Annotated in this window: 107 protein-coding genes, 3 tRNA genes and 2 riboswitches (2 of these 112 running past the window's edge); of the genes, 48 read left to right on the top strand and 62 right to left on the bottom strand. The window is 65.3% G+C overall.

Annotated elements, in window-relative coordinates; all coding sequences use genetic code 11:
- The 5 genes from ACZ1JC_RS18865 to ACZ1JC_RS18845 all read left to right on the top strand — a co-directional run.
- Positions 1-142 carry the 3' end of a F0F1 ATP synthase subunit gamma gene (locus tag ACZ1JC_RS18865; RefSeq protein ID WP_465135419.1) on the top strand. The gene continues 731 nt to the left of window position 1, outside the view, so the window shows 142 of its 873 coding nt (coding positions 732-873); its start codon lies beyond the left edge, outside the window; its stop codon occupies positions 140-142.
- Positions 143-201: 59 nt separating this feature from the next.
- Complete coding sequence (atpD, locus tag ACZ1JC_RS18860) at positions 202-1,659, top strand: F0F1 ATP synthase subunit beta (RefSeq protein WP_465135420.1); 1,458 nt, start codon at positions 202-204, stop codon at positions 1,657-1,659.
- Positions 1,660-1,665: 6 nt separating this feature from the next.
- On the top strand, positions 1,666-1,923 hold the full coding sequence (locus ACZ1JC_RS18855; protein WP_465135421.1) for an ATP synthase F1 subunit epsilon: 258 nt from the start codon (positions 1,666-1,668) through the stop codon (positions 1,921-1,923).
- A 189-nt stretch (positions 1,924-2,112) separates the two neighbouring features.
- The gene (locus ACZ1JC_RS18850; RefSeq protein ID WP_465135422.1) at positions 2,113-3,639 is read left to right on the top strand and encodes a hypothetical protein; all 1,527 of its coding nucleotides are present in this window, start codon (positions 2,113-2,115) and stop codon (positions 3,637-3,639) included.
- A 150-nt stretch (positions 3,640-3,789) separates the two neighbouring features.
- Positions 3,790-5,319: a CpaF family protein gene (locus ACZ1JC_RS18845; RefSeq protein ID WP_465138545.1), complete on the top strand. Its 1,530-nt coding sequence runs from the start codon at positions 3,790-3,792 to the stop codon at positions 5,317-5,319.
- A 3-nt stretch (positions 5,320-5,322) separates the two neighbouring features.
- On the opposite strand, the gene ACZ1JC_RS18840 is transcribed toward ACZ1JC_RS18845, so the two are convergent.
- Positions 5,323-5,769, bottom strand: a complete 447-nt coding sequence (locus ACZ1JC_RS18840; RefSeq protein WP_465135423.1) for a hypothetical protein — start codon at positions 5,767-5,769, stop codon at positions 5,323-5,325.
- Positions 5,770-6,079: 310 nt separating this feature from the next.
- Complete coding sequence (locus ACZ1JC_RS18835; RefSeq protein WP_465135424.1) at positions 6,080-6,700, bottom strand: LysE/ArgO family amino acid transporter; 621 nt, start codon at positions 6,698-6,700, stop codon at positions 6,080-6,082.
- A gap of 169 nt (positions 6,701-6,869) precedes the next feature.
- Between ACZ1JC_RS18835 and ACZ1JC_RS18830 the strand changes: the two genes are divergently transcribed.
- Positions 6,870-7,772, top strand: coding sequence for a LysR family transcriptional regulator ArgP (locus ACZ1JC_RS18830; protein WP_465135425.1), 903 nt, complete (start codon positions 6,870-6,872; stop codon positions 7,770-7,772).
- Positions 7,773-7,785: 13 nt separating this feature from the next.
- On the opposite strand, the gene ACZ1JC_RS18825 is transcribed toward ACZ1JC_RS18830, so the two are convergent.
- Complete coding sequence (locus ACZ1JC_RS18825; RefSeq protein ID WP_465135426.1) at positions 7,786-7,992, bottom strand: hypothetical protein; 207 nt, start codon at positions 7,990-7,992, stop codon at positions 7,786-7,788.
- A 44-nt stretch (positions 7,993-8,036) separates the two neighbouring features.
- Here ACZ1JC_RS18825 and ACZ1JC_RS18820 point away from each other — a divergent pair, with 44 nt between their 5' ends.
- The 3 genes from ACZ1JC_RS18820 to ACZ1JC_RS18810 all read left to right on the top strand — a co-directional run bounded on the left by ACZ1JC_RS18820 (position 8,037) and on the right by ACZ1JC_RS18810 (position 9,490).
- Positions 8,037-9,017, top strand: a complete 981-nt coding sequence (locus tag ACZ1JC_RS18820) for a DMT family transporter (RefSeq protein ID WP_465135427.1) — start codon at positions 8,037-8,039, stop codon at positions 9,015-9,017.
- A gap of 86 nt (positions 9,018-9,103) precedes the next feature.
- Positions 9,104-9,238 (top strand): entericidin A/B family lipoprotein, encoded by a 135-nt coding sequence (locus ACZ1JC_RS18815; protein ID WP_465135428.1) that lies wholly within the window; start codon positions 9,104-9,106, stop codon positions 9,236-9,238.
- Between the two features lie 123 nt (positions 9,239-9,361).
- On the top strand, positions 9,362-9,490 hold the full coding sequence (locus ACZ1JC_RS18810) for a hypothetical protein (RefSeq protein WP_465135429.1): 129 nt from the start codon (positions 9,362-9,364) through the stop codon (positions 9,488-9,490).
- A 57-nt stretch (positions 9,491-9,547) separates the two neighbouring features.
- Here the strand turns inward: ACZ1JC_RS18810 and ACZ1JC_RS18805 are convergent, their stop codons facing one another.
- The 13 genes from ACZ1JC_RS18805 to ACZ1JC_RS18745 form a co-directional block, all read right to left on the bottom strand.
- Positions 9,548-10,048, bottom strand: coding sequence for a CcdC protein domain-containing protein (locus ACZ1JC_RS18805; RefSeq protein ID WP_465135430.1), 501 nt, complete (start codon positions 10,046-10,048; stop codon positions 9,548-9,550).
- A gap of 26 nt (positions 10,049-10,074) precedes the next feature.
- Positions 10,075-11,676 (bottom strand): aminomethyl-transferring glycine dehydrogenase subunit GcvPB, encoded by a 1,602-nt coding sequence (gene gcvPB / locus ACZ1JC_RS18800; RefSeq protein ID WP_465135431.1) that lies wholly within the window; start codon positions 11,674-11,676, stop codon positions 10,075-10,077.
- Positions 11,673-13,031 (bottom strand): aminomethyl-transferring glycine dehydrogenase subunit GcvPA, encoded by a 1,359-nt coding sequence (gcvPA, locus tag ACZ1JC_RS18795; RefSeq protein WP_465135432.1) that lies wholly within the window; start codon positions 13,029-13,031, stop codon positions 11,673-11,675. Before gcvPA ends, gcvPB begins: the two co-directional genes overlap by 4 nt.
- A gap of 159 nt (positions 13,032-13,190) precedes the next feature.
- Positions 13,191-13,562, bottom strand: coding sequence for a glycine cleavage system protein GcvH (gene gcvH / locus ACZ1JC_RS18790; protein ID WP_465135433.1), 372 nt, complete (start codon positions 13,560-13,562; stop codon positions 13,191-13,193).
- A 12-nt stretch (positions 13,563-13,574) separates the two neighbouring features.
- Positions 13,575-14,678, bottom strand: coding sequence for a glycine cleavage system aminomethyltransferase GcvT (gene gcvT, locus ACZ1JC_RS18785; RefSeq protein ID WP_465138546.1), 1,104 nt, complete (start codon positions 14,676-14,678; stop codon positions 13,575-13,577).
- 88 nt (positions 14,679-14,766) lie between these two features.
- A riboswitch (glycine riboswitch) is annotated at positions 14,767-14,889 on the bottom strand.
- A 1-nt stretch (position 14,890) separates the two neighbouring features.
- A riboswitch (glycine riboswitch) is annotated at positions 14,891-14,994 on the bottom strand.
- A gap of 226 nt (positions 14,995-15,220) precedes the next feature.
- Positions 15,221-15,901: an NAD(P)H-binding protein gene (locus ACZ1JC_RS18780; protein WP_465135434.1), complete on the bottom strand. Its 681-nt coding sequence runs from the start codon at positions 15,899-15,901 to the stop codon at positions 15,221-15,223.
- The gene (locus ACZ1JC_RS18775) at positions 15,894-17,054 is read right to left on the bottom strand and encodes a deoxyguanosinetriphosphate triphosphohydrolase (RefSeq protein WP_465135435.1); all 1,161 of its coding nucleotides are present in this window, start codon (positions 17,052-17,054) and stop codon (positions 15,894-15,896) included. The genes ACZ1JC_RS18780 and ACZ1JC_RS18775 overlap by 8 nt, the downstream gene beginning before the upstream one ends.
- 97 nt (positions 17,055-17,151) lie before the next feature.
- Positions 17,152-17,466 (bottom strand): hypothetical protein, encoded by a 315-nt coding sequence (locus ACZ1JC_RS18770; protein ID WP_465135436.1) that lies wholly within the window; start codon positions 17,464-17,466, stop codon positions 17,152-17,154.
- Between the two features lie 23 nt (positions 17,467-17,489).
- Entirely contained in the window at positions 17,490-18,905 is a 1,416-nt protein-coding gene (locus ACZ1JC_RS18765; RefSeq protein ID WP_465138547.1) for an NAD(P)(+) transhydrogenase (Re/Si-specific) subunit beta, read from the bottom strand.
- Positions 18,905-19,207: an NAD(P) transhydrogenase subunit alpha part 2 gene (locus ACZ1JC_RS18760; protein WP_465135437.1), complete on the bottom strand. Its 303-nt coding sequence runs from the start codon at positions 19,205-19,207 to the stop codon at positions 18,905-18,907. The genes ACZ1JC_RS18765 and ACZ1JC_RS18760 overlap by 1 nt, the downstream gene beginning before the upstream one ends.
- Before the next feature lie 4 nt (positions 19,208-19,211).
- A complete protein-coding gene (locus ACZ1JC_RS18755) occupies positions 19,212-19,559 on the bottom strand; it encodes an endonuclease domain-containing protein (RefSeq protein ID WP_465135438.1) in 348 nt (115 codons plus the stop codon).
- Positions 19,560-19,678: 119 nt separating this feature from the next.
- Positions 19,679-20,827: an NAD(P) transhydrogenase subunit alpha gene (locus ACZ1JC_RS18750; RefSeq protein ID WP_465135439.1), complete on the bottom strand. Its 1,149-nt coding sequence runs from the start codon at positions 20,825-20,827 to the stop codon at positions 19,679-19,681.
- 7 nt (positions 20,828-20,834) lie between these two features.
- Complete coding sequence (locus ACZ1JC_RS18745) at positions 20,835-20,960, bottom strand: aa3-type cytochrome c oxidase subunit IV (RefSeq protein WP_465135440.1); 126 nt, start codon at positions 20,958-20,960, stop codon at positions 20,835-20,837.
- 276 nt (positions 20,961-21,236) lie between these two features.
- Between ACZ1JC_RS18745 and ACZ1JC_RS18740 the strand changes: the two genes are divergently transcribed.
- Positions 21,237-22,661 (top strand): sigma-54-dependent transcriptional regulator, encoded by a 1,425-nt coding sequence (locus ACZ1JC_RS18740; protein WP_465135441.1) that lies wholly within the window; start codon positions 21,237-21,239, stop codon positions 22,659-22,661.
- Between the two features lie 99 nt (positions 22,662-22,760).
- Here ACZ1JC_RS18740 and ACZ1JC_RS18735 read toward each other — a convergent pair whose 3' ends face one another.
- The 5 genes from ACZ1JC_RS18735 to ACZ1JC_RS18715 form a co-directional block, all read right to left on the bottom strand.
- Positions 22,761-23,114 (bottom strand): hypothetical protein, encoded by a 354-nt coding sequence (locus tag ACZ1JC_RS18735; protein ID WP_465135442.1) that lies wholly within the window; start codon positions 23,112-23,114, stop codon positions 22,761-22,763.
- A 203-nt stretch (positions 23,115-23,317) separates the two neighbouring features.
- Positions 23,318-24,430 (bottom strand): dihydropteroate synthase, encoded by a 1,113-nt coding sequence (gene folP / locus ACZ1JC_RS18730; protein ID WP_465135443.1) that lies wholly within the window; start codon positions 24,428-24,430, stop codon positions 23,318-23,320.
- Positions 24,431-24,607: 177 nt separating this feature from the next.
- Positions 24,608-25,741, bottom strand: a complete 1,134-nt coding sequence (locus tag ACZ1JC_RS18725) for a DNA methyltransferase (protein ID WP_465135444.1) — start codon at positions 25,739-25,741, stop codon at positions 24,608-24,610.
- Between the two features lie 294 nt (positions 25,742-26,035).
- Entirely contained in the window at positions 26,036-26,941 is a 906-nt protein-coding gene (locus ACZ1JC_RS18720) for an oxidoreductase (protein WP_465135445.1), read from the bottom strand.
- Positions 26,938-27,567 carry a ribonuclease HII gene (locus ACZ1JC_RS18715; protein ID WP_465135446.1) on the bottom strand — a complete coding sequence of 210 codons (630 nt, stop codon included), beginning with the start codon at positions 27,565-27,567 and terminating at the stop codon, positions 26,938-26,940. The genes ACZ1JC_RS18720 and ACZ1JC_RS18715 overlap by 4 nt, the downstream gene beginning before the upstream one ends.
- On the opposite strand from ACZ1JC_RS18715, the gene ACZ1JC_RS18710 reads away from it, so the two are divergent.
- From ACZ1JC_RS18710 to ACZ1JC_RS18670, 9 genes are all read left to right on the top strand, one after another.
- Positions 27,560-28,741 (top strand): PQQ-dependent sugar dehydrogenase, encoded by a 1,182-nt coding sequence (locus tag ACZ1JC_RS18710; RefSeq protein ID WP_465135447.1) that lies wholly within the window; start codon positions 27,560-27,562, stop codon positions 28,739-28,741. The genes ACZ1JC_RS18715 and ACZ1JC_RS18710 overlap by 8 nt on opposite strands.
- A gap of 73 nt (positions 28,742-28,814) precedes the next feature.
- Positions 28,815-29,330, top strand: coding sequence for a GNAT family N-acetyltransferase (locus tag ACZ1JC_RS18705; RefSeq protein ID WP_465135448.1), 516 nt, complete (start codon positions 28,815-28,817; stop codon positions 29,328-29,330).
- Between the two features lie 73 nt (positions 29,331-29,403).
- Entirely contained in the window at positions 29,404-29,949 is a 546-nt protein-coding gene (locus ACZ1JC_RS18700; RefSeq protein WP_465138548.1) for a DUF1285 domain-containing protein, read from the top strand.
- Entirely contained in the window at positions 29,946-30,539 is a 594-nt protein-coding gene (locus tag ACZ1JC_RS18695; protein WP_465135449.1) for a CoA pyrophosphatase, read from the top strand. The genes ACZ1JC_RS18700 and ACZ1JC_RS18695 overlap by 4 nt, the downstream gene beginning before the upstream one ends.
- Positions 30,532-31,716: a CCA tRNA nucleotidyltransferase gene (locus ACZ1JC_RS18690; RefSeq protein WP_465135450.1), complete on the top strand. Its 1,185-nt coding sequence runs from the start codon at positions 30,532-30,534 to the stop codon at positions 31,714-31,716. Before ACZ1JC_RS18695 ends, ACZ1JC_RS18690 begins: the two co-directional genes overlap by 8 nt.
- Entirely contained in the window at positions 31,713-32,366 is a 654-nt protein-coding gene (locus ACZ1JC_RS18685; protein WP_465135451.1) for a retropepsin-like aspartic protease family protein, read from the top strand. The genes ACZ1JC_RS18690 and ACZ1JC_RS18685 overlap by 4 nt, the downstream gene beginning before the upstream one ends.
- A gap of 70 nt (positions 32,367-32,436) precedes the next feature.
- On the top strand, positions 32,437-33,630 hold the full coding sequence (locus tag ACZ1JC_RS18680) for an acyl-CoA dehydrogenase family protein (RefSeq protein WP_465135452.1): 1,194 nt from the start codon (positions 32,437-32,439) through the stop codon (positions 33,628-33,630).
- A complete protein-coding gene (locus ACZ1JC_RS18675) occupies positions 33,627-34,631 on the top strand; it encodes an acyl-CoA dehydrogenase family protein (RefSeq protein WP_465135453.1) in 1,005 nt (334 codons plus the stop codon). Before ACZ1JC_RS18680 ends, ACZ1JC_RS18675 begins: the two co-directional genes overlap by 4 nt.
- Before the next feature lie 74 nt (positions 34,632-34,705).
- A complete protein-coding gene (locus ACZ1JC_RS18670; RefSeq protein WP_465135454.1) occupies positions 34,706-35,650 on the top strand; it encodes a cation diffusion facilitator family transporter in 945 nt (314 codons plus the stop codon).
- Between the two features lies 1 nt (position 35,651).
- Here the strand turns inward: ACZ1JC_RS18670 and ACZ1JC_RS18665 are convergent, their stop codons facing one another.
- From ACZ1JC_RS18665 to ACZ1JC_RS18645, 5 genes are all read right to left on the bottom strand, one after another.
- On the bottom strand, positions 35,652-36,026 hold the full coding sequence (locus tag ACZ1JC_RS18665) for a c-type cytochrome (RefSeq protein ID WP_465135455.1): 375 nt from the start codon (positions 36,024-36,026) through the stop codon (positions 35,652-35,654).
- A 211-nt stretch (positions 36,027-36,237) separates the two neighbouring features.
- Positions 36,238-38,478: a catalase/peroxidase HPI gene (katG, locus tag ACZ1JC_RS18660; protein WP_465135456.1), complete on the bottom strand. Its 2,241-nt coding sequence runs from the start codon at positions 38,476-38,478 to the stop codon at positions 36,238-36,240.
- A gap of 259 nt (positions 38,479-38,737) precedes the next feature.
- A complete protein-coding gene (locus tag ACZ1JC_RS18655; protein ID WP_465135457.1) occupies positions 38,738-39,760 on the bottom strand; it encodes an alpha-ketoacid dehydrogenase subunit beta in 1,023 nt (340 codons plus the stop codon).
- A complete protein-coding gene (locus tag ACZ1JC_RS18650; RefSeq protein ID WP_465135458.1) occupies positions 39,757-40,755 on the bottom strand; it encodes a thiamine pyrophosphate-dependent dehydrogenase E1 component subunit alpha in 999 nt (332 codons plus the stop codon). Before ACZ1JC_RS18650 ends, ACZ1JC_RS18655 begins: the two co-directional genes overlap by 4 nt.
- A gap of 81 nt (positions 40,756-40,836) precedes the next feature.
- Complete coding sequence (locus tag ACZ1JC_RS18645; RefSeq protein ID WP_465135459.1) at positions 40,837-42,612, bottom strand: class I adenylate-forming enzyme family protein; 1,776 nt, start codon at positions 42,610-42,612, stop codon at positions 40,837-40,839.
- A 297-nt stretch (positions 42,613-42,909) separates the two neighbouring features.
- Between ACZ1JC_RS18645 and ACZ1JC_RS18640 the strand changes: the two genes are divergently transcribed.
- Positions 42,910-43,212 (top strand): Lpp/OprI family alanine-zipper lipoprotein, encoded by a 303-nt coding sequence (locus tag ACZ1JC_RS18640; RefSeq protein ID WP_465135460.1) that lies wholly within the window; start codon positions 42,910-42,912, stop codon positions 43,210-43,212.
- A gap of 103 nt (positions 43,213-43,315) precedes the next feature.
- On the top strand, positions 43,316-44,107 hold the full coding sequence (locus tag ACZ1JC_RS18635; protein ID WP_465135461.1) for a hypothetical protein: 792 nt from the start codon (positions 43,316-43,318) through the stop codon (positions 44,105-44,107).
- A 39-nt stretch (positions 44,108-44,146) separates the two neighbouring features.
- On the opposite strand, the gene ACZ1JC_RS18630 is transcribed toward ACZ1JC_RS18635, so the two are convergent.
- Positions 44,147-45,835: an FAD-binding protein gene (locus ACZ1JC_RS18630; RefSeq protein WP_465135462.1), complete on the bottom strand. Its 1,689-nt coding sequence runs from the start codon at positions 45,833-45,835 to the stop codon at positions 44,147-44,149.
- A 212-nt stretch (positions 45,836-46,047) separates the two neighbouring features.
- Between ACZ1JC_RS18630 and ACZ1JC_RS18625 the strand changes: the two genes are divergently transcribed.
- Positions 46,048-46,857 (top strand): enoyl-CoA hydratase/isomerase family protein, encoded by an 810-nt coding sequence (locus ACZ1JC_RS18625; RefSeq protein WP_465135463.1) that lies wholly within the window; start codon positions 46,048-46,050, stop codon positions 46,855-46,857.
- A gap of 45 nt (positions 46,858-46,902) precedes the next feature.
- On the opposite strand, the gene ACZ1JC_RS18620 is transcribed toward ACZ1JC_RS18625, so the two are convergent.
- From ACZ1JC_RS18620 to ACZ1JC_RS18610, 3 genes are all read right to left on the bottom strand, one after another.
- Positions 46,903-47,238, bottom strand: a complete 336-nt coding sequence (locus tag ACZ1JC_RS18620) for a hypothetical protein (RefSeq protein WP_465135464.1) — start codon at positions 47,236-47,238, stop codon at positions 46,903-46,905.
- A gap of 120 nt (positions 47,239-47,358) precedes the next feature.
- Positions 47,359-48,405 (bottom strand): helix-turn-helix domain-containing protein, encoded by a 1,047-nt coding sequence (locus ACZ1JC_RS18615; RefSeq protein WP_465135465.1) that lies wholly within the window; start codon positions 48,403-48,405, stop codon positions 47,359-47,361.
- 216 nt (positions 48,406-48,621) lie between these two features.
- Complete coding sequence (locus tag ACZ1JC_RS18610; protein ID WP_465135466.1) at positions 48,622-49,593, bottom strand: enoyl-CoA hydratase/isomerase family protein; 972 nt, start codon at positions 49,591-49,593, stop codon at positions 48,622-48,624.
- Between the two features lie 150 nt (positions 49,594-49,743).
- Here ACZ1JC_RS18610 and ACZ1JC_RS18605 point away from each other — a divergent pair, with 150 nt between their 5' ends.
- The gene (locus tag ACZ1JC_RS18605; RefSeq protein ID WP_465135467.1) at positions 49,744-50,802 is read left to right on the top strand and encodes an AraC family transcriptional regulator; all 1,059 of its coding nucleotides are present in this window, start codon (positions 49,744-49,746) and stop codon (positions 50,800-50,802) included.
- Between the two features lie 145 nt (positions 50,803-50,947).
- Here the strand turns inward: ACZ1JC_RS18605 and ACZ1JC_RS18600 are convergent, their stop codons facing one another.
- From ACZ1JC_RS18600 to ACZ1JC_RS18590, 3 genes are all read right to left on the bottom strand, one after another.
- Complete coding sequence (locus ACZ1JC_RS18600) at positions 50,948-52,012, bottom strand: alpha/beta hydrolase (RefSeq protein ID WP_465135468.1); 1,065 nt, start codon at positions 52,010-52,012, stop codon at positions 50,948-50,950.
- A gap of 109 nt (positions 52,013-52,121) precedes the next feature.
- On the bottom strand, positions 52,122-54,680 hold the full coding sequence (locus tag ACZ1JC_RS18595; RefSeq protein WP_465135469.1) for a penicillin-binding protein 1A: 2,559 nt from the start codon (positions 54,678-54,680) through the stop codon (positions 52,122-52,124).
- Between the two features lie 89 nt (positions 54,681-54,769).
- Positions 54,770-55,639, bottom strand: coding sequence for an N-acetylmuramoyl-L-alanine amidase family protein (locus tag ACZ1JC_RS18590; RefSeq protein ID WP_465135470.1), 870 nt, complete (start codon positions 55,637-55,639; stop codon positions 54,770-54,772).
- 724 nt (positions 55,640-56,363) lie between these two features.
- Here ACZ1JC_RS18590 and ACZ1JC_RS18585 point away from each other — a divergent pair.
- Positions 56,364-59,132: an Rne/Rng family ribonuclease gene (locus tag ACZ1JC_RS18585; protein ID WP_465135471.1), complete on the top strand. Its 2,769-nt coding sequence runs from the start codon at positions 56,364-56,366 to the stop codon at positions 59,130-59,132.
- 152 nt (positions 59,133-59,284) lie between these two features.
- On the opposite strand, the gene ACZ1JC_RS18580 is transcribed toward ACZ1JC_RS18585, so the two are convergent.
- Entirely contained in the window at positions 59,285-59,569 is a 285-nt protein-coding gene (locus ACZ1JC_RS18580; RefSeq protein ID WP_465135472.1) for a DUF4242 domain-containing protein, read from the bottom strand.
- A 272-nt stretch (positions 59,570-59,841) separates the two neighbouring features.
- Here ACZ1JC_RS18580 and ACZ1JC_RS18575 point away from each other — a divergent pair, with 272 nt between their 5' ends.
- On the top strand, positions 59,842-60,624 hold the full coding sequence (locus ACZ1JC_RS18575; RefSeq protein ID WP_395333713.1) for a succinate dehydrogenase iron-sulfur subunit: 783 nt from the start codon (positions 59,842-59,844) through the stop codon (positions 60,622-60,624).
- A gap of 142 nt (positions 60,625-60,766) precedes the next feature.
- Positions 60,767-61,882, top strand: a complete 1,116-nt coding sequence (gene zapE, locus ACZ1JC_RS18570; protein WP_465135473.1) for a cell division protein ZapE — start codon at positions 60,767-60,769, stop codon at positions 61,880-61,882.
- 517 nt (positions 61,883-62,399) lie between these two features.
- On the opposite strand, the gene ACZ1JC_RS18565 is transcribed toward zapE, so the two are convergent.
- The 13 genes from ACZ1JC_RS18565 to ACZ1JC_RS18505 form a co-directional block, all read right to left on the bottom strand.
- Complete coding sequence (locus ACZ1JC_RS18565; protein ID WP_465135474.1) at positions 62,400-64,700, bottom strand: EAL domain-containing protein; 2,301 nt, start codon at positions 64,698-64,700, stop codon at positions 62,400-62,402.
- Positions 64,701-64,921: 221 nt separating this feature from the next.
- Positions 64,922-66,817 (bottom strand): XrtA/PEP-CTERM system amidotransferase, encoded by a 1,896-nt coding sequence (locus ACZ1JC_RS18560; protein ID WP_465135475.1) that lies wholly within the window; start codon positions 66,815-66,817, stop codon positions 64,922-64,924.
- 11 nt (positions 66,818-66,828) lie between these two features.
- Positions 66,829-68,349, bottom strand: a complete 1,521-nt coding sequence (gene xrtA, locus ACZ1JC_RS18555) for an exosortase A (protein ID WP_465138549.1) — start codon at positions 68,347-68,349, stop codon at positions 66,829-66,831.
- Positions 68,350-68,377: 28 nt separating this feature from the next.
- Positions 68,378-69,598, bottom strand: a complete 1,221-nt coding sequence (locus tag ACZ1JC_RS18550; protein ID WP_465135476.1) for a TIGR03087 family PEP-CTERM/XrtA system glycosyltransferase — start codon at positions 69,596-69,598, stop codon at positions 68,378-68,380.
- Positions 69,598-70,671 carry a FemAB family XrtA/PEP-CTERM system-associated protein gene (locus tag ACZ1JC_RS18545; protein WP_465135477.1) on the bottom strand — a complete coding sequence of 358 codons (1,074 nt, stop codon included), beginning with the start codon at positions 70,669-70,671 and terminating at the stop codon, positions 69,598-69,600. Before ACZ1JC_RS18545 ends, ACZ1JC_RS18550 begins: the two co-directional genes overlap by 1 nt.
- On the bottom strand, positions 70,668-71,576 hold the full coding sequence (locus tag ACZ1JC_RS18540; RefSeq protein ID WP_465135478.1) for an XrtA system polysaccharide deacetylase: 909 nt from the start codon (positions 71,574-71,576) through the stop codon (positions 70,668-70,670). The genes ACZ1JC_RS18545 and ACZ1JC_RS18540 overlap by 4 nt, the downstream gene beginning before the upstream one ends.
- Positions 71,577-71,608: 32 nt before the next feature.
- Positions 71,609-72,808 carry an XrtA/PEP-CTERM system-associated ATPase gene (locus ACZ1JC_RS18535; protein ID WP_465135479.1) on the bottom strand — a complete coding sequence of 400 codons (1,200 nt, stop codon included), beginning with the start codon at positions 72,806-72,808 and terminating at the stop codon, positions 71,609-71,611.
- A 23-nt stretch (positions 72,809-72,831) separates the two neighbouring features.
- Entirely contained in the window at positions 72,832-74,496 is a 1,665-nt protein-coding gene (locus tag ACZ1JC_RS18530) for a preprotein translocase subunit YajC (RefSeq protein WP_465135480.1), read from the bottom strand.
- A gap of 80 nt (positions 74,497-74,576) precedes the next feature.
- Complete coding sequence (locus ACZ1JC_RS18525; protein ID WP_465135481.1) at positions 74,577-75,626, bottom strand: P-loop NTPase family protein; 1,050 nt, start codon at positions 75,624-75,626, stop codon at positions 74,577-74,579.
- A gap of 13 nt (positions 75,627-75,639) precedes the next feature.
- A complete protein-coding gene (locus ACZ1JC_RS18520) occupies positions 75,640-77,160 on the bottom strand; it encodes an XrtA system polysaccharide chain length determinant (RefSeq protein ID WP_465135482.1) in 1,521 nt (506 codons plus the stop codon).
- Positions 77,161-77,177: 17 nt separating this feature from the next.
- Positions 77,178-77,822 (bottom strand): XrtA/PEP-CTERM system exopolysaccharide export protein, encoded by a 645-nt coding sequence (locus ACZ1JC_RS18515; RefSeq protein ID WP_465135483.1) that lies wholly within the window; start codon positions 77,820-77,822, stop codon positions 77,178-77,180.
- Positions 77,823-77,990: 168 nt separating this feature from the next.
- On the bottom strand, positions 77,991-79,217 hold the full coding sequence (locus ACZ1JC_RS18510) for a pyridoxal-dependent decarboxylase, exosortase A system-associated (protein WP_465135484.1): 1,227 nt from the start codon (positions 79,215-79,217) through the stop codon (positions 77,991-77,993).
- The gene (locus ACZ1JC_RS18505; protein ID WP_465135485.1) at positions 79,214-80,749 is read right to left on the bottom strand and encodes an acyl-CoA ligase (AMP-forming), exosortase A system-associated; all 1,536 of its coding nucleotides are present in this window, start codon (positions 80,747-80,749) and stop codon (positions 79,214-79,216) included. The genes ACZ1JC_RS18510 and ACZ1JC_RS18505 overlap by 4 nt, the downstream gene beginning before the upstream one ends.
- A 35-nt stretch (positions 80,750-80,784) precedes the next feature.
- Here ACZ1JC_RS18505 and ACZ1JC_RS18500 point away from each other — a divergent pair, with 35 nt between their 5' ends.
- The 4 genes from ACZ1JC_RS18500 to ACZ1JC_RS18485 are packed head-to-tail and all read left to right on the top strand — an operon-like array spanning position 80,785 to position 83,588.
- Positions 80,785-81,789 carry a GNAT family N-acetyltransferase gene (locus ACZ1JC_RS18500; protein WP_465135486.1) on the top strand — a complete coding sequence of 335 codons (1,005 nt, stop codon included), beginning with the start codon at positions 80,785-80,787 and terminating at the stop codon, positions 81,787-81,789.
- Positions 81,790-81,827: 38 nt separating this feature from the next.
- A complete protein-coding gene (locus ACZ1JC_RS18495) occupies positions 81,828-82,091 on the top strand; it encodes a phosphopantetheine-binding protein (RefSeq protein WP_465135487.1) in 264 nt (87 codons plus the stop codon).
- A gap of 25 nt (positions 82,092-82,116) precedes the next feature.
- Positions 82,117-82,791: an alpha/beta hydrolase family protein gene (locus ACZ1JC_RS18490; RefSeq protein ID WP_465135488.1), complete on the top strand. Its 675-nt coding sequence runs from the start codon at positions 82,117-82,119 to the stop codon at positions 82,789-82,791.
- A complete protein-coding gene (locus tag ACZ1JC_RS18485; protein ID WP_465135489.1) occupies positions 82,788-83,588 on the top strand; it encodes a hydrolase 1, exosortase A system-associated in 801 nt (266 codons plus the stop codon). Before ACZ1JC_RS18490 ends, ACZ1JC_RS18485 begins: the two co-directional genes overlap by 4 nt.
- Before the next feature lie 164 nt (positions 83,589-83,752).
- On the opposite strand, the gene trxB is transcribed toward ACZ1JC_RS18485, so the two are convergent.
- Positions 83,753-84,721, bottom strand: coding sequence for a thioredoxin-disulfide reductase (trxB, locus tag ACZ1JC_RS18480; RefSeq protein WP_465135490.1), 969 nt, complete (start codon positions 84,719-84,721; stop codon positions 83,753-83,755).
- A 178-nt stretch (positions 84,722-84,899) separates the two neighbouring features.
- Between trxB and ACZ1JC_RS18475 the strand changes: the two genes are divergently transcribed.
- From ACZ1JC_RS18475 to ACZ1JC_RS18460, 4 genes are all read left to right on the top strand, one after another.
- Positions 84,900-85,778 (top strand): alpha/beta fold hydrolase, encoded by an 879-nt coding sequence (locus ACZ1JC_RS18475; RefSeq protein ID WP_465135491.1) that lies wholly within the window; start codon positions 84,900-84,902, stop codon positions 85,776-85,778.
- A gap of 143 nt (positions 85,779-85,921) precedes the next feature.
- Positions 85,922-87,031: an HlyD family secretion protein gene (locus ACZ1JC_RS18470; protein WP_465135492.1), complete on the top strand. Its 1,110-nt coding sequence runs from the start codon at positions 85,922-85,924 to the stop codon at positions 87,029-87,031.
- A gap of 12 nt (positions 87,032-87,043) precedes the next feature.
- Complete coding sequence (locus tag ACZ1JC_RS18465; RefSeq protein WP_465135493.1) at positions 87,044-88,576, top strand: DHA2 family efflux MFS transporter permease subunit; 1,533 nt, start codon at positions 87,044-87,046, stop codon at positions 88,574-88,576.
- A complete protein-coding gene (locus ACZ1JC_RS18460; RefSeq protein ID WP_465135494.1) occupies positions 88,573-90,015 on the top strand; it encodes an efflux transporter outer membrane subunit in 1,443 nt (480 codons plus the stop codon). Before ACZ1JC_RS18465 ends, ACZ1JC_RS18460 begins: the two co-directional genes overlap by 4 nt.
- 7 nt (positions 90,016-90,022) lie before the next feature.
- On the opposite strand, the gene ACZ1JC_RS18455 is transcribed toward ACZ1JC_RS18460, so the two are convergent.
- Positions 90,023-90,217, bottom strand: coding sequence for a hypothetical protein (locus ACZ1JC_RS18455; protein WP_465135495.1), 195 nt, complete (start codon positions 90,215-90,217; stop codon positions 90,023-90,025).
- 252 nt (positions 90,218-90,469) lie between these two features.
- On the opposite strand from ACZ1JC_RS18455, the gene ACZ1JC_RS18450 reads away from it, so the two are divergent.
- The 4 genes from ACZ1JC_RS18450 (at position 90,470) to ACZ1JC_RS18435 (ending at position 93,049) form a co-directional block, all read left to right on the top strand.
- Positions 90,470-90,850: a winged helix-turn-helix domain-containing protein gene (locus tag ACZ1JC_RS18450; RefSeq protein ID WP_465135496.1), complete on the top strand. Its 381-nt coding sequence runs from the start codon at positions 90,470-90,472 to the stop codon at positions 90,848-90,850.
- 80 nt (positions 90,851-90,930) lie between these two features.
- Complete coding sequence (gene modA / locus ACZ1JC_RS18445; protein WP_465135497.1) at positions 90,931-91,701, top strand: molybdate ABC transporter substrate-binding protein; 771 nt, start codon at positions 90,931-90,933, stop codon at positions 91,699-91,701.
- A 12-nt stretch (positions 91,702-91,713) separates the two neighbouring features.
- A complete protein-coding gene (gene modB, locus ACZ1JC_RS18440) occupies positions 91,714-92,412 on the top strand; it encodes a molybdate ABC transporter permease subunit (RefSeq protein ID WP_465135498.1) in 699 nt (232 codons plus the stop codon).
- Positions 92,402-93,049 carry a molybdenum ABC transporter ATP-binding protein gene (locus tag ACZ1JC_RS18435; protein ID WP_465135499.1) on the top strand — a complete coding sequence of 216 codons (648 nt, stop codon included), beginning with the start codon at positions 92,402-92,404 and terminating at the stop codon, positions 93,047-93,049. The genes modB and ACZ1JC_RS18435 overlap by 11 nt, the downstream gene beginning before the upstream one ends.
- Position 93,050: 1 nt before the next feature.
- Here ACZ1JC_RS18435 and ACZ1JC_RS18430 read toward each other — a convergent pair whose 3' ends face one another.
- Positions 93,051-93,653 (bottom strand): S-adenosyl-L-homocysteine hydrolase, encoded by a 603-nt coding sequence (locus ACZ1JC_RS18430; RefSeq protein ID WP_465169072.1) that lies wholly within the window; start codon positions 93,651-93,653, stop codon positions 93,051-93,053.
- Positions 93,654-93,845: 192 nt separating this feature from the next.
- Between ACZ1JC_RS18430 and ACZ1JC_RS18425 the strand changes: the two genes are divergently transcribed.
- Both ACZ1JC_RS18425 and ACZ1JC_RS18420 read left to right on the top strand, forming a co-directional pair.
- A complete protein-coding gene (locus ACZ1JC_RS18425; protein ID WP_465135501.1) occupies positions 93,846-94,325 on the top strand; it encodes a redoxin family protein in 480 nt (159 codons plus the stop codon).
- 153 nt (positions 94,326-94,478) lie between these two features.
- Positions 94,479-95,159 (top strand): SDR family NAD(P)-dependent oxidoreductase, encoded by a 681-nt coding sequence (locus ACZ1JC_RS18420; protein ID WP_465135502.1) that lies wholly within the window; start codon positions 94,479-94,481, stop codon positions 95,157-95,159.
- 210 nt (positions 95,160-95,369) lie between these two features.
- Here the strand turns inward: ACZ1JC_RS18420 and ACZ1JC_RS18415 are convergent, their stop codons facing one another.
- The 3 genes from ACZ1JC_RS18415 to ACZ1JC_RS18405 form a co-directional block, all read right to left on the bottom strand.
- On the bottom strand, positions 95,370-96,854 hold the full coding sequence (locus tag ACZ1JC_RS18415) for a hypothetical protein (protein ID WP_465169071.1): 1,485 nt from the start codon (positions 96,852-96,854) through the stop codon (positions 95,370-95,372).
- A 156-nt stretch (positions 96,855-97,010) separates the two neighbouring features.
- On the bottom strand, positions 97,011-97,622 hold the full coding sequence (folE, locus tag ACZ1JC_RS18410) for a GTP cyclohydrolase I FolE (protein ID WP_395333773.1): 612 nt from the start codon (positions 97,620-97,622) through the stop codon (positions 97,011-97,013).
- The gene (locus ACZ1JC_RS18405) at positions 97,619-99,151 is read right to left on the bottom strand and encodes a phospholipase D-like domain-containing protein (RefSeq protein WP_465135504.1); all 1,533 of its coding nucleotides are present in this window, start codon (positions 99,149-99,151) and stop codon (positions 97,619-97,621) included. The genes folE and ACZ1JC_RS18405 overlap by 4 nt, the downstream gene beginning before the upstream one ends.
- A gap of 413 nt (positions 99,152-99,564) precedes the next feature.
- Between ACZ1JC_RS18405 and ACZ1JC_RS18400 the strand changes: the two genes are divergently transcribed.
- Positions 99,565-100,119: a hypothetical protein gene (locus ACZ1JC_RS18400; protein ID WP_465135505.1), complete on the top strand. Its 555-nt coding sequence runs from the start codon at positions 99,565-99,567 to the stop codon at positions 100,117-100,119.
- Positions 100,120-100,359: 240 nt separating this feature from the next.
- Positions 100,360-101,682 (top strand): chloride channel protein, encoded by a 1,323-nt coding sequence (locus ACZ1JC_RS18395; protein WP_465135506.1) that lies wholly within the window; start codon positions 100,360-100,362, stop codon positions 101,680-101,682.
- A 93-nt stretch (positions 101,683-101,775) separates the two neighbouring features.
- Here the strand turns inward: ACZ1JC_RS18395 and ACZ1JC_RS18390 are convergent.
- The 4 genes from ACZ1JC_RS18390 to ACZ1JC_RS18375 all read right to left on the bottom strand — a co-directional run bounded on the left by ACZ1JC_RS18390 (position 101,776) and on the right by ACZ1JC_RS18375 (position 102,588).
- Positions 101,776-101,852 (bottom strand) — tRNA-Arg (locus ACZ1JC_RS18390).
- Positions 101,853-101,908: 56 nt separating this feature from the next.
- A tRNA-Arg gene (locus ACZ1JC_RS18385) sits at positions 101,909-101,985 on the bottom strand.
- Positions 101,986-102,032: 47 nt separating this feature from the next.
- Positions 102,033-102,109 (bottom strand) — tRNA-Arg (locus ACZ1JC_RS18380).
- Positions 102,110-102,153: 44 nt separating this feature from the next.
- On the bottom strand, positions 102,154-102,588 hold the full coding sequence (locus ACZ1JC_RS18375) for a (deoxy)nucleoside triphosphate pyrophosphohydrolase (RefSeq protein WP_465135507.1): 435 nt from the start codon (positions 102,586-102,588) through the stop codon (positions 102,154-102,156).
- 75 nt (positions 102,589-102,663) lie between these two features.
- On the opposite strand from ACZ1JC_RS18375, the gene ACZ1JC_RS18370 reads away from it, so the two are divergent.
- Both ACZ1JC_RS18370 and ACZ1JC_RS18365 read left to right on the top strand, forming a co-directional pair.
- A complete protein-coding gene (locus tag ACZ1JC_RS18370; protein WP_465135508.1) occupies positions 102,664-102,852 on the top strand; it encodes a Flp family type IVb pilin in 189 nt (62 codons plus the stop codon).
- A gap of 127 nt (positions 102,853-102,979) precedes the next feature.
- Positions 102,980-103,153, top strand: a complete 174-nt coding sequence (locus ACZ1JC_RS18365) for a Flp family type IVb pilin (RefSeq protein WP_395333779.1) — start codon at positions 102,980-102,982, stop codon at positions 103,151-103,153.
- 103 nt (positions 103,154-103,256) lie between these two features.
- Here the strand turns inward: ACZ1JC_RS18365 and ACZ1JC_RS18360 are convergent, their stop codons facing one another.
- The 4 genes from ACZ1JC_RS18360 to ACZ1JC_RS18345 form a co-directional block, all read right to left on the bottom strand.
- Positions 103,257-104,747 carry a M48 family metalloprotease gene (locus tag ACZ1JC_RS18360; protein ID WP_465135509.1) on the bottom strand — a complete coding sequence of 497 codons (1,491 nt, stop codon included), beginning with the start codon at positions 104,745-104,747 and terminating at the stop codon, positions 103,257-103,259.
- An 88-nt stretch (positions 104,748-104,835) separates the two neighbouring features.
- Positions 104,836-105,735, bottom strand: coding sequence for a tyrosine recombinase (locus ACZ1JC_RS18355; RefSeq protein WP_465135510.1), 900 nt, complete (start codon positions 105,733-105,735; stop codon positions 104,836-104,838).
- Between the two features lie 16 nt (positions 105,736-105,751).
- On the bottom strand, positions 105,752-107,647 hold the full coding sequence (locus tag ACZ1JC_RS18350; protein ID WP_465135511.1) for a hypothetical protein: 1,896 nt from the start codon (positions 107,645-107,647) through the stop codon (positions 105,752-105,754).
- Positions 107,644-107,826: a hypothetical protein gene (locus ACZ1JC_RS18345; RefSeq protein ID WP_465135512.1), complete on the bottom strand. Its 183-nt coding sequence runs from the start codon at positions 107,824-107,826 to the stop codon at positions 107,644-107,646. Before ACZ1JC_RS18345 ends, ACZ1JC_RS18350 begins: the two co-directional genes overlap by 4 nt.
- Positions 107,827-107,884: 58 nt before the next feature.
- On the opposite strand from ACZ1JC_RS18345, the gene ACZ1JC_RS18340 reads away from it, so the two are divergent.
- The 4 genes from ACZ1JC_RS18340 to ACZ1JC_RS18325 all read left to right on the top strand — a co-directional run bounded on the left by ACZ1JC_RS18340 (position 107,885) and on the right by ACZ1JC_RS18325 (position 111,358).
- Positions 107,885-108,460, top strand: a complete 576-nt coding sequence (locus ACZ1JC_RS18340; RefSeq protein WP_465135513.1) for a shikimate kinase — start codon at positions 107,885-107,887, stop codon at positions 108,458-108,460.
- Positions 108,451-109,566: a 3-dehydroquinate synthase gene (aroB, locus tag ACZ1JC_RS18335; protein ID WP_465135514.1), complete on the top strand. Its 1,116-nt coding sequence runs from the start codon at positions 108,451-108,453 to the stop codon at positions 109,564-109,566. The genes ACZ1JC_RS18340 and aroB overlap by 10 nt, the downstream gene beginning before the upstream one ends.
- A gap of 94 nt (positions 109,567-109,660) precedes the next feature.
- Positions 109,661-109,846 carry a DUF3008 family protein gene (locus tag ACZ1JC_RS18330; protein ID WP_465135515.1) on the top strand — a complete coding sequence of 62 codons (186 nt, stop codon included), beginning with the start codon at positions 109,661-109,663 and terminating at the stop codon, positions 109,844-109,846.
- Between the two features lie 114 nt (positions 109,847-109,960).
- Complete coding sequence (locus ACZ1JC_RS18325) at positions 109,961-111,358, top strand: peptide MFS transporter (protein WP_465135516.1); 1,398 nt, start codon at positions 109,961-109,963, stop codon at positions 111,356-111,358.
- A 149-nt stretch (positions 111,359-111,507) separates the two neighbouring features.
- On the opposite strand, the gene ACZ1JC_RS18320 is transcribed toward ACZ1JC_RS18325, so the two are convergent.
- Positions 111,508-111,832, bottom strand: partial view of a thioesterase family protein gene (locus tag ACZ1JC_RS18320; protein ID WP_465135517.1) — the 3' end only. It continues 458 nt past the right edge of the window; the window shows 325 of its 783 coding nt (coding positions 459-783); its start codon lies beyond the right edge, outside the window; the stop codon is at positions 111,508-111,510.

Here is a 111,832-nt window from a genome sequence, read left to right as displayed (position 1 = left end):
TGCGTCGATGACCGCCATGGACAACGCGACGCGCAACGCGGGCGACCTGATCAAAAAGCTGACCATCCAGTACAACCGCAGCCGCCAGGCCGCGATCACTACTGAACTCGTTGAAATCATTGCTGGCGCGGAAGCGCTGTAGCATCACCTGAAACAGCCGGCGCGGAAGCGCTGTAAGTCACCGCAGGCAAGGAAACCAAAATGGCCACCGCACCCGTGCTAAACCTGACCGCCACTGGCAAGATCAGCCAGATCATCGGCGCCGTCGTCGACGTCACCTTCGAAGGCGAACTGCCGGCGATCCTCACCGCGCTCGAAACCGAGAACAACGGCCAGAAGCTGGTTCTCGAAGTCGCGCAGCACCTTGGTGAGAACACCGTCCGCACCATCGCCATGGACGGCACCGATGGCCTGACCCGTGGGCAGCCCGTTGCCAACACCGGCAAGCAGATCTCGGTCCCCGTCGGCCCGAAGACCCTCGGCCGCATCATGAACGTCGTCGGCGACCCGATCGACGAGCGTGGTCCCGTCGGTTCGGACATGTTCGCCCCGATCCACGCCAAGGCTCCCGAATTCGTCGACCAGTCGACCGAAGCGGCGATCCTGGTCACCGGCATCAAGGTCATCGACCTTCTCGCCCCCTATGCAAAGGGCGGCAAGATCGGCCTGTTCGGCGGCGCCGGCGTGGGCAAGACGGTTCTCATTCAGGAACTGATCAACAACATCGCCAAGGGCCACGGCGGCGTCTCGGTCTTCGCGGGCGTCGGTGAACGCACCCGTGAAGGTAACGACCTCTACCACGAGTTCCTCGACGCCGGCGTTATCGCCAAGGACGCCGAAGGCAACGCGACCTCGGACGGTTCGAAGGTTGCTCTCGTATTCGGCCAGATGAACGAACCGCCGGGCGCCCGCGCTCGCGTCGCTCTCTCGGGCCTGACCATGGCCGAGTACTTCCGCGACCAGGAAGGCCAGGACGTTCTGTTCTTCGTCGACAACATCTTCCGCTTCACCCAGGCGGGCGCGGAAGTGTCGGCTCTGCTCGGCCGTATTCCTTCGGCCGTGGGCTATCAGCCGACCCTCGCCACCGACATGGGCGCGCTGCAGGAACGCATCACCTCGACCACCAAGGGTTCGATCACCTCGGTCCAGGCGATCTACGTCCCCGCGGACGACCTTACCGACCCGGCGCCAGCCGCCTCGTTCGCCCACTTGGACGCAACGACCACGCTGAACCGCGCCATTTCGGAACTGGGTATCTACCCGGCCGTCGACCCGCTCGACTCGACCTCGCGCGTGCTTGAGCCCCGCGTCGTCGGCGCCGAGCACTACGAGACCGCCCGCAAGGTTCAGGAAACCCTGCAGAAGTACAAGTCGCTTCAGGACATCATCGCGATCCTGGGCATGGACGAGCTTTCGGAAGAAGATAAGCTCACCGTCGCCCGCGCCCGCAAGATCCAGAAGTTCCTGTCGCAGCCGTTCCACGTTGCGGAAGTCTTCACCGGCATCTCGGGCAAGTTCGTCCAGCTGGAAGACACCGTGAAGTCGTTCAAGGCCGTCGTCGAAGGCGAATACGATCACCTTCCGGAAGCAGCCTTCTACATGGTCGGCGGCATCGAGGAAGTGGTCGCCAAGGCCAAGAAGCTGGCCGAAGAGGCGTAATCGACCATGGCACTGCACTTCGAACTCGTCACGCCGGCGAAGCTCGTCCGCTCGGAAAGCGTCCACATGGTGGTCGTCCCCGGCACCGAAGGCGAGTTCGGCGTGCTGGAGGGCCACGCGCCCTTCATGTCGACCGTCGCTGACGGCGCGCTCAAGGTCTACAAGACCGACGGCGGCCCGGCCGAGGAAATCCGCATCACCGGCGGCTTCGCCGAAGTGGGCGAAAAGGGCCTGACCGTGCTCGCAGAGCACGTCGAGGGCTGATTTCTTCCCTTGAGCAACAAAAAAGGGGCGCTCTCGCATGCCGAGAGCGCCCCTTTTTGTTGTCGCGCCATGCTCAGGCACCGCAACGACGGTTCGCCGCGCTGGTCAATTTGCGGTTTATCAACCACTAGTTGCTTATGCGATAGCCATCGGCTAAGGCGAGCAAAGGGACACCGGGTGACGAGCACTATGGAGGCAACTGCCGGACAGTTGCGTCATGAACCGCTTTTGCGCGCCAGGTGCGACGACGCAATCGCTGTCCTGCACCGAAGCAGGTTGGCCCAGTTCTTCATGCTCTTGGCGGTCGCTATCGCCAGCCGCTGTTCCGTCTGGGGTGACTGGAACTTCGACATCGACGAGCAGTTCTATTTCCTGGTGGGTCACCGATTGCTCGACGGCGCCACGCTTTACGTCGACATCTGGGATCGCAAAGGCCCCGCCACCTTCCTCACGTTTGCCGCGCTTTCCGCGATCTGGCCCTCGGTCGTATGCTTTCATGTCGCAGCAACGCTGTTCGCCGCCTTGGGGGCCTATGGCGTCAATCGGCTGACGCGGCTGGTCGCTCCGCCGGCGGCGGCGATGCTGGCGGGCATCACGTATCTGATGCTGATCCTGCAATTCGGCGGCGCGGCCGCGCAGGCGCAAGTGTTCTACAACCCCCTCCTGATCGTCGGGGCATGGTCGATAGTGACCCGAACCGACCTTCTGCGCGAAGGCCGCATCGATGCGCGTATCGTGCTCGGCATGTTTTGCGCCGGATTGGCCATAACCTTCAAACTGAACGCCGTGTTCGAGTGCCTGTTCTTTGGCGGCTATGTCTGCTGGCTTGTCGCCAGATCGGGCGTGTCGTTGGCCAGCAAGCTCCGTGCGCTTGCCTTGCTGGCCTTCATAGGCCTGGCGCCAACGCTGCTGACCATGACCTACTACGCGATTACGGGACATTTCGCGGACCTGTGGCAGGCTCTGGTGCTCTCCAATTTCGGTCGCCAATACATGGGGGGCGCGCAACGCAGCGAACGCGTCGTCCTTCTCGCGGCGATGCTGGCACTGCCCCTCACCTGCGCGGCTATGGGTTTTTCCGAGCTGCGCCGACAAGCTGCCCATGCCGACAAGCTGATATTTGTGGGGCTCTGGGCAATCGTGGCGATCGCGGCGATGCTGCTCTATCCCAACATTTTCCCGCACTACGCCTTGCCGCTGATCGCCCCGCTCTGCGTCCTGTCGGCTGGCTTTTTCGCGCGCGGGAACATAGGAACGACGGCGTTCGGTGCAATCGTGGTCATCGCGTTGATCTTTGGGCACACCTTGAACCTGCCAACGCGATTGCACGCACGTCAGGCAGAAGATCAACTGGTCTCCTATCTCAAAGCGCAGACGCCCGACCATTCGCTGCTGGTATGGGGAATGCCGAGTTATCTCTATCATATCATGGGGACGCCGCCGTTTTCGGCGCTGACCTTCCCCGCCCATTTCTATTCCTGGGACGAGCGCGGGACGAGCGGCCGCAATGAAGTTCTGGAACTGAAACGCATCCTGTCGCTACGTCCCGCAAGCGTCGTCGAGCAAGCACCTCTGGAGGTTTCGCCCCTCAACATGGACAATGTTGCCCAAGTTCGGGAATACCTGCGAACCTGCCGCCAATCCCGGCGCATGATGCTCTACGACCACAATGGCCCGCAGCCGCAAATCGTCTGGACCCATTGCGGCGGCAAGTGAGGCCGCGCTGCGCTCCAAACCGCGCCCATGACGTCCGAATGCCGGTTCGCATTAGGAAGTTATCAAAGTTTCAACCTTAATCCTCTGCATATTCGCACAGGTTGCCGGCTTGGTCCGCGCAATCGGAGCGCTGGAAAGGTTTGTTTGAGCATGACGGCATTCGGGCGACGTAACGGCATGGGAGGGATGGGCCAGGGCGCGCGTCCCGCGTTCGGCGTGGCCAAGCCGCTGAAGAGCGGCGTTGGAGAAACCCCCTCCCTTCCCGGCGGCGGCGCCATGCCCGGCGGCGACCAGTTTCCGCCCGTGCCCGGCATGGATGCACCGGCATCCGGCCCGCAGAATTCGCGCGACGATGCTATGTCGCGCCTGTCCGATCGCGCCAACTCGGTCCACTCCGGCGAATCGGAGCAGAGCAGCTTCGAAGCGTCGATCCACAAGATCAAGGAACAGGTCCTCCCCCGCCTGCTGGAACGCGTCGATCCCGAAGCGGCGGCTACGCTGACCAAGGACGAGCTTTCCGAAGAATTCCGCCCGATCATCATCGAGGTGCTGGCCGAGCTGAAGATCACCTTCAACCGCCGCGAACAGTTCGCGCTGGAGAAGGTGCTGATCGACGAGCTGCTGGGCTTCGGCCCGCTAGAAGAGCTGCTGAACGATCCCGACGTGTCGGACATCATGGTCAACGGCCCGAACCAGACCTACATCGAAAAGAAGGGCAAGCTGCAGCTGGCCCCCACCAAGTTCCGCGACGAACAGCACCTGTTCCAGATCGCCCAGCGCATCGTCAACCAGGTCGGCCGCCGCGTCGACCAGACCACGCCGCTGGCGGACGCCCGCCTGAAGGACGGCAGCCGCGTCAACGTGATCGTGCCGCCGCTGTCGCTGCGCGGCACCGCCATCTCCATCCGTAAGTTCTCCGAGAAGCCGATCACCATCGACATGCTCAAGGACTTCGGTTCGATGAGCGAGAAGATGGCCACCGCGCTCAAGATCGCCGGCGCCTGCCGCATGAACATCGTCATCTCCGGCGGTACCGGTTCGGGCAAGACCACGATGCTCAATGCCCTGTCCAAGATGATCGATCCGGGCGAGCGCGTGCTGACCATCGAAGACGCCGCCGAACTCCGCCTGCAGCAGCCGCACTGGCTGCCGCTGGAAACCCGCCCGCCGAACCTTGAAGGCCAAGGCGCGATCACCATCGGCGACCTCGTCAAGAACGCCCTGCGTATGCGTCCTGACCGCATCATCCTGGGCGAAATCCGCGGCGCCGAGTGTTTCGACCTGCTCGCCGCCATGAACACCGGCCACGACGGCTCCATGTGTACGCTCCACGCCAACAGCCCGCGCGAGTGCCTTGGCCGTATGGAGAACATGATCCTGATGGGCGACATCAAGATCCCCAAGGAAGCCATCAGCCGCCAGATCGCGGAGTCGGTGGACATCATCGTGCAGGTGAAGCGCCTGCGCGACGGTTCGCGCCGCACCACCAACATCACCGAAGTGATCGGCATGGAAGGCGACGTGATCGTCACCCAGGAACTGTTCAAGTTCGAGTATCTGGACGAGACCGACGACGGCAAGATCATCGGCGAATTCCGCCCATCGGGCCTGCGCCCCTACACGCTGGAAAAGGCCCGCCAGTTCGGATTCGACCAGGCCTTCCTCGAAGCCTGCCTGTAAACCTCACCAAGCGCACCCGGTTGACACCAAACCGGGTGCGAAACGGTGTAACCTTGTCTTCGCCTTGCGGTCCGGCTTTCCTTGCCTGTCCAGTTGCGCGAGATAGGCCAGAAGCGCGGAATTGTCCGCCTTTCGCTCGGTCGCGACGTGCCTGCCACGATACATCCGCACCTTGAGCAAGCCGAACAGCGCGCGCTGCGCCCGCTCCCCGGCTGTGACCTTCCGTTTTCGCGATCTGTCACCTTGTGCGGACCTGTCACCTTGCGAGCCTACGATCCTGCCCCACGCTGCGGCAAAGCTGCCCGCGTCCGGTTTGCGGCGCAGGCGATAGGCGGTCTCTCGCGCCATCCCCACGCGCCGCGCGGCGGCGACGACCGATCCGGTTTCCGCCAGTGCGCCAAGGAATGCGGCTTGGCGCTCCGGCGTCCAACCATCGGCGCGGGTGCGCATGGGGACAGGCGCGAATGCGGGAACCCGAACGTGGCGGGGTTTGCGGCGGGGCGAGCGGCGTTTCATCCGCAAGGTTAGGACAGATTTGCCGGGTGTAGGAAAGCGACAGGATCGGGCACGACCGACCCCAATGCCTCTCTCAGTCTGCCACCCCAACTTCGTCATTGCGAGGAGGCAAAGCCGACGAAGCAATCCAGTGCGGCGCAAGACTGCCTCTGGATTGCTTCGCTACGCTCGCAATGACGAAGGTGGGGAGTTGCAGGGCAGCGGCGACTGCAGCGTGACGACGACGACCGGCCACGCGCTCCCTCTACCCCAGCGCCCGCAAGACAAGCGAAGCCGCCAGCATCAGCATCGTCACGCCCACCACCGCATCCAGCACCCGCCACGCCGCCGGGCGTGCGAACAGCGGGATCAGCAGGCGCGCGCCGTAGCCGAGCGCGGCGAACCACGCGAAGCTGGCAGTCGCCGCGCCGGCCACGAAGAACGGTCGCAGCGCGGGTGGCTGCGCCGAACCGGCCGCGCCCATCAGCAGCAGGGTATCAAGATAGACGTGGGGGTTGAGGAAGGTGAAGCCCGCCGTCGCGGCCAATGCGCGGCCCAGAGAGATGCCCTGCCCGTCCGCGATATCCACCGTGGCCGGCACCGCCATCCGCCGCAGCGCCTGTATCCCGTACCAGCCCAGAAACGCAGCACCGCCAACGGTCAGCACCGTGGCCAGCCCCGGCAGAGCCGCCAGCACGGCACCAACCCCGGCCACGCCTGCTGCGATCAAGGTCACGTCGGCACCGGCGCAGAACAGCACCACTGGCCCGACATGTTCACGGCGGAGCCCCTGCCGCAACACGAACAGGTTCTGCGCGCCGATCGCCACGATCAGCGCCGCCATCAGGGCGAAGCCGGAGAAGAACGGATAGGCGGCACCGATCATCGATACGGTCCCGTCTTCAGACCGATCCAGAGCGAGAGAAGCTGGCCGCAGACCACGGCGAGCGTCAGGCAGCAGGGGAGCAAAAGCACGTTCATGGCCAAGCCATTTATCGCAAGCGCGGTGATGAATAAAACTTGATCGCCTAACGCTGGTGAAGCATGGCTTCATCATGCTGGACTATCCTGCCCTGGCGGCGGTTTCCGCCGTGGTTCGCGAAGGCTCCTTCGAGCGGGCGGCCGATCTGCTGGGCATCACGCCTTCCGCCGTATCGCAGCGCGTGCGCGGGCTGGAGGAGCGGCTGGGCACGGTCCTGATCGTGCGCGCGCAGCCTTGCGATGCCACCGAGGTCGGTCGTGCGCTCTGCGCGCATTTCGATCAGGTGCGCCTGCTGGAGGCCGATCTGGCGCCGCATCTGAAACCGCAGTTCGGCAAAGGCGAAGCGCCGCTGATCCTGAAGATCGCGGTCAATTCGGACAGTCTGGCCACCTGGTTTCCCGAAGCCGCCGCGCAATTCGTGCAGGACACCGGCACGCTGCTGGACCTGATCGTCGATGACGAGGCCCACACGGCGGACCGGCTGCGTTCGGGCGAAGTCTCCGCCATCATCACTTCAGACCCCGAACCGATTCAGGGCTGCAGCACGATCGAACTGGGATCGCTGCGCTATCGCGCCTGCGCCTCGCCCGAATTCATCGCCCGCTATTTTGCCGACGGCGTCGATCAGCGCAGCCTTGCGAAAGCGCCCTGCCTGCGTTTCGACCGGCGCGATGCCGTGCAGACGCGCTGGGCCTTGGACTTTCACGGGGTGAAGCTGTCGGCGCCGACACACTGGGTGCCTTCCACCCAGGGCTTCCTCGATTTCACCGCGAAAGGGCTGGCGTGGGGCCTCCATCCGGAGCCGCTGGCCCTGCCCCACATTGCGGCTGGTACTCTGCTTGAATTGCCCCCGCGCGCGCCGCTGGAGGTACGGCTCTACTGGACGGTCACGCGCCTTCAGGCCGGTTCGCTGCGATCGCTGACCGATGCGGTGCGCAAGGTGGCCGGGGCGGCGCTGGTTCAACGCGCGGCGTGAGACGGGGCGATTGCTACCCGGCGAACCAGTCCTTTGCGGAAATGCCCAGCAGCAGCACTGCCCCCATTAGCGCGATGAAGAATACCCCCGTCCACGGCATGAAGCCCACACGATCGAGATCCGTGCGTTTCATGCGGCGGCGGTCACCGATCCAGGCCACTGCCGCCAGAAAAACGCAGATGCCGCCGGCGACGGCCATGATGAGGTCGGAATCGGTCATCTGCCGCCCTTGCCTCCTCGCGACGGGAAGATAAAGCCCGACGCGTGAACGCTTCCACCCAACCGTCCTCTCCGGCCGCATCATCCCGGCGCACAGACCGGCCGATGCTGGCCATCGGCCTGCGCCTTATGGCGATGGTCATGCTCTCCACCATGTTCATGCTGATCCGCCTTGCCGGACGCGAAGGCGTTTCCGCGCCGGAAATGGTGTTCTGGCGGCAGGCCATGGCCGTGCCGCTGATGGGCGGCTGGCTGCTGGCGACGGGTCGGCTGGGTCTGCTGCGGACCACGCGCCTGCGCAGCCATGCGATGCGGGCGACCACGGGCACGGTCGGGCTTGTCTGCAACGTCACCGCCGCCATGCTGTTGCCCTTGCCGGTGGGAACGACGCTGGGCTTCACCGCGCCGCTGTTCGCGGTGCTGATCACCGCAATCGTCATGCGCGATCAAGTCGGGCCGTGGCGTTGGACCGCCGTGATCCTGGGCTTTCTGGGCGTCTTGCTGATTACCCGGCCCGGCCAGCAGGACATTCCGCTGGCGGGCCTAGCCGCCGGGCTTGGCGCGGGGGTGATCGTCGCCATCGTCAGTTTCCAGATCCGCGACCTTGGCCGCACGGAGCAGCCGATCACCTGCGTGTTCTGGTTCTCGTTCTTCGGCGCGGTCTTCGCCAGCGTGCTGTTGCCATTCTATGGCCAGTCGCACGAACCGCACGTCTGGCTGCTCCTGGTGGCCGTGGGACTGGCGGGAACGCTGGCGCAATTGCTGGTCACGGCGGCGCTGCGGTTCGGCGCGGTGGCGACGGTGGTGGTGATGGATTACAGCGCACTGATCTGGGCCACGCTTTACGAGCGCACGGTGTTCGGCGCGCTGCCGCCCGCCTCGATCTGGCTTGGCGCGCCGCTGATCATCGCCGCCGGCCTGATCATCACCTGGCGCGAACACTATCTGGCCAAGCGCATCTCTCCCACCTCCGCGCTGGATGAGGGTGCAACGGAAGAGATTGCGGACGAAAGACCCTCTCGCTGATCGCAGGGAACCGGCGCCCGGATCGGGCGTTGCCTTGTGCGGATACCGGTTTTGCATGACGGTGGTCGCACGAAAGGAACCCGGAAATGGTCAAGAAACTCGTACTCGCCCTTGTGGTTGGCGGCATCGTGGTCTCGGCATCGGCCTGCAATACGGTCAAGGGTGCGGGGAAGGATGTGCAATCGGTCGGTCAGGCCGGTGAGGACGCCATCAACAAGTAAGCCGAACCGCACAGGCCGAGCGCCAAAGCGCTTGCTCTTCCCTCTTTCGCTGTCAGCCCTGATCGCCTAGCGGTCAGCGATCCGGCACCAATCGGGGCGCCGGATCAGAAGGATGGCGAAGAGATGATCAGGAAACTTGTCCTGGTTGCCGTGGGCGCGGGCCTCGTGCTTGGCGCGGCTGCCTGCAACACCGTTCGCGGTGTGGGACAGGACCTCGAATCCGCGGCGAACTCGGTCGACCGCGCGACGTGAGGGTCATGGCCTGTCGGGTTTGCCCGGCAGGCCCCAGCCCCTTCGCGAACAGGCTTTTCAGCTGTCGGTAATATGCGCCGCAACCATGGCGCGGGCGCGCTGCCAGAGCACGAAGCGGCTCACTAGAACCACACCCAGAGCGAAGCCGAGCATCGCATCGGTCACCAGCATGGCGGTTGCGGCGGGATGGCCCGCACCCACGGTCATGCCACTCGGCAGGATCAGGCGGCGGATCAGGAACACGCCCAGAATCAGCACCAGCGCCAATGGCGACTGACGCACCATGACGCGGGCATCGTCGCCCTCACCCTCTACATGTAGCCGCATCAGGCGCGAACGCTGCATGCCGATGGCGCCGCCGACCACGAAGCCGGCGGCAAGGCTGGCCCAGCCCAGCGGCGACGGCATCATCGCGCTGAGCGCAAGGCAGATCAGTGCCGCCACGATCAGCGGCATGATCCAGAGGAGGGGGAGCCGGAGCGGGCGGGCTTTTTCCAGATTGCGGAAACGCCAGAGCATTACCGCGCCGAAAATCGCCAGCGGCAACCATGCCGCCATACCGTTACCGGATCCCCCCATAATCCTCAGCTACCCCCGAACTCGCTCAGCGAGGGCGTCCCCGGCTCACCCGGAGTGCCCTGCCATACGAGCACTGGCTTACGCGCCGCGAGCGTTTCGTCAAGCCGGCGGCGCGGTGCGAAGTGCGGTGCGCTATGCAGGCTCTGGTCGCCGTCCTTGGCGCGCTGGGCAAGGCTGCGCAGCGAACCGATGAAGCGATCAAGCCCGGCCTTGCTTTCGGTCTCGGTCGGTTCGACCAGCATCGCGCCCTTCACCACCAGCGGGAAATAGACCGTCATCGGGTGGAAGCCCTCGTCGATCAGGCCCTTGGCGATGTCCAGCGTAGAGAAGCCCTCAGCCAGACCAGCATCGCTGAACAGCGCCTCGTGCATGCACGGGCCGCTCTTGGCGAAGGGTGCCGGCAGCAGATCCTCGCACGAACGCAGGACGTAGTTGGCGTTGAGCACCGCATCCTCGGCAACCTGACGCAGACCGTCCGCGCCGTGGCTGAGGATGTAGGTCAGCGCGCGGGTGAACATGCCCATCTGGCCGTGGAAGGCGACCATGCGGCCGAATGCCTGCGCATGGCCCTCGCCCGCGTTTTCCTCTTCGACGAGGTGGACGCGGCCATCTTCACCGCGGCTGACGAAGGGCAGCGGCGCGAAGGGCGCCAGCGCTTCGGACAGCACGACCGGGCCGGCACCGGGGCCGCCACCGCCGTGCGGGGTGGAGAAGGTCTTGTGCAGGTTGATGTGCATGGCATCGACGCCCAGGTCGCCCGGGCGCACCTTGCCGACGATGGCGTTGAAGTTCGCACCGTCGCAATAGACGTAGCCGCCGGCTGCGTGGACCGCATCGCCAATCGCCTTCATCTCCGGCTCGAACAGGCCGCAGGTGTTGGGGTTGGTGATCATCACGCCCGCGACGTTCGGGCCGAGCTTGGCCTTCAGCGCCTCCACATCGACGCGGCCTTCCGGGGTCGCCGGGATCGACTGCACCTTGAAGCCCGCGAAAGCGGCGGTTGCCGGGTTGGTGCCGTGGGCACTTTCCGGAACCAGCACCACGTCGCGCTTCTCACCGCGCGCGTCGAGCGCGGCGCGGATGCAGAGCAACCCGCAAAGCTCGCCATGCGCACCGGCCTTGGGGCTCATCGCCACCGATGCCATGCCGGTCAGCGTGATCAGCCAGTCGGCCAGCTGCTCGATCACTTCCAACGCGCCCTCGACCGTCTTCTGCGGCTGGAGCGGGTGAACGTCGGCAAAGCCCGGCAGACGGGCCATCTTCTCGTTCAGGCGCGGGTTGTGCTTCATCGTGCACGAACCGAGCGGGAACGGCCCGAGGTCGATCGCGTAGTTCTGGCGCGACAGGCGGGTGTAGTGGCGCACCGCTTCCGGCTCGGTCAGGCCCGGCAGCGCCGGAGCCGCCTTGCGCAGGAACTTCGAGAGGCCCGAAGCAACCGGACGCGTCGGCGTGTCGAGATCGACACCGCACTTGGCCGACGAACCGAGTTCGAAGCTGAGTGCTTCTTCCAGCATCAGGCCATAGTCGCCCGAGGCGGTCTTGAAGGCAGCGCCCTCACCGGCTTCACCCATGCTGGGGCGCCAGCCGCTTGCGTTTACCGCGTTCATGCCAGCACTCCTTCAAGCTCACGGGCAAAGGTTTCGATATCCTCGTCGGTCACGGTCTCGGTCGCCGTCACCAGCAGGCCGTTGTGCAGATCGCTGTCCTCGGGGAACAGGCGGCCGAGCGAGACGCCGCCCAGCACCTTGCGGTCGGCCAGTTCGCGCACGACTTCGCGCGCATCGCGGTTCAGCACCACGGTCGCCTCGTTGAAGTAGGCGTCGTTCAGCACCTTCACGCCCGGAACCTTGGCCAGACGCTCGATCAGCGCCTGCGCCTTGTCGTGGTTCACGGCGGCAAGCTGGGCCAGGCCCTCACCGCCCAGCAGGGTCAGGTGAATGCTGAAAGCCAGCGCGCAAAGGCCGGAGTTGGTGCAGATGTTGCTGGTCGCCTTCTCGCGGCGGATGTGCTGTTCGCGCGTGGAGAGCGTCAGCACGAAGCCGCGCTTGCCCTCGGCGTCCACGGTCTGGCCGCAGAGACGGCCCGGCATCTGGCGCACGAACTTCTCGCGGCAGCCGAACAGGCCCAGGTACGGGCCGCCGAACTGCAGGCCGACGCCGATCGACTGGCCTTCGCCCACGACGATGTCGGCACCCAGCGCGCCCGGCGCTTCGATCATGCCCAGCGCAACCGGCTCGGTGACGACGGCAATCAGCAGCGCGCCCATGGCGTGCGCGGCATCGGCAATCGCGGCGAGATCGGGGATGCGGCCCATCACGTCCGGATACTGGACGACGACGCAGGAGGTCTTGTCGTCGATCGCGGCGATCACGGCGGCGTCATCGGCCTGCGGCACGAGCTGCGCCTTCAGCGAGACGATATCGTCTTCGGTGAACTTGGCCATCGTGCGCACCACTTCGGCGTAGTGCGGGTGCAGACCGCTGGACAGCACCGCGCGGTCCTTGCGGGTGATGCGGCTGGCCATCAGGATCGCTTCCCAGCACGCGGTCGAACCGTCGTACATGGATGCATTGGCGATGTCGGTGCCGAACAGGCGCGCGACCTGCGTCTGGAACTCGAACAGCACCTGCAGCGTGCCCTGTGCGATTTCCGGCTGGTAGGGCGTGTAGGCGGTCAGGAACTCGCCGCGCTGGATCAGGTGATCGACCGAGGCCGGAACATGGTGGCGATAGGCGCCGGCACCGATGAAGAACGGCGCCGTGCCGGCCGAGAGGTTCTTGGCCGCAAGTGCGGACATGTGCCGCTCCACCGCCATTTCGCTGGCGTGAGCGGGCAGGCCTGCGATCGGGCCGGAAAGGCGAGCTTCGACGGGCACATCGATGAAGAGATCGTCAACGCTGGCGGCGCCGATGACGCCGAGCATCTCGGCACGGTCGGCCGGAGTCAGGGGAAGGTAGCGCATGGGGTTTCCTGCATGATTGTCCTCCCCGGCACGGGGAGGTGGCAGCCTGAAAGGCTGACGGAGGGGATTGGCGACCTAGCGCAAGCGTTGCGCCCGGCGGCGATTCCCCTCCACCGTCCTGCGGACGGTCCCCCTCCCCGTACCGGGGAGGATTGGACGTCAGAGGCTTGCGACATAGTCCTTGTAAGCCGCTTCATCCATCAGCGCTTCCAGTTCCGAAGCGTCCGACAGGGTGATGCGGAACAGCCAGCCGCCGACTTCGGCGTCGGTGTTCACCAGTTCCGGCTGGTCGGCCAGAACCTCGTTGGCTTCGGCGATGGTGCCGGAAACCGGGGTGTAGACGTCCGAAGCGGCCTTTACCGAATCGACGACGGCCACCGAATCGCCCTTGTCGAAGGTGGCGCCTTCGGCCGGCAGGTCGACGAAAGTGATGTCGCCCAGCTGGCCCTGTGCGTAATCGGTGATGCCCACGGTGCCGAGGTCACCCTCGATTTCGATCCACTCGTGTTCCTGCGAGAAATAACGGGTCATGGGAGAAGTTCCTCAGCGGTGATAGCGGTTAGGGACGAAGGGCATGGCTGCGACTGTGGCGTCGAGCTTCTTGCCCCGGATTTCGATGGAAAGTGCGGTGCCGTCCGCAGCAAGTGCCGCGTCGACATAGGCCATAGCGATAGGGTGCTGGAGCGAGGGCGAGAAACCGCCCGAGGTCACTACGCCAATTTCCTGTTCGCCATGGAAAACCTTGGCACCTTCGCGCGCGGCCTGACGGCCTTCGAGCTTAAGGCCGATACGCTTCTGGGCAGTGCCCTCGGCAAAGTCGCGCTGGACACGCTCGGCACCGGGGAAGCCGCCTTCGAGGCGGCGGCGCTTGTTGATGCCGAAAGCAAGGCCGGCTTCGACCGGGCCGCGTTCCGGGTCCATGTCGTGGCCATAGAGCGGCAGGCCGGCTTCAAGGCGCAGCGAATCGCGCGCGCCAAGGCCGATCGGCTTCACTTCGGGCTGGGCCAGCAGCAGGTCCGCCACTTCGGCAGCGGATTCGCCGGGGATCGAGATTTCGAAACCGTCTTCGCCGGTATAGCCCGAACGGCTGATCCAGGCATCGACGCCGCCCAGCGTGAAGCGGCCGCCCTTCATGAAGGTCAGCGCCGAAAGCGGGTATTCACCCTCAGCCACGCGTTCCAGCGCAGCGAAAGCCTTGGGGCCCTGCAGCGCCAGCAGCGCGCGGTCGTCGAGGTGGTTCAGCGTAATGTCGTCCGGCAGATATTCGCGCAGCGTGCCGATATCGTCCCACTTGGTGGCGCCGTTGACGACGAGGTAGAAACCGCCCGGCCAGCGCGAGACCATCAGGTCGTCCAGAATGCCGCCGTTTTCGTCCAGCAGCAGCGAATAGCGCACGGCGCCCAGCTTCAGGGTCGAAAGGTCGATCGGCAGCGCGGCTTCCAGCGCGGGCTCAACATCGGTCTGCGCGCCCTCTTCGCCGGTCACGAGCAGCTGGCCCATGTGGCTGACGTCGAACAGGCCGGCGTTCTCACGCGTCCAGAGGTGCTCGGCCATGATGCCTTCGTATTGCACGGGCATCATGTAACCGGCGAATTCGACCATGCGGCCGCCGTGATCGCGGTGCCAGCCGTCCAGCGGCAGAAGCATCGGCGCCAGTTCTTCGGGTTCCTGATCGGAATCGGAAATCGGGTATTCGCTCAAGACATGACTCCGCACAGTTCGGCACACCATTCCAGGTGCCCCCTCTGTCACGGAAACCTGAGAGCTTCCCTCGACAAGCCCATGACAGGCAGGCCAAAGTTACACCGTCGGCGGCCTCAATCCCCAAGGGAATGAGACACTTTCCAGAGTCTCGCTATCGACTTGGCGCGGTCCTTTTGCCTGAGAGATTCCGGGGCGGTTGCTCCTTCGGCGCCCACCTTTCCGCATGTGCGAATCGGCAGGTCTCTCCCGCGCTGTCAGCGATGCCCTGACCCTTGGGTGACAGGTGCGTTTGTGTCAACGCCGGTTGCGCTGCGCTGCGGCACTATTTCCCCGAGATGAAGCTTCAGCCTTCGAGCGAACCCCTCACTACGTTCGTCATTGCGAGCGTAGCGAAGCAATCCAGAGGCGGTTCGCGCTGCCCTGGATTGCTTCGCTACGCTCGCAATGACGAAGAAGGGTTATTGCCCCAGTGGGACGCTCCCCGCTCAATCCCCTGCCCGGCGCAGTGCGCGCATCATCGCTTCATGCTCATGGATGAAGCGGCCGCGCGTCTTCTCGGCGCTCAGCGCGAAGATCACATCGGCAAGGCGGCGCACGGAGATCGAGCGGAACTTGGCAAACCGGCCGTGCAGCACGATGGCGTCCGCCACTGGGTTCAGCACTTGCGCCATGCTTTCCAGCGGGCGGCTTTCGCTGCGATGGCCGCGCAGCAGGCCGGGGCGCAGGATGTCGAGCCGGCGGAAGCCCAGCTTGTGAACGGCGTCCTCGATATCGCCCTTGGTCCGCAAGTAGAGGTTGCGGCTCGCCCGGTCGGCGCCGACCGAGGAGACCAGGATCACATGCTCGATCCCGGCGGCGCGGGCGGCCTTGGCCGTTTCCAGCACCAGATCGTAATCGACCGCCCGGAAGGCCTCGTCGCTGCCCGCCGCCTTGCGCGTGGTGCCCAGCGCGCAGACCAGAACCTGTGCCTGCGCGGCGGCGATCAGCGTGGGCCACTGGTCGGTTTCGCCCACCAGCACTTCCATCTGCGCGCCTTCGGGCAGCCGCACTTCGCGCCGGGCGACGCCGATCACGCGCACGTCGCTACGGCCGATGCTACCGGCGATCACCGCCTGCCCGACCAGTCCGCTCGCCCCGACAAGGCAAAGACGGCGCGCTTCAGACATTGCGCAGGCCCTCCGGCGTCGATCCGTAGATCTGCGCGTGGCAGGCGATGGCGTAGCGGTCGGTCATGCCGGCGATATAGTCGGCGATGTGGCGGCTGCGCTCCGGCTCATGGCGCGGCAGGCCGTCGATCCAGCTTTCCTCCATCAGCACCGGCTCCTGCGAATAGGCGGCGTAGAGTTCGGCGATCAGCGCCCGCGCGCGGCGCGCGGTTTCCAGCTGTTCGGGGTGGTAGTAGAGCTTCTCGTACATGAAGCGTTTGAAGGCACGTTCGCCCTCCTCCACTTCGGGCGAGAAGGTGACCAGCTGGCGACCGGCCATGCGCACGTCGTGCACGCTCTCGATGCCGATCAGGTTGCCCTTGGTCTGGGCGAGCAAGTCGTTGACCATGAAGCCGATCTGGCTGCGGATCAGTTCGGCCAGTTGGCGGCTGCGCGCCACGCCGGGGAAGCGCCGTTCCACCTCGCGCCAGCGGTCCACCACGAAGGGATGCGCCAGCAGCTCGTCCAGATCGAGGAAGCCCGCGCGCAGGCCGTCGTCGATATCGTGGTTGTCGTAGGCGATATCGTCAGACAGCGCCGCCACTTGCGCTTCCAGCGAGGCATAGGAGCCGAGTTCGAGGTTATAGGCCGCGTCCAGTTCGCCCAGCGCCCAGTTCGGCGTGGCGACGGGGCCGTTGTGCTTGGCCAGCCCTTCCAGCGTCTCCCACGTCAGGTTGAGCCCGTCATGCTCGCAATAGGGGCTCTCGATGCGCATCAGCGTGCGCAGGCAATTGGCGTTGTGGTCGAACCCACCCGCCTTGTGCAGCGCAGCGTCCAGCGCCTCTTCCCCCGCATGGCCGAACGGCGGGTGGCCGATATCGTGGGCGAGTGCGAGCGCCTCGGTCAGATCCTCGTCCAGCCCAAGGATCCGCGCGATCACGCGGGCGACTTGCGCGACTTCCAGGCTGTGGGTCAGGCGGACACGGTAGTGATCGCCGTCGGGCGCGATGAAGACCTGCGTCTTGTAGCGCAGGCGGCGGAACGCGATCGAATGGACGATACGGTCGCGATCGCGCTGATAGGCGCTGCGCGGCCCCCGCGCGACGCCGTCCTCCATCGGATATTCGCGCCCGCGCGTGCGGGCCGGATCGGATGCATAAGGTGCGAGGGTCAAGCCTTGGTCTTTCCAGAACTAGGAATTTCTTGCCGCCCCTAGAGCATTTTCAGGGGCGGTGGAAACACCTGACTTTCAACTGTTTCACCGCCGGATCTTATTGCGCCAGGCCAGTCTTGCACAGCGCCGCCGAAGTGGTGGTGACCAGGATCACCTCACGGTCATCCACCGACTTCACCGCGCGGACCCAGGCGCCCAGCGTGGGCTTTTCGCCCTCCAGCTTCTGCAGCTTCACGATCTGGATCAGGTTCAGCCGCTTCATCATGCGCTTGGTCATGCAAGTGGCGACGCGGTTGGACATGCCGTTTTCGATCAGCGCCGAATGCAGCCGCCACGCCGCATAGAAATGCGCGCCGACAACCAAGACCACGACAAGGCCGACAAGCAGCAGAAATCGCTTGAGAATACGCATAGCGCGCCCTTAGCGGCTCATCCTCAATCCGCCAGCGCCTTGTTGATGTCCTCAACCATCTTCTTCGCATCGGCCAGCAGCATCATCGTCTGATCCATGTAGAACACGTCGTTGTCGACGCCCGCATAACCAACGCCACCCATCGATCGCTTCACGAAGAAGATCGTCTTGGCCTTCTCCACATCGAACACCGGCATACCGTAGATCGGCGAAGTCTTGTCGGTGCGCGCGGCGGGGTTCACCACGTCGTTGGCGCCGATGATGAAGGCGACGTCGCACTGCGCGAACTCGCCGTTGATGTCCTCCAGTTCGAACACTTCGTCATAGGGGACGTTGGCCTCGGCCAGCAGCACGTTCATGTGGCCCGGCATGCGGCCCGCGACCGGGTGGATCGCGTACTTCACGTTGACGCCGTGCTTCTTCAGCAGGTCCGCCATTTCGCGCAGCACGTGCTGGGCCTGCGCCACCGCCATGCCATAGCCGGGGATGATGATGACGTTTTCCGCCTCCTGCATCAGGAAGGCCGCATCCTCGGCAGAGCCGCGCTTCCACGGGCGCTGTTCCTTGGCTTCGCCGCCCGCCCCGCCGCCGTTGTCCGCTCCAAAGCCACCCGCGATCACCGAGATGAAGCTGCGGTTCATCGCCTTGCACATGATGTAGCTGAGGATCGCGCCGGACGAGCCGACCAGCGCGCCGGTGATGATCATCGCCGTGTTGTGCAGCGTGAAGCCCATCGCCGCCGCCGCCCAGCCCGAATAGGAGTTGAGCATGGAGACGACCACCGGCATGTCCGCCCCGCCGATCGGGATGATCAGCAGGAAGCCGATGGCGAAGGACAGCACCACGATCGCCCAGAACAGATGCGGCGTAGTCCAGTGGAACAGGCCGACCAGCACAACGATCGCCACCAGCGCACCCAGATTGATCACATGCCGCGCGGGCAGCAGGATCGGCGCGCCGCTCATGTTGCCGTTGAGCTTGGCAAACGCGATGACCGAGCCGGAGAAGGTGATGGCGCCGATGGCGACGCCCAGCCCCATCTCGATGCGGCTACCCTTCAGGATATCCAGCCCGCTGGCGTCCAGAATGCCGAAAGCCGCCGGGTTGTAATAGGCCGCGACGCCCACCAGCACTGCCGCAAGCCCGACCAGCGAGTGGAAGGCGGCCACAAGCTGCGGCATCGCGGTCATCTGGATCTTGCGGGCGATTGCGAAACCGATCCCGCCACCAATGGCGATGGCGATGGCGATTTCCGGCAGGCTGGCGATCTCATGCGTCAGCAGCGTCGTCACCACGGCGATGCCCATGCCGACCATGCCGTAACGGTTGCCCCGGCGACTGGTCGCCGGCGAGGAAAGTCCTCGCAGCGCGAGGATGAAGCAGATGCCGGCAATCAGGTAGGCAACCGCCACCCAGGGGTTCACCGCGTGCGCCTCCATCACTTCGTCTCCCTGGAGGCCGGCTTGTCCTTCTTCTTGTACATCGCCAGCATACGCGCGGTGACGGCAAAGCCGCCGAAGATGTTGATGCTGGCCAATACGACCGCACCCAGCCCCAGCCATTTGGCCAGCGGAGAGCCCGAAGCCGCACTCGCCACCAGTGCGCCGACGACGATCACCGAGGAGATCGCATTGGTCACCGCCATCAGCGGCGTATGCAACGCCGGGGTTACCGACCAGACGACGTAGTAGCCCACGAAACAGGCCAGCACGAAGATCGAGAGGATCGAAACGAAATCCATGCCTTTACCTGTCCTCCCCGGTACGGGGAGGGGGACCGTCCGCAGGACGGTGGAGGGGATTCTCAGCCCACGCAGCGATAGCAGCGGCAGCCCCTGCCGCATCCGCCAGCACTCGCGAAGCCGAAACCCTCAAAACCCTGAACCCGTTTTCCTTGATGAAACGTTCCCGCTCCGCATCCCTCTGCGGCCGATCGGCCATGTCATGCACGATACCGTCAACCTCGACGACAAGCCTTATGGAGAGGCAGCAGAAGTCGGCGATGTAAGGCCCGATCGGATGCTGGCGGCGGAATTTCAGTCCACCCGGTCGCTGGCGTAACTCTTGCCATAGGGCGACTTCGGGCCTGGTCATTGTGCGACGTAGGTTGCGAGCCCGGCTCACGGCAGAGCGCGGTGTAAACCGCGAATCCCCTCCACCGCGCTGCGCGCGGTCGCCCTCCCCGTTCCGGGGAGGACTGGGCCGCGCGAAACTCACCCCAACAGCCTCGCGTTCACCACCTTGCCGCCTTGCGTCAGCCGGATGGCAGTGCCGATTTCCTCATCGAGCACCGGCCTACCCTGCTCCTTGTCCCAGAACGCCGAGATGAAGTTGAGCAGGTTCCGCGCAAACAGTGCCGAAGCATCGGCCGGAAGGTGCGCCGGCGTGTTCGAATAACCGACGATCTTCACGCCGTGCCGCACGACCACCTGATCCGCCTCCGAACCCTCCACATTGCCGCCTTGCGACACCGCCAGATCGAATATCACGCTGCCCGGCTTCATCGTCGCGATCTGCGCATCGGTGATGAGGCGCGGAGCGGCCCGGCCGGGGATCAGGGCGGTGGTCACCACGATGTCCTGCTTGGCCAGGTGCCCGGACACCAGCTCGGCCTGCGCCTCCTGGTATTCCTCGCTCATTTCGGTGGCATAGCCGCCCGAACCCTCGCCCTCGATCCCGGCGACGTTCTCGACGAAGATCGGCTTGGCGCCCAGCGAGAGGATCTGCTCTTTCGTTGCCGAACGCACGTCGGTGGCGGAGACTTGCGCGCCAAGGCGGCGCGCAGTGGCGATCGCCTGCAGTCCGGCGACGCCGACGCCCATCACGAAGCACTTGGCCGCCGTCACCGTGCCCGCCGCCGTCATCATCATCGGGAAGGCCCGGCCATAGAGATTGGCCGCGACCAGCACGGCCTTGTATCCGGCAAGGTTCGATTGGGAGGAGAGGATGTCCATCGATTGCGCGCGCGTGATGCGCGGCATGAATTCCATCGCCAGCGCTTCCAGCCCCGCCGCTGCATAGGCATCGACCCGCGCCCGGCCCCCATTCGGATCTTTACCGAAAGGATCGAGCCCCGCGACGATCCACGCGCCCGGCTTCACGCCCGAAAGCAGCGCCGGATCGGGGCCCTGCACGCCGAACACCACATCTGCGCCGGCCACAACCTGCTCGGCAGAGCCCACTTCGGCCCCGACGGCGGCATAGTCCGCATCGGAGATGGTGGCAGCCAGCCCGGCCCCGCTTTCCACGGCGACAGTCGCGCCCAGCGCGATAAGCTTCCTCACGGTCTCCGGCGTGGCCGAGACCCGCGTTTCACCCGCCGCCCGCTCTTTCAGGACGGCGAAGCGCGTTGCGCCCGCCACCGGCGGATCAGCGCGCGATGATGCCGACGACGATCGCCACGATCACCACGATGGCAGCGGTGCCCCAGGTCGCGGCCTTGATGAAGCTGTTGTAGGTTTCGGTCGCAACCTTGATGTCGGTGCCGGATGCCATCGATCGTATCCCCTGTGGTTGTTCTTGCGCGACCGCATGATACGATCACCTTGAATTCTTTCGCTTGGTCTAACCGGGCAAGGCTGGTCGCTCAAGGGGCAAGCTATCGCCCCTGTCACTTGTTTCAGGCGATTTCGGATCGTTCGGGCGATTGAAGTAAGACTGCGACAAGGGTGCAGCACATCGCTTGCACGTGGCGCAGGCTTAATTTCGTCTTTACTGGTTTGCCCTAAGCAGCTTACGTCAAGAGCAGGAGGCGATGTAGCAGGCGTGACAATGGCGGAACCAGAACAGCGCCTCCTCATGCTGATCGACGACGAACCTGCGCAAAGCCGCCTGATCTCGGCACTGGCAGCGCGCGAAGGGTGGCGAACGTTGATCGCGCGTGATCCGGAGACGGCGATCGCCACGCTCGGCACGCGCCAGGGCATGCAGCTTTCCGCCATCATCCTGGACCAATGGGTCCCCGGGGAAGATGCCTGCGCGCTGATTGCCGAACTGAAATCGCGCCGCCCGGCCCTGCCGATCCTGATGCTCACGGCCAATACCTCGCCCCTTTTGGCCGTCGAGGCGATGCGCGCGGGGGCGACCGACTATCTGGTCAAGCCCATCGCGCCGGACCGGCTGATGCACGCGCTGCGATCCGCCACCACGCGGGAAGCCCCGCGTGACGAACTGGCGCCGCTGACCGAGAAGATGCCGTCCAACCCCGATTTCGAATCGATGATCGGGGCCTCTCCCAATTTCCGCAAGGCGCTGGCCGTGGCCGCCAAGGCCGCACGCGGGCACGGGCATGTGCTGGTGGAAGGCGAAAGCGGCACCGGCAAGGAAGTGCTGATCCGCGCCGTCCATGCCGCCAGCCCGCGCGCGCGCAATCCGCTGCGGATGGTCAACATCGCCGGGCTCGCTGCCAATTCGATCGAATCCAATCTGTTCGGGCATGAAAAAGGCGCTTTCCCGGGTGCCTTCGAACGGCAGATCGGCGCGCTGCAACACTGCGACGGTGCCACGCTGGCGCTGGACGAGATCGACCGCCTGCCAATGAGCGTGCAGGAACGCCTGCTCGAATCCATCCGCAAGAGCGATGTTCGCCCGATCGGCGCACGCCATTCTTTCCGCATCGACTTGCGCATCATCGCAGCGAGCAACATGCCGCTGCAGGATCTGGTGGACGCCGGGGAATTCCTGCCCGAACTGCTGGAAGCGCTGGCGCCCACCAAAGTGGAACTGCCACCGCTGCGCGAACGGTCTGGCGACATTCCCGCGCTCACCCGCTTCTTCCTCGCCCGCATCGGCGAACAGCCGGGCCTGCGCGAACTGGGCATCACCGATGGCGCGCTGTCACTGCTGGCGGCTTACGACTGGCCCGGTAACGTCCGCCAATTGCAGGCCGTGCTGTTCCGCGCGGCGGTGTTCTGCGACGGCGACGCGCTGACGTCTGACGATTTCCCGCAGCTTCTTTCCATCCTCGGATCCGGGCCCGCCACGGTGGCAGGCAATCCACGGCAGGAAAGCTCCGGCGTGATGCTCTACACGCCCGATGGCCATCTGCGACCGCTGGAAGAGATCGAGGCGGATGTGATCCGTCTGGCCATCGGCCTCTATCGCGGCCGCATGACCGAAGTGGCGCGGCGGCTGGGGATCGGGCGCTCCACGCTCTATCGCAAGCTGACCGAACTCGGCATCGATAATGCAGCATAACGGGGCAGCCTAAAAGGGCGGCCTAACAATAGACGACCCCGGAGCCGTGGCTCCGGGGTCGTCGCCCCTTTCAGGGCTGCCCCCAAGGGGAAACCGGGGTTACAGGCTTTCCAGATAGACCTGCGGCACGCGATAGCCGCGCTTGGCCATGTACTTCACGTACTTGCCGCGTTCCTGGAACAGCTCGCTGGCATATTCGCTATAGGCGTCGCGCTGGTCCTCGATGTCCGTGGCGTGGCGCAAGTCGCTGGCGAGTTCCTTGCGGGTCTCGTTCACGTTGATGCGGTAATCGTACCACTTGCTGTTCTGCACGCCGCCGATCGGGCTCTGGATGATGCGGGCTTCCTCGCCGCGCGCCACTTCCTTCTCGTACATCGTCGGGACCGCAATCGCGGCACCGGCCGGAACAAGGGCCATCGCAACGAGTGCGCTGCGGAAAAACGTCTTCTTCATGGGACTTCTCCCTTCGCTTTCGTGTGTTCGGAGGGAGAAACGAACCCACTGGCGTTTTACGTCGCGCCAATAGACGAAACGGGCATCGCGGCGGACGATCCGAAATGGTGCCGGATCATACGTTTACGCGTAAACACAGCGCGCGCGGCGGTTCATCCGCGCGCAAGGCGCGGTTCATCGGGGAGCCAGCTTTGTCGCAACGATCAGCGCGGCAATAGCCCGAAATCGGTGAGCGCCGCATCGCGCAGGCCCCGCCAGACGTGGACCGCCTGCACCGTTTCGCGCACGTCATGCACGCGCAGGATATGCGCGCCGGCGTCCATCGCCTTGATCGCCAGCATCAGCGATCCGCCCAGCCGGTCATGCGCGGCAGCCTCGTTGGAGAGCGCGCCGATCATCCGCTTGCGGCTGGCGCCGACGTAAAGCGGGTGACCCAGCGCGTGGAAGATCGCGAGGCCGTTCATCAGCGCCAGGTTCTCCGCCACCGTCTTGCCGAAGCCGACGCCGGGATCGATCATGATGTTCTCGGCGCGGACGCCCGCCGCCAGACACTCGTCGCGGCGCTGTTCGAGCCAGTCGTACACGTCCAGCACGACATCGGCATAGTCGCCGTTGGAATGGAGGTCGTCCGCCTTGCCTGGCGCATGCATCAGCACCACCGGCGCGCGCGAGGCGGCCGCAAGTTCAAGGCTGCGCGGATCGTAGCGCAGGGCGGAGACGTCGTTGATGATATGCGCGCCCGCCGCCAGCGTGGCCTCCATCACCGCCGGGCGGCGCGTGTCGACGCTGATCGCCGCGCCCATGGCAGCAAGCTGCTCGACCATCGGCACCACGCGCTTGATCTCGTCCCCTTCCCACACCGCGCCGGCGCCGGGACGGGTGGATTCGCCCCCGATGTCGATCATCGCCGCGCCCGCTTCCAGCATGGCCGCGGCGTGGTCGAAGGCAACCTGAGGCTTGTCGAGGAACGAGCCGCCGTCCGAGAAGCTGTCCGGTGTCATGTTGAGAATGCCTGCGACTTGCGGCTGCTCAAGCCGGATCGTCCGCTGGCCACACTGCAGCGGCGGATGGACCTTCCTGAAGTTGGCCCACTGGCGTTCTGCATCGGCACCAAGACCGGCCGGAAGCGCCGCCAGCGCGGCGGGCACTTCGGCAGCACCGAAACGCTCGCGCGAGATCACCTTGCCGTTTTCGCGCACGATCAGGGCGAAGCGGCTGGCCCAGACCAGCGAGCCGGCAAGGCGAACGGTCTCCCCCTCCTCGCTCTGCGGACTTTGGGCGAAGGCGATGGGCTGGATGTAGATCTTGCGAGTCATGGGGCGGCCCTTAGCTCTTGCGCGGGCCACGCAGAACAGGTTTCGAGGCTCTGCCCATCACCTCTGGCTAATAGAGCATTTTCTAATCAGGTGGGACCACCTGATGACTCGGAAAATGCGGCACCCCAAAAACTTAAAACCGCCCTTCGATCGATCTCGAAGGGCGGTTCAAAAGCCTCAAGGCTCGGTAGCGAGGATGTAGAGCTGGCGGATCGCGTCGATCGGCTTGACCTTGCCTTCATGCTCAAGGTGCCAGAACGTCCAGCCGTTGCACGAAGGCGCTTCCTGCAGTTCCTTGCCCAGCCCGTGGATCGAACCCGTGGCCTTGTCCGCCACCAGCGAACCATCGGCCCGCACCACGGCGCGGAAACGGTTCTTCTTGTCCGAAAGCACGGTGCCGGGGGCAATCCAGCCGGTTTCGATCAGCGTGCCGAACGCCACCTTGGGCGCGGTGCGCTTCGACTGCATGGTCTTCAGCGCGCTTTCGTCCAGCGGCAGCGCCATTTCGATGCGTTCCAGCGCGGCTTCGCGGTAGTCGCCCTCACGCTCGCAGCCGATCCACTCGCGGCCGAGGCGCTTGGCGACGGCGCCGGTGGTGCCGGTACCGAAGAACGGATCGAGCACGACGTCGCCCTCGTTGGTGGTGGCCAGCATCACGCGATAGAGCAGCGATTCCGGCTTCTGCGTCGGGTGCACCTTGCGGCCGCCCTTCTTCAGACGTTCCGCGCCGTTGCAGATCGGCAGGACCCAGTCCGAACGCATCTGCAGTTCGTCGTTCAGCGTCTTCATCGCGCGGTAGTTGAAGGTGTACTTCGACTTTTCGCCCATCGACGCCCAGATCAGCGTCTCATGCGCGTTGGTGAAGCGGGTGCCCTTGAAGTTCGGCATCGGGTTGGCCTTGCGCCACACGATGTCGTTGAGGATCCAGAACCCCATGTCCTGCATGATCGCGCCGAGGCGGAAGATGTTGTGGTATGAACCGATCACCCACAGCGAACCCTCGGGCTTGAGCACGCGGCGCGCTTCGGTCAGCCAGTCACGCGTGAACTGGTCATAGGCGGCAAAGCTGGAGAACTTGTCCCAGTCGTTGGTCACAGCATCGACATGGCTGCCGTCCGGACGCGAAAGGTCGCCGCCGAGCTGAAGGTTGTACGGCGGATCGGCGAAGACCATGTCGACGCTGGCGTCGGGAATGGTGCGCATCGCCTCGATGCAGTCGCCCGGGATGATCTGGCCGAGGGGCAGCAGTTCCTTCGGCGTCGGCGCGGGTGCGCGCGCGCGGATCTTCTGCTTGACGAGTAGCTGGCCCATGTTTGCTCCGGGGAATTTGAACTGTGGATTGACTCCCCAATGAGTCTTTCCCGATTCACCGTCAAGCCGCGACTCGCCGGATTCCCTAGTGATTCACCTGTTCAGCAGTATGGAACAAAACGAATCCAACACAAGATATCGAGTCATGGGCGAATCCGACGACTCAACATCTTGGGGTTCGCGACTCGAAAACGACTCGCGCGATTCAGGCAAATTTTTTTATCAACATGGCGCGCGCCGAAATGCACAGATGCGTCATTGAACGACCCGGGCCGCTGCCCGGCCGGCCGAGATTCAAATCAGCCCGTAGTCCACGCCGGTCATCTGGAAGCTCACGTCCCAAAGCCTGCGCGCCGCTTCGGGATCGGTGGCCGAAGGCTTGCGCTTCGCCACGCCGGACGGGCCGGAAACCTCGCCCATCTTCTGCGGGCCGTAGTACTGGCCCGGCTCCACGGCGTCCGTCGCCGCCTGCAATGTGGGCCATGCGCCGTCGGCCGCGCTGTTGAGCACCATGCCCACGATCGGGAACAGCGCCCTGAACGCCAGCGAGTGACGCCCCAGTTCGGTGGAGGCTACTCCGGGATGGCAGGCCACGGCCGTAACCGGCGATCCCGCCGCGCGCAGGCGCCGGTCCAGTTCGTACATGTGCAGCAGGTTCATCAGCTTGCTGTCGCCATAACGCTGCGATCGGTTGTAGCTTCGATGCGCGTCCAGATCGTCCCAATCGATCTTGCCGCGACGATGGGCAAGGCTGGCAGTGATGACCACGCGCGAACCCTGCACTTCGGACAGCTTGGGCAGCAGCAGCCCAGTCAGCGCGAACGTGCCCAGATGGTTCACGCCGAACTGCAGTTCATGCCCCTGCACCGTGCGTTGAAGCGGCGGCATCATCACGCCGGCATTGTTCACCAGCACATCGAGCCGGGGCTCATCCCGCGCAACGATCGCCGCGCATTCGCGCACGCTGGCAAGGTCCGCCTGATCGAGCGGAACGAAGGCGAGGTTCGCGCCCGGCACTTCCAGCCGGATGTTCTCCATCGCCTGCCGGGCCTTCTCCTCGCTGCGGCAGGCGAGCAGCACGCGCGCCCCGCGCGCGGCCAGCACTTTGGTCGCCTCGTACCCCAGCCCGGTATTGGCACCGGTGACGAGGAAGCACTTGCCAGCCTGCCCGGCCACGTCCGCAGCGGTGAATCCCTTCAAAGCGCCATCTCCAGTTGAGCGACCGGCGCGAAGCTGCGGCGGTGGTGAATGGTGGGGCCATGGAGGCGCAGCGCCTCAAGATGCTGGGCGGTGCCGTACCCGGCATTGCGCTCCCACCCGTAATGAGGATGCGCCAGCGCAAGATCGCGCATCAGGCGGTCACGGTGTTCCTTGGCGATGATTGAGGCAGCGGAGATGCACGGCTCCACCGCGTCTCCGCCCACGATGGCGCGGGCGGTCCAGCGCCATTCGGCGGTGCGGCCATGCGGCGTCATGTTGCCGTCGATCAGGACTTCGCCGGGTTCTTCGCCCAATTGCTCGCACAGCGCGGCGACGGCGCGGGTCATTGCCAGCATCGTCGCGCCGAAGATGTTGATCCGGTCGATCTCTTCCACGTCCACCACGCCCACGGCCCAGCGGCAGCGGCGCTTGATCGCTTCTTCCAGCTCAGCCCGGCGCTTGGCGGAAAGCTTCTTGGAATCGTCCAGACCCGAAGGCCGGGGCTTGCACAGCACGACCGCGCCCGCCACAACCGGACCCGCCAGAGGGCCACGCCCGGCCTCATCCACTCCGATGATCAGGCGGCCCGGTGCATTGGCAACAGGGGATGTAATCGACGTGACCAAGCGGAAAACCTCCAGACCTTTCCTTGCGGCGGTATCGCCCGTAGCCTTCATCCTCGCAAGCTGCGGCGCCGCAGGCTCCGGGGATAAGGCCTCGGCCGCCACTTCCGATGCGGCGCCGTTCAAGGTCTCGCAAGTGGCCTCTTTCGACGAGCCCTGGGCGATGGATATCGACAAGGCCACCGGGGCGATGATCGTCACCGAGAAGAAAGGCAAGATCCGCCTGCGTCTGGCGGATGGTACCTTGGGCGAAGTGAGCGGCGCGCCGACGGTGGCCTATGGCGGCCAGGGCGGCCTTGGCGATGTGATCTTCGCTCCGGCGCAATCAGGCAAGACGCTCGACGGCCGCGTGGTCTACCTCAGCTGGGCCGAGGCGGGCGAAGGCGATACGCGCGGTGCCGCGGTCGGCAAGGGCACCCTCTCCTGCCCGCAACCGGCAAGCTGCGCGCTGCAGGGCCTCACCGTGATCTGGCGGCAGACGCCCAAGGTTTCCGGCGAAGGGCACTATTCCCACCGACTGGCGTTCTCGCCGGACGGCAAATACCTCTTCGTCAGTTCGGGCGAACGGCAGAAGTTCACGCCCGCGCAAGATCTGGGCACCAATCTCGGCAAGATCGTGCGCCTCTTACCTGATGGCACGCCTGCACCCGGCAATCCCTATGCCGACAAGCCTGCCCCGACGAACCAGATCTGGTCCTACGGCCACCGCAACGTCCTGGGCCTCGTCTTCGACGACAAGGGGCGGCTTTGGGATCTGGAGCATGGTCCTGCGGGCGGCGACGAGATCAATCTGGTAAAGCCTGGCCAGAACTATGGCTGGCCGCTGGTGTCGGACGGCGATCACTACGACGGCAAGCCGATCCCCCGTCACAAGACGCGGCCCGATCTCGCCGCGCCGGCCATCAGCTGGAACCCGGTGATCGCGCCGGGCGACTTCATCTTCTACACCGGCGATAAATTCCCGCAGTGGAAGAGCCAGTTCATGATCGCCTCGTTCACCGTGCCCGGCCTCGTCCGCGTGCGGATCGATGGCGAGAAGGCGGTGGAGGAAGCGCGCTACCCGCTCGACAACCGCATCCGCGAAATCGATCAGGGGCTGGACGGGTCGATCTGGCTGCTGGAAGACGGCCCCGCGCCGGATTCCGGCCGCCTGCTGCACCTGACGCCGCAGGCGTGATCGCTATCGCGCTAATCCGACATTAGCCGAATTGAATCGACAAAGGCGCGCGCCATACCTATCGGCGCGCGCCATGTCAGATACTGCCACGCTCATTCCGCTCGACAATGTCGATCCCGCGCTCGTCGAAGCGCTGCTCGATCGTGCGTTCGAGCCGGAACGACACAAGCGCACCGCTTATAAGGTGCGTGAGGGCACCGACTGGCTGCCCGGCCTGTCCTTCGCGGCGCTCGACAGTCAGGAGATGCTCGTCGGCTCGATCCAGTGCTGGCCGGTGGCACTCACCGATCCGGACGGCCGTGCGCATCCGCTGATCATGGTCGGCCCGGTGGCCGTGCTGCCCGAATTGCAGGGTCAGGGCTTCGGCAAGGCGCTGGTCTCGGCCAGCCTTGCCGGGATCGATGCCCGTGCGCCGCTGCCGCAAGTGCTGATCGGCGATCCGGACTATTACGACCGCTGGGGCTTCACCAGCGAGGCGACCGGCGGCTGGAGCCTACCCGGCCCGTACGAGCAGCACCGCCTGCTGGTGCGCAGCGAGAATCCCGCCGTTCTCCCGCGTGAAGGTATGCTGGGGCCTTGGTTGCGTTAACTCAGGTAGCCGGCCCGCGTTAAATCGCGGGCTGGACCTTGGCGTGCGCGCGCCTATCTGGCATCGCAAAGCCATGCCTTATGACGTGCCGCCCGATCTGAACGCCCTGACGCTGTCCGAAGCGGCCGAACTGGTGGCCGCGCGCAAGCTGCCACCGGTCTCGGAATGGTTGCCCGCGGTCACCGGCGACAGCGAAATGCGCATCCTGGCGGACGGACGCTGGTTCCATCAGGGCGGAGAAATCCGCCGCCCGGCAATGGTCCGCGCCTTCGCCTCCCTGCTGCTGCGCGACGATCAGGGCCAGCACTGGCTGGTCACGCCGGCCGAGAAGCTCTCCATCGAAGTGGAAGACGCCGCCTTCATCGCCACCGATGTGCGCGCGGAAGGCGATGCGCTGGTCTTCCGCTTGAACACTGACGATATCGTCATCGCCGGGCCCGATCACCCGATCCGCAGTCAGGGCGATCCCGAAACCCCGGCGATCTACCTTTCCGTCCGCAACGGCACCGAGGCCCGCCTGAACCGCAGCACCTATGGCCAGCTTGCCGAAATCGCGCTCGCGGGCGGCGATCTTTCGGTAACGAGCCAAGGCGCGACTTTCGATCTGGTGCCCGCATGAGCCTGCTGTTCGACCGCCTGCGCCCGCGCTTCGACGCCGCGCACAGGAACGCCCCGCCGGAACTCTGGCTCGATCCCCGCATCGACGAGATTCCTGAGTTCAAGCCCGCCGCCGTCCTCGTCACGCTGACCGAGCGGGACAAGCCCGGCACGCTGCTGCTCCACCGCCCCTCCACCATGCGTGCCCATCCCGGCCAGATCGCCTTCCCCGGTGGCCGGCTGGACGACGGCGAAACCGCCATCGAAGCGGCGCTGCGCGAGGCGGACGAGGAACTGGGCATCCACCCGCGCGACGTGCAAGTGCTGGGCACCAGCGACGTCTACCGCACCGGCAGCGGCTACGAAATCACCCCGGTTCTCGCGGTGATCCCGGCCGACCTGCCGATCCACCCCAACCCGGCCGAAGTGGCGCAGTGGTTCGAGGCGCCGATGGGCTTCCTCCTCGATCCCGCCAACCAGCAGCAATGCTCGGTCGAATGGGAAAACCGCCACCACCGCTTCGTGGAGATCAACTGGCACGACCACCGCATCTGGGGCGTGACCGGCGCGATCCTTCACAACCTTTCCCGCAGGCTCGACTGGAATGACTGAACACTTGCCCACCCGCATCGCACCCGACTGGATGCACCGGGAGGACATCGCCGCGCTGGTCGAAACGCTGGGCGCCGAAAACGCTCGCTACGTGGGCGGCGCCGTGCGCGACACCCTGCTGGGCCAGCCGGTGAAGGACATCGACATGGCCACCACGCTGGAGCCGGACGAGGTGATGATCCGCCTGAAGCGCGCGGACATCCACCGCGTGCCCACCGGGATCGACCACGGCACCGTCACTGCCGTGCTGGCCAGTGGTCCGGTGGAGATCACCACCTTGCGCCATGACGTTTCCACCGACGGCCGCCGCGCCACCGTGGCCTTCGCCGAGGACTGGCGCGAAGACGCCGCCCGCCGCGATTTCACGATCAACGCGCTCTATGCCGATCCGCTGACCGGCGAGATCTTCGACTATTTCGGCGGCCTGGCCGACCTTGCCGCCCGCCGCGTGCGCTTCATCGGCGACGCGCGCCAGCGCATCCGCGAGGATCACTTGCGCATCCTGCGTTACTTCCGCTTTCAGGCCCGGTTCGGATCGCAACCGGCCGACGCGGAAGCCGAAAGCGCCTGCTCCGAACTCGCCGCCACGCTCAAGGGCCTGTCGCGTGAGCGCGTGGGCATGGAGATGATGAACCTGCTCGGCCTGCCCGATCCCGCGCCGACCGTAGCGCGCATGGCCGAACTGGGTGTTCTGGCGGTGATCCTGCCCGAAGCCGATCCCGCCGCCCTCGCCGCGCTGGTCGCTGCCGAGCAGGCGCAGGGTATCGCCCCCGATCCGCTGCGCCGCCTTGCCGCGCTGCTGCCCGCGCAAACCTCGCTGGCCGAACAGGTCGCATCGCGCTTCCGCCTTTCCGGCGCGCAGAAGAAGCGCCTCTCCCTCGCCGCCGCGCGGGAGAACGCGGTGGGCGACGCTCGCGCGCTGGCATACCGCCTTGGCCGCGAAAGCGCGCTTGATCGCTTGCTGATCGCCGGCGCCGATGCCTCCCCGCTCGGCGACTGGCAGATCCCCCAGTTCCCGCTCAAGGGCGGTCAGATCGTCGCGCGCGGCGTCAGCGCCGGGCCGGAAGTCGCCCGCATCCTGAGCCGGGTGCAGGACCGCTGGATCGCCGAAGGCTTCCCCGCCGCATCCCGTGTCGACGCCCTGCTCGATGCCGAACTGGCGGAGCAAAACTCGTGAACCTCGGCGAGCTTTCGCAATTTCTCTACCAGAAGCCGCTGATGGCGCTGACCATCGCGGCGATCCTCGTCTCGATGCTGGCGGGCATGATGACCGTGCGCTACCCGCGCCTGAGCCACGGGTTGCGCAACACCGCCTATCTGGGGCTCACCGCCGCGCTGTTGCTCACCGTCGCCAGCCTTGCCGGCAACGCCCACCGTTCCGATGCGGCGCTCTGGCTCGATCAGGTGCGCCCGGCCGCCGTGAACGGCACGCAGACGGTGCTGCCGCTGCGCACCGACAATCATTTCTGGGTCGAGGCCCAGCTGAACGGCGAGCCGGTGAACTTCCTGATCGATACCGGCGCGACCTACACCGGCATCTCGCAATCGGTTGCTCGGCGCGCCGGTATCGTTCCCGATGAGGGCGATGAGGGCGTGATGCTGGATACCGCGAACGGCACCATCGTCGCCCGCATGGCCACCGCCAGTTCGCTACGCTTCGGCTCGATCGAGGCGACGTCGCTGCCCGTCGCCATCGGCCCGGACAACGAAGTGGAGACCAACGTCATCGGCATGAACCTGCTGTCGCAACTCGGCAGTTGGCGCGTGCAGAACAACCAGTTGATCCTTGAACCCAAATCCGCGGCAGAGGCCACCAAGGCGGACTGAGCCCCGCGATATCGCCGCGGCGACCCGCCCCCGTCTGGACGCCCTGACAGCGCAGCGGCAAGGACAGGGCATGACCGATAGTGCCGATCTAGACGCGCTGCGCAGCGAAGTCCGCAGCTTCCTTGCCGCCGAAGCGCCCACCGGCTGGCGCGATGCCAGCCGCACGCAGGACGATTTCGTCCGCACCCAGCGGGACTGGTTCGGCAAGCTTGTGCGCGCCGGATACGCCATCCCGCACTGGCCCGCCGAATTTCCCGGCGGCGGCCGCAGTCTGGCCGAACAGAAGGTGATCTACGAGGAACTGGCCGGCGCCGATTGCCCGCGCCTGTTGCTCTCGTTCGTGTCTACCTATCACGCCTTCGCCACCTTGCACGAATGCGGCAATGCCGAGCAGAAGGCACGCTATCTACCGAAAATCCTTGAGGGCGAGACGTGGTGCCAGGGCTTTTCGGAGCCCGGCGCCGGATCGGACCTTGCCGCGATCAAGACGCGGGCCGAACTCCAATCACGCCCGGACGGCGACGTCTACGTCATCAATGGCCAGAAAGTCTGGTCGACGATGGCCCAGTTCGCAGACAAGTGCCTGCTGCTGGCGCGCACCTCGTCCGACGGCGTAAAGCAGGCCGGCATCACTTACCTGCTGATGGACATGAAGGCGCCCGGCGTCACCGTTCGCCCGATCCACCAGATCCAGGGGGACGAGGAATTCGCCGAAATCTTCCTCGACAATGTGGAAATTCCGGTCTCCGAGCGTGTGGGAGAGGAAGGCAAAGGCTGGGCCGTGGCGCAGGCGACGCTCGCTTCCGAACGCGGGCTGACGCTGATGGAGCTGTCCTACCGGATGCGCGGCGCGCTGGGCCGCGTGGCCAAGCTGATCCGCGACCATGGCCACTCGGAAGATCGCGGTGTGCTGCGCGATTTCGGCGTGTTGGTTACGCAAGTGGACGCCGTCTGCGCGATTGCCGACCAATTCCTCGACAACCGCATCAACGGGATCGAGCGCATGGGCGACGCCTCCATCGTCAAGAACGCCTATAGCCGCGCACTGCGGGCCTATTCGGCGCTCGGCCTGCGGCTGGGCGGCATGGACGAACAATACGTCGCGCCGATCACTTTCGGCGATCTCAATACCGGCAACTGGATGGCCGATTTCATGAATTCCTATGCCTGGACCATCGCCGGCGGCAGCGAGGAAGTGCAGCGCAACATCATCGCCGAACGCATGCTGGACATGCCGCGCGAGCCGAAGGGGTGGGTGCTGTGATTGCACTAAACGAACTGACCGACGCCGCGCAGAAGGCATTCCCGGCCGACAAGCTCTCGCCCTCGCGCGATGAAAGCTGGGGGCTCGCCGCCGAGATGGGCTGGCTGATGGTGCGCCTGCCCGAAGAGGACGGCGGCCTTGGCTTCACGCGCGAGGCATCGACCGCGCTGCACCTGGAAATGGGGCGCGTGCTGGCCGCGATGCCGCTGATCCCGGCGCAGCTTGGCCTTCAGGCGATTGCCGCCAGCCACGACTTTGCCGAGCGTGCCGACTGGCTGGAGCGGCTGGTCGGCGGCGAATATGCGCCGCTGCCGATGCTCTCCTCCAAGCTGACGCAGGCCTCGGACGGCACCGTTTCCGGCACGATTTCCGGTGTGTTCGAAGGCGACATGGCGGTTGCCGTGGTCGCGCAGCTTCCCGGCGGCTATGCGCTGGTGCCGCTGAATGCGCCGGGCGTCTCGCTGGTCGAGCGGCCGATCTGGGATCCCAGCCGCCGCTTGTTCGACGTGGAGCTGGACAGCTTCACCCCTGCCCTGATGCTCACCGACGCGGCGGGCGCGAAGGCGCTGCACGACCGGCTCTCGGGCGAAGCGCAACTCGCGCTTGCGGCCGATTGCATCGGCGCGGCAGACGCGGCGCTCGACATGACGATCGAGTACATGAAGGTCCGCCGCCAGTTCGACCGGCCGATCGCGCTGTTCCAGGCCCTGAAGCACCGCGCAGCAGACATGAAGACACGCATCATCGTCGCCGAAGCGCTGCTGTGGAAGCGCGTGCGGGATGAGAGCGCCAGCGTCACCGAACTCGCCGCCGCCAAGGTACTCGCCGCCGAAGCCTTCCGCTTCGTGACCGAGGAAATGGTGCAGCTTCACGGCGGTATCGGCCTCACCGACGAGCATCCCTGCCACCTGTTCCTCAAGCGCGCGCTGCTGAACCTGCAACTCTGCGGCAATGCGGACCTGTGGAACGAGCGCGTGGGGCGCGAGGCGCTACAAGCTTAAGACACTTGCGGAAACTTGCCGGGCCGGTGACAGTTGAAGGTGCTTCACCGCCTTTGACGAGGAACCGGCCCGCGATGGACCAGCCCGACAGCGTCGCCGCGCACTTCAAGGCGAATATCGTGCTTTATGGCGCGTTGGCCGCCAACCTCGGCATTGCCGTTGCCAAGTTCGCGGCTGCCGCAATCAGCGGCTCCTCCTCGATGCTGACCGAGGGCGTACACTCGCTGGTGGACAGCGGCAATCAGGTGCTGCTGCTCTACGGCCAGAAACGCGCCAGCCGAAAGCCGGACCCGACGCACCCGTTCGGCTATGGGCGCGAACTCTATTTCTGGGCCTTCGTGGTCGCCATCCTGATCTTCGCAGTGGGCGCGGGCGTGTCGATCTACGAAGGGATCGTCCATATCCAGCAGCCCCACGCGATCGAGGATCCGACGCTCAATTACATCGTGCTCGCCATCGCCTTCGTGATGGAAGGCGCCTCATGGTCCATCGCCGTGCGCGAATTCAATGCCGGGCGCGGCGAGCAGACATGGTGGCAGGCGATCCACCGCAGCAAGGACCCGCCGGGCTTCATCGTGCTGTTCGAGGATAGTGCGGCGCTGATCGGCCTCGTCATCGCGGCGGTGGGCGTCTGGGCCTCGATCCACTACGCCGACCCGCGTATAGACGGCGTCGCCTCGGTGCTGATCGGCTGCGTGCTGGCGGGCGTCGCCGTGCTGCTCGCCCGCGAATCCAAGGAATTGCTGATCGGCGAGGCAGCCGATCCGGTGCTGATCGCGCAAATCCGCGAGGTGCTGGACGGCCATCCCCGCATCGACGCGGTCAACCACATCCGCACCATCCACACGAGCCCGCAGGCCATCTTCGTGGCCATCAGCGCCGATTTCGCGGACGACCTCAGGATGGGCGACGCCGAAACGCTGATCGAGGATCTGGAGTGCCGGATGAAGGCGCTCTCCCCGTGGATCACCTCGATCTACATCCGTCCGGAGAAGCGGGCGGATGCGATGGTGTGGTAAGTTACTTCAGCGTCATCAGATAATCGATCACCTGCTTGCGCTTGGCGGGATCGGGGATGCCGGCGAAGGGCATCTTCGTGCCCGGTACTTTCTTCTGCGGCGACGTCAGCCAGGCGTCGAGCGTGGGGCGGTCCCAGGTGAGACCGGAGGCTTTGAGTGCGGGGCTATAGGCATAGCCGGGCTGGCTCGCCGCCTTGCGACCGGCGATGCCGTGGAGGTTCGGGCCGTAGGAGGTCTTGCCCGCCTCGACCGCGTGGCAGGCGGCGCAAGTGGCGAACATGGCGGGGCGCGGGGCCGCGTTTTGCGCGGAGCCGGTGGAGGCCAATGCTATGGCCAGAACCGCGACGGGAGCGGCCGCGAGGAAATAGGTCTTCACAAGAAAACGATCCGATGAATGGGGGCTGTTAGGTGGGTTGGCGCCTCTAACGCCCGATGCCGATCCAAACCACCCCGTCATCCCCGCGTAGGCGGGGATCCCGCTTGTTCTTGAAACGTAGCGCGAAAGAAGCGGGGCCCCCCGCCTTCGCGGGGGCGACGAAGATGTTAGGGTAGCGGCGGCGCCGGATCCCCGGCGCCGCCACATCTCGTCAGAACCTGTCGAGGTTCATCACTTTGCCCCAGGCCGCCACGAAGTCGGTCACGAACATCTGCTTCGCGTCATCGGAGGCATAGGCTTCCGAAACCGCGCGCAGTTCGGAGTTCGATCCGAACACGAGGTCCACCGGGCTCGCGGTCCACTTCAGCTTGCCGCTAGCGCGGTCATAGCCTTCGTAAACGCCGGGGACCTTGGCCGACTTCTGCCACTTCGTGCCCATGTCGAGCAGGTTGACGAAGAAGTCGTTCGACAGCGTTCCGGGCGCGGCCGTGAACACGCCGTTCGCCGAGTGCCCGGTATTGGCGTCCAGCGTGCGCATGCCGCCCACCAGCACGGCCATCTGCGGCACCGTCAGTTCCAGCTGGTTTGCCTTGTCCACCAGCATCTCGGCCGGCGAGTGATCGCTGTCCGCGCCGTAGTAGTTGCGGAAGCCATCGGCGCGCGGGCGCAGGTAGTCGTAGGACTTGGGATCGGTCTCCGCCTGCGCGGCATCGACACGGCCCGGCGTGAATGGCACGGTCACCGTATAGCCCGCCTTCGCCGCCGCCTGTTCCACCGCCGCGTTGCCGCCCAGCACGATTAGGTCCGCCAGCGAGACTTGCTTGCCGGCCGGAGCCGAAGCGTTGAACGCCTTGCGCACGCCTTCCAGCTTGGTCAGCACTTTGGCCAGTTCCGCCGGATCGTTGACCGCCCAGCCCCTGGCCGGATCGAGCCGCAGCCGCGCACCGTTCACGCCGCCGCGCATGTCCGTGCCACGGAAGGTTGCCGCAGCGGCCCATGCCGTCTTCACCAGTTCGCGCGGCGCAATGCCGGTGGCGAGGATCTTCGCCTTCAGCGCAGTCGCATCGGCCTGATCGATGGTGGCGTAAGTGGCTTTGGGCAGCGGGTCCTGCCAGACGAAGCTGACATTCGGCACATCCGCGCCGAGGTAGCGCGCGGAAGGGCCCATGTCGCGGTGGGTCAGCTTGAACCATGCCCGCGCGAAAGCCTGCCCGAAGAGTTCGGGGTTCTCACGCCACTTGGTGGTGATCGCGCGGAAGCCGGGGTCTTCCTTCAGCGCGATGTCGGTGGTGAACATGATCGGCGCATGGCGCACGTCGGGCCGGTGTGCATCGGGTACGAGCTGACCGGCGTTCGGATCGCTGGGGACCCACTGCGTGGCGCCTGCCGGGCTCTTGGTCTTCACCCATTCGAAACCGTAGAGGTTATCGAGGTACTGGGTGGTGAACTTCACCGGATCGGCCGACCATGCGCCTTCAAGGCCGCTGGTGATCGTGTCCTCGGCATTGCCCTTGCCGCACTTGTTCGCCCAGCCGAGGCCCTGCTGTTCCACCGGCGCGGCCGAGGGATCGCCGCCAAGGCATTCTTCCGGCTTGTGCGCGCCATGCGCCTTGCCGAAGGTGTGGCCGCCCGCGATCAGCGCGGCGGTTTCCTCGTCATCCATGGCCATGCGGCCGAAGGCGAGGCGGATGTCGGCAGCGGCGGCCAGCGGATCGGGATTGCCGTTCGGGCCTTCGGGATTGACGTAGATGAGGCCCATCTGAGTGGCGGCCAGCGGGCCCTTCAGGCCGGTCTTGGCATCGCGGCGCTCATCGCCCAGCCACTTCTTTTCGGGTCCCCAGAACACCGTGTCCGGCTCCCAGCTGTCCGCCCGACCGCCCGCGAAGCCCAGCGTCTTAAAGCCCATGTCCTCCAGCGCGACGTTGCCCGTCAGCACCATCAGATCGCCCCAGGATATCTTGCGTCCATACTTCTGCTTGATCGGCCAGACGAGGCGGCGGGCCTTGTCGAGGCTGACGTTGTCCGGCCAGGCGTTGAGCGGATCGAAGCGCTGCTCGCCGCCCGCGCCGCCGCCGCGACCATCCACAACGCGATACGTGCCGGCGCTGTGCCAGGCCATGCGGATGAAGAACGGGCCGTAGTGGCCATAGTCTGCCGGCCACCAGGGTTGAGAGGTGGTCAGCGTCTTGCGGATATCCGCCTTCACCGCCTCTATATCGAGCGTGGCGAACTCCTTGGCGTAGTCGAAGCCGGCGCCATAGGGGTTGGATGCAGGATCGTTCTGGCGCAGCGGCGAGAGGTCGAGCCGGTCCGGCCACCAGTCCTGATTGGTATTGGGCGCAGCAGCAGCAGCAGCCGGTACCCCCGCACCGTCTGCATAAGCGGGCGTTGCAGCGAGCGGCAGCAGCACGGCGGCCATCAGCGCGCAAAGCGAAGTCGATGTTCTGGACATTGGTTCCTCCTCCTGTTGATCGAACCTTGTTGGAGGTCCGGGATAGCGGCGGAGAAATTTTCCAAAAAACTGATCGATTTAATGATTGTGATCGCCTGCCACGATTACGCAATGTTTTGTCACAAATGCACATCGCGGCAGCAAAGGATTTCTCCCGCTCTCCTGCCAAAGTCCGAAAATTCGCGCCGCAGCGCAGCACGAAAAAGGCCCCCGTATCGCTACGGAGGCCCTTCCCTTACAGTCAATTTCGTGCGCCGTTTCAGCCCATGGCGACGAGGCGCTGCGCCTCGGCAATGATCTCCGGCGGCTGCACGAGGAAGGCGTCTTCCAGCTTCTTGGCGAACGGCACCGAGCAGTACGGCGCGCCAAGACGGCCGACCGGGGCCTTCAGCTTGCCGAACAGCGTTTCCTGCACGGTTGCGGCGATTTCCGCGCCCGGGCCGAAGTTGCGGCCGGCTTCGTGGACCACCAGCAAGCGGCCGGTCTTCTCGGCCGAGGCCAACACCGTTTCCTTGTCCCACGGCGAGATCGTGCGCAGGTCGATCACTTCGACCGAGATGCCAGCCTTGGTCAGTTCCTCATAGGCCTGCATGACGGTGAACATCATCTGGCCATAGGAAACGATGGTGATATCGCTGCCCGGCGCGACGACATTGGCCTTGCCCAGCGGGATCGGGCCCTGATTGACAGGCACGTCCATCGGCACGAACAGCGTCTTGCCGCTTTCGACGATGATGACCGGGTCCGGGTCCTGAATAGCCGAGAGGTAAAGGCCCTTGAAGTCCGCCGGGGTCCAGGGGATCACCACCTTGATGCCGGCGGTGTGGCAGAACCATGCCTCGTAGAAGTCGGCGTGCTGGCCGGCGGTCTGGTTGCCGGCGCCGGTCAGGGTGCGGATCACCATCGGCACCTGGCTCTGGCCGCCCGACATGAAGCGCAGCTTGGCCGCGTGGTTCACGATCATGTCCATGGCGACAGTCGTGAAGTTCATCAGCATGATTTCGGCAACAGGCTTGTAGCCGCCCATGGCCGCGCCGATGGCCGCGCCGATGATCGCCTGTTCCGAGATCGGCGTGGAGCGCACGCGCATCGTGCCGAACTTGGTGGAAAGGCCGCGGGTGACGCCGACGACGCCGCCGCCTTCGTTGTCCGCAATGTCCTCACCCAGCACGAGGACCTTGGGATCGGCCTCCATCGCCTCCATCAGCGCGGCGTTGATCGCCTGAAGGCCGTTCATCTTCACGGTCTCGACGACCGGAGCGTCAAGGGTATCGGTGCTCATGCCGGAATCTCCTCGGCAAAGACGTCGCGGCGCAGTTCGTCGTCGGACGGATATTCGCAGGCCATCGCGAATTCGATGGCGTCGTTCACTTCGGCCTCGATCTTCGCGGTCAGCGCGTCGAGCTCCTCAGCCGTGGCGATCCCGTCGTCGATCAGCTTCTGGCGGTAGATCGGCAGCGGATCCTTGGCGATCGCCTCTGCCTTTTCTTCCTTGGTCATGTAGCCATCGGCATCGCCGAAGACGTGGCCCATGAAGCGGAAGGTCTTGCATTCAAGAAGCGTCGGCCCCTCGCCCGCGCGGGCACGCTCGATGGCGGCGTGGGCGTGGGCGTAGACGTCGACCGGGTCGTTGCCGTCCACGGTGTAGCCCGGCATGCCGTAACCGATCGCGCGCTTGGAGATCTGGTCCACCGAAGTGCCGTTCTCATAGCGGGTATGTTCGGCAAAGCCGTTGTTCTGGCACACGAAGATCACCGGCAGCTTCCACACGGAAGCCAGGTTCAGCGCTTCGTGGAACGCGCCGATGTTGCTGGCGCCGTCACCGAAGTAGGCAACCGTCACCTGCTTGGTGCCGTCCAGCAGCGCCGCCCAGCCGAAGCCGTTGGCGATCGGCATGGACGAACCGACGATGCCCGTCGTCACCATCACGCCGGTTTCCGGGTGGGTGAGGTGCATCGGGCCGCCCTTGCCCTTGCAAGTGCCGTCGACACGGCCGCAGATCTCTGCCCAGAGCGGGCGGAGCGGCATGTCCTTGGCGACCATGTCGTGGATGCCGCGGTAGATCGTGCAGATCTTGTCGTCGTTATTCAGCAGCACCGAGATGGCCGAAGGAATGCATTCCTGCCCGCGCGCCGAGTAGTACGGCGCGGTAATGCGGCCGCGACGGATCTGGGTGCGGGTGGCGTCGTCGTTGCGCTCGATCCGGATCATCCGGCGATAGATGTCGAGCTGGGTCTTGGCGTCGGGCTTAGCCCGGTTCTCCAGTGTCTGGCTCATAGGTCCTCTCTAGAACAGCCTCATTCCGCCCAGAGATGAACGTGGCGGGCTGACCAACAGTTCAGTACGCCACGGGCACGGTCACGCAAGGGTGGGCCGGACCGCCTCGGCGTTATCGGCTGCCAGCCGGGAGACGGCCAGCGCGCGAACTTCGCTTGACTTCACCTTTTCGCTGCCGGTGATGGCATAGTCCTCATCGCGGAAGAACAGCACCCGGCGCGGCACCTTGAAGCTGGCGATCTGGGATTTGCAGGAGGCGATCACCGCCGCCTCATCCAGCACCACGCCGTCGAGGGGGACGATGCAGGCGACCACCATCTCACCCAACAAGTCGTCCGGCACGCCCACCGTCTGGGTGCGTTTCACCCCCGGAATCCGGGCAATCACCTCGTCCACCTCGATCGGCGTGACATTGGCGCCGCCGGTCTTGATCATCTCCGTCATGCGCCCTTCCCAGAAGAAGCGCCCCGTCTCGTCTACCCGCCCGGCGTCGCCCGTGCAGAAGAAGCCTTCCGTATCGAGGCACTCTTCGGGGGCCTTGCCGAGGTAGCCGGACATCAGCGTCGGCCCCTTGATGCACATCTCACCCACCGTCCCGACGGGCACGAGACGGCCCGATATCGGCTCTACGATCTTTAGGATATTCCCCGGCAGCGGCGCCCCGAAAGCGCCCTCCACCCGGCTTTCCGCATCGTCGGCAACGAAGGAGGTGCAGATCGTCATCGTCTCCGTGCAGCCGAACGACATCGGCACTTCCCACTGGGTGGAGACGCTGGGATGCTGCCAGATCAGTTCGCCGCGCGGCACGTATTTCACGCTGGAAAGGTCCGCCCCTGCCCACTTGGGCGAAGCCTGAAGCCGCGCCCACTGGTGCGGCCGGCCGTTGAGGAAGGTCACCCGCTCCTTCTCGGCAAGGTCCAGCGCCTCGTCCGCGTCGAACATGCGCTGAAGCACAACCGTGCCACCCGTGGAAAGCGCGGTGCCGACCACCATCGAGACGTTGCCGGACCAGAAGAAGCCGTTCCCCGTCCAGCTCCGCACCGGCTCATGCATCGCGAAAAGGCGCGGCCAGCGCCACCACTGCACGGCAAAGGCGCGCTGCGAATGGACCACGCCCTTGGGCAGGCTGGTCGTGCCGGAGGAGAAGAAAATGCCGCCGGCGTCGGCCGGATGCACGGCATCGGCGCGGGCCAGCACCAGATCGTCTGCAACGCCCGCGCCATGGGCAAGGAACTCGTCCCAGGTCTCCACCGCGCCGCCGGCACCCACGGCGAATGGCTCCGCTTCGCCCGGCGCGCCGCCCAACGCGACAAGCTGGCGTAAGTACGGGAAACGCGCCGAGGCCAGCCCGCTCCGCGCGGTAAGAATGTCCGGCTCCAGTTCGAGCAACATCGCGCCGAAGTCCTTCTTCAGCACCCGCGCCTCATAAAGCAGCAGCGTCACTTCGGAGGCGCGCAGCAGATGATTCAGTTCCTGCGGGGTGGAGAACGTGCTCAGCGCCACCGGCACCCCGCCTGCCAGCGCCGTGCCGAACAGGCTGGAGAGGAACTCCGGCCGGTTGGTCATCAGGATGCCGACCCGCTCGCCCTTGCCGATGCTGCGCGCCACCAGCGCGCGGGCCACTTCCATCGAGCGGGCGAGCAGATCGTCGTAAGTCCATGTCGTGCGGTGTTCGCCTTTGCGCAGCACCACCGCCTCGCGCGGGCCGTAGCGGGCCGCTACCTCGCGCAGATAGCCACCGATCGTATGCGCGCCCTGCCCCGGCTCCTCCGCCAAAGGGGGGGCCTGCACCAGCGACATGCCGGGATCGGGCAACGCACAGGCGCTTCCGCTTGCTGACGTGCCGGCATGATGCATGATTTTCAATCCTCCCACTCGCGGGTCCACTCTCGCGATGGGGCCTAGCAGCGGCGCGAAGCCCTGCGAAAGGCGCGAAAATGCGCAAGGTACGCCCAGTCACTTCGCTGCGCCGACGCAGACAAACAGATTGCGTGGAACCGAACGGCGCTGCGTTACTTATTGCACATGGCAGTCCAATCTTCCGTTCACCTGAACGGAGGCACGGTCGGCCAGAATCGCATTGTTCACGCTTACCCGCTCGGCTTGGAACTTTTGCGGGGCTGTTAAACAATATAGACATAAGGAGTGAATGCGATGTCGCCATATCTGACGAAACTCGCCCCCGTAGCGATCGTGCTCGTGGGTTCGGTCGGCCTTGGTGGATGCGCCACCAAAGGTTACGTGAACGACCAGATCGCCACGGTGAACCAGCGCATCGACGGACTCGATTCCCGCCTTCAGCAGACGGATGCCACCGCCAAGCAGGCCCTGGCAGAGGCGCAGGCCGCTTCCGGAACTGCCCAGCAGAACGCCCAGCGGATCGACCAGCTTAATAGCCGGGTCGATGGCGTCGAGCAGCAGTTGCAGAACAGCCAGCGCAAGAAAGCCCGCAACTGAGCGCCTGTTAAGCCTTAATTTGGCTTTAGTGTGAGGTTATGTGTCGGCGTCGTCCACGACGCCGACCATTTCCATGTCTGCCTTCTTCGAGTACATTCACACGATGATAAGTGCCCCTCTGGCGTTCGCCGCGCTTGCTCTGGCCAGCGCCGCCCCGGTGAACACGCCTGCGCCGGCAAAGGCCGTTGCCGAAGCTCAAGTCCCGGCAAAAGTGAAAGCGCCCGCCAAGGCGAAGAGCACGGCGAAGGCCAAGACTTCCGCCAAGGCTGCTCCGAAAGTGTCGGAAACCGAACAGGCCGGTGCGCCGAAGGAAGACGCCGCCGAATATGCGCCCGCTTTGTCGGACTCCGCCGCGCTCGTTTCGCGTTGGATCGCGGGATCGCAGGATAACGGCACACTGCCCTACATCATCGTCGATAAGCCATCCGCGCGGGCATACCTGTTCGATGCCACGGGCAAGCCGCTGGCCGATGCGCCGGTGCTGATCGGCAAGGCGCTGGGCGACGAAGCCACCCCGGGGGTAGGCGCAAAGTCGCTTTCAGAGATCGGCCCGGCCGAGAAGACCACGCCCGCTGGCCGCTTCCTCGCCAAGTTCGGGCTGGCGGCGGGTAACCAGAAGGTGCTCTGGGTGGACTACACCACGTCCGTAGCGCTCCACACGATCCCCGTCGGCAACAAGGAAAACCGCAAGGCGCGGATGCTGTCGAAGACGATCGAGGACAACCGCATCACCTTCGGCTGCATCAACGTGCCCATGGCCTTCTACAACAAGGGCGTGGTGCCCCTGTTCCAGAAGAAGGGCGGCTATGTCTACGTCCTGCCCGATAGCACGCCGCTGGAAGACGTGTTCCCCCGCGTACGCGTGCAGACCGTGCTGGAAGCCGCGCAGAACTGAGCGTTGCACTGAGCCTTGCGCAGCCGCTTGACCGCGCGGTCAGAGCTGGTTGCCCAGCCCTGCCGCATGCTTGGCAGCTACCCAGCCGAAGGTCATCGACGGGCCCACGCTGGCGCCCGCGCCGGGGTAGACGCGGCCCATCGGCGATGCGGTGGTGACGCCGCAGGCATAGAGCCCCTCGATCGGCGAGCCATCCGCCTTCAGTACGCGGGAATCGCTATCGCAGACCACGCCGCCATATGTCCCGACATCGCCCGGCACGATGGGAATGGCGTAGAACGGGCCTTTCTCGATCGTGCCCATGCAGGCATTGGGGCCGTCCTTGAAGAAGGGATCGCCCAGCCAGTTGTCGTAGGCACGCTCGCCGCGGTGGAAGTCTTCGTCCTTGCCGGTGCGCACGAAGCCGTTCCAGCGCTCCACCGTGCCGGCCAGCGCATCGGAAGGCACGCCGATCTGCCGGGCCAGCGCCTCCAGACTATCTGCCTTGCGCATCCAGCCGGAGGAGAGCCAGCCGGCCATGTTCTTCTTCGCCGTGCCTTTGCCGGCCACCGCGTATTCGTCCATGTACTGCTGATCCATGATCGCCCAGCTGGGGATCGCGGGCACCGTGCGGTTGCGTACCAGCATGTTCTCGCAGAATTCCTCGTACGAACCGCCCTCGTTCAGATAGCGCACGCCGGTCTGGTCCACCTGAATGGCATGGGGCTTGCCGGTGGTGCTCTGGGTGCCGGGCTTGACGTAGTCGGTATCCCAGCCGGGCGCCTCGCTCATCTGGAAGCCGACCATCTGGTCCATCTGCGCCAAGACCGCGCCCTTGCTTTCCAGTTCGACATGCATGTCGCCGGCATCGCTCTCGATCCCGTTCGACCATGCCGCGCGCGTGCCGGGCATGTACTTGTCCCGCATCGCCTGGTTCTGGGAGAAGCCGCCCGCGTTCATCAGCACGCCCAGCCGCGCACCCACGCGCCAGGGCTTGCCGTCCTTAACGGTGACGACGCCCACCGCCTTGCCGTCTTCGATGATCACTTCGTTGACCGGGGATTCCAGCCGGATATCGGCGGCATCCTTGGCGATCACCGCCTTCAGCATCCGCCCCTGCAGCGCCGCGCCCGCCGTTACCCAGTGCTTGCCGGTCAGCTTACCCGCGATGATCTTCAGCCCCACGCGCACGAGCAGCATCTTGATCGCCCAGGAATGCTTGGCGAACGGCAGCTTCATGCCGTCATCCAGCTTCACCGGCACTTCGGCGAAGCCCTGCCGCAGACGCCCGGCCCAGTCCTTGCCCAGCTCGTTCTTGTCGAACGGCACCGCGGTGACGGTGCGGCTGGTTTTCACGCCGCCGGGAAGTTCGTCGTAATAGTCCGGCCAGAAGGTCGATCCACGCTCCATGGCGACGCCTTGGGAGACGATGAAGTCCAGCATCTTCGGCGCTTCGCGCGCATAGGCGCGGCGGCGTTCGGGGCTGGTGCCGGGGCTGTCCTCGCCATCGGGTACCACGGCGTCCAGATATTGGCAGGCCTGTTCGAAGCTGTCCTCGCCCGGGTCCATGAAGCGGTTGTTGGGGATCCACATGACCCCGCCCGACTTCGCGGTGGTGCCGCCGACCCAGGGGGCCTTTTCCAGAATGACGACCGACTTGCCCGCCTGCTTCATCAGCAGCGCCGATGCCATGGAGCCCGCGCCGCTGCCCACGACCACCCAGTCGAACGTCTCGTCGAATTCGGCCATCTCGCTCTCTCACCCACGCCCTGCGCTCCCGTGGCGCGGACTTTGGCCGAGATAGATCGGACTTGCCGGGCATTGGCAAGCGAAGCGGGCCGCCAAGGCCTTGCCACCACGAAGGTTTCGCCGGGGCGAAGCTTTGCCTGCCGAACGATTGCGGGGTGGCCGAAATCCCGGCTGCGCTTATGAGCGTTAGGGATAAAGGGAGATACGCCGAGATGAGCGACAATGCGCCGCCGCTGCCGGAATTCGAAACCATCCTGCTCGCGCGCGAAGGGCGGCTTCTGCGCCTGACGCTGAACCGGCCGGACGCGCTCAATGCCGTGAACCTGCAGCTTCATGACGAACTGGCAGAGGCACTGTGGTTCGCGCAGGGCGATGCCGGTTCGGACGTGATCGTGATCACCGGCGCCGGCCGCGCCTTCTCCGCCGGGGGAGACCTCGACCATATCGAGAATTCGGCCCGCAACCCGCATCTGTTCGATCACGAGGCCCGCATCGCCAAGCGCATCGTGCTGACGCTGCTGGATATCGACAAGCCGGTGGTCTGCCGCCTGAACGGCCACGCCGTCGGCCTGGGCGCCACGCTGGCGTTGCTCTGCGATGTGATCTTCGCGGCGGAAGGTGCCAAGATCGGCGATCCGCACGTGGGCATCGGCCTAGTCGCGGGAGACGGCGGCGCGGTGATCTGGGCGCAGCGCATCGGCCTCACCCGCGCCAAGGAATACCTGCTGACCGGCGATGTCCTCACCGCCAGCAAGGCGGCCGAGATCGGCCTGGTCAATCACTGCGTGCCGGCCGACGAACTCGACGCGAAAGTCGATGCCTTCTGCGCCAAGCTGCTTGGCGGTGCGATGATGGCGATCCGCGCGACCAAGGTGCTGACCAACCTTGAACTGAAGCGCCTCGCCACGGCGGTGATGGATGCCGGCATCGCCTATGAAAGCGTCTCGGTCCGCAGTGCGGATCACCTGGAAGCCGTTCTGGCCCTCAAGGAAAAGCGCGCGCCGAAATTTATCGGACGGTAAGAGGATCGAACCCTCGCGCCGACGTCGGCGCGAGGGTCGAATGTATCAGGCCGGCAGCACCGGTTCGCCCAGTTCGGAAAACAGCGCGGTGTAGCAGGTCGCCATGTCCGAGGCGTCGCTCTGCGTCAGTTCACCGGCGGCGGTCGCCTTGCCGATCGCGCCCAGCAGCGCCATCGGATCGTCGCACTCGATGTCGTAGATCGCCAGATAGGGATTGGCATCGTTGCCGATCAGCTTGGCCACCAGTTCATAGCGCTGCGCGCCCTTCATGCCGAACTTGTTGACCAGTTCCGGCAGGTGCTTGGTATTGTACCATTCATGATAGTCCTGCTCACGGCCGGGCAGCGGCGTTGTCAGCGCGACAAGCTTGTAACGGGGCATCGGCATCCTCCTGATTGTATGCTGTTGCGGCGAACATCACTCCGCGCCGCGCGCGCTGGCAAGCGCGGCGGCGCGGCGTGGGCTCGCGTCTGTGCAGGCATCGCCCGGGCGGCGCGCCGGTTACTGGAGCAGGCTAGAACCGCTGACGAAGTCCCCAAATCCGGTGGCCATCGCCGCCGGGCGGGCGATCTCCGCGCCGCTGTCCCCCCGGTATTCGCGCGGGTTGGCGCCGAACACGCGCTTGAACATGCGGCTGAAGTGCGCCGGGCTCTTGAAACCCACGCCATAGGCGATCTCGCTGATCGAGATGTCGCGCGGGTCGGAATTGGTCAGCCAGTCACGCGCCTTGCCCAGTCGCTGTTCCCACACCAGTTCGGAGAACGAAGTCTCGCGCAGGCGCAGCAGGAACGAGAGGTAGCGCGGGCTGATCCCGCATCCCCGCGCGACCATCGCGGTGGAGAGTTGCGGATCGGACAGGTGTACCTCGATAAAGCGCAGCACGTCTTCCAGCCGGCGTTCGGCGATCGACTGGCGGGCCGGGCGCGGCTCTTCCAGCGCGCGCACGGCGTGGCCGATCAGGCCCAGCGCCGTTTCCACCAGCAGTCGCGCCGAGTTCTCGCAAAGCCGGCCGTCATCGGAAAAGACGTCACCCAGCATGTGCTCGGCAATGGCGAGTTCGGGAACCGCCCTGCCCCGCGAAGCCGGCACCACCAGCGCGCTGCTGCAATCCTGCGCGACATGGGCGCGCAGCAGATGCGTGGGCACGGTGACGTGCAGCACTTCGCTCAGCCCCGTGCCGTCGGTGCGGCATTCAATCAGGAACGGCTCCATGGAGCGGGTGATGACGAAATCGCCCTCTCCCGCGACTTTCGCGCCGCACTGGTTGGAAAACGCGAATTCGCCGCGCCGCACGAACCACAGGATCGAAAGGTCAGTCGCATCCTCGCGGATATGCTGGCGCGATCGGCGGAAGAACAGATTGCTGGCGGAGCGCTGGCGGATGATCGAAACCGCCCCCACCGCACGCCGTTCGGAGCGCACGTCTACCGTTGGCGCATCCTCTACCCAGAAGTCTCCGCGATAGTATTCCTGTGCCCGGTCGCCCCGGAACACTTTCTGGCCTTCGTGTACATTGCGCCTGTCCAGCGCGAACAAAGTTTCAGCCATGACCCTCTCCCCGGGTGCTGAAGGCCATGCGAATGTATGCACAATTCGCGTTCGGCCCATATTGGCGAGGCTGCGGCCGACTGCTGACGATCTCACAGGCTCACCCGCGAGAGTACCACCAGTACGCGCCGCAACTCTACATCAGATGCAACCGAATCTGCATTGGGTGCAGATTTCGTCCAAAGATGCAGCCTCCCGCCCGTTTCGACGGTCGATTCAGCCTTTCCGGCCCTTCATCGAGAGGCGCCATTCGGGCGGATAGTTCTCGTCATGGCCCTTCACGACTTTGCCGATTCCCTGCTTGAACGTGCTGCCCTTGCCCAGATTGACGTCGTTCTCGCCATCGTCCTTCATCAGCGGCAGCATGCCTTCCAGCCAGCCGGTCAGCAGGCTGCCCATGTATTCGCCGCGGTACTGCTTGTACGCCTCGATGAAGGTCTTCTGCGCCACCACCACGTCGGTCGGCCGGGTGATCGAGCAGGCATGGGCATACTTGGCGGTCTCCGCCTCCAGCTTGTCCCGCGCAACGACCGAGTTCACGAAGTTGCAGTTGTACATCTCGTCCGCCGCGAACGGGCGGCCGGTGAACAGCATTTCGGAAAAGCGGCGCAGGCCCACCATCTCCAGCCACTGCCACATGCGCGGGCCCCAGCCGGCGTAGCGGAACGAGGGATGCCCGAACAGCGCATCGTCGGACGAGACGATGATGTCCGCATCGGCGCACTGATAGAAGTGCCAGCCGTAGCAGTAGCCCTTGGCCTCGATGATCGAGATCTTCTTGAATTCCTGCAGCGGCCGGTTCCCCGAACGCGCCTTGGCGTAATAGTCGGTAAGGCCGTGGAGATAGCGGAAAGAGCCCGGCGGCGGGTACTTCACGTCCGGATCGTCGATTTCCAGATCGACCAGGAAACCGTCGCCCGGCTGGGGGTTCAGGTAGAGATCGCCGTGCTCATCCAGATCGCCGCCGCTGCCCAGGTGATCGCCCATGCCGCGGATCACCAGCACTTTCACATCGTCATCGATGTTCGCCTTGAACACCAGTTCGCCGAAGCGCGCGCGCATGCCGATGGTGGCGGTGTTGTGCTTGTCCAGCCGGTTGAAGGTGATCGTGGCGATCTTGGTTTCGGGGTCCTTCTCGTAGAGGACATGTTGTTCGGCCACCTTCTTGTGGTCGGCTATCGTCTTCATGGTTCTCTCCGCCTTCAATTTTGGGCCCACTCATGACTTTCGGGGCTTTCCCGAGTGCTGCCACAGGCAAGGAAAGGGGGATTGGCATTAGGCGCGACCTTCTCGATATTGGATGCGCGACGCGAGAGGCGGATACCGCCCGAAAGAGGGATGAGCATGGTCCACGGCAACAGCTTCTTCAGCCTCGACGGTCCGCTGGACGTTGCGCCCAGCGGCGGCCAGGTGCGCGCCGCCAATTTCGCCGGCCTCGCCAACCTTGCCCGCAGCCACGGCCGCGATGCGCGCGGCATCGTGGAGCGGCACGGCATGGAATCGCGCGTGCTGATCGATCCCGAAAGCCTTGTCGCCCCGCAGCAGGTGGCGGACACCTTCGAATATTGCAGCACGCTGTTCGACGATCCGCTGTTCGGCCTGCACTTCGGTTCGATGCAGGATCCCGAAGTGTTCGGCTGCGTCAGCGCGCTCTGCCGCTCCGCGCCCACCGTGCGCGCCGGCATCCGCTGCCTGATCGAGTTCCTGCCGGTGGTCCACGCGCCCGATTGCGAGGTCGTGCTGATCGAGGGGCGTGAGACGGCGGAACTGACCTGGCTGGTGAACACCGATATCGGACTGAACGATCAGGCGAATTACCAGGCGGCGATGCTCAACCTGAAGCTACTGCAATCGATCGGGGGCCCGGCCTTCCGGCCCAGTTGGGTCAGCCTTTCCGCCGATCCGCGCTCCAGCGACCTGCCGGAGATCGAGAAGCTGCTGGGCTGCAAGGTGCGCGGGCAATCGCAGCGCAATTCGGTCGCTTTCCCGGTCGGCGCGCTGGAGCAGCCGGTGCCGAGTGCCAATCGGCTGCTTTATAAGCTACTGGGATCGTACCTTCAGCAAGTGAAATCCACGCATAGCCCGTCGATCGTCGACAAAGTGGAGAGCTATATTCGCGGCTCGCTGGCGTACGGACGCTGCTCGATCGAGCGTTGCGCGGAGAAGACCGGGATTTCGGTGCGCACCCTGCAATCGCGGCTGGCCGAGCAAGGCGTGCGGTTTTCCGAGCTGGTCGAGAAGCAACGCGAGGCATTGGCCCGCGCGCATCTGGCGGATCGGCGGCTGTCGCTCGACGAGATTGCGGACCGGCTGGGTTATGGCGAGCAGACGAGCTTTGGCCGGGCGTTCAAGCGCTGGACCGGGATGACCCCGCAACAGTTCCGCGCAGGGTGTTGAGGGGCGACCGCCCCCCCCAACCTTGAAAACCCAATCCCGTCATCCCCGCGAAGGCGGGTATCCCGCTTGTTCTTGAGGCGTAGCGCGAAGGCAGCGGGGCCCCCGCCTCGCGGGGGCGACGGAGTGGGATTAGGGCTCCATCAGTTCACTTCGCCTGCACTTCGCCCAGCATCGTCTTCGCCAGCGACAGGAAGTTCTCCGTATCCTGCTGCGCCGAAGGGATATCCTTGCGGAACGTGGCGAAGCCGTGGACCAGCCCGTGTCCCTCGTAATAAACCGTGGGCACGCCCGCCTCGACCAGCTTCGCCGCATAGGCCCTGCCCTGATCGCGCAGCGGATCGAGGCCGGCGGTAACCAGAACCGTCGGCGGCAGGCCCTTCAGATCGCCCAGCAGCGGTGAGGTCCGCAGGCTCTTCGGATCGGCGGCGTAATGCTGCCGGAACAGCGCGGAGTCCTTCGCATCCAATCCGTACCCGCTGCCGAAAAGCTGCTGCGAGCGGTACTGGTCGACGAAATCGGTCGCCGGATAGATCGGCAATTGCATGATGACCGGAACCGCCGCCGGCTTGTCACGCAGTGCGGCGGCGGTAACCAGCGTCAGGTTGCCACCCGCGCTGTCGCCGCTCAGCACCAGTCCGGTCACGTCGCGGCCCAGCGCCTTGCCGTTGGCGGCGATCCAGCGTGCAGCGGCCTCGCCATCGTCGGGGGCGGCCGGCCAGGGATGCTCGGGCGCAAGACGATATTCGACCGAAACCACCGGAATATCGAGGCGACGGGCGATCTCGGCAGCCAGCGCGGCGTGCGTATCGATGCTGCCCAGGATGTAGCCCCCGCCGTGGTAGAACACCATGACCGGCCCCGGCCCGCGCTGTGCCCGCGCATCGTAAAGGCGCAGCTTCATCGCCCCGCCCGGCCCCGGCATTTCCAGATCCCTGGCCACGGCGATCTCCCCCACCGGCAAGTCGCGCGAGGGCATCGATCCCGGCGGCATCTTGCGGATCTGCGCCAGCACGTCGGCCGTCATCACCGGCAGCGGATGCGCGGCGGAGGCCTTCAGGTAAGCAGTGACATCAGGGCGGACGTAGATCGCATCGTCGGAAGCGGCGGCGATCGATGCATCCGCCAGTGCCGGAACAGACGGCGCCAACACGCTGGCAGCCAGTGCCATCGGCAGCGCCATACCCCGCGCCGTACGATCTTCCCTCTTCATCGATGGATCCTCTCTCCCTGTTATGGAGCGGATCCTAACCTTGCTTTGTTATTCTGGCGAGACAGATACGAAGCGGCCCGGGCGATCATCCGCCCGGGCCGCTTGATCCTCAATAAACCCCGCCTTGTTCCTCGATGAAGTTGGTCATGTCGCCGGAGTTCTCCGCACTCGCCGCCTGCCGTGCATCGCGGGCGTGGCGGATTTCGGCCACCAGCGCATCGCGGCGGCGGGTGAATTCATCCTCCGGCGTGTACTGGCGCGGTTCGGTGTCGGGCTTGAACGCTTCCCAGATCACCGCCGCCTTCGGATCGTCGCTGGGCTCCACGCCCATCACCCGCTTGCCGGTCACGCGGTCGATGCGGACCATGCGGATACCAGCCGGGGCAATGAAGGGCTGCATGCCCCAGCGCGGGCGCGTCGCCTCCACCACCTGCTTAAAGATGGGCGCGGCAATGCGGCCGCCCTGGGCATAGCCGCCCAGCGAACGCGGGTTGTCGTAACCGAGGTAGACGCCGCCGACATAGTCCTGCGTGCCGCCCATGAACCACACGTCGGTCGGGCCGTTGGTAGTGCCGGTCTTGCCGAACAGCGGCATGTTGAGTTCGCGCAGACGCACGGCGGTACCGCGCGTCACCACGCCTTCCAGCATATGGACCACCTGATAGGCTGTCGGCGCATCCAGCACCTGCTTGCCGCGGCGGGCGATGCGCGGCATCGGCTTGCCATCCCAGTTGGCCATGTTGCAGGTGTCGCAGCGGCGATTGTCCGATTTCCAGATGACCTTGCCGTTGCGATCCTGAATATAGTCGATGGGCGAAGACTGGAACTGCACGCCGTTGTTCGCCAGCGCCGAATAGGCGTTGACCATGCGCGCCACGGTCGTCTCGCCCGCGCCCAGCGCGAAGGACAGATAGGCCTTGTAATCGCCGATGCCGACGTTGTGGAACGTCTTGATAACACGCGGCATTCCGGTGTCGTTGGCAATGCGCACGGTCATCAGGTTGCGCGACTGTTCAAGGCCCCAACGCATCGTGTGGCTGCCGGCGCCGCCTTCACCATTGAAGTTGCGGAAGCATTTGTCGCCCAGCGCCGCGCCCTGATAGACGCAGAACGTGCCGTCCAGCACCTGCGTAGCCGGCGTCATGCCGTATTGCAGCGCAGTGGCGTAGACGAAAGGCTTGATCGTCGAACCCGGCTGTCGTTCGGCCTGAACCGCACGGTTGAACGAATCGAGGCCCGCGTCGAAGCCGCCCTGCATGGCAACGATGCGCCCGCTGCCGGGCTGCTCCATCATCATGCCGCCCGAAACTTCCGGGATCGTGCGCAGCGCATAGGTATCGCCGGACACCGGCGCCACCGCCACCACGTCGCCCGCCCGAGCAGCCTCGGCGATATTGGTGAGCGTGCCCGTGCTGCCGTCCGAGAAGCCGATGCGGCCAGTACCGCCCGATCCGCTGCCGGAACGATCAAGGATCACACCGATGCGCCAGTCCTTGTAGTCGATCGTCTTGTTGGAAACGATCAGTTCGGTCTGCCAGTTATCGAGATTGTTGATGTGCGCAATCGGGCGCGCCCACTCGCGGCCGCCCTGGTAGTTCAGCAGGCCCGCACGCAGGGAATCGCGCACGGCCTTCTGCATCTCCGTATCCAGCGACGTGCGCACCCAGAGGCCGCCGGCATAGACGCTGTTCGGGCCGTCCTCTGCCTTTTCGCCATACTGGTCGATCAGGCGGCGGCGCACTTCCTCGATGAAGTAGGCGTTGGCGGTATCGTAGGTTTCGACGCGGCGGGCGATCAGGCCCAGCGGCTGCGCCTTGGCGGCATCGGCTTCAGCGCGCGTGGCCCAGCCATTGTCGACCATCTGATCGAGCACCCAGTTGCGGCGGGTGATCGCCATTTCCTCGTACTGCTTGCGGCCATAGCGTTCGGGCGCCTTGGGCAGGATCGCCAGGAATGCCGCTTCATGCAGGTCAAGCTGATCCACGTCCTTGCCGAAATAGGCACGCGCGGCGGCCTGCACGCCGAAGCTCTGGCGGCCCAGCGGAATTTCGTTGAGGTAAAGCTCAAGTATCTGCTGCTTGTTCAGCACGCCCTCGATGCGGCGGGCAACGATCATTTCCTTCAGTTTGCGCGTGACGGAATATTCGTCGCCGATCAGGATGTTCTTCGCCACCTGCTGGGTGATCGTGGAACCGCCGCGCGCGCGGCCGCCGGTGCCCAGCTTGGTGGCATAGTCCACCACCGCGCCGGCCAGACCGCCGAAATCGACGCCGCCGTGCGTCCAGAACGTCTTGTCTTCGGCAGAGAGGAAAGCGTCGATCAGCTTGGGCGGAAAGTCGACATAGCGCAGCTGCACGCGGCGTTCGCGGGCATAGGAATAGACGATGTTGCCATCGACACCGCGCACCATCGTGGGCAGCGGTGGTTGGTATTCCAGCAGCTTGTTCGCATCGGGCAGGTCGTGCGCGACGACGATGTAGAGGCTGCCTACGCCAATCAGGCCCACCGCGCCCAGATAGCCGAAGCGGCGCAGCCACTTGCGTTCGCGCCATGCCTTGCGCAGCCCATCGAACCGTCCCGCCAGGGAAGCACGGGCGCCGCGACGCAGGCGGAAGTGGGCATCCTCGGGAGCCTGCTCGGCACCGTTTTCGCTGGTATCGTCAGTCATTGCGACCGCCCTCTAGCATGGGGATTTTGTGCTAGGCCAGTCTGGAGACGATCCGCCGCGCGCTTTTCGCGTCCGACGATGCCCATCCGTCACGCCCCGGCCCGGCGCGCGAACCATGCGCGCACCGCCCGCGCGGCGGCTTCGGAAAGCTGCGCCTGCCCTTCGCGCGAGGTAAGGAAACGCGCATCGTCCGGATTGTTGATGTAGCCCGTTTCGAACAGGACGGACGGGATATCCGGCGCCTTCAGCACCGCCAGCGCCGCCGTTTCGATCTGGTCGCGGTGCAGGCCGATGCCGCCGTCCTGCATTTCGCGCAGGATCAGCCCGGCGAACTGGCTCGATCCGGCCTGCGCGCCGCGCTGCGAAAGATCGAGCAGGATCGCGCCGACATCCTGGCTGGTCTGCGTCAGCGCCACGCCGTTGACTTTGCCCGACTGGTTTTCGCGCGCGGCGAAACGTTCCGCCGCCTCGCTCGATCCCCTTTCGGAAAGGACGTAGACGCTGGCGCCGCGCGCACCGTCGCTATCGGCGCTGTCGGCATGGATCGACAGGAACAGGTCCGCATTCAGGCGCCGGGCGATATCCGGCCGATCTCCAAGTGCGATGAAACGATCGGTGTCGCGCGTCAGCGCCACGCGAATACCGCCGCTGGCCAGCAATTTCTCGCGGATCGCCAACGCGATCTGCAGCGCCACGTTCTTCTCGCGAACGTCGCCCAGCCCGGCACCGGGATCGAACCCGCCGTGACCGGCGTCGATGACGACCAGCGGACGGCTGGCATCGGCCGGTCCGTCCACACGAGGCAGGCCTACCGGCGCATCGGCAGCGGGCAGATCGAAGCGCACCACATAGTCCAGATCACGCACCGAAACCGCCAGATGCGGCCAGAGCACGGGCAAGGCCACCAGCAGCGCCAGCGGCGCCGAAAACAGCAGAACCTTTTGCAGGTTGGGCGACATAGGGCAGTGGCTATGCCGTAACCTCGGCACGGGGCAATCCCCCAGCCGCGCGGTTTCCCCGGCTTATCAGCGAAAATTTGCCCAGCGCGCAACAGAATGCGAGCCGCGATCCGGATCGGCGCAACAACCTTATCCGGGACTCGGAAAAGACAAAGTCAAGATTGTTGCTCCGGAGTCGCATGAAAGCATGGCAATGACCTTGTAGTGCAAGGCCATGAATGCTAGGCCCTTTCGTTCCGGGGAAACGAAGCTTCGGGTCATCGCCATCCGGCAAGTGCATTCCCATATGCCGCCGGTCGAGACCGACGAAGCCAGCACCCCGGTCGCCAAACCGGATAAATTCCGTCCGGTACGAACAGGTTGACGCGAGAGATGAGAAGCCAATTGCCGCCCTGCCAGCCGATGCCCGAAGGGGCATGGGTGGTGTGGTCGCAATTTTCCGCGTGTCCAGTATCGCCACGCGAACTGTCTCTCGCAGACACGATCACGCCCCACGGCATGTCATCGGACATGCCTGCACGGGCGATAGACAAAAGAGTCGCACTGCGGGCGCCGAACAACGGCCCCCACTTCACCTTTACCCCCGTCCGCGCCGAAGCGAGCACTCGCTCAGCAGGCCCAGCCGCATCCGGCCGGCCTTGCGCCGAGGCAGCGGACATTCACGAACAGGATCGCGCCGTCACCGCCCCAGAGGCCGGGACCGAGCGCGCATGGAGAATACACAATGGCAACGCGCATGCTCATCGATGCGCGCCACCCGGAAGAAACGCGGGTGGCGGTACTCAAGGGAAATCGCATTGAAGAGTTCGATTTCGAATCGGCCGACAAGAAGCAGATAAAGGGCAACATCTACCTGGCGAAGGTTACCCGCGTGGAACCTTCGCTGCAGGCGGCGTTCGTTGACTTTGGCGGGAATCGCCACGGCTTCCTGGCTTTCAGCGAAATCCATCCCGACTACTACCAGATCCCGAAGGAGGACCGCGAGGCCCTGCTGGCGGAAGAAGCCGCCCATGCCGAGGAAGAAGCCGCCCTGCGCGCTTCGGAAGGCGATGACGAGGATGAGGAAGGCGGCGAAGGCTTCGAGGAAGGCGGCCTGACCGAGGTCGACACGTCCGAGAAGGACCAGGTCGCCACGATCGAGGACGGCAACGTCGAGAACGGCTTCGAAACTTCGGAAGAAGAAGCAGCCGAGGAAGACAATTCGGGCCGTGGCCGTCGTGGCCGTGGTCGCCGTCAGGGCGGCCGCAGCGGTGGTCGCTCGAAGGAAGCCGACGAACTGCGCGCCAAGCGCATGGCGCTGCGCCGCCGCTACAAAATCCAGGACGTGATCCACCGCCGTCAGGTGCTGCTGGTTCAGGTCGTGAAGGAAGAGCGCGGCAACAAGGGCGCTGCCCTCACCACCTACCTCAGCCTTGCCGGCCGCTACTGCGTGCTCATGCCGAATTCCAGCCACGGCGGCGGCATCAGCCGCAAGATCAGCTCGGCTTCGGACCGCAAGCGCCTGAAGTCGATCATCGCCGAACTGGAACTGCCGCGTTCGATGGGCTGCATCGTCCGCACCGCCGGCCTCCAGCGCACCAAGACCGAGATCAAGCGCGACTTCGACTACCTCGCCCGCCTCTGGGACGAACTGCGCGAACAGACGCTGCGTTCGGCCGCGCCGGCGCTGATCCACTCGGACAGCGACCTGATCAAGCGCGCCATCCGCGACATCTATAACCGCGACATCGAGGAAGTGATCGTCGAGGGCGAGGAAGGCTATCGCGCGGCGAAGGACTTCATGAAGCTCCTGATGCCCAGCCACGGCCGCAAGGTTAAGCCTTACGCCGATCCGGTTCCGCTGTTCCAGCGCTTCGGCGCCGAAGACCAGCTGACCGCCATGTACGACCCGGTCGTGCAGCTCCGCTCGGGCGGCTACATCGTCATCAACCCGACCGAGGCGCTGGTCTCGATCGACATCAACTCGGGCCGCGCCACCAAGGAGCACGGCATCGAGCAGACGGCCGTCGCCACCAACCTCGAAGCCGCGCAGGAAATCGCCCGCCAGCTTCGCCTGCGCGACATGGCCGGCCTTGTCGTCATCGACTTCATCGACATGGAGTACGGCTCCAACGTCCGCAAGGTCGAGAAGGCGATGAAGGAAGCGCTGAAGAACGACCGCGCGCGCATCCAGGTGGGCCGCATTTCCAGCTTCGGCCTGATGGAAATGAGCCGCCAGCGCCTGCGCACGGGCGTTCTGGAAGCGACCACCCGCTCGTGCCCGCACTGCGACGGCACCGGCCTGGTCCGCACCGCCAGCTCCGCCGGCCTTTCGGCGCTGCGCCTGATCGAGGACGAAGCCGCCAAGGGCAAGGGCGTCGTGGTTTCGCTCTTCGCGTCGACCGAAGCGGCGATCTACCTGCTCAACGCCAAGCGCGCCGACCTTGCCGACATCGAGGACCGTTACGGCGTCAACGTCGAAGTGATCCCCGAGGGTGAGAACGAAGGCGCGAAGATGCGCGTCATCTCCTCCGGCCCGCGCAACGAATTCGTTCCGCGCTTCGACCCCATCGCCGAAGATGTCGAAGACGACTTCATCGACGAAGAGGACGAGTTCGAGGAAGAAGAGCGCGAGGAAGCACGCTCGCGCGGCGAGGACGAGGACGGTGAAGGCGGTGCCCGCCGCAAGCGCCGCAAGCGTCGCCGTGGCCGCAATCGCGACCGTCAGGACGAGCAGGTCTCCGAAGACGCCGAAGCCGAGGACGAAGCCGGCGAAGGCGACGAAGCCGACGCGGAAGGCGATGACGACAGCGTCGCGGCAGCCGAAGGCACTGGCGAGGACGATGGCAGCGAAGCCCCACGCAAGCGCCGCCGTCGTGGTGGCCGCCGCCGTCGCAACCGTCGCAACGGCGAAAACGGTGAGAATGGCGCAGAAGCCGGCGACGTGAGCGAAGACGGTGACCTCGTCGAAGAGACTGTCGTCGTCGAAGCCATCGAAGTCGTGGCCGAACCGGTCGCCGTCGAGGCCGAGGAAGCGCCTGCGCCCAAGAAGCGCACGCGCCGCAAGAAGGCCGATGCGGTCGAGGTCGCCGCTGAACCGGTTGCCGAAGTGGTGGCTGAGGAAGCCCCTGCCCCGGCCGCGGAAAAGCCCAAGCGCACCCGTCGCAAGAAGGCCGATGCCGTCGAAGCCGCTGCCGAGCCGGTTGCCGAAGTGGTGGCTGAGGAAGCCCCTGCTCCGGCTGCGGAAAAGCCCAAGCGCACCCGTCGCAAGAAGGCTGATGCCGTCGAGGCCGTGGCCGCAGTGGCGGCCGAGGAAGCCCCTGCCCCGGCTGCGGAAAAGCCCAAGCGCACCCGTCGCAAGAAGGCCGAACCCGCCGAAGCAGCCGCTGAGCCCGTGGCCGAACCGGTTGCGGAAGCCACGCCCGAGCCTGCTCCGGCAGAAGCGGTTGCAGCGACCGAGGAAGCCGAAGCCGCACCGCGTCGCGGCTGGTGGCAGCGCACGTTCGGTGAGTAATCCGGCGGCGAGCAATCCTGTGAACGCCTGACGGTCTTCACGGACCTCCGCCAGAAACAAGGCCCCGCATGGCAACATGCGGGGCCTTTTTCATGCCCCCTACTCACGTTCCTGCCCTCGCCCTTCCTCGCGCCCGACCGCAATCACCGCGATCAGCCGAGAATGCAGCGCTCGGTCGTGGGGTCGATGATGGCGGTCACTTCGGTGATACGCGTGGCGGGAAAGCCGGACTTGTCCGCATGTTCGCGAATGCGGTCCTCGCTTTCGGCAAGGTAGATGCAGAACGTCTTGTTGCCGGTAACGTAGGAATGCTCCCACTGCAGGCAGGGAATTTTCGCAAGCGCATCGTTGGACACTTTCGCCGCGCCGCCCAGTTCCGACTCGCTCATGGTACCCACGCCCGGCAGATCCCGCTCGATCACGTAACGCTTCATCATCGCCTGCATCCTTTCCGTCGATCCGCCCGGGCGGTGCATCCGCACCGCGCGGCCCAAACATCGGCGTAGAATACCGCGAAAACGGGCCGGTTCCGCCTGCAAATTCGGAGGAGCCCCGCTCTCCCACGGCCGCAAACCGCTTGCGTTTCGCGTCAAGACACTTGCAATCCGCCACGGCGTGCACAGTTGCGCTTGCTACGCGCCGCACAATCGCTAGAGGGAGGGGCAACAGTCGCGGTTCATGCCGCAGTGCAAGATCACGGGGATTTTTCATGGCGACCTTCACCCTCCCGGCCAACAGCAAGATCAAGAAGCAGGGCAACGTCCACAAGGCCGTCGGGGCGACGCACGCCAAGAAGTTCACCGTCTATCGCTACGACCCTGATTCGGGCGAGAATCCCCGCTACGACACGTTCGAGATCGATCTCGACAAGTGCGGTCCGATGGTTCTCGACGCGCTGATCAAGATGAAGAGCGAGCAGGATCCCTCGCTCACCTTCCGCCGTTCGTGCCGCGAAGGAATCTGCGGTTCCTGCGCGATGAACATCAACGGCAAGAACGGCCTCGCCTGCACCACCGCGATCGAGGATCTGAAGGGTGACATCCGCATCACCCCGCTGCCGCATATGGAAGTGATCAAGGACCTCGTCCCCGATTTCACGCACTTCTACGCGCAGTACGCCTCGATCCGTCCCTGGCTGCAGACGGTTTCGACCACGCCTTCGGGCAAGGAGCGCCTGCAGAGCCCCGAACAGCGCGAAAAGCTGGACGGCCTCTACGAGTGCATCCTGTGCGCCTGCTGCTCCACCTCGTGCCCCAGCTACTGGTGGAATTCGGACAAGTTCCTGGGCCCGGCGATCCTGCTGCAGGCTTACCGCTGGCTGGCCGACAGCCGCGACGAGATGACCGGCGAGCGTCTGGACGAACTGGAAGATCCCTTCCGCCTCTATCGCTGCCACACCATCATGAACTGCGCGAACGTCTGCCCGAAGGGCCTCTCGCCCGCGCGCGCAATTGCCGAAATCAAGAAGATGCAGGCAGAGCGCCAGGTCTGATCAGGCCTTTTGGCTGGCGGATCGTTGCAGTGAGCCGGATTGACGCAGCCCGGTGCGGACCCGATATGCGGGTCTACACCGGCTGTTCCATGTGTTCCGTCTTCATCGCCTCATTCCGAATGCTCACGCCTGTCACGCTATCATGACTGCAATGCTCGAACGCTACGAGACGCTGGTTGCGACCGGCGAGCTGCGCTCCGACCCGGAGCAGGCCGCTGCCGCACAGCGCCTCGATCGGCTCCAGCGAGAGCTTTACAAGGCCAATGCGGCCTCGGGCCTGATCGGCAAGCTGCTGGGCAAGAAGGCGCATCCGCCGCGCGGCCTCTACATGTGGGGCGGCGTCGGGCGCGGCAAGTCGATGCTGATGGACCTGTTCCACAACACGCTCGACATTCCCGACAAGCGCCGCATCCATTTCCATGCCTTCATGCTGGAAGTGCATGCGCGCCTGCGCGATGAGCGCAAGAAGGAAAGCGGCGATCCCATACCGCCGGTGGCTGCGGCCATCGCCAAGGACGTGCGCTGCCTCGCTTTCGACGAGATGGTCGTCAACAATTCCGCCGATGCCATGATCATGAGCCGGCTGTTCACGCACCTGATCACCAACGAGGGCGTGACCATCGTCACCACCTCCAACCGCGCGCCCAAGGACCTCTACAAGAACGGCCTCAACCGCGAGCATTTCCTGCCTTTCATCGACCTGATCGAGAAGGAACTGGACGTGCTGACGCTGAACGGCCCGACCGACTATCGTCTGCACCGCCTGGGCGGCATGGACACCTGGCACTATCCGCTGGGCGAGGAAGCGACCGACCAGACGCGCGAGGCGTTCTACCGCCTGACCGACTATCCGCCCGAGGACAGCGAGCACGTTCCCTCGGCCGAACTGGACGTGGGCGGCGGGCGTATGCTGCACGTGCCCAAGAGCCTGAAGGGCGTGGGCGTGTTCAGCTTCAAGCGCCTCTGCGGCGAGGCACGCGGCGCGGCGGACTACCTTGCGGTGGCCCGCGCCTATCACACCGTGATCATCGTCGGCATTCCGAAGATGGGCCCGGATCGCCGCAACGAAGCCGCACGCTTCGTGACGCTGATCGACGCCCTCTACGAGCACAAGGTGAAGCTGATCGCGGCCGCCGATGCGCCGCCTGAGGAGCTTTACGAAGCCGGCGATGGCCGCTTCGAATTCGAGCGCACCGTCAGCCGTCTCAACGAGATGCAGAGCGCCGAATATCTGGCACTGGGCCACGGCGAAGACTGACGCCGCTACCGGCAATTTCGGTGCCGGTAAGCGTTAACGAAGCCCGCTTCGAAGAGCTTCCGCCCTGCCGGCAATCGCTATTAACATTTTGTAAGACCGTTAATCCTGGCCCCGTCGGTTAAGGAATTAACGGTCCGCCAGCCTTCGAACGACGTTCGCGCCGCTTTCGATTCGGGCCACCCCGCGATGGCCTTGCGGCACTGCCACCCTCATCCCAGGCAAAATTAAAGCGCCCGGTCCTTAACGGAGAGGCGCTGCGGTGGAATATCCTTAAGAAACAATCGAGCGTTTAAGCTTGGCTATTTTTCGCGGATTTCCGTGGTTTTTTCTTAATTCATTTGCGGCGTTTCCTGGGACTTTCCCGAGAAACGCCGCATGAAACTGATTACTTGCTGCCGTAGCCGCCCCAGTACCAGTCGTAGATGCCCTTGGTCATTGTAATAACCCCATGTGAACCGCCGCTGTTCCGCGGCTGCCACAATGGATAACAATGGGTTAAAGGGTCATCAAGACTTTTTTAACCAGTTCGGCGGGCCTCCCGCCCTTTGATTTCAGTCAGCAAATCCCGGAATGGAACAGGGCGGCAAACATAGTACCCCTGGATGACGTCGCAGTTCATGGCCCGAAGAATCTCCAGGGCGGCGTGCGTTTCCACGCCTTCTGCCACTACCGTGCGGTCTTGCGAGTGCGCCATGTCGACAATCGACTGGACCAGCAGCAGGTCTTCCTTGTTCGCTTCCATCGCCTGGACGAAGACCTTGTCGATCTTGACCTCGCTCGCCGGAAGGTAACGCAGGTAATCGATGGTGGCGTTACCCGTGCCAAAATCGTCGATCGAGAGGCGCAGACCGGCCTGGACCAGCTTCTGCAGCATCTGGAACGTGCGCGAGCTGCGGTCCAAACGGTCAGTCTCGGTGATCTCCAGGATCAGCATTTCGGGCTCAAGCCCATGCAGCGCCAGGATATCGAGGATCATCGTTGGCAGGCCAGGATTGCGCAGCAGCTGCGCGGAGATATTGACCGACATGGTCAGGCCAAGCCCCTGCCGTCGCAGTTCTACCGCCGCCCGTACCGCATCGTTGATCACGAAACGGGTGATGCGCTCAATCCGGTGGAATTCCTCGGCAATGCGAATGAACTTGTCCGGGCTGATCGGTCCGCGTTCCGGATGCGTCCAGCGCACCAGCGCTTCCGCCCCGGTGACGCGATTGCTCGCGACGTCCAGCTTGGGCTGGTAGGCCACCCAGACTTCGCCATTGTCGATCGCACGGTCCAGCTGGGTCAGCAGCGAGATTTCCCAGCGCGCCTCATGCTTGTGGCTGTCGTACTTGTAGACGAGTTCGTCGTTGCGCACGGCTTCCTCGGCCGACTGCATTGCGCTGGCCACGCGGCTGGAGACCGGGCGGTCGAACTCGGAATCGATGCCGCAGTTGAACGAAAGGTCGATATCCAGACCGCTGACCTGGATCCCGTTCTGGACGATGCGGTGCAGCCCCTCCAGATTCTCGAACAAGTCGAAAGTGCTGCGGATCGTCGAGAGCCACAGGAACATGCCGCCTTCGTGGTAGACCACCACCTGGCTGTCGCTGATGCGGATGCGCCGCACAATCTCATGAGCGATCTGCGCTTCCAGCTCGCCCGCGAAACTGCCGATGATGGCGGAATAGTTGCGGATCTTGAGCGCCACCAGAATGCGGCTCGATCCAGCCTCATACTTGCGCAATACCTGCACGCTGGGCAGCCCGGAGCCGGCATTGGTCTCCCCGGCGACTTCTACCTTGTCGAGATGGCGCATGCGAAACACCGCCACGGCCGCCATCGCGATGGCCGGCACGATGTCCACCCCGATATGCCGTCCATCGAGCATCAGCGGCGCGCCAACAAGAACGACCACCAGCCCCGAAAAGCGATAGACGTCGAGTGCGCGACCACGGCCGATGCCCGATATGATCAGCACGAGCACCAACGCGAAGGCGGGCATCCACCCAAGCGAGATCGGCACGCCGCCTCGCAGGGTTTCCGCGCCGATGGCGTGGAAATACGCACCCGGCGCATAGCCCTGCGTCGGCATGGGATGAATGTCATGATAGATGTCCGCCGCAGGCGCGATGATCACATCCTTGCCGCGCACGATTCTTGCGTCCAGCCGCCCCTTAAGGACGTCGACGTAGCTAACGGTTGGGATCGTCGAGTGATCGATCGAGTAGTCGGGGCGGAACACCTCGCGTTCGGATCCGGTGATTCCGGCGAGCCTGGCCGATATGCTTGGGATGTGCCCGATCGGACTGTCAGATGCGAACGGCAAGCTGGCGCTCAGGTTGAACGGATGGTTCAGGACCAGCAGCGAAACGATGCCGACATTGGTGCGGTACGCGGCCGGCGGAATCGTACCGGCATAATTGCCGCGACTACCTTCGCTGCTGGGCATCGCGCCCAGGAAAATCCGTCCTCGATTGGCCTTGAGAACGTCCAGAAAGTCCTGGTTGTCCTGGCCTTCGCCCATGTAACTGAGCGTGCGGTCAAAATACACGTGCCCGGCCCCGGCCCGCAGCAGGCTGGCAACGACGCGCGCATCGTCGCCGCGCGAGATTTCAGCGTAGTTCAGTTCCTGCAGTGTCCGCTCGTCCTGGAACACCATCACAATCCGCCCGTCGGACGGATGGGAGCGCAGAATCGTGCGGCCGTTGACGATCGCGTCCTCCAACGGAAGACCGACGCCGCTGACACCGAACAGAATACCGGTCACGGCCGCCCAGAACACGATGCGGAATCGCGGGCTCTTCCAGATTCGGGTCAAACGGGCGAGGATATCGGACATTAGGCGGCGCCCCCGTGAAGGCGCGCTCTGCCGCAGCATTGCACGGATTCGCGCGGCGCGGGAAAGCCGCGCTCAAGCGTCCGATATTGGCGACCTGGTATCTTCATGCACGTCCTGCGATGAGGCCTGGAGCACCGACCTAGGACAAAGCTACTAACAATAGGTTAGGTTAATCGACGTTCACGATGATTTCCGGCCGAATGCGGGTTTTCCGGTTAACTTCACGCGATTCCCAGCCGCGAGAGCGACCTGTCGAGCATAAGTAGTTGCCACAGCAGTCGCGCGTGGTCGGCCCGGCCGGCAATATGCGCCTCCGCCACAGCCGTGATCCGGCGCGAATCGAACCAGCCCGTGCGGGCCAGCGTGGCACTGGTGGCGATTTCGCGCGCTGCGCCGGCCAGCGGCCCGCGCAGCCACTGGGCGATCGGCGTCACGAAGCCCTGTTTGGGCCGGTAGAGAATATCATCGGGCAACATCCGCCGCATCGTGCGCTTCATCAGCCACTTGCCCTGCCCGCCTCGCACGCGCATCGATTCCGGCAGACTGGCCGCGAACTCGATCAGCCGATGGTCCAGCAGCGGCTCGCGCGCTTCCAGGCTTACCGCCATGCTGGTGCGATCGACCTTGGTAAGAATATCGCCGGGCAGCCAGTGCTTCAGATCGGCATATTGCGCACGGTCCAGACCGGATCGGGCGGGCGCATTCCGCATCGTGCGGATCACCGCATCTTCCGCGCGATAATCGCCGCGCAGCCGCCGGAACGCGTCCGAATAGAGCGTGTCGCGCAGTTCCGGCGTCGTAAAACCGATCGCCCGCGCATAGCCCGTCGCACTGTCCGCAGCCAAAGAGAGCAGTGTCGCCTTGGCACGCAGCGGCCGGGGTGCCCAGTCGGCCTTGGGCCATATCCGTCCCATGCCGCCGAAAACCGGCCCGCGCAGCGCTTGCGGCAGGATCGCGCGAACCCGATCCTCGCCATGCTGGAACACGTGACGGCGGTATCCTGCCAGGGCCTCGTCCGCACCGTCCCCCGAAAGCGCGACGGTCACCGATTCCCGCGCCAACTGGCAGACGCGCCAAGTCGGCAGCGCCGACGCATCGGCAAACGGCTCATCGAACATGCCCGCCAGCATGTCGATCGCCCCGAAATCGTCTGGTGAGACCCTGCGCGATACATGATCGGTCGAAAACCGCCGTGCGACAACGTCGGCATAGGCCGTCTCGTCCAGCGCCTCGACATCGAAACCGATCGAGCAGGTCTTTACCGGACGCGAAGACGCCTCCGCCATCAGCGCGACGACGCTGGAACTGTCCACGCCGCCCGAGAGGAAGGCGCCCAGCGGAACGTCAGCCACCATGCGCGAGGTTACCGCCTCGCGCATCAGATGCAGCAATTCGGCCTCAAGGTCAGCCACGCTGCCCTTGCGTCGTTCGGCGAAGGAAACGTCCCAATACTGCGTCGGCCGGGGCATGGGCGCGCCGTGGCGCAGCAGCAGCGTGTGGCCGGCCGGCAGCTTGCTGACGCCCTTCAGGATCGCGCGGTCGTCGGGCACGTAACCCCAGGCGAGGTAGTCCTCCACCGCCAGCGGATCGACCTCCCGCCGCAGCAGTGGGTGGGCCAGCAGTGCCTTCAGCTCCGAACCAAAGGCCAGACTGCCGTCGCTGAGCGGCGCAAGGTAAAGCGGCTTCACCCCCAGCCGGTCGCGCGCCAGAAACAGCGTGCGTGCCTCCAGATCGTAGACGGCGAAGGCGAACATGCCGTGGAGGCGCGAAACGCAGGCCGGCCCCCAGTGCTGCCAGGCGGCCAGGATAACCTCGCTATCGCCTTCGGTCTGGAACACGGCGCCGTGCGCGGCCAGTTCGCGGCGCAGCTCCTGAAAATTGTAGATTTCGCCGTTGAACACCAGCATCGCCCGGCCATCGGGCGAGGCCATGGGCTGCGGCGAACCGGCCAGATCGATGATCGAAAGCCGGCGGTGGCCCAGCGCCACGCCCGGCGCTGTCCACACGCCGTGCCCATCGGGGCCGCGGTGCGCAATGGCATCGCACATCGCCTCCACCCGCGCCGGATCGACGGGTTTTGGCGTCTCAAGGTGGTAGATTCCGGCTATCCCGCACATAAATGAAGGGCCTAGCGGAGCTTGCCGACGCGGTCCATCCACGCGCCCGGGTCGCCCGTCGCGGTGAGGAACCGGGCGATCGCAGTTTTGGCGGGCCGGCCGGGGCGATCTTCGGCGGATAGGATCAGCATCATCGTCGGCCTTGCACGCAGCAGCAGGTGGTCACGGATCACGGCAAGCTTCAGCTGCGCATTGCTGCCGGTCAGCATGTCGCCCGTGCGGAACCACGTTACCGCAAGGCGTTCGACGCTGCCGTGGCCCAGCAGGCGCTCGCTACGCACGTCGGTGAAAGCAGGACCATTTCCTTGCCAGGCCCATGGGCTGTCCGGCATCAGAGCGCCCTGCCCGAACCCGCCAGCCTCGCGGCCTTCGCCCTGGCTGGTGTAGAAGGCGACGAAGACGTCCACTTCCTGACCGCCCTCGTCCGCATAGCGGCCCAGCAACCGGTGCTCCGCCCCTTGCGCGCGCGGCTGCCACCAGATCTGCGGATCGTAGTCCACCCGGTGCCATCCGGACACTTCGGGCAGATCGATCCGCTGCGGCATGGCCGCCGCCAGCGCGTCGGCTCCGCGCGCCCAAAGCAGCAGACCCGCCACCAGCGCCGCCATGGCGACCAACGCCGCGAGCGCAGGAATTTTCCCCCGCGCCTCGATACGGGTCAGCAGCGGGCTGCCCTCTATCTTCGCGGCATCGATCATCGGCGCGTCCACCGGCCGGTCGAAGAAGCGCCAGCCGCCCGCGATCACGGCGGCCAGCACCAGCGCGAAGAATATCCAGCCGTAGACGATATGGTCGAAGCCGGACGCCTTTTCGGCGCCGACGAATTGCGCGGCATAGATCGTCGCCCATGCCCGCACGCCGTTGGCCAATATGGGCACGGTCACGCAGGCCAGCATGAACAGCCCCCGCCTGCGCCATGCGACGAAGCAGACATTGGCCGCCAACGTGCCGAAGGCGACCATGGCGATCAGGAACTTCACGCCCGAGCAGGCCTCAGCCACTTCGAACAGGCCCGCCGGTGTATCGATGAACACGCCGTCGATCCGCGCGTCGATGCCGGAAAGATGCGTGAGCGCCACGGTGATCGCTGCCGTCAGGGTTTGCAGAACTTCGACCAGTTCCTCCCCGAACGGAACGAGGAAGCCCATGTAGCAGAGCGGAAACAGCAGCCCGGCCGTCACGCGCGGGCCAAGCAGCAGCGGACCCGTCGCCGCCAGAAGGCCGACCGCGCCCGCCTGCCGCGCCAGATCAAGGCCCGAGATGGCCCCCAGCAGCCACAGGAAGCCCGCGCCGGCGAACGGGATCAACCCCGGCGCCCAGGCGCATGGCGTCAGCCGCGCGAGTTCGCCCCGCCTTTGCCATACCAGCCAGCCAAGGATCGGCGGGATCAGCACGACATGATTGTAGGTGGAAATGTCCCACCACTGACGTGCCATCGCCGCCCAGTCGGGCAGGAACACCGCGAAGAGCGCCAGCCATGCCAAGGCGACACGCACCAGCGCAAGGCGCCAGTTTTCCGGCAGCAGGGTCATGGGCAGGGTCGGCGCCAATCGGCCAGCCTCAGGCGGCATCGCTAAGCCCGGCGGGTTTGCAGCCCATCAGCCCCGGCAGCGATGCAAGCGCGGCTTGCCAGCCGGCATTCGTTTCGATCCAGGACCGCGCGCTGCGCCCCATCGCGGCCGCCTGCGCCGGATCGCCGGCCAGCGTAGATACCGCAGCGGCCAGCGCGGCATCGCTGTCCGCCACCGAAAAAGCCTCCGGCCCGGCCGGGATACCGGTTGCGGCGCCCGAGGAAAGCACCACGGGCAGGCCCATGCTCATCGCCTCCAGCACCTTGTTTTGCACCCCCCGCGCGATTTCCAGCGGGACGAGCGCCATGTCGGCCGCCGCCAGAAAGGGCCGCACGTCGTCCACCCGGCCCCAGACGCGGATACCGTCGCTCCCGTCCTGAGCGACAAGCGAGGCTGGCGGATTGCGGCCGACGACGTGAAGGCTGGCATCCGGGAACGATGCCCGCACCACGGGCATGATCCGCGTGATCGCCCGCTCCACGGCGGCGATGTTGGGGGCATAGTCCATCTGCCCGGTGAAGATCAGGCGCGGACCGGGCATGGCGGCCATGCGCGGTTCGGGCGAGATCTTCGCAGGATCGTAGAAATCGCTGTCGATGCCGCTGCCCAGTGCGCGGACGGTGCAGGACGGATCGGCCAGACGGTCGCGGAACAGCGCCGCTTCCGCCTCGCTCACCAGCAGCGTTGCCGACGCGCGGCGGGCGATGCGGGCTTCCTCGGCGGCGAGCAGGCGCCCTTCGCGCCGCTCCATCCAGGCGCGAAAACCGCGCCCATTGGCGCCGTAAGCCTCGAACTTGGCGGAATCGACGTCGACCAGATCGGCGATCACCCGCCCCGCGAAATCCGCCGGGACATATTGGCCGACTTGCCCGGAAAACAGGTAGATCGCGCCGATCCGCCGCGTGCGCAGGGTTTCGGCCACCCAGCGCGCCATGCGGGCATCATGGAACGCCGTCACGCTGATCGGCGCGCCACGTGCCAGCGATTCCAGCCCCGCGCGCGGCAGCGACTTGCCGCGATCGAGCAGCAGGTGGCTGGTCGCCAGTTGCGCCAGATCGCTCTCGCTCGCCCGGTCGGCCGGATCGTCGGCGAAGCAGCCCACGTGAACCGGGCCCATCCGTGCCAGCGCCTTCAGGATGTGGTGCGAACGGATCTTGTCCCCGCGATCCGGTGGAAACGGGATGCGGTGGGCCAGGAACAGCACTTCCATCAGCCGATCCCGCGCGCGATCAGCGGCCCCAGCCGGTTGGCGAGCGCCAGCGGCAGGCGTTGCCACACCTTGATCTGCAGAGAGAGCCCCGCGCTGGTGGGATCGGCATCGCGCTTGGCCGCGCTGGGCGCGGTCCATGCGGCATAGCTCAAGGGTTCCGGTTCGAAGCCCCAGTTCCGCTTGAAGTGATAAGCGCCGCTATTGGTCTTGGAACGGCCGAAGTCGAAATGCGAGGCTCCACGCACGCGGGCATGGCGCATCAGTTCGAAATACATCCGGTCATTGGCGCGCAAGGCCCGTGCGGCGTGGGTGCCCCCGCCCCAATAGGGCATCACCGCGCCCCGGTGGTAGAGCGAGATCACGCTGGCGACGGGTACGCCCTGATGGCGCACGGTCAAGATGTCCGCGTCGGCGCCGAATGCGTCAACAACCGCGTCGAGCAGCGCGCGGGGGAAGACCGGAGTACCGAGATTGCGATAGCTTGCGGCAAAGACCGCGTAGTGCGCCGCGCGGTCGCGCTCGCTGGTGCCGACCTCGATTTCGAGGTCGAAGCCCAGCCCTTTGCGCACCTCTGCACGCTGTTTGCGTGGGATCGCCAGCAGTTCCGCCTCGTCATCCGCGGCAAGCGGGCGCGCGAAGTTGCAGTGGCTCTCCGTCTTGCGCACCCAGCCCGGCCGCGCATCGGGCAGAACACCGCCGCGCAGTTCGATGGCAGGACAGGACAGGCGCAGCGCCAGTTCCTCCAGCGCGGCGAAGATGACTTCCTGGTCTGCCTGATCGGTGGTGAGCAGCCCGCCGCCGACGGCGAAGCCGCTGGAGGCCAGCAGCCGCCCGAATACCGGCGAGTGGATCGCGTTGAGCGGCAGAAAAGCTGCCAGTTCCCCCTGCTTTTCCTGCACCAGCGCCAGAGCGCGATTGCCGGTGGCCTTGGCGGCGGCGACGAACCAGCAGGGGCGATGGAACGGCGTGGCGTCGGGATGGCGTGCCAGGAACCCCTCGATCCGCGCCAGTTCGTCCGGGTCGGCAAGATCGAGCAGGCGGATACTGGCCGGCAGCGAAAACGGCGCGTTCATGCCGCCAACGTTTCTGCCAACGCTTCGGCCAGGATCGGGGCGACCGCCGCCTCTCGCGCGGCCAGTTCGTCCATCCGGCCCCAGCGGAATTCGCCCAACAGACGCCGCAGCTTGCCCGCCATCACGCTCAGATTGGTGTAGTGCCGCAGCCGGGAACGCAGCGGCGCGTTGCCGACGCGCGGTTGGCCGGGATCGATCTCCCACGGGTGGAAATAGAACACCGCCGGGCGGCCCTGCCCGTTCACCTGCCGGATCGCCCAGCGGGAGAAGGCATAAGGCAGCACGCGGAAGAACCCGCCGCCGCCCGCGGCCAGTCGCCGTCCGCGCAGCAGCGCGGTGGTTACCGGGATCTCGACGAAATCGGCACCCGCAATGGGCTGGAACGCGAAACGCGGGGCCTCTCGCCAGCCGTAGTGGTCGTGCACCACCGGCGCCACGCTGGAGGAATAGCGATAGCCCTGCTCGGCCAGCACGTCGAAAGCCCAAGGGGTGCGCGCGTCGATGGAAAAGCTGGGTGCTCGATACCCCGTCACGGGCGTGCCCGCGGCATCCTCTATCGCCTTGCGGGCGCGCGACAGGTCTTCGCCGAAGCGTGCCGCGTCCATGCGGAACACCCGCTCATGATCCCAGCCGTGGCTGGCGATTTCGTGCCCGGCATCGACGATGCGGCGGATCATCGCCGGATGACGCTCCGCAATCCAGCCCAGTGTGAAGAAGGTGCCGACGACGCCGGCATCGGCAAACAGCGCCAGAATCTCGTCGCAGTTGCGCTCCACCCGGCACGGCAGCGAGGGCCATTGGGCGCGGTCGATCACGGTTTCGAACGCGCCGACCTGGAACCAGTCCTCGACATCGACCGAAAGCCCGTTGATCGCCTGCCCGTTTACCGGGCGCACATCGCGCATGTCTCGCTCCGTTTCCGGGACGCCGGTTTGGATCAGGCCGCCGCGCGGTGGCCTGCGCCGCCCTCGAACCATTCGATCAGCATGGTCAGCATGTGGCGCAGCGTCGCTTCCTGCTCCGCCACGCGCGCTTCCAGACTGGCGACCTGCGCCTGGGCCTGGGCCAGTTGATCCTGCAAAGCCGCGACGGCTGCACCATCGCTCTGACCCGCAGGCGCATGGCGCGCCTCGTCGGCCGCAGCGGCGAGTTCCAGCACCGCGCGCTGCAATTCGTCGATCTGCATGTCCCGATGCGTCAGCGCCGCCTCGATCATCGCGGCGGTCGCAGCGGTATCGATGGCGATGGCCGGCGCGGCGGCAGCGGCTTGCGCCGAAACCTTGGCCTTGGTCTTCTTCGGCTGCGGGCTGACCAGCGCGCGGGCGCCATCGTCATCCAGCTCGCTCAGCACTTCGCGCAGCATCTCCGCGTCGATCCGCGTCTTCTGCTCGACCGCGCCCAGCAGCAGCAGGCGATTGAGCACCTGGTTGATGCGGCGCGGAATGCCGCCGGTGGCCGCATGGATTTCGGCATGGACATCGTCGTCAAAAGCGGGCTGCCCCTGCCAGCCGGCGCAAGCCAGACGGTGTTCGACGTAAGGCTTCACTTCGCGCACGGTCATCGCCGTCAGATGATGCGTGGCGATCACGCGCTGACGCAGCTGCTCCAGCTCCGGGCTTTCCAGCAGCGTCGCGCGGAATTCCGGCTGGCCCAGCAGCAGCGTCTGCAGCAGCGGATGCGCGCCCAGCTGGAAGTTGGAGAGCATCCGCAGTTCCTCGATGGCGCTCACCGAAAGGTTCTGCGCCTCATCGACGATCAGCAGGCAGCGACGGCCTGCACGCGCTTCCGAATGCAGGAAGCTTTCGATCGCGCCCAGCGCCGATGCCTTGTCATGCCCCGCCACCGGCAGGCCGAATTCCTGCGCGACGACGTGGACGATCTCCTCGCCATCCAGCGCGCTGGTCACAACCAAGCCCACGGTAAGCTGCGCGGGATCGATCGTTGCCATCAGGTGCGCAACCAGCGTGGACTTGCCCGCGCCGACTTCGCCGGTGATGACCACGAAGCCCTCTCCCTGCGCCAGGCCATAGCCCAGGTAGGACAGCGCCTTGCGGTGCGTCGCGCTCTCGAAATAGAACGCCGGATCGGGGGTGAGTTGGAAGGGCCTCGCCCGGAGCCCGTAGAAATCTTCGAACATTTCTCTGTTCTCCCACGAAACTCTTAAAAACTGTACCTCAACCCTGCCAGGGCAGATGCGGTCCAATAATCATCGCTGAGTGAATCGTCACGGCTTGCCCCGTCAAGGCTCAGCGCCAGCGTTGCTCGCAGCCGGCGCGCCAGCATCCGGTAATAGGACGCGCTGACGCCATAGCCTGCCACGTTGCCGGTCAGCGAATCGTTGCTGGACAGCCAGTTGGCATAGGCACTGGTGGACCAGCCCGCCTCGCGGCCCAGACGGCCGGAGAGATAGGCGGCCACCCACCAGTTTTCGTCGATCACGCCGTTCGCGGCTGCCAGCACCGAATCCTGCCGCGCGATGAAACGGCGATTGTCGTAACCGAAGCCGACGCCGCCATCGAGACGGCCGATCTTGGTAGACCAGCTGGCCGCGAAACCGCGCGCGCGGAACACGGCAGATCGCACCGAACCCAGCGTGCCCGAAAGGCAGTTGCCACCATCCAGAGAGGATACGCAGCCGCGCAGATCGCCCGTAACGGGATCGCGCACCGCCTCGAAATCGTCGGGCAGCTGGTCGATCGCGCGGTTGAGCTGGCCGCCGAAGCCGGACAGGTTGTTATAGACCACCAGGTTCACGCTGTTGCGGTCGTTCGGTGCCCAGGCCAGCGTGCCGCCATAAGCCGTGCCGCCGTAACGCCGGCCGAAATGCGCGGTGAGCGAGGTGCGCGGGCCGGGCCGCCACATCACCGCCACGTCCCAGATCAGTCCGCTGACGTCATAGGCCAGTTCGCGCGGTGCGCTCTTGTCCGTCTTGTACCGGCCATTGCTGCCGATCACGGGATTGCCGTCCGCATCGCGAAGCACATCGCGGCTGGAGACTTGCACATCCTCGTAGCCCAGCGCGCCGACCAGACGGACGGTGCGGCTGACGGGTACGGTCACCAGCCCCCGCGCCTGTGCATCACGCACGCGCTGATCAAGGTTGGAAACGTCTTCCTGATAGAAGCTGCCGGCCACGCCCAGCCCCACGGGGGCGATGACGTAAGGCGCGACGCCCGCCTCCGCGTCCGCCACTTGCGTCACGCTGTGATCGAAGATGTCGGTCGCCGACGCCCCCGGCGTGACGACGTAGGCATTGGGCTGGTCTACCTTGGTATAACCCGCCCGGTAGTCGGCCGAGAGGTCGATATCGCCGGCCCGCGTCTTGAACGAAGGGCCACCGTAGACCGAATAGATATTGGTGCGCGATTTCACCGGAACCAGTCCGCCGGAAAGCGCCGCGCCGCGATTGTCCACGCTGGTCTGCGTGGCGAGAGCGCCCGCCTCCAGCGTCAGGCCCGGGGCGATGGTGGTGTAGCCACGCGCGACGCCGCTGATGACGTCGCCGTTGGTCGCCTTGCCCCAGCCGATCTGCTTCTGATAGCGGACCGATGCCGCCAGCGCGTTGTTGCGCCCCTCGATCGAAGCATCGACGCCCACCGCCAGCTGCGTCCAGGTAAGAACATCGTTGCCCGGCGAAAGCTCCGCCGTCACGATCTGGTCCACCTCGATATAGGGCGATACTTCCAGACGGCGCGTGCCCTTGGTGCCGCCACGGCCTTTTCGGCCGGTGGATTTGCCGGGCGTGCCGGCATCGGCTCCACCACCGGCTGTACCACTGGCGCCATCGCCGGAAGCCGAGGAACCGCCCGCAGGCTCATAACCCATGGATTGGGCCAGAGCAGTTGCGGGTATCAGGGCAATAGAAACAAGCGCACCGGCAAGGCACGCCACCGAACGTCCAAACTTCATCCACTGTACCCGTAATAGGCGCCGAACCGGCGGCCGCTCGGGCTGAACTGTGCAGCGTTGAGCAGGAGTTGAACATTCGGGCAGCCGTCCAGCAGGGATACGGCATCTTCCAGCGCGCCCTGCCCGGTACGGTCTGCGCGCACTATCACCACCACCTGGCCGACATGCTTGGCCAGTTCGGCGGCGGGCGATGCGGCCAGCGCGGGCGGGGAATCGAAGATCACGATGCGGCGCGGCGCGCCCTCGGTCAGCCGGGCCAGCACTTGCGCCGCGCGCGAAGTGCCCAGGTATTCGCTGTCGTTCACCGTCGTATCGCCGGCCGGCAGTACCCAGAGGCCGGGCACATCGGTGCCAAGCACGCAATCGGCCACGTCGATGCTCTCGTCCATCAGCGCGTCCATCAGCCCGTGCCCGCCGGGGAGGCCCAGCGTGGAGAGGATCGACGGTTTGGCGAAATCGGCATCGACCAGCAGGACCTCGCTCTCCTTCTCGGCCGCGATGGCCAGCGCAAGGTTGAGCGCGCAGTAGGTCTTGCCCTCGCCCGGGTGGGGTGAACTGATCAGCACGCGCTGCGCGGCAGCACCGGCGTTCTGGCGGCGAAGCTCGGCCGACTGCACCAGAAGGTGACGCTTGACGATGCGGAACTCTTCCAGAAGCGCGGTCACGGCACCTTCGGGCACGATCAGGCCCTGATCGCGCAGCCGATCCCGATCGATCGGGTGGCGCGGACCAGCGAATGACAGCGGCGCGACGGCTTCGTGTACGGGCGCTGCGGCAGCCGAAGTTTCGACTGCAGGAACGGCAGGCTCTTCCGCAGCCGGGGCCGCCAATGCCGCAGGCGTAACGGGCTTTACCGGGGCAACTGGCTTTACCGGCGCCTGCACGGGGACAGGCGATACCGGCGGCACCGAAATCGCCGGACGCATCATGCGCGTAAAGTCGAAGCGGCTGGCAGCGCGCTCGATCAGCGATTCGCGCGGCTGCGCGTTATCGCCTGCGTCTGCACCGTGATCTTCTGGCACGGGAAGCTTGCTGTGTTCGGTCATCGTTGCCGTATCCTCAGACCACCGTGCCGCGCTGGATGAATTCCACCGCCAGCAACACCACGAACAGCGCCCCCAATCCGGCGCCAACACCGCAGAACTGTTTCAGGCGGCGCGCACGCACCGCCCGCGCGCCATCGGTAAGGTGCTGCGAGATCGCGCCCAGCACCGGCAGCCCGGTCGCCTGTTCCAGCCTGCCGGCGGTCGCGAATACGGAACGCAGGCGGCTGAGGGCAAAGGCCGCCATGCAACCGCCACCGATGCCGACCAGCAGCACGCCGAACAGCAGCAGCGGGCGATTAGGCGCCACTGGCTTGCGCGGGCTCGTCGGCGGATCGACCACCTGGAACTTCACCGCCTCGCGCCCGGTCTTCACTTCGCCGCGCAGGCGCAGTTCCTCGCGGTCCTGCAGAAGCTTGTCGTACTGTTCCTTGAGCACATCGTAGTCGCGGTTGATCCGCTGCGCCTGGGTGGCCAGTTCGGGGTCCTGAATGGCCGATGCGGTGAGCGAGCCGATGTCGGACTGCAAGCCCGCCTTGCGCGCCACGAGCGCCTGCACGGCCGCTTGGCGTTCCGCCCGGATCGACTGGAGCGAGCTATAGGCCGGGTTCGGCGTGCCGCCGCCACTCGCCGCTTCCTGCGCCGCCGGGCCTTTCAGCGCAGCGATCTGGTTGCGGGCGGCGATCACGTCGGGGTGATTGTCGGTAAGGCCACGCGCCTTCATCGAAGCGAGGTCGGCCTGCGCACGCGCCAGCGCCGCACCGGCGCCGCTGCCGGCCGTACCGGGAAGCGTGCGCGGGGTGCTGGCAAGCTGGCCGTCCATGGAGGCAAGCGCACTCTGCGCCGCCACCAGATCGGCCTCCACATCGCGAAGCTGCGTGCGCGACGAATCCAGCCGCTGCACGACGGCGACGCCGCCCTGCGCGAGTTCCGGGTGCTGCGCTTCGAAGGACGTGCGGCGCTGTTCGGCGCTTTCCAGCTCCTTTTCGCGCTGGCGCAGCTGCTGGTTCACGAATTCCAGCGTCTCCACCATGTCACCCTTGTCGCCGGCGAGATTTTCCTCACGGAAGATGTCGATCATCTTCTGCGCGATCTCATGCGCCAGCTTGGCATTCTCGGCGTCGGAGAACGATCCGTAGTCCGCGGTGGCGGTGATCTGGAAAAGGTTGTCCTCCTGGCTGACGACCTTCACCTTGTTGCCCAGCCGCAGCACCGCCGCTTCCATCTGGACGGGCGAATTGACGGTGGCGCCAAGGCGCGTGCCGCGCACGACCTTTTCCAGATTGACGGCGCTGGTCAGCGTCTGGCGGATGCGTTCGATATCGCGCTTCTTGTCGGCCACGCCGATGCCCACCTGCTCTGCCAGGGCATCGTCAAGCTGGATGAAAATGCGCGCCTGCGATTCGTAGCCGTTGGGAATCAGGGCAACCACCAGCCAGCCGGCAAGGCAGATCGCCCAGGCCACGGCCAGCGCGATCCAGCGGCGGTGCCAGACGCTGTGGACCGCGCTCAGCAGTTCTTCGTAGAGGCCGTTCATGTCGCCCTAAGCCCCTCTCAGAACATGCTCTCGGGGATGATGATCACATCGCCGGGGCTGAGCATGACGTTGGCCTTGCTCTCGCCCTTCTTCAGCAGATCGGCCAGACGCAGCGCATATTCCTTCTGCGTGCCGCTGGCCTTGTCGAACCGGATCAGCTTGGCGCGATTGCCCGCCGCGTATTCGGACAGGCCGCCCACCGCGATCATCGCGTCCAGCACGGTCATGTTCGCGCGGTAGGGGATCGACGCCGGCTTCTCGGTCGCGCCGACGATGCGGATCTGCTGGCTGAACGTACCGGAAAACCCGTCTACGATCACGGAAACCAGCGGATCCTCGATATATTGCGAAAGCTGGAGGCGGATGTCCTCCGCCAGCATCGCCGGGGTCTTGCCCACGGCCGGCATGTCCGCGATCAGCGGCGTGGTGATGCGTCCGTCCGGACGAACCTGCACTTTCGCGCCCAGTTCCGGGTTGCGCCAGACAAAGATCGTCAACTGATCGAGCGGCCCGATCACGTATTCCTCGCCCGGCCCTTCCTGCATCGCCACGAACTGCGCCGGCGGCAACTGCGGCCGCGAGGCCGCATCTGCGCAACCCGTCAACACCACGCCGGCCAGCGCGGAGCCGCCCAAAAGGCGGATAATTCGGGACTGCAGCATAAATACATTCCTCCAGCGCCGGCCCGTAGAGGAAGGCACCTCATACGGACATGGCAGAATCCAGCCTCCGCTATCGGTTAAAAGGGTGAACATTGCGTTAGCCAATTCACCCCGATTCGGGAGTAGTCCCGAGTTGGGACAGACTTGCCGCTAATGCTGAAACAGCTGCTAGACCAGCATTTCGCGCGCCGGTCCCTGCCCCAGGAACGCCGCCGGGCTGGCACTGGCACCGTAAGCCCCGGCACAGAAAACCACGATCAGATCGCCCACGTCTGCGCGCGGAAAACCGCCTTTATCCGCGAGCTTATCGAGCGGAGTGCATAAGCATCCAACGATCGAGGCCTCTTCCTCCACCGGCGCGTCGAACCGCGTGGCGATGGCCGAGGGATAGTTGCGGCGGACCACCGTGCCGAAGTTGCCGGAGGCGGCAAGCTGGTGGTGCAGCCCGCCATCGGTGACCAGGAAGACTTCACCATGGCTGACCTTCCGGTCGATCACGCGGGCGATGTAGACGCCTGCCTCGCCCACCAGATAGCGGCCGAGTTCGATACAGAATTCCGTTTCGCGCAGAATTTCGGGCAGCGATTCGAACCGTTCCGACAGGCGCGCGCCCACTTCGGAAAGGTCCAGCGGGACATCGCCGGGGAAGTAGGGGATGCCCAGCCCGCCGCCCAGATTGCAGTGCGGCAGCGCCGCGCCGCTCGCTTCGGCCAGACGGGCGGCAAGATCCAGCGTCTGCCCCTGCGTTTCCGCGATGGCCGTCGCATCCAGCGCCTGTGAACCGGCGAAGATGTGAAACCCGCGCCATTCCGCGCCGCTGGCGATCACTTCGCGAACCAGCGCGGGCACCCGCTCGGCATCGATGCCGAACGGCTTGGCACCGCCGCCCATCTTCATGCCCGACCCCTTGAGATCGAAATCCGGGTTCACGCGAATGGCGAGGCGCGGCGTGCGGCCCAGCTTGTCACCGATGGCGAAGGCACGGCGCGCCTCGGCCTCGGATTCGAGATTGAGAGTGACACCGGCCGCGATCGCCGCCTCCAGTTCGCGGTCACGCTTGCCGGGGCCGGCGAAGCTGACGGTCGCCGGATCGATCCCGGCGCCGCGCACGATGTCCAGTTCGCCGCCGGATGCGATATCGAAGCCGTCGACCAGCCCGCTCATCAACGTCAGCAGCGCGCCGAAGGGGTTGGCCTTCACCGCATAATGCAGCGCCAGTTTCGCCGGCATCGCCGCCCGCAACTGCGCGACACGGCGGCGAACCAATTCGGCGCTGTAGAGGAACAGCGGCGTGTCACCGGCCTGCGCAACCCATTCGATCACCGGCTTACCGCCCACCGCGAGCACGCCGTCGAGTGCTTCGTAACCCTTTGGTATCGGACCCAGCGGCTTCACGAGGCCATCTCCGCAAGTTCGGCCGCAAGGCCGGTCCGGTCGATCTTGCCATTGGGACCGATGGGCATGGCATCGCGCCAGTGAATGACTTGGGGCATCATGAAATTAGGCAACTCTTCCTTAAGCTTACGCGGCAATTCTTCTGCGCCATCCAAGGTTCCGGGCGCAGTGCGAACGACGAGATGAACCGCCTGCCCCAACCTTGGATCGGCCACGCCCAGCGCGACGGCTTCGGCGACGAGGCCGGTGGCCAGCGCGGCCTCTTCCACTTCCTGCGGGCTGATGCGATTGCCGGCGGACTTGATCATGGCGTCACGACGGCCGACGAAATAGAGCAGCCCATCGGCTTCACGCTTCACCCGATCCCCCGACCAGACCGCCATGCCGCCATAGCGGGAAGCGGCAGGCGCAGGCTTGTAGCGCTCCGCCGTACGCTCTGGATCCTGCCAGTATCCTTGCGCCACCAGCGGGCCGGAATGGACGAGTTCGCCCTCCTCTCCATTCTGAGAAATATTTCCCAAATCATTGATTACAAGCACTTCTGCGTGGGGAATTTCCTTGCCCATCGATGTCGGGTGCGTGTCTATCAGCGCGGGATCGAGATAAGTGGAGCGGAACGCCTCGGTCAGTCCGTACATCGCGAAAAGCCGGGCTTGCGGGAACAGTGCGCGCAAGCGGCGGACCAGATCCACGGTCAGCGCCCCACCGCTGTTGGTCAGGCGGCGCAACCGGGCAGCGGTTTCCACCGGCCAGTCGAGTTCGGTGATCTGCACCCAGAGCGGCGGCACGGCGGCCAACGTAGTGATCCCGTGCCGCTCCACCGCCTTCACGACGTCACGCGGCATCAGATAGTCCAGCGGCACCACGCAGCCGCCCGCGTGCCATGTGGAAAGCAACTGGTTCTGACCGTAATCGAACGACAGCGGCAGCACCGCCAGCGTGCGATCATCCGAAGCAAGGCCCAGATAATCGTGAACGCTCTCCGCCCCCAGCCACATGTTGGCATGGCTGAGCATCACGCCCTTGGGCCGCCCGGTCGAACCGCTGGTGTACAGGATCGCGGCCAAATCGTCGGGATCGGCCTGCGATGGCGGCAGATCGCCGCCAAATTCCTGCGCATTGGCCAACGCCGCCACTTCCTCCACCAGACGGCAGGCGGCCGGAACGTCCGCTTCGCCCAAGGTCGCCAGCCGCGCGGGGGTGCCGATCAGCATAACCGCGCCGCTGTCCGCAAGGATATGCGCCACTTGCGCGTGCTTCAGCAGCGGATTGACCGGAACGTGCACCAGCCCCGCCCGCGCCGCGGCCAGCGGCATCAGGCAGGTCAGTTCACCTTTGGCCGCCCAGGTGGCGACACGCGCCCCTTTTTCGGGAATTTCACGTGCCAACCATGCCGCAAGCCGAGAGACACGCGATCTTAAGGCCTTGTAGTCCAGCGTCTCTCCACGCAACACCAGCGCCGGGGCATCGTCTGCCCCGCGCAGCGCCAGATGGTCGAGCGGCAGGATCGGGTTTTCGGGACTGCCGCTCATGGTGAGGAAAGGCTCCGCAAGAGGTTCGTAGCTACGTGGTAAACGTCGATTATCACCGCGATCTTAAGCAAGTGCAATCGGATGGCCCGCTAGCGATGTGGCTCTCCGAGAGCAACCAGCGTGCGCCGTTCGACCGGCTGGAGTGGTTTGCGATGTTGGCCGAACATTGCGGTATCGCCCCGCTGATCGCAGTGGCGCGGGACGGGAACGAGCTGGCGGTGCTGCCGCTGACCGGGAAATCGGGTGAACTTACGGCTCTATCAAACTGGTATTCCTTTCGATTTCGTCCTCTAATCGCGAAATCGGACGCGTTGCTGCCGGCATTGGCAAACGATCTGCGCAAGCAGGCACATCGTGTAACGCTGCATGGCGTGCCCGATGAAGATGGCAGCGCCGCGCGGCTGGAACAGGCTTTCGGCAAGTCCGGCTGGGTCGTCTCCCGCTCGCGGTGCGATACCAATCACGTGCTGCTGATCGCCGGGCGCGGTTACGACGAATATATCGCCTCTCGCCCCGGCCCTTTGCGCACCACGCTGAAGCGCAAGTCCGGCAAAGTGATGACGGCCGTCTTCGATCATTTCGACGCCGCTGCATGGGCGGCTTATGAGGACATCTACGCCGAAAGCTGGAAGACGGCGGAAGGCAGCCCCGCATTCCTGCATGCCTTTGCGGTGGCCGAAGGCGCCGCCGGGCGGCTGCGGCTGGGCGTCGCCCATGTGGGCGGAGAGGCCGTGGCCGCGCAGATGTGGACAGTGGAAGGCGGCACCGCGTGGATCCACAAGCTCGCCCACCGGGAAAGCGCGAAGCCATTCTCCCCCGGATCGGTGCTGAGCGCGGCGCTGTTCCGCCGTGTGATCGACATCGACAAGGTAGACCTCGTCGATTTCGGCACGGGCGATGATCCCTACAAGCGCGACTGGATGGAAATTGTGCGGCCGCGATACAGGTTGGAGATGTATCGGCCGCTCGATCCCAGAAACTGGCTGCATATCGCCAAACACGGCGCGCGCCGCCTTGCCGCAGCCGCGAAGCGCGGCTAGAGGCGCGGAGATTACGACAATGCCCGAAGAGAGGGGCCATGCAAGACGACACCGACCTGCTGCTGCGCCGCATCCTGACGGACGTGCTGGGCCTGAAGCAGGGACAAGCCGAGACTTTTCAGGCCGATACCGGCCTGTTCGGACACCTGCCCGAACTCGATTCGATGGCCGTTGCCGGCCTGCTGACCGAGCTGGAAGACCGTCTGGATATCATCATCGAGGACGACGAGATCGACGGCGAGATGCTGGAGACTTTCGGCGCCTTGCTGGAATTCGCCAAGGCCAAGCGCGCCACGGCCTGACCTGCCTTGATGGGGGGATCGCCCGATGAGCCCCCTCACCTGGCCCTGCCCCCTGCCTGAAGGTGGTGCGAGCGAGGAATATGCCCTCGCCTGCGATCGCGGCTGCGCGTCGCGCCTGCTGATCGTTCCCGCACTATTCGATGAAGCAAACCGCCTGCGGCGTTTCTGCGCCGAAGTCATGCGGCGGCTGGACCGGGCGGGCATCGATGCATTCCTGCCCGACCTTCCCGGCACTAACGAGAGCCTGCGCGATCTTCGCGATCAGGACGCCGAAAGCTGGCGCGCGGCGATGACGGCTGCGGTCGGTCATTTCGGCGCAACCCATGTGCTCGCCCTGCGCGGAGGATGCCTGGTCACCCCGACCGCCCTCCCCGCGTGGCATTATGCGCCGGTGAAGGGAGCCAATATCCTGCGCTCGATGCTGCGCGCCCGTATGCTCGCCAGCCGCGAGGCCGGGCGGGAGGAAAATCGCGAGGTCTTGACGGAAACGGCGCATCGCGATGGCATCGTGTTGGCCGGATATCCGCTGGGTCCGGCACTGTTCCGCGATCTTGAAGCGCTCGCGCCCGATCCGTCAGTGCCCGTCATCGCGCAGGAGCAATTGGGCGGCAGCGGCCTCTGGCTGCGCGCCGAGCCGGACGAGGATGCGGCACAGGCCGATGCCTTGGCCGCCTTGCTGATTGAGGGGATGCGCGCATGACACGGCGGCATTTCACGTTCGCCTGCGAAGGCTCGGAGCTTGCCGCCAGTCTCGATGAAGCTGCCGGAACCACGGCACTGCTGATTGTTTCCGGCGGCAACGAGACCCGCGCCGGGGCGTGGAACGGGCAAGCCCTGCTCGCCGCCCGCATCGCTACCGAGGGCTACCCTGCACTGCGCTTCGACCGTCGCGGCGTGGGCGACAGCGAGGGGATCAACCGAGGCTTCCGCTCCAGCGGGCCGGACATGGCCGCCGCGATTGCCGCGCTCCGAGTGCAGTGTCCGCAAGTCTCCCGCGTGGTCGGCTTCGGCAATTGCGATGCCGCCAGCGCGCTGATGCTGGCCGGTGGCGCGGGTCTGGATGGGCTGGTGCTGTCGAACCCATGGACGTTCGACGAGGATGCCGCCGACGAGGCTCCCGCCGAAGTCGTGCGCGATCACTATCGGCGTCGGCTTGCCGATCCGGCGGCTTTGAAGCGGCTTCTTACCGGAAAAGTGGCGGTTGTCCCGCTGCTGCGCAGTCTGCTGGCGGCGGCGCGCCCCGCTCCGGCCGTGCCGAAGGGGCTTGCTGCGGAAATAGCGGCGGGAATTGCGGAGTTCGGAGGACCGGTCCGGTTTCTGGTCGCGGGGCGGGATCGTACCGGGCTCGCCTTCGCGGCGAATTGGAATAAGGCCGATGCCCGCCTGCAATCATGCCCGGAGGCTTCGCATAGCTTTGTCGAGCCGGCAGCGCAGGACTGGCTGGCAGGTCAGGTGCTGGAATGTCTTGAGGCTGTGGCGCCGCGCGCGGCCCACTAAACTCCGTCGCCCTCGCGAAGGCGGGGGCTCCGCTTCCTTTGCACTGCGTCTCAAGAACAAGCGGGATCCCCGACTTCGCGGGGATGACGGGATTTGGGCAGCGTTACTTAGCGGCAATGGTCAAAACAAGGCGGGAAAGCTGTGCCTTCCCGCCCCGCTGATGCTTAGGCCTCGACCTTCGCCGCTTCGGCAAAGTCGCGGTGGGCAAGGTAGCGCTCGGCATCGAGTGCGGCCATGCAGCCGGTGCCGGCGGCGGTGATCGCCTGGCGGTAGGTGTGATCCATGACGTCGCCGCAGGCAAAGACGCCGGGGATTTCGGTCTTCGGCGTACCAGGTTCGACCAGCAGGTAGCCGGTCTCGTCCATCGGCAGCTTGCCCTTGAACAGTTCGGTCGCCGGGGCGTGGCCGATGGCGACGAAAGCGCCGTCGGTGAGGATTTCGCTCTGCTCGCCGGTGTGCGTATCGATCAGGGCCAGCGCGCGCAGTTCGCCGTTCTCGCCCTCCATGAAACGCTCGACGCGCTTGTTCCACACCACCTTGATCTTCGGGTTGGCGAAGAGGCGATCCTGCAGGATCTTCTCGGCGCGCAGCGTATCGCGGCGGTGGATCAGGGTCACTTCGTCGGAGTGGTTGGTGAGGTACAGCGCCTCTTCCACGGCGGTGTTGCCGCCGCCGATCACCACGACCTTCTTGCCGCGATAGAAGAAACCGTCGCAAGTGGCGCAGGCGGACACGCCCTTGCCCGAAAGCTCCTGCTCACCGGGAACGCCCAGCCACTGCGCCTGCGCGCCGGTGGCGATGACGAGAGTGTCGCCTTCGTAGACGTCGCCCGAATCGCCCACGGCGCGGAACACCGGCCCTTCCAGATCGACCGAGGTGATCACGTCGTACATCATTCGCGTGCCAACGTGGACGGCCTGTGCCTCCATTTCCTGCATCAGCCAGGGGCCCTGGATCACTTCGCGGAAACCGGGATAGTTCTCGACATCGGTGGTGATGGTCAGCTGACCGCCGGGCTGAAGACCCTGCACCACGATCGGCTCCATGCCAGCGCGCGCGCCGTAGATCGCGGCGGACAGGCCGCCGGGGCCGGAACCGATAATGAGCATGCGGGTCTTGTGCGTGGTCGCCATTTACGAAGCCTCCGGCCTGAATCTCAAACAATGCAATTCGTGAAAATCGTCGGGGCGCGAGATAGGGGCAAGACCCCCGGTTTGCCAAGCGTTCCGGTCCTCATGGAAATACTTGATCCCCGCAAATCATCGCTTCGCCGTGGTTGACGGGCCCTGTTCGGCGGACCACGCTCAGCCGATGGACACACAACTCGGCCCCACTTCCAACCACTTCGTCTCGCAGCGCCTGCGGCTCAACTATGTCGACTGGGGCAATGTCGACGCGCCGCCGCTGATCCTGCAGCATGGCGGGCGCGACCATTGCCGCAGCTGGGACTGGGTGGCCGAGGAGCTTCGGCGCGACTGGCACGTGATCTGCCCGGACCTACGCGGCCACGGCGATTCCGAATGGTCCCCCGAAGGCCACTACGGCATGGACGCGATGGTCTACGACTTCGCGCAGCTGGTGCACACGCTGGGTTATGACAAGGTGACGATCATCGCCCATTCGCTGGGCGGCGGCATCGCCACGCGCTTCACCGGGCTGTTTCCCGACAAGGTGGAGAAGTTCGTCAATATCGAGGGACTCGGCCCTCCGCCGCATATCCGCCGCCAGATGGAAGAGCGCGGCGTGGGCGAACGGCTGCGCCAGTGGATCGACGACAAGCGCAAGGCCGCCGGCCGCACACCCCGCAAATACGCCACCCGCCGCGACGCCTATGAGCGCATGAAGGAAGAGAACTCCTTCCTGACCGACGAGCAGGCCCGCCACCTGACCATCCATGGCACCAACCGGAACGAGGATGGCACCTGGAGCTGGAAGTTCGACAATTACGTCAACATCTGGTCGGTCTCCGACATGCCGACCAGCGACGTTACCGCGCTGTGGCAGGCGATCACCTGCCCGATGCTGATGTTGTGGGGAAAGAACAGCTTCTCGCAGAGCCCCTCGATCGACGGGCGGATCGACTATTTCCCGACGGCGCAGCTGATCGAGTACGACGATGCCGGGCATTGGCTGCACCATGACCAGTTCGACCGGTTCATGGGCGACGTGAAGGCGTTCCTCGCCAGGTGACGGCCGACATGATCGCAATCGCGATCACCCGATGCGCACCCTTGCGATGGTTGTATTGCTGATAATAACTATGCTTAGTATCTGCGCGCAGAAGTTCCGGGCCCGAGTCTCGGCCCCAGCGCGCACCAAGGGCATAGGAACGCATGAACGCCGAAACCTCGATCAAGGCCGAAGACAACATTGTTTCGGTCCCACGCGCAAAGCGGCGCTCTCTGCGGGCGGTGCTGATGATTGCCGGCCCGCTGATCGTGCTGGCCGGCGCGGGTTGGTTCTATCTTTCCGGCGGTCGCTATGAAGAGACCGACAACGCCGCACTGCAGACCGGCATGGTCGCGGTCAGCCCCAATATCGCGGGCACTGTCGTCGCCATCGAAGTTCATGAGAACGACCGCGTTCGCAAGGGACAGGTGCTGTTCCGCATCCGCCCGACCAACTTCGCCGCCGCCGTCGATTCCGCCGAAGCCGAACTGGCCAAGGCGGAAACCGATGCTGCCTCCCTGCGCGCCGATTACCGCGAGGCCCTGACGCAAGTCTCCACCGCCAAGGCGCGGCACGATTTCGCCGTGGGCGAAGCCGCGCGCCAGAAATCGCTGACCGGCGAAGGCATTTCCTCGCGCGCGCAGTACGAACAGGCCGCGACCGAGGCTCGTGCATCGCAACAGGCCATTGCGGCTGCCGAGGCGCGCGTCGAAAGCCTGCGCGCCAGTCTGGCCGGGCGGGTCGACGGCGACACATCCGCCCTGCCCGAAGTGCGCAAGGCCGCCGCGAAACTGGCGCAGGCCCGCATCGACCTTGGCGATACCGAAGTGCGCGCGGCGCAGGACGGCGTCGTCACCCGCGTGAACCAGCTTCAGGTCGGCAACTACGTCTCGCCCGGTCGCGCGGTGTTCATGCTGACGGGCCAGAACTTTTGGGTGCAGGCGAATTTCAAGGAAGACCAGCTTCACTACATGCGTGCGGGCCAGCCGGCGACCGTGAAGCTGGACGCATTCCCGGACCGCACGTTCAAGGCCCATGTCCAGAGCTTCAGCCCCGGCACCGGATCCAGCTTTTCCGTCCTTCCTGCAGAGAACGCCACCGGCAACTGGGTGAAAGTGGTGCAGCGCCTGCCCGTGCAGATCACGCTGGATGAAGCGGCGGGCGACCTGCCGCTGGGCGCCGGGCTTTCCGCCACGGTCACGGTCGATACCGGGCACCAGCGCCATCTCTTCGCCGCCGATACGACGGCCAAGACCACACCCCAAAAGCGCTGAGGAACTCGGGTCATGCCGGCGACCTCGGCCTACCCGCCGCCGCTTGAGCGGCTGCTGATCACGGTGCCCTGCATGCTGGCATCGACGATGGTGGCGGTGGACGTGACCATCGCCAACGTCGCCTTGCCGCACATGCAGGCCAGCCTCTCCGCCTCTCAGGAGCAGGTGCTGTGGGTGCTTACCAGCTACCTTGTCGCCAGCGCCATCGCCACCCCGCTCAGCGGCTGGCTGGCCGGACGCGTGGGGCGCAAGAACGTGATGCTGTTCTCGGTCGCCGGGTTCACGCTGGCCTCGGCGCTCTGCGGGCTGGCGACGGATCTTCAGACGATCATCCTCGCCCGCTTCCTGCAGGGCGCCTGCGGGGCTGGCCTCGTTCCACTGAGCCAGGCAATCCTGCTGGACATCAACCCGCCGGAAGAACATGGCAAAGCCATGGCGATCTTCGCGCTCGGCTCCATGGCCGGGCCGATCATCGGCCCCACACTGGGCGGCTGGCTGACCGATGCGCTGTCGTGGCGCTGGGTGTTCTTCATCAACCTGCCGTTCGGCGCGCTCTCGTTCCTGGGAATGCTGGCCTTCCTGCGCCGCCGCCCCAGCCGGCTACAGACGCGGTTCGATCTGCTGGGCTTTATCCTCGTCTCGATCGCGCTGACGACATTGCAGCTGATCCTCGACCGGGGCGAGCATCTGGACTGGTTCGATTCCGGAGAGATCCGCATCTATGCGCTGATCTGCTCGGTGGCGACCTATCTGATGGTCGTGCACATGGCGACTGCGCGGGACACTTTCATCCGGCCCAGCCTGTTCAAGGACCGTAATTTCGCGATCGGATCGATCTTCTCGATGATGATCGGCGTGGTGGCCTTCGCCACGATCCCGATGATCGTGGTGATGACGCAGTCGCTACTCGGCTATTCGGCGCTGCAGGCGGGCTTCATCAGTCTGCCCCGTGCGATCGGCACGCTGACGTCGATGCTGATCGTTTCCCGCGTGCTCAAGTATGTCGATACGCGCGCGGTGATCGTCACCGGGCTGGTGCTGATGGGCACCGGAATGCTGATGTATTCGCGTGTGGACCTCTATGTGGACCAGCGCACCTTGCTCATTTGCGGGCTGGTGCAGGGACTGGGCAGCGGAATGATCTTCGTGCCGCTGTCGGTCATCGTCTTTTCCACGCTGGACCCGGCCTTGCGCAACGAGGGCGCGGCGATCTTCGCGCTCACGCGCAATGTCGGCAATGCGGTGGGCATATCGGCGATCCAGTACGAATATCTCCACCTGATCGCCCAGTCCCGCAACGATCTGGTGCAGCACGTCCGCCCCGACAATCCCGTGTTCGCCTGGGCCCGCCCCGATTTCGACTTCGGATCGCAGCAGGCCCTGTCCGCCATCTATGGCGAAGTCTCCCGCCAGGCGACGATGGTGGGCGACGTCACGCTGTTCCACGCCGTGTTCCTGCTGACCCTCTGCCTGATCCCGCTCGTGATGATGATGCGCGTGCGCAAGATGCAGGTGGACACCCATACGCTGCCCATCGGGGAATGACCTTGCGCAAGACCGCCACTCTCGTCCCGCTGCTTCTCTGCGCCGCCTGCACGGTGGGGCCGCACTATGCGCCCCCTGCCCCGCCTTCAGCCCAAGCGGGCTATGGCGCCGCGGCCGAAAGCGCATCGCTGGGCGAAGCGGCGCAGTCGGATTGGTGGAAGGCTTTCGGCAATGCCCGGCTCGATGCGCTGGTGGCGCAGGCCCTCGCCGGCAATCACTCGCTGGCGGCATCGCGCGCAACCCTGGAAAAGGCACGTCAGCAGGTCGCCGCCGTGGCCGGCCGGCAGTTGCCGCAACTGGATGCCAATGCCCGCGCGGAGTACGAGCGGGTCAATCTGGCTGCCTTCGGACTTTCCAGCGATTCTCAGTTCGGCGCGATCCCCAACCCGAAGTTCGACCTCTACACGCTGGGCGGCGGCGTCAGCTACGACCTCGATCTCTTCGGCGGCAACCGCCGCGCGCTGGAACGCGCCACCGCACAGGCCGAAGCAGAGGCGCGCGCGACCGAGGCAGCGCACCTGCTGATCGCCGGACGCGTGGTTGCCCAGGTGCTTGCCATCGCCGCCCTCAACGACCGGCTGGACACCGAACGCGCGCTGATCGCAGAGGATGAGCGCAACGTCTCGCTCACGCAGAAACGCGACCGTGCCGGCGAAGGCACACAGGTGGAAGTGCTGAGCGCGCAGGGCCAACTCGCCAATGATCGGGCGGACCTGCCGGGGCTGGAACAGCAACTGGCCGAAGGCCGCGCGATGCTGGCGGTGCTGCTGGGCATTTCACCGCAGGAACTGGGCGAAACCGGGTTCGGCCTGAGCGCCTTCGTGCTGCCGAGCAATGTGCCGGTCGCGCTGCCCTCCACACTGGTCCATTCCCGCCCGGACATTCGCGAGGCGGAAGCGCGGCTTCACGCCGCCGTGGCCGGAGTGGGCGTCGCCACCGCTAACCTTTATCCGGACATCACGCTGGGGGCGACGACCAGCCAGTCGACATCCGAAATCGCCAGTATGTTCAGCAGCAAGTTCAACGCTTTCGACATCTTCGCAGGCGTTTCCGCGCCGATTTTCCATGGCGGCACCTTGAAGGCCGAAAAGCGCGAGGCAGAGGCCGAAGCGCAGGCCGCCGCCGAACAGTATAAGCAGGTGGTGACCGAAGCCTTCGGTCAGGTATCCGGCCTGCTTTCGGCACTGGGCAACGATGCCCGCGAACTCGGCGCGCGGGAAACGGCGGCGCAAGTTGCTGACCATTCGCTGCGCCTCTCTCGCCGCAGCTTCGAAGTGGGCAACAGCGGCGTGTTGCAAGTGCTGGATTCCAGCCGATCGTCGCAGCACGCGCGATTGGCGCTGGTCGATACCCGCGCGCGGCAGTTCCAGAACGTCGCGCGGCTCTATGCGGCAACGGCGGGCGGCTGGGTACCGGCGGAGACCGTTGCCGCCCGTTGAAGCGGCCTCAGGTCAGCAGGTAGTAACCCAGCACCAGCCAGCAGGCGACGCACATCGCCACGGCGGTAATAAGCGAGCGAACGTCCTGTTTGTCATCGCGCTTGCCGCTTCCCAACGCCATCGCGGGCGCGGGAATCACCATTCCCCCCGCCGAGTCGATGCGGCGTTCGAAACGGATAGTCTTCTCATCAGCGACCTTCATCCACGCATCCTCTCTCGTGCGCGGGCGCGATGTGGAGGCTTTGCGCCTCCTTTCCTGTTCAGGCCCCGTGTCCTGTTCCGGATCGCCCCCGCCGGTCCCCGATCACCCGACCTTTTTGGCCGTGGCGACCCGAAGCCACTGGCTTCAACCGACATGCTATCAGACGAATGCGTTCCTGCAATCTCTCTCCACATTGCCCGCTTGCCTCCCATGGCATAGGTCTTTTGCCAGTTTGCCACGGACAATTTCTTCATGACCGATCATGCCCTGCTCTCCATCAAGTCGCGCCTCGTATGCGGCGGCGAAATCGCCATGGGTCCGGGCAAGGCAGACCTGCTGGAGTCGATCCGCACGCATGGCTCGATCTCGGCAGCGGCGCGGGCGATGGACATGAGCTATCGCCGCGCCTGGCTGCTGGTCGATGCGATGAACCGCTGCTGGGCCAGCCCGCTGGTGGCCACTTCTCCCGGCCGCGCGGGCGGTGCCGGCGCCGTCCTTACCGCAGCGGGCGAGACGGTGCTCACCCATTACCGGGCGCTGCAGCGGCGGATCGAACAGGCGGCCGACAATGCGGATCTGGCCGCGCTTTCAACGCTTCTGCGGCAAAGCCCGACCGAACCGCGCGGGCACTGAACTGCACGTGAAGGCACCCTAGGCAAGACCGGACGGACCATATACAGCCGGATACAGATACTTTCGGAAGGTTTTCCAAGATGCTCCGGCTGCGCGCGCTGTTCCTGCCTGTCCTTCTCCTGCTCGCCTCGCTCTGGACGCCTGCTTTCGCGCAGTCGGAAGGCCCGCTGGTGCTGGCCGCCGCCAGCCTGCAGGAAGCGATGAATGCCGCTGCCGATGGCTGGGCAAAGAAGGGCCATCCGCGCCCGAAGATCTCCTTCGCCGCCTCTTCCGCGCTGGCCCGCCAGATCGAGGCGGGCGCGCCGGCCGATGTCTTCGTTTCCGCCGATGAGCCGTGGATGGACGAAGTGCAGGCCAAGGGCCTTGTCCGCAAGGGCACGCGCGTTTCGTTCCTGACCAACGATCTCGTCATCGTCGCGCCCAAGGCCAAGCCGCAGCGCATCGCCATCAAGCCCGGCTTCCCGCTGGCCCGCGCGCTGGGCAATGGGCGGCTGGCCGTGGGCGATCCGGCAGCGGTTCCGGCGGGCATCTACGCCAAGCAGGCGCTGACCAAGCTGGGCGTGTGGGATTCGGTGAAGGACAACCTTGCCCCGGCAGAGAACGTGCGCGCCGCACTGGCGCTCGTGGGCCGCGGCGCCGCGCCGCTGGGCATCGTCTATGCCACCGACGCGCGCGCCGAACCGGCCGTGATGGTGGCCGGCGTGTTCCCCGCCAATTCGCACCCGCCGATCAGCTATCCGGTCGCCGTGCTTTCCGCCTCGCGCAATCGCGATGCCGAAGGGTTCCGCCGCTACCTGATCTCGGCCGAGGGCAAGGCGGTGTTCCGCAAGTTCGGCTTCGGCACGAAGTAACCGGACCCGCGCGTGAACCTGACGCCAGAGGAATGGGAAGTCCTGCTGCTGTCGCTCAAGGTCAGCGGCGTGGCGATGGCCTGCGCGCTGCCGCTGGCCTTCGCGCTGGCATGGGTGCTGGCCCGCTGGCGCTTTCCCGGCGTGATCGTTCTCGACGCGCTGATCCATCTGCCGCTGGTCCTGCCTCCGGTGGTGACCGGCTGGCTGCTGCTGATCGCGCTGGCCCCCAATTCCACGATGGGCCGCTTTTTCGAGAATGCCTTCGGCCTCACCTTCATGTTCCGTTGGACCGGGGCCGCGCTCGCCGCGACGATCATGGCGCTGCCGCTGATGGTGCGCGCCATGCGCCTGTCGATCGAGGCGGTGGACCGCCGTTACGAACTGGCCGCGCGCACGCTGGGCGCCGGCCGCTGGCGCACGTTCGCCACGATCACCCTGCCCCTTACCCTGCCCGGCATTCTGGCCGCGCTGGTGCTGGGCTTCGCGCGTTCAGTGGGTGAATTCGGCGCCACGATCACCTTCGCCTCCAACATTCCGGGCGAGACGCGAACCCTGCCGCTGGCCATCTACAGCGCCCTGCAGGTTCCCGGCGCGGAATGGCAGGTAGCGCGACTGGCGGGGCTGTCGATCGCTCTCTCGCTGGGTGCCCTGGTGATTTCCGAATGGATGGCACGCCGCAATCAAGCGGGGGCAATGCGCTATGTCATTTGACGTTTCGCTCAGCCTCAAGCGCGGGAAACGGACGTTCGACTATGCCTTCCGCGCCGAACAAGGCGGACTGACCGCGCTGTTCGGTCCGTCCGGCGCGGGCAAGACCACGCTGCTCGACATGATCGCCGGTCTGGTGAAACCGTCGCGAGGCCACATCGCGGTTTCCGGCGACATCCTGTTCGATGCCGAACGCCGCATCAACCTGCCGCCCGAACGCCGCCGCTGCGGCTATATTTTTCAGGACCTGCGCCTGTTCCCGCACAAGACCGTGCACGACAACCTGCTCTATGGCTGGCGCATCGCCGCGCCCGAACACCGCTGGCTGGAGCAGGAGGTCGCGCTGGAGGTGCTGGGCATCGGCCATTTGCTCAGCCGGATGCCCGCCACGCTATCCGGCGGTGAGGCGCAGCGCGTCGCCATCGGCCGCGCGCTGCTGGCTGGCCCGCGCTTCCTGCTGATGGACGAGCCGCTCGCCTCCGTCGATGCGGAGCGGCGCGAGGAAATCCTGCGCGTGATCGAACGCGTGCGCGACGAATTGCGCCTGCCGATCCTCTACGTCAGCCATGACCGGGCCGAAGTGGACCGGCTGGCCGACCGGGTGATCGAAGTCCCCGCGCCGGCCGCCGTCTCGGCCTGAATTACTTGAGCGCCAGCGCAACGACAGTGCGCGGCCGCTGATCCGCCAGCACTTCCTGCGCCGCGTCCACCAGCGCGCCGCGCCCATGGCTGCGGACCAGTCCGCGCGTGATCTGCTTCAACTCGTGGCAATTGAGCCAAGGATGCCCGGCACCGTACTGGTTCGCAATCACGACGCTGATCTTGTCCAGCGCGCGGGTAGCGCCCTGCTGCCCGTAACGCCCGACAAATCCGGCCTGAAGCGAACGGGCCGCGTCATTCAGATCGTCCAGATGCTCCTTGGTGAAATCGCCGTAGTCCGCCTGGAAATCGTCGGTCGTCCGGCGGCAGCGCAGGCTGGTCACCATCAGCATGATGTCGAGCCGGCGCAACTGCTCCGCGCCGTCGCCCGCCCCGGCGGTTGCGGCCGGAACCGGCCCGGACTTGTTCTTTTCGATACCCGGCTTGGCCGCGTGAGCCGGATCGGACAGGCCGACCGCCAGCGCCGCCACCAGACCCATGATCGACCCCGCCAACAAGCGACGTTCGCCGCCGCGCGAGGTTCGATGGCCCAGTGTCCCTCGATTATGTCGTCCCCCTACGGCGACGCGCTTCATGCTCATCATCGCTTGCCTCCTCCGACGATCCGGCATTTGCCGAACCCCGCAGACAGGCTCTCACGCAGTGGTTCACCGGATTTTAATGGCTCAGGTGAAGGCGATTTTAACCATGTTCGACGCGCGCACCGTTTGCGCCCCGACACGGCCGCCCTATATCAGCGCGCATCCGCGATTCATTTGCAGACAAAGGATAAATCCATGACCATCGCCGTTGGTGACAAGCTGCCTGACGTAAAGCTGATCAAGGCCGGCGAAGGCGGCCCCGAACCGGTTCAGACCGCAGACTTCTTCGCTGGCAAGAAGGTTGCGCTGTTTTCGGTTCCCGGCGCCTTCACGCCCACCTGCTCGGCCAAGCACCTTCCCGGCTTCGTGGACAAGGCTGCGGAACTCAAGGCGAAGGGCATCGATGCGATCGCCTGCACCGCCGTGAACGACGCTTTCGTGATGGGCGCATGGGGCAAGGCCTCCGGCTCCGACGACGTGGCCATGCTGGCTGATGGCAATGGCGATTTCGTCAAGGCGATCGACCTCGTGATGGACGGCACCGGCTTCGGCATGGGTGAGCGCGGCAAGCGCTTCTCCATGGTCGTCAACGACGGCGTGGTCGAACAGCTGAACGTCGAAGCGCCGGGCGCGTTCGAAGTCAGCTCCGCCGACTACATGCTCGGTCAGCTCTAATTTCAGGCTGACGTTTGAAAAGGCGGCGCCTCCATTCGGAAGCGCCGCCTTTTTCCTGAGCATCGGTAGGGCGTTGGCTCACGCCCGATATTCCGGCCCGGCTTGCCCCTCCCCGGCCGGCGCGATAGCGTCCGCGCAAAGAGAGGAATTTCCATGACCCGTTCGGTTATCGTCACTGGTGGATTCGGCATACTCGGCAGCGCCGTTGCCGCCGCTTTCGCTGCGCAAGGCGATCAAGTCGCCCGCATCGACTTCGCCCCTTCGGCCCGCGAGCCCTTGGCAGGCGCGCTGGATATCGGCGGCGTCGACCTGACGAACGAAGCCGCAACCCGCGCCGCGCTCGACAAGGTGGCGGCAGCGCATGGCGGCATCGACGTGCTGGTGAACATCGCCGGCGGCTTCATCTGGGAAACGCTGGAAGGCGGATCGCTGGCCTCGTGGGCGAAGATGCAGGCCATGAACCTGACGACCGCCGCCACGATCACCCAGCTCTCGCTGCCCGCGCTCAAGGCTTCGGCGGCCGGGCGCGTGATCAGCATCGGCGCGGGCGGTGCGGTGAAGGCGGGCATGGGCATGGGCGCTTATGCCGCCTCCAAGTCCGGCGTCCACCGCCTGACCGAAGCACTGGCCGAGGAACTGGCCGGCACCGGCGTCACCGTGAACGCCATACTGCCCAGCATCATCGATACGCCCACCAATCGCGCCGATATGCCGGATGCCGATTTCTCGACCTGGGTGCAACCGCAGGCGATTGCGGACGTGATCCTGTTCCTCGCCTCCAACGCCGCGCGTGCGGTAACAGGCGCGCTGCTGCCGGTTACGCGCGGCGGTTGAGGCGGCTCGCACGGACCCTTGCGATTGAGCCGACTTGGGTCGGGATCGACCCAGCCCCAACTCATATTACCTCGTCATCCCCGCGAAGGCGGGGATCCCGCTTTTCTGGCGATGTCGCAGAAAGGCAGCGGGGCCCCCGCCTTCGCGAGGGCAACGGAGTTAGGGGTTTCGAGATAATGTCCGTACTCTGTCCGCATTAATTCGCGAAATCTAGCGCCTGACGTAAACCACCACCCCGTCAGCACCCCGGAATATCCGCTTCCAGCGCGGCGAATGCGCCAGTTCCGCGGCGATCGGCGCATTGTGGTCTTCCTGGATGACGAAGGCCACCGGGTGCCACTTGGCGATAACGTCCACCAGCGGGACGTAGCCATTCTCGATCCCGCCGTTGTACTGCCATTCGTCATGGGTGTAGCGGTAATAGCGCCCGTCGTAAGCCACGCGCCAGTTGGGCCAGCCGGCATCGATCACCGGGCCGCCGAACGGGAAATCCGCATAGACCGTACCGCGCAGGTTTTCCTGTTTCAGTCGCGCGATGCTCTCCAGCGGCAGGCTCGGCGCAAAGCGCGTGGGCGCCAGGAGCGGCAAGGCCAATGCCACCACTGCGACGGCGGCAGCGGGCAACCAGCGTGGGGCGGCAAGTGCGCGCTCTTGCGAACTCGCCCCGCGCGCGACCACCGGCACCATCGCCAGCGCCCAGAACAGCACGAAGCGATAGGCGAAGATCGTCATGACCAGCAGCGCCAGCGCCACCAGCACTTCGGCCGGGTCGTAGCGACGCCCGCGCAGCACGGTCCATAACGTCAGCAGCAGCACGGCCAGCACCGGCACGGCATTGTTCCAGTTCGCCGGGATCCACAGCGGCCGCCACTCGCTGGCGCCGATGGCCAGGCTCATCTCCGTATTGGTGGCGGAGATGGCGAGGATGGAGAAACCGTCCGGCGTCGCGAAGATCACCGCGATGGCCACCAGCGTCAGCACGGCAGCGGGAACCGGCAGCGGGCGATTGCGGTCGCGCAGCCAGAGCAGGCCGCCAACGACAGTTTGAATGCCCAAGGTCAGCACACCGATGCTCACCGAGGGGTGGAAATTCTGCCAGAGCACCAACAGCGGCGCGCCCAATGCGATCGTGAGCAGCGGGCGGAGGCGCAGCTGCATCAGCGCCAGCAGCAGGCCGAAGCACAGCGCCGCGAAGCTCTGCGGACGGATGCTCGCGGTCGGCAAGGCTGCAAAGAAGGCCAGTGCCAGTGCCAGCGCGATTGCGGGCGCGGTAGCGCCGCGATGGCGGCAGGCCGCGGCGACGGCCCAGAAGCCGCCCAACCAGACCAGCGAATCGAACACTCGCAGCAGGCCCCAGCCGCCCAGCAAGCGCACCCAGGCCATGCTCGCCTGCGCCAGCCAGCCCACCGCCGGCAGTGGCTCGCCCAGATGGAGCGCGGCGAAAGGTTCGCGGGAAATCGGGCCGCCATGAGCCAGGATGATCTCACCCAGCTTCAACTGCCAGAAGATGTCGACGTCCCAGACGCTGCGCAGCAGCAGCACGCAAAGCATCGCCGCCGGAACCAGCGCAGCCCCGTAACGCAGCAGAGGGGCGCCCTGCCCTTCGACGCTATTCTTGAAACCGCTCAAACTACCCCCGGCGCGGCGCGAATGGCGCCGCCAAGCCTCCATCGCCGCACGGCGGGAGCCGTTCAAGCTCCCGGCGCGCGGAAACGGGGATAAGCGCCGGTTTGAAAATTCGCGAAACGCGAATTGTGCGGCGCCGGCTCACTCCTCCGCCCGACCTCCCTACAGGGTAGAATCTGGGAGGTCGGGTGGGGGAGTAAGCTGGCGCCGTGCCAGAATGCCCCCTCAGTAGCCCATCAGGCTCAGCACTTCCTTGCGGCTGCGCTCGTCCTCAAGGAACGTGCCCATCATGCGGCTGGTGATCATGCTGACGCCCGGCGTGCGCACGCCGCGCGCGGACATGCAAGCGTGGCTGGCCTCGATCACCACGGCAACGCCGTGCGGCTTCAGATGCGTCCAGATGCATTCGGCCACTTCGGCGGTCAGCCGTTCCTGGATCTGCAGGCGCTGCGCATAGCCCTGCAGCACCCGGGCCAGCTTGGAAATGCCCACCACGTGATCGCGCGGCAGATAGGCGATCGCCGCCTTGCCGATGATCGGCGCCATGTGGTGCTCGCAGTGCGACTGGAACGGAATGTCCTTCAGCAGCACGACTTCATCGTAGCCGCCCACTTCCTCGAACACGCGGCTGAGGTGGATGGCCGGATCCTCGCCATAGCCCTGGCAATATTCCTTCCACGCCCGCGCCACGCGCTTGGGCGTGTCCAGCAGCCCTTCGCGCTCCGGATCGTCGCCGGACCAGCGGATCAGCGTGCGGATCGCTTCCTGCACGTCTTCCGGCACCGCAGGCTTCTTTTCGAAAGGGCTGTCCTCGTCGGGACCGACCAGGCTGCTCATCCCTTGATACTCCTTCGCAATCTTTCCTGTAGGCGCAGCCGCATAAGCTGCCCCTTGCGGCGGAACAGACCGCGCCGCTCGATCGGCTCGAACATCTCACCGGGTCGTTCCGGATCGAGCAGAGCGCTTTCCCCCAGCGCTCTTTCAGCATCGGAGAGATGTTTCAAGGGCAAGCGTTCGAGATGTTTGCCCACCGGCACAAGACCTTCGATCATCGCGGCCATCGAATCGTAACGATCCAGCGCCTCCGCGATCACGTCCTCAGTCTTGCCACAGTGCTCGGCCAGCAATCGAATGCGCAAAGCGCGGATCGCCGGAACCACATGGACATTGGCCGGGCGTGCCGCATCGATGAACACGTCGCACTCCGAATCGAGACCCATCGACCGGTTGTTCATGTTTGCCGAGCCTACGCGCAGAATCTCGTCATCGACGATCAGCAGCTTGGCGTGGACGTAGATGGGCTCGCCGTCCGCCGCGCGCGGGTGAAAGATGTGGAAGCGGCCGGCGTGATCGGCATTGCGCAGCGTCTTCACCAGTTCCACGCGCGCGGTGTCCATCGCCACCTGTTCCAGCCAGCCGCTGGCGCTCAAAGGATTGATGATGACGATTTCCGGCGGATCATCCTCCAGCAATCGCTCGGCAATCGCCTCCGCCACGGCGCGGGAGGCGAAGTATTGCGTCTCCGCATAGATAAAGCGCTTGGCACGGCGGATCTGCTCGACGAAAAGCTGCTCGATCTCCGACACTTGCGAGCAACCGTCATATTCCGCGCGCGTGCGGGCTATGCCGATCTCGACGTTTTCGAACTCGGCCACCAGTCCTTCGGGCCAGGGTACGAAGTCCTGCGGGGCGCAGGGCACGATCTCGTCGCCCCCGGCCGCCGCCCAGCGCGCCCGCCCGAGTTCGGCCAGCGTGCCGGCCACTTCGCCTTCCATCACCATCGTCAGATCGTGCCAGGGTCCGTAGAGCCGACCACTGGGCCTGCGGCGGCGCGGGTCGTGCGGGCGATGCTCGGGCGTGTCCCAACGGTCGGAGGTCATGTCGATGCCTCCGCAGGCAGCGAACACATCGTCGATCACCACGATCTTCTGATGGTGGCTGCAGCCGATCGGATGGGCGCCGTCGAAGCGGAAGTGGATGCGATCGCGAAAGGCCCAGCGGATCAGGTCGATCACCATGGTGCCGCGAAACAGCGACTTCACCAGAGAGACGTTCCACTTCAGCAGCAGGATCTCCAGCCGTGGCTGGCTCCGCACCAGCCAGATGATGAAGGATCCCAGCCGTGCCGGAAACCGGTCCTTGCGACCGCCCTGCCACCAGCGCCGGCCGGATGTGAGCAGGATGCGCGAATCGAAATCCCACCCGATCATGAAAATCCGCTGCCGCGCCGATTCCATCGCTTCGCGAATCACGGAGAAGTAGTCTGCGGCGTCGATCACCACATGCGCCCGGCGCGCCATGGCATAGCGCCAGACCGACGGAGAGACGGCAGGCTCCTCCGCCTCTTTCAAAATCTCGCTTTCCAATGCGTTCCCCCGTTCGATCTCAATCGCGCGCGCGTACCCAGGTGCTGCACCTAGCGAACAAGAGCGCAACATGTTCCCTGCGGCAAGGGCCATGGCATTTCGCCGCCGTTACGCAGTTCACCGCATACAGCGAACGAAACGACGGGTTTGGGCCGCTTCATCGCAAAATGAGGTCGGCCCAGCGGTTGATCCGGCACCGTTCACCCGCCATTCCGTTACGCACATGCAAACAAGCATGTCTTTCACCCCGCTCCTTCCCACGCGCAACGGCGCGCGGAGCGGGTTCCGGCTCTGGCCGGATCGTATCGTCCGGGTCGTCAACTTTCCGGACCTGTTTTTGAGGGCCCTCTTGCGTTGGAGGGCTGCGTGTCGGTCGCCGTTGGGTCGGCTTCCGCATCGAGAAGGAGTACGCCATGAAGAAATCGATCATCGCCGCCGCGCTTGCCGCAGCCACGCTCGTTCCCGCCGCCGCCATGGCGCAGGCCGCACCGGCGACCGCTGCCGCCGCAGCCGAGCCGACTGCCGGTGCGAAGGTCTTCGATGCCGAAGGCAATGAAGTGGGCTCGGTAGAGGCCGTGCAGGGCGACGTGGTGACCGTCAACACCGGCGTCGCACGCGCGGGCCTGCCCAAGTCTGCCTTCGTCACCCGTGACAAGGGCCTGACGATCGGCATGACCAAGGCCCAGCTGGAAGCCGCCGTGCAGGGCGCGCAGGCCAAGACCGGCGAAGCGCTGGCCACTGCGCTGGTGCCCGACGCGCCGGTGAAGAGCAGCGACGGCGTCGTGCTCGGCACCGTCAGCAAGGTTGAGGGCGATAACGTGACCGTGGCGCTGCAGACCGGCTCGCCCGTCTCGCTCAAGAAGAACACCATCGGCCTTGGCGCCGACGGTGCGCTGGCTGTCGGCGTGACCGCCGCCCAGTTCAACGCATCGGTTCAGGGTGCTGCTGGCGGCTCCAGCGGCAAGTAAAAATCGGCCCCGGATTTGCCGGGGACCTGATGGGATGGAGGCCCGGGATCGCAATGCCGATCCCGGGCCTTTTGCATTTTTCGGCCAAAGTCCTTGCGATAATACCCCGTGTTGGCCCACTAGGGCGTCGATCTGCCGCTTTGCGACGATCGCCCCCTCGCCTATTTTGGTGCCTGCCTTTCGGCGCCTGAGCCGGGCCGCCCGCTTTCGGGCTTGCCGCGATGAGATGATCGGAACCGAATGACGCCCCTGGAACACTTTCGCTCATTCCAGAAGTCGGCACCCGGCCTCGACAGTTCGCTCGCCATGGCCCGCAGGCGCGCAGCGACGGTGCTCGGCGCAGTGGCGCTGGGCATGATCGCCATAGTCTTCGCCTGGATGGGCGATCTGGCGCAGAAGATTTTCACGCAGTTCCAGGCCCAGCATCGTTATGCGCCGCTAGTGATGACCCCGCTGGTCTTCGCGGCGACGGTTGCCATTACCAAGCGCTGGGCGCCGGCCGCCAAGGGATCGGGCATCCCGCAGGTCATGGCGGCCGGACACGACCTGCAACTCGCCAATTCACGCCTGCTTTCGCTGCCGACCGCCATCGCCAAGCTGCTGCTGACCACGGTGATGCTGCTGGTGGGCGGATCGGTGGGGCGCGAAGGGCCGACCGTGCAGGTTGCCGCCGCGATAATGGTCACCTGCCACCGCATTCTGCGCGTGCCGATCTCGGCCGGGGTGCTGATCGCCGGCGGCGCCGCAGGCGTAGCTGCCGCCTTCAATACGCCGCTGGCAGGCGTCGCCTTCGCGATCGAGGAACTGGCCGCCGCCTTTGAACAGAAGGTCGCGGTGCTGGTGATGGGCGCCGTGGTGATCTCCGGCCTCGTCAGCCTGGCGGTGGCGGGCGACTACGTCTATTTCGGGGCGATGCGCCAGACACTGGGCGTTACCTCCGTACTGCTGATCACACCCGTGGCGGGCGTTGCGGGCGGCGTGCTGGGCGGCCTGTTCTCGCGCACCCTGCTTTCTTTCTCGCGCAGCACGCACCCCTTGTTTCAGACGGCCCGGGCTCGGCCAGTCACGCTGGCGCTGGTTTGCGGGATGATCGTGGCGGTAACCGGCGTGCTTACCGGATCGACCTGGGGCACCGGCTACGAAACCACGCGCCACATGATCGAGGGGACGGCAAACCCCTCCCCCTGGTTCGGCCCGGCCAAGTTCCTCGCCACGGCGGCCACGGCCGTCTCCGGCGCGCCGGGCGGCATCTTTGCACCCTCGCTGTCGGTCGGCGCGGGACTGGGGCAATTGCTGTCTTACGGATTTCCGGACGATCCGGCCCCAGCCATCGTGCTGCTGGGCATGGTCGCCTATTTCGTAGGGGTGGTGCGTGCACCGCTGACGGCCGTGATCATCCTGATGGAAACCACCGCCAGCCGCGGCATGATCGTGCCGCTGTTCCTCACCGCCATCATCGCCGATGCCGCCAGCACGCTGGTCTGCAAGGAAAAGCTCTACCACGGCCTGTCGCGCGCTTTCGCTCGCCCGCAGGCTTCCGATGAGGCGAAGGCTGGCAGCTAATAGGGCGGGCGATGCGATTCGCGCCGCCCGTTCGCGCACCGCGCAGACAATAAAAAACCCCCGAATGATCGGAGGTTGCTGTGGTGAGGAAAGTGGCGCGCCCGGAACGATTCGAACGTCCGACCCTCAGATTCGTAGTCTGATGCTCTATCCAGCTGAGCTACGGGCGCGCAGATGCCCTATGTATCCATACGGCGAAAGGTCTGGAAACCTCTCTATGGAGAAATGGCGCGCCCGGAACGATTCGAACGTCCGACCCTCAGATTCGTAGTCTGATGCTCTATCCAGCTGAGCTACGGGCGCGTGCCAATTTCTATCCAACCAAGGCCACGATTTCCCCGAGAGGAAAGTGGCGCGCCCGGAACGATTCGAACGTCCGACCCTCAGATTCGTAGTCTGATGCTCTATCCAGCTGAGCTACGGGCGCGTTGGAGTGGCGCCAATAGAAAGGGATCCGCCCCCCGTCAACGCCTATATCGCACTTGAGCGCAGGAATTTGCACAAGGCCGCCGCCAAAGGATAGTCGAGCGGCGGCATTGCCAGCGTTTCGATGGCTTCGGGGGCATACCAGCCAAGCGCCTCCGCCTCGTGCGGGTGAGGCTCGCCCCGCCATTCGCGGCAAACGTAAAGAAGTATGACAAGCGATCGGGCCCCGTCCCCGGTTCGCCCGCTGGCGAAGCTCACCGGCTCCAGCACGGTGCGATCGAGCCCCAGCGCCAGTTCCTCGTCCAGTTCGCGCACGGCCGCCGCTTCGGGGCTTTCGCCCGGCTCGACCTTGCCTCCGGGAAATTCCCATAGCCCGCCGTGCATGCTGGTGAAGGGCCGCTGCTGCATCAGCACCCGCCCGTCTCCGCGCACGAGCGCCACGGCAACGACGACCATCGGTGTAAAAGAATTTTCCAGCATCGATACCCTTATTAGGAACTCGTTAACGCCACGATGGCATCCCCGAGAGTGTTCTGGAGAACTGCAGGGTGCATCATGACTGTTCGATCGATCGGCGTGCGAATTCTTAAAGAAGAAACCGCCGCCACCACCGTCGAATACGGACTGATCCTTGGATTGATTGTACTTATGGTTGTCGTAGCAATCAGCGGCGCCGCCGATGAAGCTGTTGGCATGTGGAATAGCATCGCCTCGAAGTCATCTACTGCAATCTCCGCAAGCTGAAGAAAATTCCAACTTAAACATTTTTCAACACTTCCAACCTAAAAGCGAAATTGTCCGGAGCGCTGAAGCGAGACGCCAGGCGGGATGGACCGGGTACAGAAGACTGCTTTACATCAGGAGACATACCATGAAGTTTCTCGCCAAGCTGCGTCGCAACGAAGAAGGCGCCACCGCTATCGAATACGGCCTGATCGCCGCCCTCATCGCTGTTGCCGCGATCGCCGCCATGCAGGGCATGGGCTCGCAGCTCACCTCGACCTTCTCGAAGACCTCGTCGACCCTGGGTTCGACGAACTCGTAAGAAGCTTTCGAGCTAAACGGTTCAGGGCGGCAGGGAAACCTGCCGCCCTTTTCCGTTTCCGGCTCGGCAATCTTGAAAGGCCCTCGGGAAACCGGGGGCCTTTTCAGTATGTGACGATCTTCACCTTCTGGCCGGGCACCAGGCGATCGCTTGCCTGCAGTCCGTTCAGCACCAGAAAACGGTCCAATTGCGCATCGGAATAGGCCATGCGCGCGGCCAGAGACTGCGAAGTGTCGCCCGCCTTGACAGTCACCACCCGCAGCAGGCGCGGCCGCACCTGCCCCGCCTCCGCCGCGGAGATGCGGCGCATGGACTTGAACATCGGGTTGAAGACGCCAACGCCCCCTACTTTCGTCATCGTCAGGAAGTGATAGGCATTGCCGCTACCGAAGTCGTAAGCGAAGACCGCTACTTCCACCTGATTGCCCGAAGTCTGCACCCGCGCCACGCCATAGGCGGCGGGAATGCCGTTCACGGTGGCCTTCTCGATACTGTCCGGCTGGATGCGCGACTGCCCCTTGTCGGTCAGCCCGGCAAAAACGCCGTCGATATAAGCGTCGAGACCCGTGCCCAGCCGGCCGCCGCCGAATTGCGCCTTACCCGATTGCCCGCTGATCGAAACCGTCTGCGTGCCGTTGACCATGTAGAACCCGGCAGGCGCCTGGAACGCCAGCTTCAGGTCGGGATGGATGAAGCGGGTGCCGTCGACCACCCCCTGATGCGGATCGTCGCCGTAAGTCAGGCCATCGATTCGCGAGAGGAACATGTCGCGATTCGTGGTTCCGGTGGCACCATTGCCGGCAAGCGACTGAGCATCGCGCACGCGCGAAGCCGGATCGGGGTGCGTCGATGCCCATGCAGGCACCCGCGCCGAGTTGCCGTTGAGCCGCGCTTCCAGCGCATTCTGCCGCGCAAGGCTGTCCAGCACCGTCGCCATCGCCCGTGGATCGTACCCGGCCCGCTTCAGGTAAGTGATGCCCAGCCGGTCCGCCTCCTGCTCCTGCGAGCGCGAATATTGCAGCGTCAGCATCTGCGTGCCTTGTGTCGCGACCTGCTGACCCAGTTGCCCCAGCGCGCTGTCACCCAGCAAGACGCCGGACAGGATCGAGCCCAGCACGCCGATAATCTGGTTGCGATTCGCCGCCTGCTGCCGCTTGGCCGAATGCCGCGCGGCCACGTGGCCCACTTCGTGCCCCAGCACTCCGGCCAGTTCCGCTTCGTTGTTCATCAGTTCCGCCAACTGGCGGGTGACGTAGATATAGCCGCCCGGAATCGCGAAAGCGTTGTTTACCGAGGAATTGAGCAGCGTGACCGTGAAGTCGCCTTTCGCATTCGAAAGGCCGGACTGGACGGCGATGTTCTTGCCCACCTGCTCCACGTAAGCGGCTTGTGGCCCGCTCACCGCGCCGCCGAATTCCGCCAGAAGATCGGGATGGGCCTTGGCCCCTTGCGCCTTGTCAGCCTGACTGATCGCGGTGACGGCCGGATAGGCCGCAGCCGCCGTGGCCATCTCCACACTGCCCGGAGCGAGGGCCAGCACAATCGCGCCCGACAGCGCCGCGCCCCGGCCCCGCCCCACCTTTCCTGCAGTCATGGCTTCTCCCTTCGCACCTTGGTTGCCGTAGACAACTGGCCGGACAAGCCCCTGTTCCGCAAGAGCGTTCGGGAGAGTGGAAGGCGCCCTATCCCTGCCGTGCCAGCGGATGCCGTGCATTCACCAGGGCCACCAGTCGGGCGCTTTCGACGTGCGTGTAGATCTGGGTGGTGGCAATATCGGCATGGCCCAGCAAGGTCTGCAGCACGCGAAGATCCGCCCCGCCTTCCAGCAGGTGCGTGGCGAAAGCATGGCGCAACACGTGCGGAGAAACGCGTTCCGGGTCGAGGTCCGCACGAACCGCAAGATCGCGCAGCAGTTGGAACAGCCGCACCCGCGTGAGATGGCCGCTTTCGCCGCGCGAGGGAAAAAGGTGGCGCGATCCCTCCGGCCGAACCGCCAGCCAGCGCGAAAGCACCGCGCGGGCGCGCCCGCTGACCGGAACCATCCGCTGTTGCCCGCCTTTGCCGGTAACGTGAAGGAACGGCGCATCGCGCGGCACTGCCGCGACCGGCAGCGACACCAGTTCGCTGGCGCGCAACCCCGAACCGTAGAGCAATTCCAGCAAGGCGAGCATCCGCACCGATTCGGGCTTGTCCGCCGCAGCTTCTTCCTCGGCCTGCGTCAGGAAGCGCTCCACCTCGTCCCGCGACAGCAGGCGCGGCAAAGCGCGGCGCGTACGCGGGCGCGGCAGCGAGGGAGAAGGATCGTCTTCCCGCAGCCCTTCGTCGACAAGAAAGCCGTAGAACTGACGCAGCGCCGAACAGCGGCGGGCGAGCGTCGCGGGCGCAACCGCGCTCCACGCCTTGCCCAATCCGGCAAGCGCATCGCCATCCGCCGTGACGAGGTCGCCCACCTCATCGGCCGCCGCATCGAGATCGCGGCGATAGGCCGCCAGCGTATTGGCGGCGGCACCACGCTCGGCCGCCAGCATCGTTAGGAAGCGCTCGGCAGCTGAAGCCCCTGATGGCGACCTTGCCCGGCTCATCGCCGCATCGGCCTCATCAGGCCCGCGCCACTGCCTCGGCCGCGATCATCCGGGCTTCCGCGTCGAGCCCGACGGCACGCAGCGCGGAGACGATGTGGAAGAGATAGCGCGGCGTCATCAGGTGCCAGTCGCCGCCCTGCATGCCCAGCCCGGCCAGCAGCGCCACGCCGGCCTGATCGCCATTGGCAGCGGCATGGTCCAGCGCCTCGGTAAAGCGGGTCGAACCATCCAGGCCAAGGCCAAGCTGACCGGAGAAGCTGCCGGCATCGCTTTGCTCAATGCGCCCCAGCGCCGCCAGACCGGCAACGAGGAAGGCGCTGCGGCGCTTGTCGGTGCTGTCGTCCGCGTCGACGTAAGTGCTGACCGCGCTGGAACCTACCGCCCGGATCCGCCCCGGCGCGGCAAGCACCAGGAGTGCCCAGCCCTGACTGCCGGACGCCACCACGGGCGACCATGCCAGAGCATTGGCATCGAATCCGGCCGCCAGCATCGAGGTCAGCAGCAGCGGTGCCTGCTCCTCCATGTCCTTGCTGGGCGTGATGCGGGCTGCTGCGGCGGCGGTCAGCACCTGCCGCGCATAAGTGGCATCGGCGCCGCTCGCGCCGCTCCACAGGCTCTGCATCGCCGAAAAGCGTGCCGAAGGGTCGTCGAGCACATAGGCATTGCGCAGCGTTTCCGCGCGCTGTTGCCAATCGCCGTTCACTTCCGGATCGGAATAGAGCTGGCTGTAGAGATCGACCATCGCCGCGTTCGACAGCACGCCCGTGGCACCGGCATGATCGGCGGCGGCAGCGCGGCGCGCCAGACCCACCATCGGCGCGAGTGCGGTCATGTCGTCAAAGAGCGGCCCGGCACCGTCCATCGCGCTATCGGGCGGCGTCAGGCCAACGGCATTGGCAAGGCCAAAGCGCCAAGGCGTCATCGTCGTTACGCCGTCCCACTCGATCGTCACCGCCTTGCGCGAGCGGCCGGCGGCTCCGGCATACTTCTGCGCCAGCAGCAAGTCGATGCGGTCCATCGATCCGCGCACGCGCATCTTGTCCAGCTTCGCCATGGCCGAGGCGCCACTGCCGCGGAACGCCTCGCAGATGGACTTGGCCGCATTCCACTGCGCATCGTCGCGAAGCGAACCGGCCGAGGAGAACACCGGGCAAAGGCCAGTGAAATCGGCCGTGCGCTGATAGGTTTCGAACGCCTGATCGCCCAGTTCGGGCGTGTAGTTGGCGATATCGATATCCTGCAGCACGGCGCGGGCGGCATCGCTTTCGCCCATGCGCAGCAGCAGCGAGACGCGCAGCGCCAGGAAACGCTGCGGGCTCATGCCGGCGGGCGGCGACAGGCGCGAGATCAGCGCGCGGCGCAGCAGGACATGGCCCCAGCGCGAGACGAGCTGCCCGCGATTGGCAGCCAGCGCCGCCTCCACCACCGTCCAGTTCATCGTCGAGAGCGAGGAAGCCGCAAAGCCGCCTTCGCTATCGTCGATCAGGCCGACGCGCTCCATCGAACGGCGCGCCTGCGGCGGCATGTCGAGATCGATCTTGTTGCCCAGCAGATCCTCGAAATCCTCGGGCGACATGCGTTCGAGTTCTTCGAGCGTGGGCACGCGCGTCAGCCCGCCCTGCGCAGTCAGGCCAGGAATGCCGCCGCTCGCATCAATGGCGGCCGGCGCAATGCTCGGAAGCTGCTGGATCACCGGCGTGGAGGTGGCACGCGGTGCGGGCGCGGCGCTGCCTCCGCTCGCCGGCGCCGCTGCGGGCGCCTTGGCCGGGGCGGGGGTCGGAGTCGGCGTCGGCTGCTCGAATCCCTTGGGCAGAAGCGATTCGGGGCCGTCCTGCGCCGCCGCCCATACGGACGTGAGCGCCAGCGCGGTGCCGGCCATCACGTGCCAGGCGCGAATGCGAGCGTTCATCATGGCGTCTGCGTTACCTTCTGGTCGGGGACCTTCACCGGCTGGACGATATCGCGGACCTGCCGGTGACCACCGTCAACCCAGGCCAGCCCCCCGATTACCACCACGATCGCGATCACCACGGCCACAGTCACGCCCGGGATCGCTCCCGAAAGCTTTCGCCTGCCCTTTGGTACCGTCACTCGCCTTCCTTCACCGATGCTTGCGCTGCGACCTAGCGCAACTATAGGCGGTGGGGCAATGGACGTTCAACAGACCCGCTTTTCCGCGCAAGAAATTGCTGCCCTCGCCCGGCGGATCGATCGCCCCATCGTGCTGGTCGGCATGATGGGCGTCGGCAAGTCCAGCGTCGGCAAACGCCTTGCCACCCTGCTGGACTTTCCCTTCGTCGACGCGGACGAGGAAATCGAACGTTCCGCCCAGATGACCATCCCCGAGATTTTCGAAACCTATGGGGAATCCTATTTCCGCGACGGGGAGCGGCGGGTGATTGCCCGCCTGCTCGGTTCGGGCGCCGAACCCACCGTGCTTGCCACCGGCGGCGGGGCATTCTGCAATGCGGAGACGCGCGCGCTGATCCTGGAACACGCGATTACCGTGTGGCTGGACAGCGAAGTGGAAACGCTGGTCGATCGCACGGCGCGCAAGGACAATCGCCCGCTGCTGCAAGGCGGCGACCCGCGCGATATACTGGCCCGCCTGCGCGAGGATCGGCGCCCGCATTACGAACAGGCCCCCATTCACGTGCTAAGCTCCCCCGGCCCGCATGTGCAGACCATCAACAAGGTACTTCAGGGACTATCGCAATGGCTGTGATTTCCGTCGACATCGCCGGACGCCCTTATGAAGTGCGCGTCGGCGCCGGGCTGCTGGCCGAACTCGTGCCGAACTGCCGGGGTCTGCTGCGCAAGCGCGGAGTGCCGATCGTCACCGACGCCCATGTCCACGCGGCATGGGGCGAAGTGGTGGAACGATCCCTGCGCGACAACGGGCATGAGCCGCACTGGCGCATCCTGCCGGCGGGCGAGGCCACCAAGTCTTGGGACGAACTGGCCGCGACGGTCAACTGGCTGCTGGAACTGGGCGTGGAGCGCGGCGACAGCGTGATTGCCCTTGGTGGCGGCGTCATCGGCGATCTCACCGGTTTCTGCGCCTCCGTGCTGAAGCGCGGCTGCAAGTTCATCCAGGTGCCGACGACTCTGCTGGCGCAAGTCGATTCCAGCGTCGGCGGCAAGACCGCGATCAACACGCCCGCCGGCAAGAACCTGGTCGGCGCGTTCCACCAGCCCTCGCTGGTGCTGGCGGACTTGTCCGCGCTGGAAACCCTGCCCCGCCGCGATCTGCTGGCGGGTTATGCCGAAGTGGTGAAGTACGGCCTGATCGACGATGCCGACTTCTTCGCATGGTGCGACACCAATGCCGCCGCCATGATCGCAGGCGACGCGGCGCTGCGCGAATATGCCGTGGCCCATTCGGTGGCGAGCAAGGCGCGCATCGTTGCCGAGGATGAGTTCGAAACCACCGGCAAGCGCGCCCTGCTGAACCTTGGCCACACTTTCGGCCATGCGCTGGAAGCGGAAACCGGCTTCTCCACTCGCCTGCTCCACGGCGAAGGCGTGGCACTGGGCACGGTACTGGCCGCGCGCTACTCCGCCCGCCGGGGCCTGATGCCGCAGGCGAGCGCCGAACATGTCGCCCGCCATATCGGCGAGATCGGCCTGCCCGCCAGCCTCTCCGCGCTCGGCCTCGAATGCGATGGCCGCGCGCTGGTGGAGCACATGCTTCACGACAAGAAGATGGACGCCGGCACCCTGCCCTTCCTGCTGATGAAGGGCATCGGCCAGACCTACCTCGACCGCGAAATCTCGCTGGAGGATGTGGCCGTGTTCCTCGACGAGGAACTGGCCCGCGATCCGGTCTAAAATCTGATCCGAATGGGGCTGCTTCGGCAGCCCTCGGGAACTTTCATGGCATGCTGCGTGTCATCTCTTGCATCACGGCAAGGGAGCATCAGCCATGCCCGCAAAATCGAAAGCCCAGCAGAAAGCCGCAGGTGCGGCCCTCTCCGCCAAGCGCGGGGAGACGAAGAAGAGCGACCTTAAAGGCGCATCGCGCGAAATGGCCGAAAGCATGACCGAGAAGCAGCTGGAGGAACTCGCTTCCACCAAACGCAAGGGCAAGCCCGAGCACGTCTCAGACTGAGACGCCGATGCGACGTCATGACGTCAATAGCGTGACATTTCCCGACTGCGCCATTATACGCATGCACCAAGAACATAAACGTCTTTCAAAAATAACAATATTTCCGGGATCGCCATGACTGTTGCCGAAGCTACCCCCCAGCTCGACTTCCCCGAGGAAGCGGCGCGAGACGATCGCGCCTTCCTGGGCCACCCGCGCGGGCTGGGCTACCTCTCGTTCGTCGAGGGGTGTGAGCGCTTTTCCTACTACTCCATGCAGACGCTGCTCGTGCTCTACATGGTCAAGTATCTGCTGCTGCCCGAGAATGTGGGCAAAGTGCTGGGCCTGTCGTGGCTGCGCGGCTGGCACTACGCCGGGCTGGACGGACAGCCGCTCGCTTCGGCGATTTTCGGCGACTACACCTCGCTCGTCTATCTGACGCCGATCCTGGGCGGCGTGATCGCGGACCGTTGGCTGGGCCGCAAGGCGACGCTGATCGCCGGCGCCGTGGTCATGTCCATCGGCCACTTCCTGATGGCGTTCGAGGGGATGTTCCTCTTCGCGCTGATCTCGCTGGTGGTGGGTGTTGGCCTGTTCAAGGGCAACATCGCCAGCCAGGTGGGTGAACTTTACGGTCCCAACGACCTGCGCCGCGCGATGGCGTTCCAGATCTTCTACATCGCCATCAACGTCTCGGTGATCGCGGCGCCGCTGATTTCGGGCACATTAGGCGAGAAAGTGGGCTGGCATTACGGCTTCGGCGCTGCCGGCGTGGTGATGGTGTTCGGCCTGCTGCTCTACCTGAAGGCGCAGCCGTGGCTGCCGGCCGACAATCGCGCACCGAAGGGCGCCGACAAGACGCAGCGCACACGCCTCACCAAATCGGACTGGCCACGCCTTGGCGCGCTGGCCGTGCTGGTGCCGGTGCTGGCCATCGCGATGCTGACCAATCAGGAAATCTTCAACGCCTACCTTGTCTGGGCGGATGCCAAGTTCCAGCTTACCTTCTTCGGCATCACCCTGCCGTCCAGCTGGATGATCACCGTCGACGCCACGCTCAGCTTCTCGATGCTGGTTACGGTGGCTGCGTTCTGGAAGTTTTACGCTGACCGTACAGGCCGTGAGCCGGACGAATTGGGCAAGATGATCATCGGATCGCTGTTCTCCATGACCGGCGGCATGTGTCTGGTGATCGCGGCCGCGACGGCTGGAGGCGGAAAGATCGGCCTGTTCTGGCCGGTGATGTTCCACTTGTTCAATTCGATCGGCTTTGCCCACATCATGCCGGTGAGCCTTGCGCTCTTCACCAAGATCGCGCCGCGTTCGCTGAATGCAACCGTCGTGGGCATCTACTATCTGGCGTTCTTCGGCGCCAACAAGGCAGTGGGCATCGTCGGCGGCTGGTATTCCTCGATGGATACCGTGTCGTTCTGGCTGATGCACGTCGGCGCCGCGACTTTCGGCCTGATCGCCTTTGCCGCGTTCAAGATCCTGCTGGGCAAGACGCTGGCGGGTGAGCCGAAGCCGGCCTGACCGGACAGACCAATAACACGCCCGTCGTCCCCGCGAAGGCGGGGATCCCGCTTTCTTCCTCCGACCTCGCGAGAAAGAACAAGCGGGGCCCCCGCCTTCGCGGGGGCGACGAGGGTTTTTGATATTGCAGGGTTGGCGGGACAGCCCCCTCAGCCGAACACCGCGACCGACTGCATTCCGGCGATCACTGGCCGACCGGCAGCATTCCACTGCAGGATATGCTCGCTGGCCCCGCCGTCGCGCGCGAATTCGCTGGTGGAGCGCAGCAGCCACCAGCCGTCCTCGGTCCTCGGCGCGGGCTCCAGCATGTTGACGTGCCAGTGCATCGAACTGATCGGCACGCGGAAATTGAGCAGCGGCAGCACCGCCGTTGGCAAGGCATCGCCGATCAGCACCGCCTCCAGCGCCGGATCGAGTCCGTCGCGCTCCTTGAGGCGCACCCACCAGCACAGGTCCGCTTCACCCAGCGCCGAC

It is taken from the genome of Sphingomonas sp. BL-S-28, from assembly GCF_055521515.1.
Note: the sequence above shows the minus strand (reverse complement) of the source record. Positions and strands in the feature narration are given on the sequence as shown.

Bases quoted from the DNA above. Each gene is read 5' to 3' on its own strand.
- ACZ1JC_RS18350 (WP_465135511.1), bottom strand. From the start codon at position 107,647: ATGATGAACGCTCGCATTCGCGCCTGGCACGTGATGGCCGGCACCGCG.
- ACZ1JC_RS18435 (WP_465135499.1), top strand. From the start codon at position 92,402: ATGTCATTTGACGTTTCGCTCAGCCTCAAGCGCGGGAAACGGACGTTC.
- trxB (WP_465135490.1), bottom strand. From the start codon at position 84,721: ATGGCGACCACGCACAAGACCCGCATGCTCATTATCGGTTCCGGCCCC.
- ACZ1JC_RS18595 (WP_465135469.1), bottom strand. From the start codon at position 54,680: ATGACTGACGATACCAGCGAAAACGGTGCCGAGCAGGCTCCCGAGGAT.
- atpD (WP_465135420.1), top strand. From the start codon at position 202: ATGGCCACCGCACCCGTGCTAAACCTGACCGCCACTGGCAAGATCAGC.
- gcvH (WP_465135433.1), bottom strand. From the start codon at position 13,562: ATGACCCGTTATTTCTCGCAGGAACACGAGTGGATCGAAATCGAGGGT.
- ACZ1JC_RS18430 (WP_465169072.1), bottom strand. From the start codon at position 93,653: ATGATGAGCATGAAGCGCGTCGCCGTAGGGGGACGACATAATCGAGGG.
- ACZ1JC_RS18580 (WP_465135472.1), bottom strand. From the start codon at position 59,569: ATGATGAAGCGTTACGTGATCGAGCGGGATCTGCCGGGCGTGGGTACC.
- ACZ1JC_RS18585 (WP_465135471.1), top strand. From the start codon at position 56,364: ATGGCAACGCGCATGCTCATCGATGCGCGCCACCCGGAAGAAACGCGG.
- ACZ1JC_RS18825 (WP_465135426.1), bottom strand. From the start codon at position 7,992: ATGACCGATTCCGACCTCATCATGGCCGTCGCCGGCGGCATCTGCGTT.
- ACZ1JC_RS18375 (WP_465135507.1), bottom strand. From the start codon at position 102,588: ATGCTGGAAAATTCTTTTACACCGATGGTCGTCGTTGCCGTGGCGCTC.
- ACZ1JC_RS18600 (WP_465135468.1), bottom strand. From the start codon at position 52,012: ATGAAGAGGGAAGATCGTACGGCGCGGGGTATGGCGCTGCCGATGGCA.
- gcvPA (WP_465135432.1), bottom strand. From the start codon at position 13,031: ATGCGCTACCTTCCCCTGACTCCGGCCGACCGTGCCGAGATGCTCGGC.
- ACZ1JC_RS18845 (WP_465138545.1), top strand. From the start codon at position 3,790: ATGACGGCATTCGGGCGACGTAACGGCATGGGAGGGATGGGCCAGGGC.
- ACZ1JC_RS18340 (WP_465135513.1), top strand. From the start codon at position 107,885: ATGGACGTTCAACAGACCCGCTTTTCCGCGCAAGAAATTGCTGCCCTC.
- folP (WP_465135443.1), bottom strand. From the start codon at position 24,430: ATGACTCGCAAGATCTACATCCAGCCCATCGCCTTCGCCCAAAGTCCG.
- ACZ1JC_RS18855 (WP_465135421.1), top strand. From the start codon at position 1,666: ATGGCACTGCACTTCGAACTCGTCACGCCGGCGAAGCTCGTCCGCTCG.
- ACZ1JC_RS18755 (WP_465135438.1), bottom strand. From the start codon at position 19,559: ATGACCAGGCCCGAAGTCGCCCTATGGCAAGAGTTACGCCAGCGACCG.
- ACZ1JC_RS18810 (WP_465135429.1), top strand. From the start codon at position 9,362: ATGATCAGGAAACTTGTCCTGGTTGCCGTGGGCGCGGGCCTCGTGCTT.
- zapE (WP_465135473.1), top strand. From the start codon at position 60,767: ATGACTGCAATGCTCGAACGCTACGAGACGCTGGTTGCGACCGGCGAG.
- ACZ1JC_RS18540 (WP_465135478.1), bottom strand. From the start codon at position 71,576: ATGCGCGATGTGCGCCCGGTAAACGGGCAGGCGATCAACGGGCTTTCG.
- ACZ1JC_RS18490 (WP_465135488.1), top strand. From the start codon at position 82,117: ATGAGCCCCCTCACCTGGCCCTGCCCCCTGCCTGAAGGTGGTGCGAGC.
- ACZ1JC_RS18770 (WP_465135436.1), bottom strand. From the start codon at position 17,466: ATGCGTATTCTCAAGCGATTTCTGCTGCTTGTCGGCCTTGTCGTGGTC.
- ACZ1JC_RS18520 (WP_465135482.1), bottom strand. From the start codon at position 77,160: ATGAACGGCCTCTACGAAGAACTGCTGAGCGCGGTCCACAGCGTCTGG.
- ACZ1JC_RS18605 (WP_465135467.1), top strand. From the start codon at position 49,744: ATGAGCATGGTCCACGGCAACAGCTTCTTCAGCCTCGACGGTCCGCTG.
- ACZ1JC_RS18635 (WP_465135461.1), top strand. From the start codon at position 43,316: ATGATAAGTGCCCCTCTGGCGTTCGCCGCGCTTGCTCTGGCCAGCGCC.
- ACZ1JC_RS18565 (WP_465135474.1), bottom strand. From the start codon at position 64,700: ATGTCCGATATCCTCGCCCGTTTGACCCGAATCTGGAAGAGCCCGCGA.
- ACZ1JC_RS18745 (WP_465135440.1), bottom strand. From the start codon at position 20,960: ATGGCATCCGGCACCGACATCAAGGTTGCGACCGAAACCTACAACAGC.
- ACZ1JC_RS18560 (WP_465135475.1), bottom strand. From the start codon at position 66,817: ATGTGCGGGATAGCCGGAATCTACCACCTTGAGACGCCAAAACCCGTC.
- ACZ1JC_RS18640 (WP_465135460.1), top strand. From the start codon at position 42,910: ATGTCGCCATATCTGACGAAACTCGCCCCCGTAGCGATCGTGCTCGTG.
- ACZ1JC_RS18765 (WP_465138547.1), bottom strand. From the start codon at position 18,905: ATGGAGGCGCACGCGGTGAACCCCTGGGTGGCGGTTGCCTACCTGATT.
- ACZ1JC_RS18530 (WP_465135480.1), bottom strand. From the start codon at position 74,496: ATGGGTTATGAGCCTGCGGGCGGTTCCTCGGCTTCCGGCGATGGCGCC.
- katG (WP_465135456.1), bottom strand. From the start codon at position 38,478: ATGTCCAGAACATCGACTTCGCTTTGCGCGCTGATGGCCGCCGTGCTG.
- ACZ1JC_RS18615 (WP_465135465.1), bottom strand. From the start codon at position 48,405: ATGGCTGAAACTTTGTTCGCGCTGGACAGGCGCAATGTACACGAAGGC.
- ACZ1JC_RS18760 (WP_465135437.1), bottom strand. From the start codon at position 19,207: ATGGATTTCGTTTCGATCCTCTCGATCTTCGTGCTGGCCTGTTTCGTG.
- ACZ1JC_RS18650 (WP_465135458.1), bottom strand. From the start codon at position 40,755: ATGAGCCAGACACTGGAGAACCGGGCTAAGCCCGACGCCAAGACCCAG.
- ACZ1JC_RS18840 (WP_465135423.1), bottom strand. From the start codon at position 5,769: ATGCGCACCCGCGCCGATGGTTGGACGCCGGAGCGCCAAGCCGCATTC.
- ACZ1JC_RS18610 (WP_465135466.1), bottom strand. From the start codon at position 49,593: ATGAAGACGATAGCCGACCACAAGAAGGTGGCCGAACAACATGTCCTC.
- ACZ1JC_RS18815 (WP_465135428.1), top strand. From the start codon at position 9,104: ATGGTCAAGAAACTCGTACTCGCCCTTGTGGTTGGCGGCATCGTGGTC.
- ACZ1JC_RS18330 (WP_465135515.1), top strand. From the start codon at position 109,661: ATGCCCGCAAAATCGAAAGCCCAGCAGAAAGCCGCAGGTGCGGCCCTC.
- ACZ1JC_RS18780 (WP_465135434.1), bottom strand. From the start codon at position 15,901: ATGTCTGAAGCGCGCCGTCTTTGCCTTGTCGGGGCGAGCGGACTGGTC.
- ACZ1JC_RS18545 (WP_465135477.1), bottom strand. From the start codon at position 70,671: ATGAACGCGCCGTTTTCGCTGCCGGCCAGTATCCGCCTGCTCGATCTT.
- ACZ1JC_RS18425 (WP_465135501.1), top strand. From the start codon at position 93,846: ATGACCATCGCCGTTGGTGACAAGCTGCCTGACGTAAAGCTGATCAAG.
- ACZ1JC_RS18695 (WP_465135449.1), top strand. From the start codon at position 29,946: ATGAGCCTGCTGTTCGACCGCCTGCGCCCGCGCTTCGACGCCGCGCAC.
- ACZ1JC_RS18365 (WP_395333779.1), top strand. From the start codon at position 102,980: ATGAAGTTTCTCGCCAAGCTGCGTCGCAACGAAGAAGGCGCCACCGCT.
- ACZ1JC_RS18355 (WP_465135510.1), bottom strand. From the start codon at position 105,735: ATGAGCCGGGCAAGGTCGCCATCAGGGGCTTCAGCTGCCGAGCGCTTC.
- ACZ1JC_RS18805 (WP_465135430.1), bottom strand. From the start codon at position 10,048: ATGGCGGCATGGTTGCCGCTGGCGATTTTCGGCGCGGTAATGCTCTGG.
- ACZ1JC_RS18590 (WP_465135470.1), bottom strand. From the start codon at position 55,639: ATGTCGCCCAACCTGCAAAAGGTTCTGCTGTTTTCGGCGCCGCTGGCG.
- ACZ1JC_RS18515 (WP_465135483.1), bottom strand. From the start codon at position 77,822: ATGCTGCAGTCCCGAATTATCCGCCTTTTGGGCGGCTCCGCGCTGGCC.
- ACZ1JC_RS18465 (WP_465135493.1), top strand. From the start codon at position 87,044: ATGCCGGCGACCTCGGCCTACCCGCCGCCGCTTGAGCGGCTGCTGATC.
- ACZ1JC_RS18835 (WP_465135424.1), bottom strand. From the start codon at position 6,700: ATGATCGGTGCCGCCTATCCGTTCTTCTCCGGCTTCGCCCTGATGGCG.
- ACZ1JC_RS18495 (WP_465135487.1), top strand. From the start codon at position 81,828: ATGCAAGACGACACCGACCTGCTGCTGCGCCGCATCCTGACGGACGTG.
- aroB (WP_465135514.1), top strand. From the start codon at position 108,451: ATGGCTGTGATTTCCGTCGACATCGCCGGACGCCCTTATGAAGTGCGC.
- ACZ1JC_RS18395 (WP_465135506.1), top strand. From the start codon at position 100,360: ATGACGCCCCTGGAACACTTTCGCTCATTCCAGAAGTCGGCACCCGGC.
- ACZ1JC_RS18705 (WP_465135448.1), top strand. From the start codon at position 28,815: ATGTCAGATACTGCCACGCTCATTCCGCTCGACAATGTCGATCCCGCG.
- ACZ1JC_RS18670 (WP_465135454.1), top strand. From the start codon at position 34,706: ATGGACCAGCCCGACAGCGTCGCCGCGCACTTCAAGGCGAATATCGTG.
- ACZ1JC_RS18470 (WP_465135492.1), top strand. From the start codon at position 85,922: ATGAACGCCGAAACCTCGATCAAGGCCGAAGACAACATTGTTTCGGTC.
- ACZ1JC_RS18370 (WP_465135508.1), top strand. From the start codon at position 102,664: ATGACTGTTCGATCGATCGGCGTGCGAATTCTTAAAGAAGAAACCGCC.
- ACZ1JC_RS18645 (WP_465135459.1), bottom strand. From the start codon at position 42,612: ATGCATCATGCCGGCACGTCAGCAAGCGGAAGCGCCTGTGCGTTGCCC.
- ACZ1JC_RS18690 (WP_465135450.1), top strand. From the start codon at position 30,532: ATGACTGAACACTTGCCCACCCGCATCGCACCCGACTGGATGCACCGG.
- ACZ1JC_RS18450 (WP_465135496.1), top strand. From the start codon at position 90,470: ATGACCGATCATGCCCTGCTCTCCATCAAGTCGCGCCTCGTATGCGGC.
- ACZ1JC_RS18420 (WP_465135502.1), top strand. From the start codon at position 94,479: ATGACCCGTTCGGTTATCGTCACTGGTGGATTCGGCATACTCGGCAGC.
- gcvT (WP_465138546.1), bottom strand. From the start codon at position 14,678: ATGCTTCTGCCGCTGGACGGCTGGCACCGCGATCACGGCGGCCGCATG.
- ACZ1JC_RS18525 (WP_465135481.1), bottom strand. From the start codon at position 75,626: ATGACCGAACACAGCAAGCTTCCCGTGCCAGAAGATCACGGTGCAGAC.
- ACZ1JC_RS18735 (WP_465135442.1), bottom strand. From the start codon at position 23,114: ATGAAGAAGACGTTTTTCCGCAGCGCACTCGTTGCGATGGCCCTTGTT.
- ACZ1JC_RS18630 (WP_465135462.1), bottom strand. From the start codon at position 45,835: ATGGCCGAATTCGACGAGACGTTCGACTGGGTGGTCGTGGGCAGCGGC.
- ACZ1JC_RS18455 (WP_465135495.1), bottom strand. From the start codon at position 90,217: ATGAAGGTCGCTGATGAGAAGACTATCCGTTTCGAACGCCGCATCGAC.
- modA (WP_465135497.1), top strand. From the start codon at position 90,931: ATGCTCCGGCTGCGCGCGCTGTTCCTGCCTGTCCTTCTCCTGCTCGCC.
- ACZ1JC_RS18505 (WP_465135485.1), bottom strand. From the start codon at position 80,749: ATGAGCGGCAGTCCCGAAAACCCGATCCTGCCGCTCGACCATCTGGCG.
- folE (WP_395333773.1), bottom strand. From the start codon at position 97,622: ATGAGCAGCCTGGTCGGTCCCGACGAGGACAGCCCTTTCGAAAAGAAG.
- gcvPB (WP_465135431.1), bottom strand. From the start codon at position 11,676: ATGAACGCGGTAAACGCAAGCGGCTGGCGCCCCAGCATGGGTGAAGCC.
- ACZ1JC_RS18830 (WP_465135425.1), top strand. From the start codon at position 6,870: ATGCTGGACTATCCTGCCCTGGCGGCGGTTTCCGCCGTGGTTCGCGAA.
- ACZ1JC_RS18575 (WP_395333713.1), top strand. From the start codon at position 59,842: ATGGCGACCTTCACCCTCCCGGCCAACAGCAAGATCAAGAAGCAGGGC.
- ACZ1JC_RS18535 (WP_465135479.1), bottom strand. From the start codon at position 72,808: ATGTTCGAAGATTTCTACGGGCTCCGGGCGAGGCCCTTCCAACTCACC.
- ACZ1JC_RS18550 (WP_465135476.1), bottom strand. From the start codon at position 69,598: ATGGAAGTGCTGTTCCTGGCCCACCGCATCCCGTTTCCACCGGATCGC.
- ACZ1JC_RS18485 (WP_465135489.1), top strand. From the start codon at position 82,788: ATGACACGGCGGCATTTCACGTTCGCCTGCGAAGGCTCGGAGCTTGCC.
- ACZ1JC_RS18325 (WP_465135516.1), top strand. From the start codon at position 109,961: ATGACTGTTGCCGAAGCTACCCCCCAGCTCGACTTCCCCGAGGAAGCG.
- xrtA (WP_465138549.1), bottom strand. From the start codon at position 68,349: ATGACCCTGCTGCCGGAAAACTGGCGCCTTGCGCTGGTGCGTGTCGCC.
- ACZ1JC_RS18475 (WP_465135491.1), top strand. From the start codon at position 84,900: ATGGACACACAACTCGGCCCCACTTCCAACCACTTCGTCTCGCAGCGC.
- ACZ1JC_RS18400 (WP_465135505.1), top strand. From the start codon at position 99,565: ATGAAGAAATCGATCATCGCCGCCGCGCTTGCCGCAGCCACGCTCGTT.
- ACZ1JC_RS18740 (WP_465135441.1), top strand. From the start codon at position 21,237: ATGGCGGAACCAGAACAGCGCCTCCTCATGCTGATCGACGACGAACCT.
- ACZ1JC_RS18850 (WP_465135422.1), top strand. From the start codon at position 2,113: ATGGAGGCAACTGCCGGACAGTTGCGTCATGAACCGCTTTTGCGCGCC.
- ACZ1JC_RS18655 (WP_465135457.1), bottom strand. From the start codon at position 39,760: ATGAGCACCGATACCCTTGACGCTCCGGTCGTCGAGACCGTGAAGATG.
- ACZ1JC_RS18360 (WP_465135509.1), bottom strand. From the start codon at position 104,747: ATGACTGCAGGAAAGGTGGGGCGGGGCCGGGGCGCGGCGCTGTCGGGC.
- ACZ1JC_RS18700 (WP_465138548.1), top strand. From the start codon at position 29,404: ATGCCTTATGACGTGCCGCCCGATCTGAACGCCCTGACGCTGTCCGAA.
- ACZ1JC_RS18625 (WP_465135463.1), top strand. From the start codon at position 46,048: ATGAGCGACAATGCGCCGCCGCTGCCGGAATTCGAAACCATCCTGCTC.
- ACZ1JC_RS18460 (WP_465135494.1), top strand. From the start codon at position 88,573: ATGACCTTGCGCAAGACCGCCACTCTCGTCCCGCTGCTTCTCTGCGCC.
- ACZ1JC_RS18725 (WP_465135444.1), bottom strand. From the start codon at position 25,741: ATGGGCCAGCTACTCGTCAAGCAGAAGATCCGCGCGCGCGCACCCGCG.
- ACZ1JC_RS18680 (WP_465135452.1), top strand. From the start codon at position 32,437: ATGACCGATAGTGCCGATCTAGACGCGCTGCGCAGCGAAGTCCGCAGC.
- ACZ1JC_RS18620 (WP_465135464.1), bottom strand. From the start codon at position 47,238: ATGCCCCGTTACAAGCTTGTCGCGCTGACAACGCCGCTGCCCGGCCGT.